Genomic DNA, 115343 nt, shown 5'->3' with positions numbered 1-115343 from the left:
CGAGGGCCGGGAGGGCATCCGCGGCCTGACGCTCTCCAATGCCATGCACCTTTCCAGCTGGCTGAACCGGATGGTGGAAATCCCCTTTGACGAGGACCTCTATTACGAGGAGCTCCAGAAACGGGTTGCAACCTCGCAGGCCAAAAGCGGTGAGGCGGTTTACTTCAGCACGGAAGGAACCTATGGAACAAGGTGAGGAGGCGGCAGATATGGCGGTACAACAGGCGGACGGCATGAATTACGCCCCCAAGGGGGAGCCCAGCCCCGTCGTGAAGCCGGGCGGGTTTGTCATAGCCGCTGCCGCGCTGGACCACGGGCACATCTACGGCATGTGCAACGGCCTGACCGAGGCGGGCGCTACCCTGAAATATGTTTATGACCCGGACCCGGAAAAAGTAGCGGCTTTCCGCCGGAGCTTTCCGCAGGCTCGGGCGGCGGAGAGCTTGGAGCAGATCCTGGCGGACCCGGAGGTGCGGCTGGTAGCCGGCGCTGCGGTAACCTCGGAGCGCTGTCCGCTCGGCTTGCGGGTAATGGACGCGGGCAAGGATTATTTTACCGATAAGGCCCCCTTCACCACGCTGGAGCAGCTGGAGGCGGCCCGGAAGAAGGTCCGTGAGACAGGCTGCAAGTACATGGTTTACTACAGCGAGCGCCTGCATGTAGAGGGGGCGGTCTTTGCCGGCCAGCTCATTGAGCAGGGGGCGGTCGGCCGCGTGCTTCAGGTGCTTGGCATGGGGCCGCATCGGCTCAGCGCAGAGAGCCGTCCGGCGTGGTTTTTCGAGCATGAGCGGTATGGCGGAATCCTGTGCGATATTGGCAGCCACCAGATTGAGCAGTACCTCTATTATTCCGGGGAAAAGGATGCGCGGGTGGTCCGCAGCCAGGTGGCAAACTACAATCATCCACAATACCCGGAGCTGGAGGACTTCGGCGACTGTACCCTGGTGGGCGGCAATGGCTCTACCAATTATTTCCGTGTGGACTGGTTCACGCCCGACGGGCTTTCCACTTGGGGGGACGGCCGCTGCTTCATCCTGGGGACGGATGGCTACATCGAAATCCGTAAATATGTCGATGTAGCGCATCAACCCGGCGGGGACCACGTATACCTCGTCAACCGGGACGGGGAGCAGCGCTTTGACGTTGCCGGTAAGGTGGGCTTTCCGTTTTTCGGGCAGCTGATTTTGGATTGCCTGAACCGCACCGAAAACGCCATGACACAGGAACATGCCTTTAAGGCGGCGGAGCTCTGTTTGCTGGCGCAGGAGAAGGCGGAGCGGATTTCGGGCTGAGAAAAAGCGGAATAAGGCTGTTTGGCTCACGCATTACAATGGGCCAAACAGCTTTTTTTGGCTTTTAAGAATATTTATTTCTCAAATATTCTTAAAAGATTGAGAAAATTATTTTTCTGTTTTTTTATATAGAGAGGATTGTATTTGCAAGGGGAACACGATATAATGGGGATCAAATCATGGAAGCAGAATGGATTGAACAATTAGGGGAGGATTCCTTTATGAATGTAAAGCATTGGAAACGCGTCGGAGACGACGGGGCGCTGCATGTATTGGGCAATGGACAGATGTGCGCCTATGAGGAGGGGCCGGTTATTGAACAGGTCTTTGGGCCGCCGTATTCCGGTATATCCCTGGGCCGTCTGGCGCTGGAGGGAATAGAGACAGCAGAGTCCGTGCGCACGCCTGGCACGGATATCTGGACCCACAGCCTGGCGGACGGCAGCCGTATGACGGACCTGATTGACAGCGAGCAGCCCTGTCTGATCCGCAAAATTGAGGCAGCGGGGACGCTGCGCTTTACCCTGGCGCTTACGGAGTGGTTCACCGCCGTCAAGGATACAGAACAGCGCTGGCTTTTTCACGCGGAAAAGGGCAGCCCCTGCTACACGCATCCATCGGATTATGAGCTGTTCCACTGCATCGAGGGCTCTGCCGCAGTAAGAATTGAGCAGACGGACGCGCGTACCTTTATCCTGTCGGTTCCGGCGGGCGAGCATTTCCTTTGGATTGCCAGCCGGCCGCAGACGGTACAGGCGGTAAAGGATGCCGGCTATGCTGCCTGTGTGGAGCGCACCAGGGCCTACTGGGCCGCTTTTTTGGCACGCGGCCGCAAGGTGCCGGAGCAGGTTCGCGAGATATGCGAGGGGGTAGCGGTGCTGGTCAAGGCCCAGCAGGGGCTTGACGGCGGCGTATTGGCGGGCTTTTTCTACCACATGGCCTATGTGCGCGATCAATACGGGGTCAGCCGCGGCCTGCTCAAGCTTGGCTACCTGGAGGAGGCGAAGGCCATTTTGAGCTATTACCACCGCATCTGGCAGCGGTATGGCCACATTAAAAACGCGCAGAGCATCGGTACCCCGGGTATTTTTCACATCCATGAAAATGACGAGGTGGAGATTACCGGCTACCTGGTGGTGCAGGCCTTTGACATCTATAAAGCGGGCGGCGGCAGGGCGTACCTGGATTCCCTGCTCCCCATGCTCAAATGGGCGCTGGAGGTGCAGATGAAGCATCTGAAAAACGACATGCTGCCCTTTAACGGCGACGAAACCTATATTGCGGGTGGCTTTCTGCCGCGCTATGCCATGTATGACGGCAGCAGCGAGGCGACGATGCTGTTCCTCACCGGGCTCGACCAGTACATCGCCTATACGAACGACAGCGACGGCTGGTCCGTGGTGGCCAAGCGGGTACGCGCGCGCTATGCGGAGAACTTTGTGCGCGGCGGCGGACTGATTACCAATAACCCGGCCCGGCTGCAGCCGGAGGAATATCCTGCTGAGCGCTGGGGCGTCTGCGAGGAATGCTGTCATATGGCGGTGCTGAAAAAGACGGCGGCGGCCCGGTACCTGTGCCCGGACTGCTACGGAAAAAAAGAACTGCCGGTCCGCCCGCGTTCGGTGTTCCAGCTGACCTCCGCGGCCTTTGCCCCATTGTTTATCGGGGCAGATGTTGTACCCATGGATGTGTTGGCTGGGATGGTGAACGAGGCTGCGCGCCGATATGAAGAAAACCATGCCCTGCCGTCGGACCCGGAGGGCCGCGGTGGAACCGTGGGCTATGACTACGGCTTTTTCCTCAACGCGCTGACAAAGGTTGGCCATCCGCTGGCGGCTGAGCTGTACAAAACGACGCTGGCCTTGGTGGACGAGGCAGGCGCCTGGTCGGAGTATTACCGTGACGGCAAGTCCTACGGCTGCCGCTGCAGGCCGTGGGAGAGCGCTATCAACATTTATGCGGTGCTGACCTACCTGGAGTCCCTGCCCGCGTGATGCCGCAAAATAAAAGGAAAAGGCCTGTCTCCGCGGAGACAGGCCTTTTGCAGCAGGGAGAAACGGAACCCGCGCAGGCTGCCAACTATGTAGGCCGCCAACTGTGTAGGCCGCCAACCGTGTAGACATTTTTAATACGCGTGAATGCCGGGGGAAATATGTCGTTTAGGCTGCGCTTTGCCGCCCATAGCAGGCGGGACAATTTCAACCGGCACAGCGGCTGCGGGCCCGCGCGGTTCCCGCTGGACGAAAAACAGCCCGAGGCAACCGGAACGGACGCCTCGGGCTGTTGCTGCCTACTGGCTTTAAGGGCAGATGGGCCTATTCAGAGCGCAGCGCCTCCACGGCATCCTTCCTTGAAGCCATGCGGGCCGGGATATGCCCGCCCAGCATGGTGAGAATGGTGCTGATCGCCACCAGAATTAATGCGTGCAGCGGCTGCAAATGCGCGACATTTTCCAGCGACGCCATGGAGGCGATGATGGAATTGATGGGGAAGGTCAGCAGCCAGGCAATGGCCACGCCCAACAGGCCGGAGCACAGCCCCAGGATGAACGTTTCCGCATCGAATACATGGGTGATGTCCTTTTTACGGGCGCCCAGAGAGCGCAAAATGCCGATTTCCTTGGTCCGCTCCAGCACAGAGGTGTAGATGATAATGCAGATCATAATCATGCTGACCACCAGGGAGATGGCGGCAAACGCGACCAGCACGACCGTAATGCCGTCCATAATATCGCCCGTCATGCTGGAAATAGTTTCTACCATATCGGTGTAGACAACGGCGTCGTCTGTGCTTTTCCCCTCATTCCAGTCGTCCAGGTATTGGATGACCTGGTCCTTTTGCTCGAAGGTGGCGGGGTAGAGCATAATGGCGTAGGGGGTGGTGTCGCCGCCCAGAACAGCGAGCAGAGAGTCCTTGTCCGCCTCGGAGATTTCCTCCATAGTCATGACATTTTTGCTGCTCTCCTGCTGGGCCTTGACAATGTCGCTCTCCTGCTGCATGGCGGCCACCTGCTCCGACAGGGCGTCGCTGTAGGCGATGCCGGTGTTGAGGATGCCAATACCGGCGTTTTCCTTGACGCGTACAATACCGGCAATGCGGACGGTGATGCCGCTGTCGGAGTTATACATGGCTTCATAGTCCTGTGTGGGCAGGTAGTTGCCGTAGGGCGTTTCGCTGTAGAAGTCGTTATTGGAAACAATTTTAAACTCAGCGCCGATAAGGTCGTTAAAATCAAAGGACTCTTTTCCCTCGGTGTCAAAACCGAGGTTTTCCAGAATGTTCTTGTTCAGGGTATTGTCGGAATCCAGCACCAGCACCAGGTCCGTGGCGGCGGCAGGGTATTGGCCCGCGAGCAGGTCGTAGTTCTTTTCCAGGTAGGAGGTCTCCTCCTGGTCGAGCTGTTCCGGGAAGGAGGACAGACCGATGGCAGACATGGTGCCGCTCATGGCGGAGCTTTCTTGGCCGTCCTCGTCCTTGGACTCGCTGCTGAAGGAGACGGGGATGATGCCGCTGTCGGTTTTCCGTACCATATTCATACTGACAATGCGGGTGTAACCGATGCTGCTGCATATTTTGGGGTCAATGTTTTTCAGGTACTGCAAATACTCGCCGGTAAAGCGGTTGGTATGCATTTTAATGGTGGAATCCGGGTCGGTGAGGATGATCTCCTCCGGCGGCGCTTCCTCGTCCTGGTCCTCCAGCATCTGGGTGTGCTGCTCCATCATGGCGGCCATGTCGACCTCGGCGGACTGGCGGGAGATTACGATGGGGAACTGCGCCATGGCGTCGGTCTGAAAGTCGTCAATCGTAGTGCGGAACCCGGAGGAAAGACTGAGGATGACCGCAATGCCGATGATGCCGATGCTGGAGGCAAAGGCGGTCAGAAAGGTGCGCCCTTTCTTGGTGCGGATGTTGTTAAACGAGAGATTCAGCGCGGTGAGAAAGCGCATCTTGGTCTTTTTCAGGTGGAAGCCGTCCGGCTTGGGGCGCTCCTGGTGCGGGTGTGTGTCGGAGATGATATGCCCATCCTGAAAGCGGATGATGCGGTCGGCATAGTCCTCGGCAAGCTGAGGGTTGTGCGTGACCATAATGACCAGACGTTCCGCGGAGAGCTTTTGAATCAGGTCCATAATCTGGACGCTGGTGGAGGTGTCCAGTGCGCCCGTGGGTTCATCGCACAGCAGGATCTCCGGGTCGTTGGCCAGGGCGCGGGCAATGGCGACGCGCTGCATCTGGCCGCCGGAGAGCTGGTTGGGGCGCTTGTGCAGGTGGTCCTTCAGGCCGACCTGTTCCAAAACCTCCAAAGCCCGGCGGTGCTTTTCCTCCTTGGGCACGCCGGAGAGCGTCATGCCCAGCTCGACATTGGCGACGATGCTGAGGTGTCCGATGAGGTTGTAGCTTTGAAACACAAAGCCGATGGAGTTGTTGCGGTAGGCGTCCCAGTCGCTGTCCTTAAAGTCGCTGGTGTGCTTGCCCTTAATCAGCAGGTCGCCGCTGTCATAGCGGTCCAGTCCGCCGATGATGTTGAGGAAGGTGGTTTTACCGGAGCCGCTCGGCCCCAGTACCGCGACAAATTCCTTTTCGCGAAAGGCGACGCTTACATCATCCAGCGCCTTTGTCTCTGTGTCGCCGACATGGTAGGTCTTCTTGATGTGCTGTAATTCAAGCATAGGGTATTTCCTTTCATCATAATCAACCGGCCGTTGTGGGGCCGGGTTTGTCCGTTTGCGGCAGCCGCTGAGCTTGGATATCCGGCGCGGCACGCTCCAGCAGGGCGAGCACCTCAATGGTGGCTTCGGCGCCGGCTAAGATGGCATCCAGCTTCTCAGGGCCGGCCTGCTCCAGAACGCCGTCAATAAAGTGCAGCCGGTTCAAAATGCGTTCCAGCGCCCCGCAACCGGCGGGGGTTACGGAGAGCGTAACCACCCGTTCATCCGCCTTGCTGCGTACCCGGTATAGAAAACCGGCCTGTTCCAGCTTTTTGCAGAGCGTAGAGGCGTTGCTCTGGGTGATCTGGGTTGCGTCGCACAACGCGCGGATATTGCACACCTGCCTGTTCCGAATGGCAAGCAGCACCAGGGCCTGCAGCGGGGTCAGCCCCTCCGGCTGGGTGACAGGGTCCATAATTTTTTCCATACAGTATTTGATGCGGAACAGATTGCGCCACATTTCCATGCGGAAGGCGTCTGCTTTCATGTGCCTCAGACCTTTGTTTTTTATTTGCCGCATATTCTATATGCTTCATATATAATAGAGCCGAATCGTGCGCAATCTATGAAAGGTTTGTAAACAGAGAAAAAACAAAATGCGAAAATTATCCGCTTGAGGCGGAAGGGCCTGTTTGCATATACAGTAAAAAACCGGCAGGAGCTTGCCCCTGCCGGCTGTGTATTTCAGCGCGCCGCTTAATTTATGATAAGGCGGACGAATCAAAGGGTTTCCCGGCAGAGGCTGCCTGCCTGCTCGCGAATGGGGTAAAACTTCGGACGTTCCTTGGACTTGGCGTTGGGTGTGTGCAGTGCCAGCATGAGCTGCCCGTCAAGGGTGCGGAAGATCATGCCGTGTCCGCCGTCGCGCTCAAAGAGCAGGTCGTCCTCTAAAATCCAGTTGCCGGTAATATCGCCGTTGTCGGAGCGCGCTACCGCCACGCAGTAGCCGCCTGTGCTGAAGCTGGACCAAATCATCAGCAGGGTACCGTCCGCGGTGCGGTGCAGGAACGGGCCGTCGGTGACAAAGCAGTCCTGACCGGCCGCGTTTTTCATTGGGGCGATCTTCGGCGCGTCTCCTGCCCGAAAGAGAATGCGCGCCTCACCGGCTGCCGCGCGAAGGTCGGGCGTAAGCGGAATGGCACAGACCTCGCCGTTGCCGACTTGCACCCATTCATGGCAGAAGACCATCCAGGGGTCGCCGGAGGGGGACACGTACAGCGTACCGTCCAGGCATTCCCAATTCCTTGGTGTGACAGGGCCGTCGCTAATGGGCGCAAAGGGGCCTTCCGGGCGTTCTGCCCGGAGAATCTGCGTGCCGCGGCAGACGCCTTCGTTCTTAAAGCTGGCCAGCAAATAGTACGCGCCATTGTAGACATGGCATTCAGGGGCCCAATATTCCCGGTCGGTCCAGAAGGATCCGTCGTTGTGGAAGACCTCAAACGGGCCCTCCCAATTTTCCAGGTCCGTGCCGGTGTAAACGTCAAATCCGCCCCCCTGGCCCCAGCAGCTGCCTCCCTGGGAACCGTACAGATAATATTTGCCGTTCTGTACCAGTACATAAGGGTCTCGAATGTGAATGTCTGAATTTTTCATGGTGGTTTTTCCTCCCGCAGTTTATTCTAAAAATAAGCGTCATGCAATAAAATGAAATTCTTTTACCGAGCAAAGCCGCCCCAAGTCTCCGTGAAAGACCAGGTACAGCGCGTGGCGTCCCTGTACCGGCTGCACCGGGCAGGAGAAATCCCGCCAGTCCGTCCAGCCGCCGGTGGGCGGAATATCGAGCGTACCAATCAGCGTGCCGTCGGGGGAATCGAGGCGGAGCTCGACCCGGGCGCTGTAAACAGAGTCAAAGCGTCCGTTTGCCGCGGCCATGGTAAAGCCGGAGACGGCTGCCTGGCCAAAATCAAAATATTTGTAGGCCGCCCAGTTTCCGTCCTGAATATGAGAGAGATATTCCTGGTAGACGCCCTGCTCCAGACGGCTTTCGATATACGCCGCGCCGGAGAGCAGGCAGGCCCGCCCGGCCTCCAGAACGGGCAGGGGTGAAAGCGGCCCCTGGGTGCCCTGGGTGGTCATCTCCACCTCGGGGATGCGGCCGTCCGCCGTGAAGGTAATCGGCTCCGCACAGGCCCGGCGGCTGAAGCAGCTGTTGTTGGTCGCCCGGTGGTAAAAGACGTACCAGCTGCCGTTAAATTCGGCAATACAGCCGTGGTCGTTCCAGTTTTTGGGGTCACAGCCGGTGTTGTCAATGACCACCCCGCCCTTTGTGAAGGGGCCCAGCGGGCTGCGGGACATGGCGTAGGAGATGCAGGAGGCGCCGCCGCGGCTGATGTCGGTGTACAGCAGGTAGTATATTCCGTTGTGCTTGCGCACCGAGGCACCCTCATGGAAGCCATGCTCCTGCTCTGTGATCAGCGCGCGGTTTACGGTGCTCATGTCCAGCTCGCGCATGTTTTCCTTCAGCCGCGCGCCGCAAAGGGAAAACTGCCCCCAGTAATAATAGGCCTGTCCGTCGTCGTCAATGAAGACGGAGGGGTCTATGCCGTCGCCGTCCGCGCCGATCACAGCGACGGGATCGCTAAAGGGGCCGGCCGGGCTGCCGCTGGTGGCAACGGCCTCACGGCCGTTGGAAAGGCAGAAATACAGGTAATAAACGCCGTCCTTGCAGACGCAGTCCGGCGCGTAAAGGCGGTTGCCCTCAAACTCACCGGCAGCGCCGTCCGATGTGGAAAAGGAGACGCCGTGGTCCGTCCAGTGTGTCAGGCTGTCCGAGGAAAATACCCGGTAGCGGCAGCTGCAATAGCTGTCGTCGCCCGGCACATCGAGTGAGCCGTAGAGGTACAGGCGTCCGTCGGCATGTTGGCGCGCCTCGCCGTCGGGCACAAATTGATCAAGCGGCAGTAAAGGGTTCATATCAAAATTCCTCCGGTATTCGATATTCAATAGATTCAAGTGCATAATACCGTTTTTTACCCGTAAAGTCAACAGGTTTGCGGCGCCTGACGCGTAAAAAGGGCCGCCTTGCCGCCAAAAATTCCGGGTGTCGCCGGGCTGACCGGCCCGGAAAAAAATTTTATTGGATCGGGGGCAATAATCTGATAAAACAGGCGCTCATGGCCTCCGCCTCAGAAGGCTACGATTTATCGGGAAAAACATTTATTTATAAGTAAGTAGAATCTTGACGAATAGCAATATTATGATATTATTACAGAAAAAGCTTGGAAAAATCAGAAAAATCCCTCTTGTATCGTTAGAAAATTATGCTATGATTATGTCAAGGGAACCGGATTTGAACCGGCCCCCGGCAGAAAATCCCGGCGGCGGGAGCAGGGCTGCAGGGGGGGAAAGAAGCAAAGGAGGTCATGAAGGTGCTTTATCAAAACATAGAGGCGCTGCGTGTGCCGCGTGTGGCGCTCGGCTGTATGCGCATTGGCGGGTTGGAGGCCGGGCAGGCGGAGGCGGTTGTTAAGACCGCGCTGGAGCTTGGCATCAATTTCTTTGACCATGCGGATATTTACGGCGGCGGGGAATGCGAAACGGTTTTTGCCCGCGCCATCGGCATGAACAGCGCCGTGCGGGAGAAAATCATTCTACAGTCCAAGTGCGGTATCCGCCCCGGGGTGATGTTCGATTTTTCCAAGGAGCATATTCTGGAGGCGGTAGACGGCAGCCTCCAGCGTCTGAACACAGACTATCTGGATATTCTGTTGCTCCACCGCCCCGATGCGCTGGCTGAGCCCGACGAGGTGGCTGAGGCCTTTGAGCGGCTTTCTGAGAGCGGGAAGGTGCGCTGCTTTGGCGTTTCTAACCACAATCCCATGCAGATTGAGCTCCTGCAGCGCAGTGTACGGCAAAGGCTGGCAGTCAACCAGCTGCAGCTCAGCATTACGAACGCGACGATGATCAGCACGGGCCTCAATGTCAATATGGAAAACACAGCCGCGGTCAACCGGGACGGCTCGGTGCTCGATTACTGCCGCCTGAAGGACATCACCATCCAGCCGTGGTCGCCTTTTCAGTATGGCTTTTTCGAGGGTGTTTTTCTTGGCAGCCCAAAATACCCGGCGCTCAACAGGAAGCTGGAGGAAATTGCCGCAAAATATGGGATTACACCCACCGGCGCTGCGGTTGCGTGGCTGCTGCGCCACCCGGCAAGGCTGCAGCCTGTCTGCGGCACGATGTCCCCTGAGCGCCTGCGGGAGATTGCCGCGGCGACGGAGGTTACGCTTTCCCGCGAGGATTGGTATGCGGTTTACCAGGCGGCGGGCAATATCCTGCCGTAATATTCGGGGTACCGAAGCAAAATATATAAAAAATAAATAAGGGTGATGAAAGTATGAACACAAAAGCTTACAGCAAGCCCCGCGTGGGCCTGTATTCCACTGGACTGGCTGCCTACTGGGCACAGTTCCCGTCCCTGCACGACCGTCTGGTGTCTTACAATGAATTTATCGCGGAAAAAATGGGACAATGGGGCGAGGTGTACAATTTTGGCCTGGTGGACACCGTGGATAAGGGAATTGAGGCCGGCAAGTATTTCAATGAGCATAATGTGGATATTATTTTCCTGCATGCCGCCACCTATGCCACCAGCGCCACCGTGCTGCCCATTCATCAGCGCTGCCAGGCCAAGGTGGTCATGCTGAACCTGCAGCCTAGCGACCGCGTCAACTATGAGAAAACCTCCACCGGCGAGTGGCTGGCGCACTGCAATGCCTGCCCGGTGCCCGAGTTTGCCAATGCTTTCCACCGTGCGGGCATCCCCTATAAGGTCATCAGCGGCCTGCTCGGCCTGGAGAAGACCCCGGCGGTTTCTGTAGCGAACGAGACCACCTGTAACCGCCCGGAGGCCATCCGTGCCTGGAAGGAGATCAGCGAGTGGATCCGCGCGGCCCAGGTGAAAAACACGCTGTCAGAGTCCCGCTTCGGCTTTTTGGGAAACACCTACAGCGGTATGCTGGATATGTACAGCGATTTCACCATGCTCCAGGCGCAGGCAGGCATTCAGCTTGAGGTGCTGGAGATGTGCGACCTGGACGCGCTGCTGAAGACCGTAACGGAGGAGGACGTGGCCCGTAAGGAGGCCGAGGTCCGCGAGATGTTCACCATCAGCGGGGACTCGCCCGCTGAGAAGCTGGCGAAGAAGCCGACAGCGGAGGAGCTGGAGTGGTCCTGCCGGGTGGCCGCCGCACAGGAGAAGCTGGTGGGAAAATTCCATCTCAATGCCCTGACCTATTATTACCATGGGGCGGACGGCAATGCGTACGAGCAGCTGCAGAGCGGCTTTATCGTCGGGCATTCCCTGCTTACGGCGAACAGCGTGCCCTGTGCCGGCGAGGGCGACCTCAAGACGAACCTGGCAATGAAGATTTGCGATATTCTCGGGGTTGGCGGCAGCTTCTCCGAGATTGTCACCACGGATTATATCGACGGCACCATCCTGCTGGGCCACGACGGCCCCTTCCACCTGGAGATCTCCGAGGGCAAGCCCATCCTGCGCGGCATGGGGGTTTACCACGGCAAACGCGGCAGCGGTATTTCCGTGGAGGCCAAGGTGAAGAGCGGGCCTGTTACCATGCTGGGGGTTACCCAGACGGTGGACGGGCGCCTGAAGCTGATTATCAGCGAGGGAGAGTCTACCAAGGGGACCATCATGCAGATTGGCAACACACAGACGCCGGTTAAATTCAGCGTAGACCCTGACACCTATTTTGAACGCTGGTTTGAGGAGGCGCCCACCCACCACTGTGCAATGTCTATCGGCCATAACGCCGCCCTGATGAAGAAGGTAGCGGAGCTGATGAACCTGGAGTATGTGATTCTATAAGCCGTGAGTGCGGTTAAGGCCGCTTTCGCGCAGCCATAAATAAATAAAAACAGGCCCCGCCGCAAAAACAAATTTTACGGCGGGGCCTGTTTGTCTGCTTGAAAGGGTAAAACCCGGCAGCGGGGCAATGCGGGCAGGCCGGGGCGTATGTTCCGCTTGCTGCCGGGCTCTATTTCTTGTCCTGGCGGGGCGCCTGTTCAATATATGAGAAAATAATAAAACCGCTTTCCGTCTGGCTTACAGACAGAAAACGGTTTTTTAGTTTTATTTACCGGTTAAGCTCAAGGCACAAATCAGGCGTTGTCAACCTTGCTCATGTGCTGGATGAGCTCCAGAACCTTGTTGGAATAACCCCACTCGTTATCGTACCAGGAGACAACCTTTACGAAGGTGTCAGTCAGCGCGATACCGGCCTTCTCGTCGAAGATAGAGGTGTGCGGATCGCCCAGGAAGTCGGAGGAAACAACCATTTCATCGGTGTAGCCGAGGATGCCCTTCAGCTCGCCTTCGGAAGCCTTCTTCATCTCTGCGCAGATCTCTGCGTAGGTAGCCGGCTTCTCGAGGTTGACGGTCAGGTCAACAACGGAAACATCCAGGGTCGGTACACGCATGGACATGCCAGTCAGCTTACCGTTGAGCTCGGGGATAACCTTGCCGACAGCCTTTGCGGCGCCGGTGGAGGAGGGGATGATGTTGCCGGAAGCAGCGCGGCCGCCTCTCCAGTCCTTCTTGGAAGGGCCGTCAACCGTCTTCTGGGTGGCGGTGGTGGAGTGAACGGTGGTCATGAGGCCGTCCTTAATGCCGAACGCATCGTGCAGAACCTTGGCGATCGGAGCCAGGCAGTTGGTGGTGCAGGAAGCGTTGGAAACAACGGTCATATCCTTGTTGTAGGAGTCCTGGTTTACGCCCATAACAAACATCGGCGCATCAGAGGACGGAGCGGAAATAACAACCTTCTTGGCACCGGCCTTCAGGTGGGCGGAAGCCTTCTCGGTGGTGGTGAAAGCGCCGGTGGACTCTACAATATACTCTGCCTCGACATCGCCCCACGGAATCTCGGCCGGGTTCATGCAGGCAAAGAACTTAACCTCTTTGCCGTCGACAATGATGGCGTCGTCGGTGTACTCGATCTTGCCCTCATATCTGCCGTGCATGGTGTCATAGCGGAGCATATAAGCCATGTAGTCCGGGGTCATGAAGGGATCGTTGATTCCTACAAATTCAATGTTCGGGTTGTTCAGCCCTGCGCGGAAGACCAAACGACCGATGCGGCCAAATCCATTGATACCAATCTTGATAGCCATAAAACAGTTACCTCCTGAATTTTCATATTCTTGCTATACTGTTATTTTATAGCATTTAGCTTCATAATACAAGTAGTTTGATAGAACTTTAACGCAAGTTTTTTGAATTTTCTTCCGCACCGTACGGGGAAATGTGTTTCTCTGCAAAAAAAGCCTTGCTCTGGTACTGGGTGCGCAAATAAACCTCGCACTGGTAGGCCAGCGACGGGCGCTCCAGCGGCAGGCAGCCGTAATGCGCCTGCATGTGCACATCCTCGCGCCGGGCGGAAAGCGCCCGCCAGTGGGCGATGACGCAGGCCAGAATATAGATGGAGAGCATAAAATTGACCATGCGGATCATGTTGACCTGGCTGAAGACGGATTCTCCCTCATGGCATACCGAGGAGATAATGCTGGGGAGGCTCGCGGACATGGTCACCAGAACCGCCAGCATGCCGTATAGAATGAGGTTCCGCGTGCTGCGCCCCTCCTCATAGCCCGCCAGGAGCTTAGCCTGCGAGAAGAGAAACAGCAGCACAAAGATCATGGAAAATGTGTCGTAGACATTTTCCGTAATTTCCACCACCGAGGTGTAAAGAATAAAGGAGGACACCAGGCAGACGCAGCCCCAAAGCGGCGGCAGCAGCGTCAGAAAGCGCAGGCCCGCCAGGCGGTTCACGCCGGTAAAATAGCCGTAGGCCGCCATAAAGAGAACCACAGAGGCGGCGGCCCCGCAAAGGGGCATAATGACCCGAAAGAGGAAATTCTGAACCTGAACGGCCCCCGGCTGTTCCTGGTTTTTTGCAGCAGGAGCATCACCGACTGCACCAGCAGCCAGGCGCCGGCAAGGCACCCGGCTACCGAGGCGGCCGGGCTGTACACTGGCTTGCCGGTGTAGCAGGAGCGCGGGTCCGCCTTGCAGAAAAGCATCATCAGCACCGCCGCCGCTGCCAATACCGCCGTGACGGCAAAGGAAACGGTTCGCATGCTGTCCGTGTACAGCCCTGTTTCATGGTCGGCCAGAAAAAACAGCTCAGCCAGCCTGGTGGGGAAGACCAATAGAAAAGCCGTGCCAAAAACAATCCAGGCCTTTTTGATACTCATTTTAATTTTACACACCCGCTTCCCTGGACGCCGTACGGCATGAAACGCCGCGGCGTTAATTATTTTCTGAGCTCAATCGGAACATAGGGCTTGTTTTTAGAAAGGGAGCGGTATGCGGGCCGGATAATCCGGCCGCAGGTCTCCATTTCCTCAATCCGATGCGCGCACCAGCCGGCGATGCGGGAGACCGCAAACAGGGGGGTGAAAAGGTCGTTGGGTATACCGAGCATCTGGTAGACAAGGCCGGAGTAAAAGTCCACGTTTGCACTGATGACCTTGGTGTCGCCCTTTACGTCGGCAAACACGCCGGGCGCCAGACGCTCCACCCGCTCGAAGAGCTCGAACTCTTGCAGCATGCCGTATTTTTCAGCCAGCTTGCGGGCACGGTCCTTGAGGATAACGGCGCGCGGGTCGGAGATGGTGTAGACGGCGTGCCCCATACCGTAGATCAGGCCGGAGCGGTCGCCCGCCTCTTTACGCACGATTTTTTCCAAATAAGCGCGGACCTGGTCGTCGCTCTCCCAATTCTCGACATTCTCCATCAGCTCGTTCATCATGGTCATGACGCGGTGGTTGGCCCCGCCGTGGCGCGGGCCTTTCAGGGAACCAATAGCTGCGGCAATGGTGGAGTAGATGTCCGTTCCCGTCGACGAGAGCACCCTCGCCGTAAAGGTGCTGTTGTTGCCGCCGCCGTGCTCCGCGTGCAGAATCATGCACAGGTCGAGCAGCTTTGCCTCTTCGTCGGTGAAGAAACGGTCGGGGCGGATGGCGTTTAAAATGGACTGAGCGGTGGAATGCTCCGGGTTGATGGGGTGGAAATACATGCTTTTTTTATCAAAATGGCGGCGCTTTACCTGGTACGCGTAGGTCATGATGGTGGGCATGCGGGCAATGAGCTGCATGGCCTGGCGCATGTTGTTCTCCAGGGTGGCGTCGTCCGGGTTTTCATCGTAGGAATAAAGCGCCAGCACGGACCGGGCCAGCTTATTCATAATGTTCCTCGACGGCGCCTTAATAATCATATCCTCCGCAAAATACTCCGGCAGCTCCCGGTAGCTGTTGAGCACCTCGCAGAACGAGCTCAGCTGCTCGCCCGTCGGCTGCTTGCCAAACAACAGCAGCCAGGCGACCTCCTCAAAACCGAAGCGGTTTTCCGCTACACACCCGTCAACAATCTCCTGCACGTCGATGCCGCGGTATGTAAGCTTGCCCTCATCCGGTATGCGCTCGCCGTCGTCAATTAGGTAGCCGTGCACGTTGCAGATTAGCGTCAGGCCGGCCATGACGCCTGTGCCGTCCGGATTGCGCAGTCCCTTTTTTACGTTATAAAGATCAAATTTTTCCGGCGGAATCTGGTTATTCCGGCGGAATTCCTCGCAGAGCATTTTCAGTTTGCCGTCTTTTTTTTCGGTTTCCCGGTTCTCTATTATGTTCTCCATAACACCACGCCTTTCTGTGCGGCCTTTCCGTAATTTGCCGCGGTTTTATTTCTGTTAAGCCAAGGCCCCGGATGAAGGCCAAAATAAAACAGCCGTGCTTTTTGACGCTTTTTTCGGTGAAAAATTCATCCTCTTTTTTACTGTTTAGCTCAATGTGTCTATTTTAGCCTATCGGCGCCGTAAAGTCAATTCTTAAACAGTCAACTTGCTGGAACTTTATGCAATAAAAATTGTAGAATATTTCATTTTTTCTTTTTGGAGCAGGATTTTGCGGGCGCATATTTAATTTTATGCATAAATAAGCTTATCATCATGTAAAATGTAGAGACGCCTCTTTTATTTTAGAAAAAGGGACAGGCGCCGCCAACGGCGTGAAAGCAGCCGGCGGAATTGAAACAGCAATAAAGGGGGAAAGGAATATCCGGCCCTTGCCGGAAGCCGATGGTATGAAAAAGAAGATAATAGCCGGCGCCGTACTGGTGCTGCTGATGGTGTTAATGCCCCTGGCGGCGCTGGGCGGCGCCCCCGCTTCCGCGGGCAGCCTGAGCCCGGCGGAATCCGCCGGCGGGGAACCGCCGTCTTCCGGGGGTTCGGAAGGCGGCGCGGCGTCCGGCAGCGCCGGGCCCTCGGAACCCACAGTTCCCACCGGAACGGGAGCGGTTTCAAACGATTCCTTCAAAATTCTGGACAGCCGCAGCGGTGAGGTCGTCACGGTACCGGACGCGGATTTTCTGCCGGGTGCGGTAGCGGCGGAAGTGCCCCCTTCCTATGCACCGGAGGCACTCAAGGCACAGGCGGTGGCGGCCTATACCTACTACAGCCACCTGCGCAGCCAGCAGCGGAGCAACCCAGATGAAAGCCTGAAGGGCGCCGACTTTTCCGCCGACCTCTCCATTGGGGAAAAATTTGTCACGGACGAACTGATGCGCTCGCGCTGGGGGGAGAATTACGAGAGCAACCTCAGCAAGATCAAGGAGGCGGTCGCCCCTGTCCAGGGACAGCGCCTAGTGTCGGAGGGGGAGTACATAGACGCGACCTATTACGCCATTTCTGCCGGTATTACCGAGAGCTCGGCGGAAATTTGGGGCGGGCAGCGCAGCTACCTGACCAATGTGGCCAGCCCCGGCGACGTCTTTGCCTCGGGCTACCAGACCACGGCAATTTTTACACCGGAGGACCTCAAGGAAAGCCTGTCGGCGGTGAACAGCGGCATTTCCTTTGAGGGGGAGCCCGCGGACTGGCTGGGGGAAGCCCAGCGTACGGCGGCGGGCTCGGTAAAGAGCATCACGGTCTGCGGTACGGAGGTTCCGGGAGGCAGCTTCCGCTCCGCGCTGCGGCTGCGCTCACAAAATTTTACCGTCAGCTTTGCTGAAAACCAGTTTACCTTTACGGTCAGGGGCTATGGGCATGGTGTGGGGATGAGCCAGGTCGGGGCCGAGTATATGGCAAACCAAGGGGCCGGTTACCGTGAGATTCTAGCCTGGTATTACCCCGGCGCGGCGCTGGAGCAGGCTTAGGGGAGAACGGCACAAAGCGTGCTTTACGCAGCGCAGGGCAAGCTGCGGCCCCGGTGTGGGCATACGCATACCGCGCCCTAGCGCGCGCCGGCCGCGGGCTTGTTTTGGTCCAGCAGCCGCAGCCGCCGAAATTCCCAATAGATGAACAGCAGGGAGAATAGGGCTGCAACGGTGTCTGCAATGGGCCCGGCGAACATAACGCCCTCGATTCCCCCAAAGAGCGGCAGAATCAAAATTAACGGCAGTAAAAAGAGAAACTGCCGGGTCAGCGCCAGAAATATTCCCTTGGGCGCTTTTCCGATGGAGGAGAAGAATTTAGAAGTGATGGGCTGGATGCCGTTTAAAAAGGTGGCAAACATATAAATGCGGAAGTAGCGCTCGGCAAATTGAAAATAAACATCGCTGCCGCTGCCGAACAGCGCGATGATCTGCCTGGGGAAAAGCTGAAAGCAGAGAAAGCCGCAGACGGAGATAACCGAGGCGGCGGTAATGCCCAGCCGGTAGGCCTGCATGACCCGCCGGTATTTTTTGGCCCCGTAATTAAAGCCGGCAATCGGCTGCATTCCCTGTGAAATCCCAATAATAATGGAAAAGAAAATCATGCCGGCCTTGGAGATGATCCCGGCGCAGGCCAGGGGGATCTCCTTCCCGTACAGGGAGCGCGCGCCATAGTACGTCATGGTGTTGTTTAAGACGATCTGAACCAGCATCATAGCCAGCTGGTTCAGAAAATCCGAGGCGCCGAGCCTGGCGATGCGGCCGCAGCTCCGGGCGGAAAGGGCGAAATCCCCTTTTTGCAGCTTTACGGAGCGGAAGCGCAGCAGGTAGGCCAGCGCCATCACGCCCGACACAGCCTGGCCCAGCACCGTAGCCAGCGCGGCCCCCGCCATGCCCATGTTGAATTGAAAGATCAGCAGCGGATCCAGAATGGTATTAATCACGGCCCCGCTCAGCATACAGGCCATGGAGTAGTGCGGGCTGCCGTCAGAGCGTATCAGGGCGCTCCCGCCTGTCGCCAGTATGACAAACGGGAACCCGAAGGAGGTGATGCCCGTATAGGTCAGGGCATAATCCAGTACATCCGGCGTTGCACCGAACAGGTGCATCAGGGGCTCCAGAAATATGCGCACCCCGATACAGAGGAAGATACCCAGCAATAGCAGCAGGGTGACGGCATTGCCGGCGATTTTTGCCGCCTGCTGCTTTTTCCCCGCCCCCATGGTGAGGTTAAAGTTGGCGGCGGCCCCGTTTCCCAGCAGCAGCGCGACCGCTGTGCAGAGCGTGGTCAGCGGAAACGCCACATTGGTCGCCGCGTTTCCATGGACCCCGATGCCGTTGCCGATAAACACCTGGTCGACAATGTTATAAAGCGCGCTGGCAAGCATGGCGATGACGCCCGGCAGCGCATAGCGAAACAAAAGCGGCCCCAATGCGCCTTCTCCCAAGTTCGCTTTTCGTGTTCCTGTTTCTGCTGCCGTCATAATGAACCCCCTGGTAGAAAAAATTCTGATATGCAAAAAGCCCAAAAACAGCGTCTGCCGCGGCGCGTTCCCTGCCTCCGGATTGCAATATGGGACTATTATAGCATAAAATCCGGCTGGTTTTACAGCATTCGTTCTTATTTGCCCGTTGCTGCCCGCCGTTAGCATGTCCCGCGGCAGGGGCAAAAACACGGGAGGTTAGCCTGCGTTATTGCCCGGCCGCTAGCCGCCATAAAAACAGAAAAACAGACACAGCCGTGCAGCAAAGGCTGAACAGGCCGTGTCTGTTGCTTATTTCAACGAGGCCGCCGGACAAGCAGCCGACCAGCAAGGCGGCAGAGGTCAGCGGATGATGGTCACATCAAAGCCCATAACCTCACCGAAGACGCGCAGCTCCTCCGGCCCGGCACCGTAAACCAGCGCTGAATGGTGCGTCCCGCCTGCAAGGCTGTATTGCTTAAGGTAGTCCGCAACCGGCATCGGGGGTTTCAGCCACCCCTGGACGACATAGCGGTAGCCGCCATGCTCGCGCCCGATTTCCTGCATCTGCACCGGCGCCAGGATGAGCGTATATTTTCCGCCGCCCATCGGCGCGACATTGACCAGCGTAGCGCTGCCGCCGCGCATGCTGCCGTATGACCCGACCGTGTCGCCGGACTCCGCATAGGAAAACGGCTTGTCGGCGACCACCGGCTGGAATGAGGAGAGCGAGAGGTTCATTTCGCTCATATGGCTGAGCAGCAGCAGGTCGTTTTTCCAATCCGGGCAGAACACCTCGGCAAAGGTGGTGTCCGGGTAGACGCTGAGCAGCGCGCCAACCAGCCCCGCGGTGAGCGTGTCTCCTTCACCGGCATATCCGGTGCCGGACATCATGGCCTTGCAGAGCTCTGGGAACGGCATTTTCAGCAGGCCGTTTTCCGCGGTTGCATCCAAAAAGCTGACCGTATAGGCGCTTAGCTTCTTTTCCGCCGCCCACTTGCGCAGGGCAAGCCCGGTCTTGACGGCAGCGCGGTAATTCTCCTCCTGCCGAACCTCCACACAGAACATCCGGCGGTCCTTTTCGAGCTCCGCATCAATCTCCTCCTCGGTTACACGGCTCAAATAGTCCCGCGCTTCGGCAGGGCTGTAGTGGACGATTTGGGCGCCGATGCTGTTTTTCAGGTCCTCGTCGGAAATATAAAAATCCCCCATGCCCTGGAACGGCTTGCCAACAATGCCGATGCGCGCCGATTTATAGGCCCCGGCGGCCTTGATGGCACGGCAGTCCGCAGCGACCCGCGCGACGACATCGGAATGCAGCAGGTGCCCTGCCTCAACAAAATATTGCTTGCCGTTGCGCTTCAGGAGGTTGCACATATCCTGAACGCCGTGGATGCCATGGTTGGAATCGATGTCCGCCTCAAGCATGCGGCCGTACAGGTCATAGGTAATGGTGGAGTCCAGCACCACAATGGGTGCGTCGCATGCCAGCAGTGCGCCGATGGACTCCAGCGACGGCGAATAGGCCAGGTGCAGCGTTACCACGGCATCCACCTGCTCCTGGTTAAATAGCTCCTTTGCCGCCATGAATTCCGCGCTGATGCGGCAGACCGGGGCCTCCACCACCTCCAGGCCTTCATTCTTCAACATGGCAATGGCGGCATCCTTGTGCCCGAGCATCGGGATGCGCAGGGAGGGGTCTTTGTCGTCATACAGCTTGATATAAAGGGGTAAAAATCCGATTTTAACCTTTTTCATGGTCCATTCACACCTTTCCGCGGCCCTTCGCACAGCGGCGGGCCGCGTCCGTTAATCTGTTTGCCGGTTGGCGGCGCGCCTACAGCGGGCCCGCCGGGAAAACCGTGCTTACTCGCCGTAGGTCTCGTGCTTCACCGCATCCAGCAGACGCTTGGCATTACCATAGAACACCTTTTCTACCTCGGCGGGTGTCAGGCCGGCCGCTTCGGCCGCCTTTTTAAAAGCATAGATCTCTTCATACATAAAGAAGGTGATTTTCTCCGCCTCGGCGGGCGATACCTCGCGCATATGGCTGTCGGTTGAAACGTCGCCGTAAAGCCCCGGCGGCACCAGGTTGACGTATTTGCCGTTCTCAACGATACGGCGGGCCCGCAGGCGCAGAATCGGCATGTCGCTGCCAAACAGCACGCGGTCCGGCCCCACTGCACGGAGCAGCTGCTCAAATACCTGCGCGTTCGCGTTGGCGGTAATATCGAACAGCATTTTTTTACAGCCGGAAAGGACCTCGAACGCATCGCCGACATCCTCTTCGGCGTAGGCGCGGCCCACATGGGCGATGATAAGCTTGATATTCGGGTATTTTTCTTCGATCTCCACCATCTGCGCCAGGTTGACCCGGTCGCGCAGGCGCCCGTCGCGCGGGATATGGAGCATCATCAGCCAGCCGTGGCGGTTGATGACCTCCAGCTGATGTGGCGGGAAGAAATCATAGATGCGGATTTCACCCTGCGGGATATAGTCCGGCGCCAGGTTCAGGTAGGACTTGACCCCCAGGAATTTCCCGGCCAGAACCGACTGCTCAAACGGCTCCGCCGGCTCCGACGGGTGGGAGAAGTAAAACGGGTAAAAGCCGTATTTTCCAGCGGACTCCGCCACATAACGGTTGGCTAGGCGCAGGTCGTCATGTGGCTGCGGGTTGCCGAACACCGTTGGGGTCACCTTTTTATCCGGGAACATCAGCCGGTAGGTTTCAATCAGGTCCTCGGCGCTGTTGTCCTTGGCCACTAAGGAGGGCCAAAGCACCACACGGTCTCCCCGTCCGCCGCCCTCAGGGTTATGGAAGGAATCCAGCCAGACGTGCGTGTGGATGTCAATGATTTGGGGCGGTAGAAAATCCCGGAGGTTTTCCGCATAGAACTGCCGGTCGTAAGGCTTCACTTCAAACAATGCCATGTGACATCACCCTTTCATTCGACAAGTTTTCATAAACCGGGCGCTTATTCGCGGTAACAGGCCTGCAGCGCCCGCAGGGTGCTTTTGAAGCGGCGGTAGCCCTCTTCATACACCGGCCTGTTCTGTTCATTGGGGTAAACCGTGCGTGTTTGGGATGCCATTGCGCGGCTGCCCTGGCGGGCATCGCGGAACAGGCCCGCGCCGATCCCTGCCAGGACGGCCGCGCCGACACAGGCGGTGTCGGCGATTCCCGGCACCAGCACCGGCACGCCGGCAGCATCCGCCAGTATCTGAGTCCAGAGGGCGCTTTTGGCCGCGCCGCCGGTCAACATCAGTCCGCCCGCAGGCCGGCCGCCGAACGCCTCCAGCATCCAGAGCACCTGGTAGACAACGCCCTCCATGACGGCGCGCGCCACGGCAAAGCCGTCCTGGGTAATGGTCAGGCCCAGCAGGGTAGAGGGGCAGCCGGCCGCCTCCGGCGGGTAGGTCGCCGGTGTAATGTAGGGGTAAAACAACGCGCCGTTTGCCCCTGCCGGGCATTGGGCCGCGCCCGCGTCGATCTCCTTCAGCGAAAGCGGCGCGCCCGCCCGCAGGGTGTTGAGGCTTTTGCGCAGCCACTCCAGGCATATACCGCCGCTTTCCAGCGAGAGCAGCGCGCCCCATTTACCGGGTACGGTATGCAGGCTCTGGTTTGGGCGAGCGGGATTGTCGAAGCGCGGCTTCTCCGAAATGGCCGTCACCACCCAGGCTGTGCCGCTGGCGACAAGGATGTCCCCGTTTTCAACGGCACCCGCCCCCAGGGCGGCGCAGTACTGGTCATGCCCCCCGGCCGCTACCAGCGCATCCTGCGGCAGGCCCAGCTCTTGGGCGGCGGCAGGGCAAAGCGTGCCGATGACCGCGCCGGAATCTGCGATTTTCGGCAGCTGGCGGCGGGTAATCCCCAGGTAATCAAGGATTTCATCCTCCCAATCCTTCTTTTCCAGGCTCATTAGCTGGTTGATTCCGGCGTTGGAGGGGTCGATTACCGCTTTGCCGGTCAGCTTCATGGCGATGTAATCCGGCACCGAGAGAAACAGCTCCGTGCGTTCAAACAGGGGCCGGTTGTTTTTTCGCAGCCAGTCGATTTGCATGGCGTTGAGGCCCGGCTGCAGGGACCAGCCGCTGACGCGGTAGAGATAGTCCTCCCCAAAGCGCGCGCCGAACGCGTGCATCTCCTCGGTGCAGCGGGTATCGTTCCAGACAATGGCCGGGCAGACCGGTTCGCCGTTCCGGTCAGTGGGGACCAGGGTGCCCCCCTGGGTGGACAGGCTGACCGCCGCGACACGGCATGCCCGCTCCGGCGTGCCGGCCGCCTCCCGCACCGTGGCGACAACGGCATTCCACCAGTCTGCGGGATTTTGCTCGCAGGTGTCGGGTCGGTCATGTGTGCTTTCATAGCCCCGGTAGGCTGAGCCCAGCAGGGCGCCTGCCGTATCCATCAGCAGGGCTTTAGCGCCGGTGGTGCCGACGTCAATTCCCAGCATTAAATTCCGTTCCAGTGCTTCCTCCCCCTTTCCAATACTTCAGCACGCTACGGCAGCTCCTCTATGTCTACCGCGCGCTTTTCCTGCCAGGACTGCAGCGCCGCGGTCTGCAGCGCATGGGACAGGCGTGTCTCCTCGGGCGTAAAACAGCCGAAATCCACCGGGAGCCCGGCGGCCTCGCACAGGAAGGCGGCCCACATCTGCAGGATGGAGTCTGTAAAACCAAACTCAAAAATATCCCCCGTAATGGTGGGGAATAAGGGCCTAAAGCCCAGGTCGACCCGGCACCACGCCTGGTTTTTGCCTTCGGTATAGAGGTAGTGGAAGGCGTTGGGGTCGCTGGTGGTGAAATAGGCCGATGCCTTCATGCCGGAAACCTTCAGGTACCACTCGTTGGTAGAGCCCGGTGAAAGGCGCTTGGTTTCGATGTACATCGGAAATTCCATGCCTTTTTGATCCACACATTGGCACACCATGGTGGCGTTGTCGTACGTGTCGCACGCGACGATGCCGCCCTTTCCGTCCGGACGCTCCCGAACCACGTCGGAGAGCACGGCATAGACGTTTTTCGGCCGCCAGCCCATGCGGAAGGGGACGTGCTGGGTATGGATGCCCAGATCGCCCATACAGCCGTACTCGCCGTTTGTCGCCCGGCGGCGCTTCCAGTTGATGGGCTTGCCGGTATCCAGGTCGCTGGCATGGTTAAAGCCGGCCTTGACCTCGAGGATCCGACCGAATTTTTCCGCCTGAATCCAGTGAATGAGCTCCTGGCAGGCCGGAAAATAGGGGAACTCACTGGCGCAGCGCACCACTGCCTCCGGGTGGCGGGCCACTGCCTCCAGGATATGGGCATTGGCCTGCCGGTCGATGCCGAAGGGCTTTTCGCCGAGCAGGTGCTTGCCGGCCTCGATGATATCCACATAGACCTGCTCATGCAGCACATGGGGTAAAGCGCAGTATACTGCGTCCACATCCGCACGGGCCAGCAGATCGTGGTAGTCGCCCGTCTCAAAGCTTACCGTGGGAAAATTTTGCACAAACCACTGGCGGGCCTCCGGGTTTATGTCGCACACCGCAACAATTTCCGGGCGCGGAACGTCCAGCCTCAAATGGCACCACCGCGCCGACGCGCTGGCGAACTCTTTGCCCATCAGGCCGCAGCCGATAATGCCAAACCGTATATTTTTCATGCGTTGTCACGCCTTTCTTTACCGCCCGCCCGCGCAGGGCGGCGGCGTAAAATGAACATAAGCCCGGGTGGGGCTTTCGTTTTTAGCCGCCGGCTTCCGTTTTCATGCGGGTGAGGACCCCGGCCATCCGCTGAATCATCCAGTCAACCATTGTCCGGCTGGCAATGAGCGGCAGCTTCAAAAGGGCGGCGGGCGGGCAGCAGGCCTTGTATACCTGCGCGCTGACATCGATGCATTCCTCCTGCAGAAGCTGGACAAAACGCACCGTTTCGCCTACATCCCTAAAGGTGACCGCGCTCAGCAGCCCTTGGCCCTCAATGCGTTCCACCACGCTGGGAAACCGGGCCTTCAGCGTCTCCGCCTGTTCTTCATAGTAAGCGCAGATGTCCCGGATTTCCTCCGCATTTTCCTGGGCGTATTCCATGGTAATCAGGTAAGCCAGCGAGGCCAGCTCCTCCTGCCCGTTGGTCACCAGCGCGCCGAATTGGTTCAGGTTATCCATCTCCGCGGAGAGGAGGATCCGCGAGGCCGGGTATTGCCCGCCCGGGAAGCCCTTGCCGATGGCGACAAAGTCCGGGTTCAGGCCATACAAGCGGAAGAGGAACATCCCCTCGTACCACATGCAGGACTGGATCTCGTCGCACAGGATGGGGGTGTCCCCCTCGTGGCAGATTCGGTAAACCTCCTGAAGATAATCCTCATGCAGCTTAATGCCGCCGTAGTTCATGAGAATGATCTCATGAATAAGCCCCGCGGCCTTATAATTGCCCGTATTATAGCGCGCGAACTTTTCCTTAAAATCCTCGATGTTGTTGATGGCGATGGGGCAGACCTCATAAAGGCGGCCCGCTTCCGCGCCGGCATAGAGCTCTGGCCACATATCGCGGAATGTCTGCGCAAGGACCGTGGTGCCGTGGTAATTGGCCATGGCGCCGCCGTCATAGTCCTGCATGACAAAGAACACCGGGATTTTCCCGCTGTATTTCGGCGCCGGGAAGGTCTTATCCAGCCGGTAAAAGCGCGCCAGCATCATTTTGATGCCGGCCTCGCAGGCCAGGCTGCCCGTTTCAAGGTTGATTACCCGGTTCAGCACATGCCGCTCCGTGCTGGCAAGCACCTTCTCCAGGCCCTGGACATCCCCGCGTGCCAGGCCGTTGGCGCAGCGCACCAGCTCCCGTTCACACAGACGGGTAATGTAGCCGCGGGTGTTGTTGTGGGTGGCGTTGGTGACGCCGAGCGCCCGGGCATTGTCGATTAAGCGGTAGCCCGGGAAGTTGTGCCCCATGGGCGTGTGGTAATGCTCGCTTTTAGAGGCGAGGTAAAGCCTGCCGTCCTCCCCCAGACGGTAGTAGCCAAAGCCTGAAACCGGACTTGCCTGGCTGTTTGCCGCTTTTGCGAACGCGTTGGTCGGCGCGCCCTGAACGGTGTCCGCCACTGGCGGACAGATTTGCTCGCCGACCCGGTCCAGCATGGCGTCCATCCTCCGGAGCCACTCCTGCGGCAAAAAGTCCACCTTTTCCTCCGCAAGCTTCCGCGCCTGGCCGCTGTCCATCCCCAAAAGGACGGCGGCGGCGCCTGTGACGGCATCCATATACGGTTTTCCGAGTAGGCCGGTTAGGGATCGCTCCACTTTTTTCACAGAACAGCACCTACTTTCTCTGCGGCCCGGCGTTCCTGGGCCGCTCAGTTCATCATGATAATCCCCAAAAGAAAAGATTCCGCTTCTCTAGCCTTATGGTAATGCAAAGGAAGGGTTTTGTCAATCATTTTTGATTGTTTCTTTCAATATAATGTGTGAATCATTCATTATATTCGGGAAATATCCGACCGAATCCGCCTTTTTGGCGACCGAATGCTTGACAACCGCGCCGTAATAGGATATAACAGAAGAGGCCCGGGCGCGCTGCTTTTGGGGGCCGCCGGCACTTTTGAGCGTTCTGTGCGCCGGGGCTTATAATGCTGTTTTTTAAATAGATGGCTTGAAAAACTATTAGGGAGATGGTCAACGTCGCAAAGCGAAGTGAAAGGGAGGCCCTGCTGCTACAGACGCTTCTCACCGCCAAAACATTGGACACGGCTCAGGCCATGTCTTTGTTAAATGTGTCGGAGTCTACGGCCCGCCGCCTTTTTGCGGAGCTGGAGCAGCAGAATCTGGTTATACGCAAATATGGCGGGATTCAGCTGGCTCAGAATGGGCCCTATGATTACTCCTTTGAACAATCGGAGCAGGCCATGCGGGAGGAGAAGCAGCGCATCGCCCAGCGGGCGCTGGAGCTGATAGAATGCGGGGACATCCTCTTTTTGGATTCCGGCACGACCCTGCAGCAGCTTTGCGCGGCGCTGGCTTGCCGGCTGCGGGACGCGGAACTCGGCAACGTCACAGTTGTGACAAATTCATTGGCGAATTTACAGCTTCTGTCCCCTTATTGCACGGTGATTTTGCTGGGGGGAGAGTACCGTGCCCGGCGCATGGATTTTGCCGGCTTTGCCAGCAATAAATTTATTCAGAACTTTCATTTCAGTAAATGCTTTTTGGGTGCGGACGGCGTGACCCTGGAGGATGGATTTATGGGCACCGATGCCGACACCTCCTCGCTGGTTGAGCTTGCCGTGGCGCGCTCCGGTGACGCTGTGGTGCTGGCGGACTCCAGCAAGCTGGGGAAACGTTCCTTCGTGTGCTATGCCCAGCCGGAGGATATTGGCGCTCTTGTCACCGATTCGGGCGCGGACGCCGCCTTCCTCGACGGGCTTTCAGGTAAGCTTTCCAGGCTTATTGTGGCATAAAGCCGGGCGCCCGGCAAGCGTTTTTTACGGTTCCTTTGGGCCGTATGTCTTGTTTCCCATTGCAGCGGCAGCCAAAATATGATATGCTGTTTTTTAGAGATAAAAAAACATTTTTTACAACTGTAAAATTGTCGTTGAAAATATGAAGTAAGAGAAAGGCTGGAGCAAACATGCTGGTTACCCTGCGCGAAATTTTACCCGACGCAAAAAAGAATCGCTATGCCGTGGGCCTGTTTAACACGGTTGACCTGGAAATGGCCAAGGGCGTGCTGGCCGCGGCGGAAGAGGCGCGATCCCCGGTTATTATCGGTTCCGCCGAGGTGCTGCTGCCCTATACCGGGCTTGAGGAGCTTGCCTCCTTCCTGGTGCCGCTGGCTAAGAAGGCCACGGTGCCGGTCGTGCTGCACCTGGACCATGGGCTCACGGTTGACTGCGTACAAAAGGCCATTGACCTGGGCTTTACCTCCGTGATGTACGACTGCTCTACCAAGAGCTTTCAGGAGAATATCTGGGATGTGAAGACCATGGCCGATTATGCCCACCGCCGCGGCCTTTCCATTGAGGCGGAGCTCGGCCATGTCGGCAGCAACGACGGCGGCGCGGAAAGCGTAGGGGAAAACGATAACAGCATTTATACCGAGCCGGAGGAGGCCCGCGCATTTGCGGAGGCAACCGGTGTGGACGCGCTGGCGGTCGCCATCGGCACGGCGCACGGCGCATACAAGAGCAAGCCCAAGCTGGACTTTAACCGGCTGAAGGAAATAGCTGAAATTGTGGAGACCCCGCTCGTCCTCCACGGCGGCTCCGGCCTTTCCGACCAGGATTTCCGCAGCGCTATCGCAAACGGCATCAGTAAGGTCAATATTTTCACTGACATCAACGCCGCCTACGCCCGTTATTCCCATGACAACTATACCGAAGGCTGCGGGATTACCGACCTGATGCCGGGCATCACAGATGCGGTAAAAGAAGCTACCCTTGAAAAGATGCGGGTGTTCGGTTGCCCGGGCCATGCCGCGGCGTACCGTGAATATGTGGTGCAGGGCGTTGTGCGCAATGTGATGCAGGCGCTGAAAAAGGGCCGCGGATAAACGCGCTTATCCATACATCTTGTCAAGCCTATGCTGTAAGTCAAACAGCTTTCTATTTGCCTAAAAGAATTCGGATATAGCTCTCAGGCTCCGTCAAGGCTTGTAACCTCGTTAGAGGGGCGTTAGCCGCCTTGGCGGAGCCTGGTCTGTCAGATAGGCAGCAGTTAAGCAAAATCGAAAGCGCGTTCTTTTTGCTACACAAAAATACTCCCACATCATTTGGATGTGAGAGTGACCAAAAAATAATTTTTTAATGATCGATTGCTTTTTTTTAATTTGTCCAAATTTTTATGGATTTCTTTACAAAGGCTGTGTGATATATTTTTACTCATACACTGTACTGAAAAGGTTTTATTGCCGGCATGAAAGATTAACCTATCCATACCACGGCGAATCCCCGCATCCTCGCAGGAGAGCAGCTTCCCCAACCCCAGCTTTTCCTTGATATTCGCAATATACAGCGGCGGTACTTTTAATCCGTATTTCTTTAGTACATACTCACGTATTGTTATACGCAGGCTGTTCCTTATCCCTACCGAGTCCCATCTCCTTGGGCGTGATGCCCACGGGGATAAAAGTGCGGGAAGCAGATTCCTAAGATAGCAAAGCAACCGTCTCGACCATTGTTCCATTTTCCAAGGGCAATTCTTTCACTTCTGTCCCATTTACTGGAACAGGGAAGTTGAAGATAATCTTCCTGATCCAGTTGCCATCTGGCTGCTTTTCCGGGAACAACTCGATTCGCTCGATGAAAGCCCGCATAAATTCTTTTCGCTCCACCTCAGAGGCGGCTTCATAGACCTGATCGAATGCCAGCAGCAGGCGATAGATATTATCGCCAGAAATCTTTTCCTGCCGGATGCTCCGTATCTGGCTTTGCACATCATCAATCTGGACTTCAACCTCATCTATTTTACCATATTGCTCGTCATAGCGGCGCTGTAAATCAGAAATTTTTCGGTCATAATAGGGATCACTTACATCTAAGCCATCCATTTGACGTTCCAAACGCGCCTTTGTGCCCAAAGTCTGCCGTAGTTGCATCTGTAACGTCTCCAACTGTTTTTCTAAATCCTTTGTATCGACAGCAGAGCCAATTTTCTCTTTGATTGCATCTGCAAACCGCGGATCATTGACCATTGCGGAGATAATTGCCGCCACCATACGGTTCATTTCAGTCTGCTCAATGTTCAGCCGGAAAGTACACTCATGACCAGTCGGTGTAACTGTGTTTTTGCAGTAATAGTAATAACGGGTCTTTTTGTCCTTGCTGTGGGCTTTCGCAATATTCCCGTACAGGCTTTTGCCGCAGCAGGGGCATTTCAGAATGCCGGACAGGATATGTGCGTGGGTAGGGTCATTTACTTTCTCACGCCGGTAAGCGTTGACTTTGCTTTTCTCCTGTGCAAGATTCCAATCTTCTTCAGAAATAATAGCCTCGTGCTGACCTTCATACACGGGAAACTCCGATTGCTCAACCACATGCATCTCATTCCGTGTGCCGATCTTCTTCTCTGTCCGGCGTCTGCCATAGGCGATTTTTCCCATATATACCGGATTATCAATGATACTTTTCACAAAGCTGGCAGAAAAACCGGGAATTGTGCCGTTCTGCCGCAGCTTCTTCACAAATCCCTGCCGGTTCAAATATTTCGCCACGCCGCTGACACCATCGTTCGTGTGAATATAGCGGTCAAAGATAGTGCGGATGACATCCACTTCATCTTCAGCAATCAGCAGTTTTCCATTTTCAAGCCGGTATCCATAAGGGGCAAAACCGCCGTTCCATTTTCCTTCGCGGGCTTTCTGCTCCCGTCCGGCCATCGTCTGCGTCCGAATATTCTCACGCTCAATCTCTGCCACCGCAGAGAGAACAGAAATCATCAGCTTGCCGGAATCTTTGGAACTGTCAATGCCATCTTCCACACAGATCAGATTGACGCCAAAATCCTGCATCAGCTGTAAAGAGTTCAGCACATCGGCGGCATTCCTGCCGAACCGGGACAACTTGAACACCAACACATATTCCACGCCGTCTTTGCAATCCTGAATATCTTGCAGCATCTGCTGAAATTCATGTCTGCCTTGAATATTCTTACCGGAAAAGCCTTCGTCAGAATATTCACCCGCCACTACCATGTCTTCATATTCAGCGTATTTCCGCAGTTTATCGCGCTGAGCGTCCAGACTGTATCCGTCCACCTGCATGGAAGTAGATACCCGTGTGTAAAGATAGCATTTTGTTTTAGTTTTCTTCATGCAGGCCGCCCCTTTCTTCCATCTCCAAACATTCATCCGTTCCCTTTTTCTTCGCCAGACCTTCGTTCTGAATATAGTACTCCAACAAACGAAGCACATATTCCGGCGCATGGCGATGATCCAGTTCCCACTCTGTTACTGTCCGATAGGGAATCTGAAAATATTTACAAAATTCCTTGCGGTTCATGCCAGTGCTTTCCCGCAGTTCTTTTATTTTGGCTTTGCAGTCCATTTCATTTACCCCATAAAGCAAAAATACACGTTGCGTACTTATTATAGCATGTGCTATATAAATACGCAACGTGTAAATTCAATTTATATCAAGCGGCTTTGTCAAATTCCTGATACACAGGAATGGGTTGCTTCCCTGATACCGCAAAACGTGTGCAGTCATCTTTCACAGTCTCCTGCATCTGCCCCAACAGCTGCGGCCCGTACTTCTGCAACAGCCGCGCCATTACATCAACGCAGCGGTCAAATGCCGCATCATATTTCGGATCATCATAAACTTTGCTCAATAGGCCGCTCCTTTCCTCTATGGCTGCTCTGCGCATAGATGTTCAAAACTTCTGCCGGTATCTGCTCCAAAATCGCCACAGCACTGTCATAGTCGCGCCGTAGCTTGAAATCTTCGATCTGCTTTAAGGTGCTGACCTTCCGTGCCGATGCAAGGGATTCTTCCAGTTCGGCATTTTTCGTTTTCAACCTTTTATTTTCGGATGCTGTTTTCGTGAAGGCTACGCCATATTTCCGCAGCAGCGTGTCCATCTTCTCCACGCTGGGAAGATAGGTGTCCAGAATCTTGCAGATTTCCTCCGCCCGACTTTTGGCGTTGAAGGGATTGATTCCGGTGAGCAGATCCTCCAGTTTATCCTTCTGTTTGGTCAGTCTGGTCATCTCCTTGAACACGCGGGGCGGGATATGGTCGCGCCCGGTCAGGCTGGCGCTCTCGCCGCGCTCCAAATCCGGAAACTTCTTGACCATGTGTTTCCAAAACTCATCCTGCCACCAGGTCAGCTTCTTTTTGTTGCCCATAATATCTTTGGCGCTGAGCCTGCCGTCCTCAGTCAGCGGGACAAAACAAAGGTGCATATGGGGCGTTTTCTCGTCCATATGCACCACGGCGGATATAATTGTCTCTTTGGATTGATGCTGTTCCAGAAAGTGCAGGGCTTCCTCAAAAAATGTCCGAATCTCCGTCCGCTTCTTTCCCTTGAAAAACTCCGGGCTGGCGGTGAACAAAGCCTCCACCATACGGATACTGTCTTTCCGGGTACGGCATCCGGCGGAGGCAATCTGCCGCTCTGATTCCGCCCGGTATTTGCCGGGCGGTTTGACCAGATGGAAGTTGTACTTGCTTCGGCTGGTGTCCACATCAGGATTGCTGGCGTACTTTTCCTTTGTACGCTCGTTATGGGCCTCGATATTGCCGATTTCAGGTCCCTTGTATTTTGCAAATCGCATAATCGCGTACTGTGCTTTCTCCATGCTCAATCCCTCCGTTTCTGCCAGACAATGTCATATCCCAGCACGTCAGCCAGTTCTACAGCCTCCCGATACCGCAGTGATTCCCGCTGCAATTTGCCGGAAAGATTGGATACGCTGTCACTCCAGCCATATTCGTCATGCAGAAGGTCAACGACTTCTTGCATGGTGTAACCGGCGCGGATGATCTGCGCCTTGATTTCGTTTCGGATACTTGATTTCATAATAATCCTCCAAATTTTCTTGCCCATAAAAAGAACCGGCTGCGCTGGACAGCGTACCGGCTTTATGGAATGATAAAATTGTTATAGTTGCTGTTTTGCTATAGAAATAGTTCCCTGTGTATCGTTGTTTAACGGCGGAATATTCGACTTCGCGGAAATGCGAGGCTTTTCATCATTCGGGCTGTATTGTCACGAAACGGTGCAATCTGTATGCCATTTCGTGAGCCGCTATTCTGCGAAGTGTGTGCAGATAATAGAGAAATATTTCGCCGCATTGTGATTGCTTCAAAATATGCCTATAAAATCACCGCGTTTCCTGTTTCGGTTTGGTTGTCCCCAAAGTGGTCACGACCACTTTGTCGAGCCAAAGTGTTTTTGCAATATATGAGATAATAGGGTTAATCGCTGCGTACATACGTACCGGCGACCGGAGTAGGCATCACTCCCGCCAGTCTTCCGGTACGTACGTACACTGTGAAGCGTCCGTAAACTCGTTTATATGGGGCCTCGCCACTGCCTCAATGCCCATGAAGCCCCACACCCGGCGTCCTGCCGAATTGGTGATCGTGTTGCAGTGTTCCAGATTGTACTTGCCGCAGGCTGCCACCAGCGCATCGCTGAAACTGCGGCGTTTAAGTGCAGTCAGACTGTTTTCTTCGCACCACATCCGGTAAATGTCGTAGCAATCCTTTGAACTGATAGACGCATCGGCTTTCAGCCGGATATAGCCCTCGGATTCCAGAAAATCGAACACATTGTTATTGTCACGCTTGATGGCCTCCCGGTTCTCTCTGGTGCGCTGGCTCTCGGTGAACTTGAAGCTGTTGGCGACCAGCCGCTGCAATCCCGCAAAGGCCCAGAGGAAGATGCCCTCAATCTCCGCTTTCATCTTTTCAGCCAAGTCGGGATCGTCCACACGGTCAGCAGGTTTTTCTTTGGTGGTCAGCACCAGCTGCCGCCGGTAAAAGCCGTCACTGCGGTCAAAGAGTGCCTGCAAGTCGCCGTTGCTGAACGCCAGCAGCCGGGCACACATCCAGCCCTGATAACTCTGTTTGCCCTTGCGCTCCAAATCCATCTTACCCTGTGCGGTGACGATGGATTTGACGTAGTTGGTCTGGCGTAGGGCCTCCATCCGCATATCGTCATCCACACACAAGAGAATATGCTCCAGGTCAGCACGAGCAAAACGGTTCTCGGAAATTTTGCCGATGCTGCCGTCCTTCATGCTACTGCCGAACAGGGCGGACAGCACCGCACCGATCTGGCTCTTACCCTCGCCGCCGCTGCCCTTAATCACCATCATCCGCTGACCCTTATTACTGGGAATCAGGCAGTAACCGATATATTCCTGCAAGATGGGGATGTCCTCCGGGTAGAGCAGTCCATCCAGAAATTGCAGCCAGAGGACAGGCTTAGCAGCATTGGGGTTGTAGGTCACGGGAAAGCGGTTGCGGACAATTTTTGGCTTTCCCTCCACAAAGATCCCGTCCAAAAAGAGTGTCCCGTTGGAAAGATGAATCCGATCTGGCTCCGGGGGAAAATCCTCCGCCAGCGCCGCCAGCTTCATCAGCTCCACAATGTTGCTGATTTTGCGGGGGATATTGCTGACCGCACAGCATTTCAGCTCCTCAAAAATTTCTCCACGCAGCGGCAGTTCATCGGTCACACGGCCTTCAGGCGTGAAAAAAGCCCCGTTTGTGTAGATGATTTTGTGTCTGCCGAGAAAATCATCACAAAACAGGGCTTCGTTGATACTTTTTCCATCGAACCAGACAGGCATCCCGTCAGGCTGCTTGTTTTTCTTCATGGGTAACTTCCTCCTTTTTCAATTTCTCCAATCGTTCCTCCAAACCGGCGATCAGGCCATCTTTGTTCAGCATTTCTACGATTTTTACCCGCTGTTCCAGCTCGGCGGCAATGAGCAAATCTGCCAGATACTCCACATAGTCCAGCATCTGGCAGGTTTCCACAAACCGGTCATCCAGAACATCTTCCGGTGTCTTGGGTGTGTACTGCACCTTCCAGCTTTCCAGAAGATGCAGATAATCGCACAATACCCGCAGGCAGCGCACCTCCTCCTGACGGTATGCTCTCAGCAGGGGGCGTTCCCGTTTGGGCAGGGCCATCGCTGCTGGTGGCTTGTCCGGGTCGATGCCGAAGTCATAGGCCAGCTTCTTTACGGCCTCGTAGCTACTCAGACCAAACAGCCGCGCCACAAAGTCGATCACATCGCCGGTGACCCCGCAGCCAAAACAGTAAAAGTACCGCTCGTTCAGCTTCATGCTGGGATGCCGGTCAACGTGGAAGGGGCAACAGATCATATCGCCCCGGTTAACCTTGCATCCGTAGTGTTCAGCGGCCTGCTTCACAGTGACAGCAGATTTTACAGTTTCAAACAAATTCATAGGCTATTCCCTCCATAATTTATTGACGGTATCTGCCCGTCTGCCTGAATATACGGGGAAAAAGCCTGTAGACCGAAAAATCCGCTAAAAGTGCAAGAAATGGAAAAATGCCGCCCTGAAATCTTGCAAAAATGCAAGACCTCAGAGCGGCGAAGCCAGCGGAAAGCATTTGCCCGCGCTGGTTTTATAAGGTATAATGGATAAAAAGGATTTTCAGAAAAGAGGTGCGTCACATGGAGGGAGCCTATCTTCCCGGCAATGTCCGGCAGCGGATGCAGGAGCTTATGAAGGAACATAAGATTACCCAGGCACAGTTGGCGACCCGCATCGGCAGCACCGAGAGCGCCATCAGCCGGTTTGTAAGCGGCAAAACCGATAAAATCAGCACAGAACATTTGCTCCGCATTGCAAAAGTGTTTGAAGTCTCCACAGATTTCCTGTTAGGGGAAGTCAACACGCCCGACCGGACAAATTTTGATATTGAAGAACTGGGTCTGTCTGTGCAGGCGGCGCGGAATCTGTACACTGGAAAAGCCAATGCGGAGATCGTCAACCGCCTTTTGGAAAGCCCTCGCTTTGCAGAAGTCACCTACATGATCGAGCAATATTTTGACGATACGCTGGCCGCCGGTTTTGCTGGTCAGAACCAGATGCTTACTACTCTCAGCGCGATGCTGCACCGGAATGTGAAGACGGATGCCGCTGTGCAGGCGGCCAGAGCTGTCAACCGACAGAAAGTCCCTGTATATCAGGCTGACCTGACGATGATACAGAACTCATTTATGGCAGCGCTGCGGGAAGTGAAAAAAGAGATCGGCAACGATTTTACGGCGGTGCAGTCTTTGACCAAGGGCGTCACGCAGCAGATGTTCACCGAGTTGACAAAAGGCCAAGATATCCAGGCACCAACCATCACGCCGGAAATGATTTCCGCCGCCGTTACCCAGAGCGCGGCGGGGATGGATGGCGTGCAAAAGGAAGCATTGGACAAGTTTGGTCAGGCATTGACGGAATTTCTTCAATCTACCTTAGACCACGCGCAGGAGAAACAAAATGCCGACCCTGAGCAATGAGCGGCTGTGCAAGCTGGCGCAGGCAGGGGATACGGATGCCCGTGACATTTTGCTGGAAAACAATCTGGGCTTTATCCGAAAAATTGCTTTAGAACAATACCGAAGCATGGGACTGGATGAAAATGATATTGGAATTGATGTAGATGATTTGGTGCAGGAGGGAAGTATCGGCCTGCTGAACGCAATCCCTTTATTTGACGCAGGACGCAGCATGAAATTCCTGACCTATGCGGCACCAGCAATCCGCAACGCCATGACGGACTGCATCCGCGCCGCCTTCGCGCAGTTTGAGCAACGGATGGTGGATCAGAAAGACGGCCCCGGCTTCCAGAGAGTATATCTGGATGACGTTCTATCCGATGATGAACGGATGCTGCGGATCGAAGCCATAGCTGACCCTCACGCCCAAACGCCGGAGCAAATCTATATCCAAAAAGAGCAGCTGATAGAATTGTATGCGGCACTGGACAAGCTGACTGCCAGAGAGCAGACCTATCTGCTGTACCGCTATGGCTTTACCGATGGAATCGAGCACCCGCTGATCGGCGCGGCGCTCCATTTCCATCTCAGCGAGAGCCGGACAAAGAAGGTGGAGGGCGAGGCGATGGACAGCTTACGCGGGAAGCTACCGTGGTGGTTCTGATACGATAGTAAGCAGCGGCTGACGGGGGCTTTGTTATACCTTTGTTTCGCAGATGACACGGCTGGCAGACAGTGCATATCCGCCCCGCTTACCAGCCTTTTTCTGTCGCTTATGCTGTCCGCAAGTGGCAACCTTTCCCGCCAGAACGCCGCAACTGTAGCCACACGTTCCGGGGCGTGCTACAATTCCGGCTGCCATCTGCTCCACAAAGGTATAACACACTAGACTTTCCAAGGGAAGTCGTGTGCCAACAGGGATGCTGCTCGCCCCTATTGGAAACCCAGAGCCAAGGGGTTGCACCCCTCTGGACACCCCTGTTTTCGTCACCTGTGTATATACAAATCTGCTCCGGCTTGTATATTTCACAGCTTCCGAAAACACAAAAATCCCACAGACTTCATCCTATGATGGGGATGAAATCTGCGGGATTTTACGTTCTTTGTGCAAGAACAGTTCATCTGAAAAATAACTCAATTATTTTTTGGGAAACTTGTCCTGGCGACATGAATGTTGTATCTATTGTAGGATACTCCAACTCATCATAAAAATTGAAAGTATTTTTCATTCCTCGCTCTATGCGTTCATTATCTCGGTTGTCTTTGATAGAACGCTTTTTGTTTTCTTCATATTCACACTTCAATATAACAATGTGTTCAGCAAAGACTATTCCTTCATCCCTTAGTCTGCGAATTACTTCATCATAAATTGGCTTTCTTTCTCCATGAAAACCATAGGGAAAAATTACTGTTTCGATGTCATCGCATGATAGATAGTTTTTGAATAGGCAAAAGATATTGTCTGTTACAGTTTTCTTAGTAGCTTCAGTAAATTGAAAGGGGTTGATGGCTCTACACCAATCTGCGTCAACGTATGCACTATTAGGCAACATTTGCAATAATGAATTTGACGTTGTAGTCTTACCAACTCCATTTGCTCCAACAATGGTAATCAATCTTTTGGTCATACTTATAGTTCCTTTCCCATGAACCGAGAAGGCATCTTACCATAGTTTACGATTCGGATTGCCTCGACGATTTCGTTCTTGCGGCTTTCGGCATCAGGTAGATCACACACAATATCATTGAGATCATACGGACCGTTTCGGAAATGTCCGACTGATGCTCCATGAAACTCACCGTCAATCAGTAGGTATTGCAGAGGCTCGTGGTCATATTCAAGCCCTTCGGTAAGTTGCTTTGCCATTTCCTTCAGAACGTGCTCGTGAGCTTTATAGATAAAGTCATTGCGGTGAATAGCATAAACGAAGCTCATAACCTTAGGCTCGTAATTTTCGAGCAGCTCGGCATCACTCTTTAGCATATAACCTGAGTCTGATATTATCAATATGCCTTCAGTAACCAGCTCACCGACTGCCAATTTGATTTCTTTTTCAGGAATCTTGTAGAACGACTTTGCCATCGCTGTGTCAAACCACACGATTCTATATGCAAATCGCTGCAGCACGATTTTGAGTGCTTCCAGTCTGGTATATTTATTCGGATCTACTTCCGGGAACATCTCTGCGAACTTATACCAGCCGCGATCCCATTCGCCATCATACTGATCCTCATAAATGAGAAACGCTTCCTGCATGCGATGAAGAATCGGTGTGATCTGCTTTACAAGCATACCGGTTTCTTCCTTGATCTGCTGAATATTAAAAGGACCGGCTTTTTCGATGAGTTCAAGGATCTGTAGCTGCTCCATTTACAGCAGTTTGGGGCGGTAGAGAGCTTATACTACAGGATCCTGAAGGCAATGAGTTGCTGTTTTTATAAGAGTTGTGGAGGCATTTGATATGGCATTTGATTATAAAAAAGAATACAAAACGGATTTTTCAAAGGTGGAGTTCTTGTCATATGCTGAAGGAGAATGCGTACAGTGTATGCATATCGGTTCCTATGATGATGAGCCGGCAACGATTACATCTATGCACGATTACGCAAGGCGGAATGGCTATGAGCTTGATATTACTGATGACAGATATCATCACGAGATATATCTTTCTGATCCGAGAAAATGTGATGTAGCTAAGCTCAAGACGGTTGTTAGACACCCAATAAAGAAATTAGAGGTAATGCATATGGTTGATTCAAGATGCGGATTGTACTGCACCGGATGTGAATATAAGGAGACTTGCGGTTGCGGTGGTTGTATAGAAACAAATGGGCACCCGTTCCACGGTGAATGCCCAGATATCCCTTGTGAGTTTCTGATGCAGTATTCCTGCGATCCTGAACATGGCGATACTCCTCAGGGAGCCAGAATCGAGCAGTGCAAGCGTTGGTATGCCGAGTCGAAAGGAAAGAATTAAAATGGATGCTAAAATAAGGTCAATTACCATATTATCAGCCAGTCTGATTGCAGAGCTTCCGCCAATCTTCTGCGCGAGCTTTTCTGCAGAGGCAGAATTGGAAACACTATCAAGCGATTTTAAGCCCGTAAATATAGCCGCAAGTTCTTGCTCGGTAAACACGGTGGTATCAAGAGAAAAGCCATCCATTATTGATATACCGCCATTGACACCTTGAGTAGTAACAATAGGGATACCGGCCTTACAGATGTCCTCAATATCACGATTGATGGTGCGACGAGATACCTCGAATTTTTCAGCGAGGTAAGGAGCTGTAACGGTTTTTTTCTGTTGTAAGGTTGTGATTATCCCAATCAGACGGTCTATTTTCATATCATCATATCATCCCAAAATATTTTAATGCCTCTGTAATTGCCGCTTCCTTTTCTGGTGGGCATTGCGGTTGTCTGGCATTCTCAGACTTCGGCTTATTGTAGTTCTCACGTTCGATAATACCGTGTTTCTGCTTAACTTGTGCGATATAGAGGGACGATACTTTCAATCCGGTCTTCTCCAACACACGCTCTTTTATCTGACCGTATGTAGCATCGTTCTGAAAGCCGGACATATCCATATCTTCCAGAGAAAACTCCACTCGAACCTTCTTCGAGTCGATTTCTCCCTTGGAAAGCAATACAACCGTCTCCACATGGTTGGTATGTGGGAACATGTCAACGGGCTGAATAGCCTGTACCCGGTAGCCCTTCTGAACCAGAAAGCCGATGTCCCGGGCCTGGGTTTCCGGGTTGCAGGAGATATACACCACCCGCTGCGGCGCCAGCGCCGCCACAGCGCTCAGAAAGGTGCGGCTGCTGCCGGCGCGGGGCGGGTCCATAAACAGTACGTCCAGCTTTTCGCCCGCCTCCTGCATCTGCCGCATAAATTCGCCCGCGTCGCCCTGGTAAAATTCGGCGTTGCCAATGTGGTTGCGCCTGGCATTGGCGGCGGCATCCCGCACGGCGTCCCGGTTTATCTCTACCCCAATGACCCGCCTTGCCCGGCGGCTGGCGATTAAACCGATGGTTCCGATGCCGCAGTAAGCATCCAGTACGCGCTCTTTTCCCGACAGCCCAGCCAGGTCGATGGCCTTTTGATAGAGGACCTCCGTCTGCACGGGATTGATCTGGTAAAAAGAGCTCGCCGAAATTCGGAATACACAGCCGCAGAGGGTGTCCTCAATATATCCCGGGCCGTACAGCACCTTTTCTACCGGCCCCAGCACCATGCTGGTCGAACTGCTGTTGATGTTCATCAGAATAGTGGTGATCTCCGGGTGCCGTTCCCGCAGTGCCGCGACAAAATGATTCTTGGAGGGGAATAGCGGTGTCCCGGTAACAAGCGTTACCATGATCTGCCCGCTTTGAAAACCGCGCTTGACCAGCACATGCCGCAGAAAGCCCCGGCCGCTGTCCTCGTTATAGGGTAGCAGCTTAAAGGAGGGCAGCAGCCCGCGAATGGTGCCGATGATTTCATCGGCCTTCCGGTCCTCTGTCATACAGCTTTCCACCGCCACCACATGGTGCGTACTGGCCTGGTATACGCCGGAGATCACCCGCTTGTCCCGCGTCAGCGCAAAAGCGGCCTGTACCTTATTGCGGTAGTAATAGGGGTTCTCCATGCCCAAAATGGGGGCTACGGTGTGGTATTTGCCGAGCAGCTTCTGCGTTTCCGCCTGTTTCCAGCTCAGCTGGCGCTCATAGCTCATGTTCTGAAGCTGGCAGCCGCCGCATTTCCGGTAGAGCGGGCAGGGCTTGGGGTTTCGCCCGTCCGCCTGCCCGCGGGGCTCCTGTTTTTCCGGCGCAGGTTTTCCGCTCTTTTTTTGTTTATCCCCAGGCTGCTGAGTGCCTTTTGACTGTTTTCTGGTCAATGCAATATCCCTCAATCCATGCTCCCGCCGTGAATAAGGCGGGGTTCTTTCCTGTATTGTACCATTGCCGGCCCGGATTGTACAGCCCCGCCCGTTTCCTTTTCCGGTCCTAGCTGAAAAAGCCTCCCGCCTTTTTGGCCGGGAGGCTGAAATGTATTATTTCCGGCTGCTGCCAGGCAGGCCGTCCGTGCGGTCCTTTGCGAGCTTTACCACCAGCCCGCTGAGAGCCAGCAGGCCCAACAGGTTGGGAATGACCATCAGGCCGTTGAACAGGTCGGATAAATTCCAGACCAGATCCACCTGCTGGGCGGATCCGACGATGACGAAAAGGACGACCAGCAGCGCGTAAACCTTGATGGCCTTCTTGCCGAATAAAGCTTTTACGTTGCTCTGGCCGAAGAAATACCAGCCGATAATGGTTGAAAAGGCGAAAAACAAAATGCAGACGGCGATAAATACGTCCCCGGCATAGCCAAAGGAGGCGTGAAATGCCGCCTGCGCCAGCTCCGTGCCGGTTTTGCCCGAGGAGAGCGCGCCGGACGAGAGAATAACCAGCGCCGTCAGGGTGAGAATGACGAAGGTGTCGATAAAGACGCCCATCATAGCCATGACGCCTTGGTCCCGCGGCCTTTCAACCTTGGCAATGGCATGCGCGTGCGGGGTGGAGCCCATGCCTGCTTCGTTGGAAAACAGGCCGCGCGCCACGCCGAAGCGCATGGCCTTTTGTACCGTAATGCCCGCAACGCCGCCCGCGACCGACTGCGGCGCGAATGCCATGACAAAAATCTGGCGGAACGCCTCGCCCACTGCGGCGTAGTTCATGCATAAAATGACTGCGCAGCCAACGATATAGATCAACGCCATAAAGGGGACGATTTTTTCTGTGACCCAGGCAATGCGCTTGACGCCGCCCAGAAAAATGAACCCGGCTACAACCGCAACGGCGATGCCGGCGGCAACAGCCGGAATGCCGAATGCGCTTTCCATGGCAACGCCGATGGAATTGGATTGCACCATGTTACCCATAAAGCCGAGGGCCAGTATGACCGCGATAGAGAAGAATACCGCCAGAAAGCGGCCGAGCCGGCCCCGGAATGCGGCGCGGATATAATAGATCGGGCCGCCGGTGACCTCGCCGTCGAGAGTGGTCTTATACTTTTGAGCCAGCACCGCCTCGCCGAAGATGGTCGCCATGCCAAAAAAGGCGCTGACCCACATCCAGAAAATCGCCCCCGGCCCGCCGGAGACAATCGCGGTCGCCGCGCCCGCGATGTTCCCCGTGCCTACCTGTGCCGCGACAGCGGTGGTGAGGGCCTGAAAGGAGCTCATCCCCTCAGCCCCGGCTTTTTTCCCGTTGAGCCTGAGGCCGCCGAACAGGCGGCGGAAGCCCTCGCCGAATTTACGGACCTGAATGAATTTCAGGCGGACGGTAAAATAGATTCCGGTTCCGCAAAGCAGGAAGAGCAGGATATAATCCCACAATACCTTATTCACTGCGTTGACGGTATTTAATATACTATCCATGCTTCTACAGTCTCCTTCTGTTGCAACGACAGCTCAGAACAAACCGGCGGGCGGGACGCAAACAAAAAGCCAAACGGCTTCTCACAGACCGTTTGGCTCCAAAAAACACCTCGCAGAAGCGCCTGTGTACAAGCCACAGGCATGCGGCACAAGGCCGGCGTTTTTCACTCTGTCCTTTTGCCTGAGAGATTAGCGCGTCTCCGCGTCTTACACCTTCGGCCCCCGTAAACGGGATTCTCCAGAGCCACATCCGTTTATAGTCCCCGTCCGCTGCCGGACACCTGAGAGTTTTACTCCTTCGGTAAGCATTGCTGCTGTTTTCCTAAAAACTTCATCTGTCGTTATTCTATTATTTTTATCATAATATATTTTGCAAAAAATGACAATAGCTGCGCCCGGAAAAGAAACAGGGACATTATTTTTATTTTCAGCCGGCGTACGGCGAAGCCATTCGCGCGGTGCGCTTTCATGCCTCAAATACGAAAAGCCGGAAGCAGGGACCCTTGCGCTTGCAAGGCCTCTGCTTCCGGCTTGCGCTGGTTTTCTGTATATTCCGGCTGTTAAGGCTTCAAGGGGCGGCAAGGCTTTTAACGTGCCGGGCTGGCGAGAGAAAAGCGCAGCGGGCTTTTTGTACGCCTTATTCCTCGTTTTTCTGATATTTCAGCTTGGTGGCAATTCCGCCGCGGATATGCCGCTGCGCCTTATTCTCGTCCAGGATGGCTTTTACCTTTTGGTACAGCTGGGGGTCCACATATTTTAGGCGCTGGGCCACGTCTTTATGTACAGTGCTTTTGCTGATGCCGAATTTCTTAGCGGTCTTGCGCACGGTCGCTTCATGCTCAACGATATATTCTCCTAGCTCAATGGCGCGCTCTTCCACAATACCTTTCAAAAAGTCTCCCTCCTGTTTGCGCCCGCCGCTTTATCATGGCGTGGGTGTTCATTACGGTTTATTTATATGAGGGAAAATTTTGGAATATGAGGGCTTTCAGCGGTTGAATTTGAGAAAAACACACCGGCGGGGGTGAAAAAAGCCGCCCTTTGTAAAGGGCGGCCCGGCAAGCAGAAGAATTTTTTATTTTAGGGGGATAAATGGGCCTTAAAAAGCTGCTCATAGGCTGAGACCGTGCGGGCCAGGTCGAAGCCGCGGGCGCGCTCCACCGCTCGGGCGGCGAGCAGCGGGCGGCGGTCAGGGTTGCATGCGTCCAGCATGCGGGCGGCCAGACGCCCGGCATCGCCGGTAGGGACGAGAAATCCGTCGAGCCCGTCCCGGATAATATTTTCAGGCCCGCCGGAGCGGGTGGCGACAGCGGGCAGGCCGCACGCCATGGCCTCGGCAACCACCAGGCCGAAGCCCTCATAATCTGAGGGCAGCACAAAAACATCGCAGCCGCGCATGACCTCCTCAATCCGCTCCACCGTTCCCAGAAAGGAAACGGCGGCGCCGAGCCCGAGCTCACGGGCGGCTTGCTCCAATTCCGCCCGCAGCGGGCCGTCACCGGCAACGGCCAGCGTGGCCTGTGGGATTTTGTCCCGCACCAATCGAAAGGCCTGCAGCGCCAGCCGGTGGTTTTTGTGCGGGTAGAGGCTGCCCGCGCAGAGGAACCGCGGCCCGGAAAGCGCCTTGCCTGCAAGGGCCTTGTCCGCGGGGAAAGGGGAGGCGGGGTGGAAACGGCTGAGGTCCACCCCGTTGTCGATCTGCGGGATCTGCGCCTCCGGCAGGCCGTAGCGCCGGGCGATGCTCTCCCGTACCTCGCCGGATATGGCGGCTGGAATCAGCCGGCCCCTGCGGTAATACCGGGCGAGGATTTTTTGGTATGCCGGCGGCATTTCCTTTTCAGCCAGGGTGTGGACCGTGTGCACGCAACAGCGGACCCCGCGGTGATTGGCTACCGGCATGGCATAAACGGCTGTGTATAGGTTGCTGTGGACAACGTCCGGCCGCTCAGCCTTGAACAGCCGGTTGAGTTTAATCAATACTGAGGGGTCGAGGCCGTCTTTTTTATTGAGAAACAGGCAGCGAACCGGCTGCCGCCGGATGAGATCCAGATACATCGGGGCGCTTCTTTCCTCGCCGAAAAAAGAGACTAGCAGCACCTCAAAGCGGGCAGGGTCTAAGCAGCGGCAGAGGTCCAGCACAAAGTGCTCGGCCCCGCCGGCCCCCAGGGAGGGAATCAGCTCAATAACCTTGATTTTAGGCATGTCTCCGTTCCTCCTTGTCCTGTGGTTCGTGTGGGGAGGGCGCCATCAGCTTGAGAAGGCTTTGGATATTCCGGTCGTAGTCAAAATCTGCCTGAACGCGCGCAAGGCCCTTTTCCGCGGTTTTGCGGTAGAGCACGCCATCCTCCGCCATGCGGCGGATGGCGTCCGCCAGCGCGCGGGGGTCCTGCTGGGGAATGAGCAGGCCCGCCCCGTCCCGCAGCAGCTCCGGTATGCCGCCGGTGGCGGTGGCGAGCACGGGGATGCCGCAGGCCATCGCTTCCATCAGGCTGACGGGGATTCCCTCATGCTCACTGTCGGAGAGCTCCAGGCTTGGGAGCAGCACCAGGTCGACCTCCCCGCGGCGGTAGGCGTCCAGGAGCTCCCGGTTCGGCACATGCCCTGCCAGCTGAACCGTTTCGGTCAGGCCGTAGCGGCGGATTTGCGCATCGATTTCCGCGCGCAGTTCACCGTCCCCGGCGAAAATACAGGTAAATGCCGTGAACCCCTGCTCCAGCAGCAGGCGGAAAGCCTCCAGCACAAAGCGATGCCCCTTGACCGCTACCAGGTTGGCGGGCATACACAGCCGCAGCGGCCTGTCCGGCGGACGCACATGAATCCGGGGCGAGGCCTCCGGGTGGATTCCCATGTGAACGACATGGATTTTTTCAGCCAGGGCCTGCGGGGCAAGCCCGCGTAAATGCGCCGCGCCGCGTTGGTCTATTGTGCGGATAAAGGCCGCCGTCCGAAACTTTGGCCCCAGGGCGTTATGCTCATAGATGTCCCAGCGGTGCCCGGTCGCCCCCCAGGGGATCCCGGTCAGCCGCGAGGCGATATAGGCGACGCTGGCGGTAGTGGCCAGCCAATGCGCATGGATAAAGCCGGCGGGCTCCTGCTGCAAATGGGCGGCGGTTGCCAGCGCCTTGGGGAAAAAGTAGAGGTTTTTCAGGGCCTTTTTAAGGCCGCCCGCCCTGAAAAGCATCGGCGCGCATGCGGTTATGGAGCGCAGCGGGTGGCGCAGAAAAAATTTTACCGCCAGGCCTAAACAGGCGCCCCCCAAGGCACGGCAGTGCCAGACCCTGTAACCGGGCGTCTGCAGCGCGTCCTCCGGGCGGATGGGAATGACCTCCACACTGTGGCCCTGACGCTGTACCGCGTCAATTTCATGCAGAATAAACGTCTCCGCCGTCCCGTAAGGAACGACCGTGGTAATATAGCAAATGTGCAAGAGAGCGCCCCCAATCGCAGCTTTTTACAAAATATCAACTACTGTTACGGCAATAGTATACCATGCGCCGCGCAATAAAATCAACTTGCTGAGGCTTGCCGCCCCTGTTTCCGGCGGAGGATGTATGAGGTTTACAAAATTTGGGGATTATGGTATGGTATATATATTTTAAAAAGTAAATTGTTTCATCCTGCTTTTGCACGGCCCCGGCGGCCCGGTGCTCCAGTGGCCAAGCAAGAGGCTGGATATTATGGAATTTGCGCTGAAAGGTGGAAAATATGCGGTCAATTAAAATCAATGCCATTTTAAAAATGCTGCTGAATATATTCAATATTTTTGTTCCCCTGGCGGTAGGGCCGTATATATCGAGCTTTTTTGACAAAGACCTTTACAACGAGTTTTACGCGGCGCAGGCTTTGGTCAGCGTTTTGCTGCCGTTTGCGGGCTTCGGCATTTACAGCTACGGCATGCGTTACGTCAGCCGGGTGCGCGAGGATCCCAAGCAGGCGTCCAAGCTGTTTACGACCCTGTTCAGCATCAGCTGTGTGACCAATATTTCTATTCTGATCATCTTTGTTGTATACTCCTTTTTAATGGAGCAGGGAAGCCTGGACATATATCTTGCCTACAGCATTTACCTGTTTGCCGGCGTTTTTATTACGGAGTGGATGAACGAGGCGTACGAGCGCTACGGCTTCATTATGCTGAAGACCATCATCGTCCGTTTATGCTATATTGTAGCCATTTTTACCCTGGTGAAAAAACCGGACGACGTGTTCTTATACACAATGATTGCTTCCCTTGCGGAACTGCTCAATAATATATCCAGCTTTATCTTCGTTAAAAAACGGGTAAAATTCAATTTTGAGGGAATCAACTGGGCTTACATCAAGCCCATTATAAAAGCCTTATTTTTCCTGGTGCTGATCTCCAATGCGCATATGCTTTTCGTTCAGCTGGATAAAATGTTTCTCCGTACGTTTGGAAGAAATGAAATGACGGATTACACGATGCCCCAGACCTTAGTGGACACCCTGGTAAACGTTGTCAACGGCCTGGTTCTGGTTACTATTCCGCGCCTGTCCTACTATTTCAGCCAAAAGGATGAAAAGAATTATCTCAACCTCTACAAGAAGGCCTCGCAAACCTACTTTATGTTGATTTATCCGGTAGCAGTAGGCATTGCTGTAACTTCAAATTTAATTATGGATTTATATGGGCACGGGCGTTTTCCGGGAACAATACCGGTTCTCGCCTTATTTGGGCTGCGCATGTTTGAAATCAGCGCCAGTACGGTTATGACCAACCAGGTCATTTATATTTATGGCAGGGAAAAAGTGATTACCTATTTCCTAATTGCCGGCGGCGTGATAAACTTAATTTTAAATTCAGCCTTGGTGCTGCTGGATTGGCTGACGCCGTTCGCGCTGGTCCTTACTACAATTCTGGCAGAAATACCGGTAGTCCTTCTGGAATGGCGCTTTGTAAAACGACTAAACCCCCAGATTAAATTGTTTCAAAAATGCACCGTTAAATATTTCGTTTTGTCCGTGTGCTTTTTTCCTATCTCCTATGCCGTCTCCCTGTTGCAGCTGGGGGTCATCAAGGGCGGCTTCCTGACCATTGGCGCCTGCGTGGTGTTCTACGGCGGCGCGCTTTTAATTACAAAGGATGAGATGGCCATGGAGTATGTAAACGGGGTAATGGGAAAGCTCCGGCTGCGCAAAGCAAAATGATGCGAGGAATGAAACCATGGAAAATCAATCGCGCTCGTTTGTACAAGGCTTAAAAAAACTGCTTCTGACGCCCGCTAATGTAGCGCTTGCGTTGGTCACGCTCCAGGTTTTGCAGGCAGCGGAGCCCTTTTACCAGTTTTTTGTCAAGCTTAATTTCCTGGTGCTTGCCTGGGGCGGGCTCTGCTTTTTGTACGATTTAGTTACCCGGAGGACGGCGCTGAGAACGCGCTACACGCTGCTTTTTTTGCTCTACCTAGTACTGTATGCCGCCGGCATGTTTTTGAACCGGGAAAACAACCTGGTGGGCAATTTTAAAATATTTGCTTATGCGGGGCTGTACCTTTTTGTTTTTTACCCGGGCGGGGGGCGGACGGAGCAGGAGCGCACCGGGGAGCTGCTGCGCTACAACGGCGCTGTTTTAATCCTCAGCTTTCTGTTTTCTATCGCCAGCCTGGGGATGTTTTTCCTGCAAATCGGCTATGTTACGCCGGAGGGCATCCTGCAGGGGTTTCAAAGCCCGGTCCTGTGGGGAATTTACCGGAACCCCAACACCGGCGGCATGATTGCGGTGCTGTCGGTTATTATGGTATTTTTGGACGGGACGCTTCGCCGCAGGCGCAGGGGAAGGCTCCCCCGCGTGCTGGTTGTTTTTTATGTGTGCAGCCTGCTTGTCCAGTACATGTATTTGCTGCTGTGTAATTCGCGGGGGTCGCTGGTGTCTGGGCTGGCAGTTCTGTTCTTCGCGGGAGCTTACCGGTTTTATTTTTATTTCAGGAAAAAATTCCGCCGGGCCGCCTGTCCGGCGCTATGCTTGGCCTTGTGCCTGGCGGCCTGCGTGACCGTGGGGGCCTATGCGGGCGGCAGCCTCGTCAAGCATGGCCTTTCCTATATCCCGGTGGCGGTTGAGGAGCTGAAGGCCGGCGGGGAGGAAGCCCCCGCCTCCGAGGCCCCCTCGGAACAGCCGGAGACGGCCCCGCAGCAGGAAGCGGAGGATTCTTCAGCGGAAGCCTCCAGCAAGCCGGAGGAAACCCATGTGACGGTGGACCGTGAGAAAGAGGACGGGGATGTCTCTACGGGCCGTTTCTTGATTTGGGAGGCCGGGCTGAAGGCCCTGGAGGAGAAGCCCCTCCTGGGCTGGGGAGCCGATAATATCGGCATTGCCAAGCAAGCCGCCTATCCGGAACTGGCGGATTCCAAGCATATAACGACCACCAATATGCACAACGGCTTTTTGCAGATTCTGGTTGCAAACGGGATTTTGGGCTTTTTGCCCTTTTTCATCGCCTTTATCCTGCTGTGGAAGGATGTCGCCGCCGGTCTGTTCCTGCGCCGAAAGGGCGATACGGCTTATTTGTTGATGGCTGTGGCAGCCGGGGTGGTGGTCGTGTGCTCCATGGTGGAGAATTTTATTCTGCTGAATCTGTCGGTAATGAGCGTAACGCTGTGGTTTTACCTCGGCCAGCTTGCCGCCGTCCGGGCAGAGGATCAGCCCGGGCCCGGTTTTTTATCCGTGCTTCACCCTTTTTCCAGGCATGGGAAAAAGGTAAAATAAGCAGAACCGCAAAATAGAGGAGGAGCTTTTAATGGGGTTTTTTGAACAGGCGGCACAGCCGGTGTGGCTTTCGGGCTTTGAAGGAGAGGATCTCTACGCAGATTTTCGGCAGGTATTTGAACTGGAAGAATTGCCGGAGCATTCTGCACAGCTGATGATTTCCGCTGAATGTGAGTACGCGCTGTGGGTTAACGGGCGGTTCGCCGCCTGCGGCCAATTCGACGATTTTCCCAGTCATAAAATCTACGACAGGCTGGATCTGCGGCCCTATGTGCACAAGGGCCGCAATATTCTGGCGATTACGGCAAACCACCAGGAGGGGCAGAGCTTCCAGTATAAAAAGGACGTCCCCCATATCCGTTATGCGCTTTTTTGCGACGAAAAGGAGATGCTTGCCAGCGGGGGGGAAACGCTGTGCCGCCGCAGCGCCTGTTATGCCAGCGGCGCAAAGGAACGGATAACGCCTCAGCTGGGCTATTCCTTCCGTTACCAGGCAAACCGTGAAGACGGCTGGCGCGGCAGCGGTTATGCGCCCGGCGAAGAATGGCAGCGGGCCTGCCCCGTGGTGCCGGACGCAAAAAACTACGCGCCCCGGCCCATTCAGAAGCTGTCCATTCAGGAGAAGGCGCCTGTAAAGCTGGCGGCCCAGGGAATTTTGTACCGCGAAGAAAATAGGGACGCGACACCGGCCGGGCAGATGCAGCATGATTTTCTCTCCGCGCGGCGTGCGGCCGAATTGTTTACCGATGACGGGACGTTGAGAGAACCGGACGGGGGCCGCGGCGTATACCTGGTCTATGACCTGGGCAAGGAGGACTGCGGTTTCCTCCACCTGGAGCTGGAAGCTGCCGGCGGAGAGGAGATTGATATTGCCTACGGCGAGCATTTGGACGACCTGCGGGTGCGTGCCGCGGTGGGCGGGCGAAATTTTGCCTTCCGCTACACTGCTGCCGCCGGAAAGCAGTCCTTCAGCCATTGGTTTAAGCGGATTGCCGGGCGTTATATTGCCCTGCATATCCCTGCTCCCGGGAAGGCGCTGAAAATACGGTACGCAGGCTTGCTGCCAGCCTGTTACCCGCTGGTGGAACGCGGGGCGTTCAGGAGTGCGGACCGCCTGCTCAACCGTATTTATGAGGTGTCCGCCCAGACGCTTCGCCTGTGTATGCACGAGCATTATGAGGATTGCCCTTGGCGTGAGCAATCGCTTTACGCGATGGATTCCCGCAATCAGATGCTTTTCGGCTATTACGCTTTCGGCGAGTATGATTTCCCGGAGAGCAGCATCCGCCTGCTGTATGAGGGGATGCATGAGGACGGCAACGTCAGCATCTGTGCGCCGACAGACAGCGGCATGGTCATTCCTTCCTTTACCATGTTCTGGGTATTGGAGCTGGAGGAGCTGGTCCGCTTTAGCGGGCGTCTGAATGCGGGCCGCGAGATGCTGGACGGCGTAAAGCGCGTGGTGCGGGGCTACGCCGCCCTTATTGACGGCCGGGCCAACCTGCTGCATACGCCGGACCCGGAACGCTACTGGAATTTTTATGAATGGGCGCCGGGCCTGGACGGCGATGCCTCGCTGAAATCCGATTATGACGCTCCGCTCCATGTAATGTACATACTGGCGCTTCAGGCAGCGGAACGGCTGGCGCATTGGGTGGGGGACGACGGCTTTGCGGCAGAATGCCGGGGGCTGCATGAACGCCTGGCAAAGGGCTTCCATTCGGCATTTTGGTCGCAGGAACGACAGGCCTACCGGACGGCGCTGGGCGGCGCCGGCGAAGCTTGCTACACGGAGATGGTTCAGGCGCTGGCCCTGTGCGCGCGCCTGGTGCCGCAGCAGCAGGAACAGACGCTGCGGGCACTGCTTGCCAGCAGTGGCAGCGGGCTCGTCCCCATGACGCTCAGCCATTCCATTTTTAAATACGACGCACTGATGCAGGAGCCGGAGCGGTATGCCGGCCAGGTCATTGAGACGGTTGCAGAGGTCTGGGGGTCGATGCTTTTCCGGGGGGCAACCAGCTTTTGGGAAACGATCCTGGGCGCCGATGATTTCGATTATGCCGGCAGCCTCTGTCATGGCTGGTCCGCTGTGCCCATCTATCTTTTTGGGCGCTACCTGTTGGGCGTTTATCCGGAGAATCCGGGCTTTGAGGGCTGGCGGCCCGGCTTTGCCCTTGGCGCGCAGGAACGCGCAGAAGGGGTTGTGCCGACACCGCGGGGAAGCATACGGGTGACGGTACAGGAGCAAGGCCTATGCTACGAGGAATGCGCCGGATAAAATAAGGCGGTATAATCCGTTCAGAGCCGCCCGGCACGGCACATGGGGTCTATTATTATTTGTAAAATGAAAAGCTCAGGCTGAAAATAGCCTGATGGGAGGAGTGGTCGATTATGAAGGCGTTGGCTTTTGAGCAGGTAGTTCCCAAGGGGGACCTGGCTTACCGCATGGTGAAGAATTACGCGCGGCTGGAGGGCAAGGAGTACCGTCCGGAGCAGATTTTTGATATTGATAAAAACGGCTGGCCGGGGGACTGGGAGGGCAGAACCATTCTGGCCCTGACCCTTTTGGCGCGGTCCACGGGCCGCACGCCCGCTTACCTGGACGCGATTTTGGAAAAGCTGGAGAGTGAATTTAACGAGAGGGGCTACCTAAAGGACATTCTGCCCGCGGGTATGGCAAATGAACAGCAGCTTTCGGGGCACAACTGGCTGCTGCGCGGCCTGCTGGAGCTGTACCTCTGGCGCGGGGACGCAAAAATCCGGCGATGGGCACAGGCTATTGTCGAAAACTTGTACCTGCCGGTCAAGGGTTTATATGCCGCTTACCCGCTGGACCCGGACTGCCGCTCCTTCGACGGCGCGCCCGCCGGCTTTATTGCGGGGAAATCTGTCAACGGCTGGTACCTTTCCACGGATATCGGCTGCGCATATATGTGCCTGGACGCGCTGAGCCAATATTATGAGATATTCCGGGATGAACGGGTGGCGGAGCTGCTCGACGAGATGATCCGCAATTTTGAGCAGATTGATTTTCTAGGAGCGTCCATGCAGACCCATGCCTCGCTGTCCGCCACGCGCGGGATTCTGCGCTATTATCAGGTGACCGGGCGCAAGGAGCTGCTCGGCTTTGCCGTACGCTTCTTTAAGCTTTACGTGGAAAAGGGCATGACGGAAAACTATGCCAACGACAATTGGTTCGGCCGTCCCGCCTGGACGGAGCCCTGCGCTATTGTGGACTCATTTTTGCTGGCTTCCGGCCTGTTTCAGGAGACGGGCGTCTATGCTTACGCCCAAGCGGCCAACCGTATTTATGCCAATGGGATGGGCTACGCGCAGCGCAGCAACGGCGGCTTTGGCTGTGACGAATGCATTGGTTCAGAGACCGCCGGCGTGTTTCTTTCCACGCTTGAAAATATTTACGAGGCGTTTTGGTGTTGCAGTATGCGCGGCGCAGAGGGGCTTGCCAATGCGGCCCGGCTTTCCGTGCTTACGGATGCGGACTGTGTGGCCTTTGCCGCCTATTATGATGGTTCCTATTCGTTAGATGGCTTTGCGTTCGATGAGAAAACATCGCTCCCCTACAGCGGCAGTGTGCGCCTGGACATCCGTCGGTGTGACGGGCCGCGTGAACTCCTGTTTTATGTGCCGGAGCACGCGGAAAAAATAGTTTTACAGAAGAATGGAACCGAGGCCAGCGGTATGCTGAAGGATGGCTTTTACCATGTGACGGTTTCAGAGCCCTGCCGCTTGGCGCTCTATTTTGAGCTCGTTTTGGAGAGAAAAGCAGCGCGGCACTGCATTACCCCCGGCGTAACCTATTGGCACGGCGACCTGCTGCTCGGCCTTAAGACGGAGAAAGCGGTCAAGCTGCTGGAGGCTCCCCGCAGATCCGATGCACCGGCGCGCTATACGGTGGGCTTTGCCGCCGGGCAGAGCGCGGCGCAGGCAGTGCTGGAGCCTGTTAACGACAGCATTGAGCGTGACCGGGAGGATATGCTGGCGCGGAAAATCCAGGTACTGTTTTAACAGGACAAACGGAATATGATAAAAGGGGACCTATCAATAAACTATGGATAAAAGAGCTGTTAGAAATAACATTTTTGTTATGGGCTGGTTTTATTATTAGCTTTGATAACTTGTTTGGGCGCGCCGCCCAATTGGGTTGAGCAGGCGCCCTTGTCGGATTCTACCTATTATTTATACTTTGGGCAGGCAATGGAAAAGGGCCTGGTTATGTATGCCGATATATTTGACCATAAAGGGCCGTTGCTATTTGTTATTAATTATATTGGAATATTAATAAGCGAATCCTATGGCGTATGGCTCATGGGGTTTGCATTTATGGCCGTATACTATTGGTTTGCATTTAAAACAGCCAGCTTAGTAATTGATAGCAAATTGGCGGTTGTTGTAAACGCATTCAACCGGTATGAGTAACCGATCTTTCACAGCATAATAAGGCGGACCAATCAATTTTTAGATTGGTCCGCCTTATTTATTTTAAGCGGCTGGGCTAAAAGCCTTTTTAAAACACTTTTAAAAAGGACCTTTACATGTTGTATACCTCTTTATCAGAAAGAATGGAGATGCCGTGCTGTGCCAGGACCTGAGCCGCATGGTCGTCGTCGTCCACACGAAGGATAATAGAAGCTTTTCCATGCTCCTTGCTGACAAAGGCGTACATATATTCCACTGTAATGCGGTTGTCCGCGAGCAGGCGCATGGCCCGGGAAAATTCACCGACGGCATCATCGATGCCAATGGCGATGACGCTGGTAATTGAAACGGTGAAGCCCGCGGCGCGCAGCACCTCGGCGGCCTTTTCAGGCTGGTTGACAATTACGCGGAGAATCCCAAAGTCACTGGTATCCGCAATAGAAATCGCACGGATATCGACCGCGGCGGCCGAGATGGTTTCCGTAATTTCCGCCATTCGTCCGGGCTTATTTTCTACAAAAACAGAAATCTGCTGAATATGCATAGCGTTTCCTCCCTCCCAATTTAAACGGCAGCGGTGAAGCGAAAAACGGCGCCTTATTCGGTGTCCACAGCGCCATAGCCGAGCGCAAAGGCCTTCAGGTTCATGTCGATGAATTTCACCGGGACGGTGCTGCGGACAGTCTCCTCCCAATCCTCGCGGGGGAGGCTGAGACGGCGGGCCATCGCGCCGATGAGCACCATATTGACCGCTTTGATGGAGCCCGCTTGTTCCGCAAGCCGAAGCGCATCAAGCGCCATAACATGAACGCCCTGAGCTTTGATTTTATCGAGGATATGCTCGGGGTAAACAGCCGAGCCGGTGATGACGGGCATGGGGTCGATCTGCTGGGAATTGACAATCACGGTCCCGCCTTCTTTCAGGTAGGGCAGGAAGCGTGCCGCCTCCAGCGCCTCAAAGGCCAGCACAACGTCGGCCTCCCCGGGCTCTATAATCGGGGAATATACCTGGCTGCCAGCGGTTTCGCCGTAGCGGACATAGGTAACGACCGAGCCGCCGCGCTGGCTCATGCCGTGTACCTCAGAGACCTTTACATCCACGCCGCGGCGCAGCATGGCGCTGCCCAGCACCCGGCTGGCAAGCAGCGTGCCCTGGCCGCCGACGCCCACGATGATCACACTTTTTACCTGATTCATTCTTTTACCTCCTGTGCGCAGATGGCGGATTTCGGGCAAAGGTCGGTGCAGACACCGCAGCCGACACACTGCGTCTGGTCAATAGCAGCCCTGCCGCCGCGCATGCTGATGGCCGGGCAGCCGATGCCCATGCACGCCTTGCAGCCGATGCAGCGCTCAGTATCGACACGGAGCGGGGGCTTGGCCTTGACATATTTGAGCAGCGCGCAGGGACGGCGGCTGATGATAACGGACGGGCCGTCCGCAGCCAGCTCCTCCTTGAGCGCTTGGTCGACGGATTTCAGGTCATAGGGGTCGCATACGCGCACCCGCTGAATGCCTACGGCGTGGCACAGGGCCTCCAGGTCTACCGCACTGGTTGGGTCCCCCTTGATGGTGTAGCCGGTGGTCGGGTTCTGCTGATGCCCGGTCATGCCGGTGATGGAGTTATCCAGCACGATGACGACGGAGTTGCTCCGGTTGTAGGCAATGTCGATCAGGCCCGTGATGCCGGAGTGGATGAAGGTGGAATCTCCGATGACCGCCACGCTTTTGTGCTCGGCCTCGGGCCCGCGGGCCTTGTTGTAGCCGTGCAGCGCGGAAACCGAGGCGCCCATGCAGACGCAGGTGTCCATTGCGCTCAGCGGCGCGGAGGCACCCAGCGTGTAGCAGCCGATGTCGCCGCTGACATAGACCTTGTGCTTCTTCAGCTCATAAAACAGGCCGCGGTGCGGGCAGCCGCAGCACATCACCGGCGGGCGGACGGGAATCGCCTCTGCAACCGCCTTGCTCTGCGGCAGGCCACGGCCCAGGCATTTTGCAATAACCGCCTGTGAAAATTCACCGCAGCGGGGGAAAGTGTCCTTTCCGTGTACATCGAGGCCAATCTTTTTACAATGGGTCTCAATAATATCGTCGAGCTCCTCAATGACATAGACGGTTTCCACCCGGCTTGCGAAGTCGCGCAGAAGCGCGTCCGGCAGCGGGTTGACCATGCCGAGCTTTAAGTAGGAGACCGAGTCGCCCAGTACCTCATGGGCATATTGGTAAACGACGCCTGCTGTGATGATGCCGATCTTGGCGTGGTTGTCCTCAAGAGTATTGATGCCCGAGGCCTCCGACCATTCGCGCAGCTTTTCGGTGCGGGCTTCAACAGCATGGTGCTTGGGCTTGGCAAAGGCGGGCAGCATAACGTTTTTAGCCGGGTTTTTCTCATAGGGCTTGAGGTCCAGCGCCGCGCGCTCGCCGAGCTCAACAATGCTGCGGCTGTGAGAGACGCGTGTGGTCAAGCGCAGAATAACGGGGGTGTCGAATTGTTCGGAAAGCTCATAGGCGAGCTTGGCGTACTGCTTGCACTCGGCGGAATCCGCCGGTTCCAGCATAGGGAGCTTTGCCGCAATGGCATAATTGCGGGAGTCCTGTTCGTTCTGGGAGGAATGCAGGCCCGGGTCGTCTGCCACGCCCAAAACCATGCCGCCGTTTACGCCGATATAACTCATGGTAAAGAGCGGGTCGGCTGCCACATTGAGACCGACATGCTTCATGGCGCAGAAGGAACGCGCGCCGCCGAAGGATGCGCCGGCGGCAACCTCTGCCGCCACCTTTTCGTTGGGCGCCCATTCGCAGAAAATTTCATCGTATTGAGAGGCCGCCTCCGTAATCTCCGTGCTTGGTGTTCCGGGGTAGCTGGAAACCACCCGCACACCGGCCTCATACAGCCCTCGCGCAACGGCTTCGTTGCCAAGCAGCAATTCTTTCATTCTAATACCGCCTTTCCGCACCGGTACAGCTTCCCGCCTTGTTTTTGGGGCGTAAAGCCCGCGCCGGCGCCGATTCGTTTTTATAGTCGATTAGAGCCTGTCGCTTATTTTTCCTCGGGTTCGTTGCGCAGGTCAAGCACCCGCTTGGCTTTGCCCTGGAAACGCTCCAGGCTTTTGGGCTCCGCGAGGGTGACCCTGGTGTCCAGGCCAAGCACGCTCTTGAGCCGGTCGTGAATCTTGCGCTGCAGGGTTTCCAGCGCGCCGTAGGATTCCAGCAGGTCCGCGTTGAGCAGCTCCACCTTTACCTCCAGGTTATCCAGGAAATTCCTGCGCCGCACCACGAGCTGGTAGTGCGGGCCGACGCCCTCCATGCCGACCAGCGCGCTTTCAATTTGGCTGGGGAAGACGTTGACGCCCTTGATGATGAGCATGTCGTCGGTGCGGCCCATGACCTTCTGCATGCGCGCATGGGTGCGGCCGCAGGCGCATGGCTCATAGGTGATGCTGGTAATGTCCTTGGTGCGGTAGCGCAGCACCGGCATGCCGTAGCGGGAAAGGGTGGTGACAACGAGCTCGCCCGGCTCGCCGGGCCCCTTCTGCTCCATGGTGTCTTTGTCGATAATTTCCGGCAGAAAATGGTCCTCGGCAAAGTGCAGCCCCTGACGCAGCTCGCACTCCCCGGCCACACCGGGGCCGGTCAGCTCCGTCATGCCGTAGTTGTCGGTGACGAAGATATTGAGGCTGCGTTCAATTTGTGTGCGCATGGAATTGGTGCAGCCCTCGGAGCCGAGCAGGCCCAGGCGCAGCTTGTAGGCGCTCATGGGAAAACCGGATTCCCGCACCATTTCGCCCAGGTAAAGGGCGTAGGAGGGGGTTGCCACCAGGCCGGTTACGCCGAAATCGCGGAACATCATCAGCTGCTTATTGGTGTTGCCTGAAGAGGCGGGAATGACCGTTGCGCCGATTTTTTCCAGGCCATAATGCAGGCCCAGCGCGCCGGTGAACAGGCCGTAGCCAAAGGAAATTTGAAAAATATCATCCTCCGTAGCCCCGCCTGCCACGGCAACGCGGGCGACCAGGTCGCTCCAGACGTCGAGGTCCTCCTGCGTATAAGCGCCGACGGTCGGCTTGCCCGTTGTGCCGGAGGAGGCGTGAATGCGCACGATTTTTTTCATGGGAACAGCCAGCAGGCCGAAGGGATAGTTGTCGCGGATGTCGTCCTTCGTGGTACAGGGTATGTATTGAATGTCGGACAGGGTTTTGATTTTGCCGCCCGACGTAATGCCCGCCTGGCCCAGGCGCTCATGGTAGAAGGGAACGTTGTTGTAGCAGTAATCCACCATCCAGCGCAGCTTGCGCAGCTGCAGGTCCTCAATATCCTTTCGGGACATGGTTTCAATTTCTTTTTGATAGAACAATTTTGCACCCCCAAGATAAAACAGAACGTCCCCGGGCAAATTCCGCGGACGCGCTGCTTAAATAAGCTACGAAACTTCTTTTTATTCTACCGCATTTTACCCCTTATTGCAAGCCGTTTCGGCGGCTTTTTATCGGTTTCGCATAAAGAAAAACAGCGGGAATTTATGGGTAATATGGATATTTCCGGAGCAGAAAGCAGCAGCTCTAAAAACAACGGCTTGTCTGCTCTTCCCATGGGTATGCGCGGCGCGTGGGCTTTATGACAAGCTTACGAAATCATGACAATTGTGTAAGCTTCGTTGCAATGTGCAAAAAAGCATGCTACTATAAAATAGTATTTATTGGAAAGAATAATGGACCAGATAGGTTGAATTTCAGGTAAGGGGGATATGGTTCGGTGGCAAAACGGCTGGCGGTTGTTTTTTTAGCAGTGTTGTTTTTTGTTTTTTCCACAGGCTGCGGCAAGAAGGGCGCCTCTGAAAAAGAGGGAAAAACATTCGTTTATCAGTTGACAAGCAACCCGTCCACCCTGGACCCGCAAATTGCCAGCGGTGAGGCTGCCGCAACGGTTATTACGGCGTTGTTTGAGGGGCTGGCCCGCCAATCCGAGGACGGTAGCGCGGTGCCCGGCGCGGCGGAGAGCTGGACGAACAACGCGGATTATACAGAGTTTACCTTTACCCTGCGCGAGGGGCTGGTGTGGTCCGACGGGGAAACCCCGGTGACTGCCGCGGATTTTGTGTTTGCCTTCCGCCGTGCCCTGGACCCCGCAACGGGATCGCCTACCTATTCTCCCATGCTCTGCATTCAAAACGCAAGGGAGGTCCATGCGGGGGAGCTTGCTCCGGAGGAGCTGGGCGTGACCGCCGTGGATGAGCGGACATTGGCGGTAAGGCTGGCCTATCCGGTGGAAAATTTCCCGGCGCTGACGGCGCTGCCGGTGTTTATGCCCTGTAACGAAAAATTTTTTACTGAAACCGCCGGGCGCTATGGGCTTGAGCGCAGCACGCTGCTGGGAAACGGTCCCTTTGTCATCGACGGCAAATACGGCTGGGACGCGGGAAAATATATCAATGTCAAGGGCTCGTCCTCTTATCGGGGCGAAGCGGGGGCATGGCCCTCCAATATAAAATTTTATATCGGCAGCCAGGATATCGACACCTCCAACCCGCTCCAGGCGCTTCTGGACGGAACAGTCGATGTAATCCGCCTGCCGTCCGAGCAGGTCGAGGCCGCGGAGCAGGCCGGGTGCGGCGTAATTGCCTTTGAAGACACCACCTGGGGGCTTTGCTTTAACGTCAACTCGGAGGTTGGCCGCAGCGCCAGCCTGCGCAGGGCAATGCTGCAATGCCTGGACCGCGCAGCCCTGCTGCAATACCTGCCGCAGGGCGCTTCCGCTGCCGGCGGGGTGGTGCCGCCCTCTTCCACGCTGGATGGAGAACCTTACCGGGAGAGCGCCGGTTCGCTCAGCTTTCCGGAGGCGCAGGATACCGGCGCGCTGCTGGCCCAGGCGCTGCAGGAGCTCGGCCTGGAGGAGGCGCCTTCGGTGAAAATCCTTTATCCGAAGGATGCACAGCTGGATTTGATGGTCAATGAAATTTTAAAGACCTGGAACAGTACCTTCCACACCTATTATAATATGGAGGCGCTGCCGGAGGATGAGCTGCTTTCGAGGGTGGCCTCCGGGCAGTTCACGGTTGCGTTGTGCCGGATACAGCCGGAGACGGACGGCCCTTACGCGGCGCTTTCGCTTTTTGCCTCGGCTGGCAAGAATCCCGCCAATTTCGAGGGTTCAGATTTCCAGGCGCTGCTCGACAGCGCACTTTCGAGCGGCGCACTTTCGAGCGGCGCACAGGAACAGCACGCCGGAACGGAGCTTTACAAGCAGGCGGAACAGCTGCTGGTGGACCAGGGCGTTTTTTATCCGCTCTATTTCCAAAAGCACTACTATGGAACCGGCGAGCGTGTAGAGGGGCTGGTCATTCGTTCCTATGGGAACGGAATTGATTTTATACGGGCGGGAAAATAAACCGTATGCTTGGGGATATAGGGAATATCCGCGGTGTGAAACGTACGGCGTTCAAGAGCGCAATATTTAAGGTTACATTTATTAAGCCAGTTTCGGGCCGGAAGCCCGGGGCTGGCTTTTGCCATAACAGCCGGGCCGCAATGCAGGCCAAGGGCTCAGAAGGGCCTTGGCGAAATATTGGGAAATTTTATTTTCTTCCTTATTGAATTTGCCCTAGGCCTATGGTATGATGAGCCTGAAGAATAGGGGAAAGCGCTTTGCGCCGCCCTGTTCAACGGCTTTTTGCCCCGGCGCGGGACCTTCCCCCAAGGGCCCTGTGTTCAATATGCGGAAGGCCGGTTTTACCCGCTTCTTTTTTAGACCCAACAGAATCATCATGATAGTTCCCCTTTGATTTATGAATGTAAAGGGGCGTTTTTACCATGAGCAAAAAAATTAAAGTAGGCGTGTTCGGCGCTTTTCGCGGCATGACGATGATCAATGTGCTTTCACGTCATCCGGATGCGGAGCTGGTGGCAATCTGTGACAGGTACGAGCCGGCTTTGGAGCGCTGCAAAAAGGTGGAGGCGGAGACCAACGCGCACATCACCTATTACACGGATTTTGATGCGTTCTTTCAGCATGATATGGACGCGGTGGTCCTGGCAAACTATGCCAACGAGCACGCGCCCTACGCAATCCGCCTGCTCAATTCCGGCCGCCATGTTTGCAGCGAGGTTCTGCCCGTCGAAACCATGGCGCAGGCGGTGCAGCTTGTGGAGGCTGTGGAGAACAGCGGCAAAATTTATACTTACGCGGAAAATTATTGCTATTTCTCCGCTACGCAGGAGATGAAGCGCTTATACCACCAGGGGTTGATTGGCGAATTTATGCACGGCGAGGGCGAATATGTTCATGACTGCGAGTCCATCTGGCCGGGCATCACCTACGGGGACCCGGACCACTGGCGCAACCGGCTGTATTCATGCTATTATTGCACGCACAGCCTGGGGCCGATTATTACCATCACGGGCACACGTCCGGTACGTGTTGTCGGCTTTGAGACGCCCAATGTGGAAAATATGGCGGCGAAAGGCTTCCGCGGCGGTACTTCCGGCATGCTGGTGATGCAAATGAGCAACGGCGCCACCGTTAAAAGCCTGAACGGCTACCTGAAACGTGAGCCCGGTTCTATCTGGTACTCTATCTACGGAAAAAAGGGCATGATGGAGTCCGACCGTTGGCATGAGGGCGTGGACCGGATTCATGTGTTCCAGGAGGGCAACAGCCTGACGGACACCGAATACAGCTACCAGCCGAAGTCCCGCGTGGACAGCGAGCTGAGCCGCATGATTCGCACCCATGGCGGCGGCGATTTTTACACCATGCATTATTTCCTGGAGAAAATTCTGGGCCGCCCGGAGGGTGAGGAGTGCATCGACGTGTACCAGGCGCTGGATATGGGCATGCCCGGCATACTGGGTTATAAATCCATCTGCAATGGCAACACGCCCTACGAGGTGCCGGATTTCCGTGACAAGGCCGCGCGCGAGCAGTACCGCAACGATACCCGCTGCACCAACCCCGCAATTGCCGGCAGCCAGCTGGCCCCCTTCTGCTCTTTCGGCTCCCCGGATATTCCGGCCTCCGTCTATGAACAGGTACGCCGGGAGTGGCTCCAGGAGGAAAGTGAAAAATAACCCCGGCAAGGGCTTCTGAAAGAGGCGGCTGAAGGCGCCGCCGGTGCAGAACCCATAGCTTGAACGGGGGGAGCCTGCGCTCCGCCCGATGAGTTGCCGCCCCGGATGAAGCTGCCGGGGCGGTATAAATAATAGGATCACCCTGTTTTTAGGAGGAGATTGAAATGGAACTGAATTTATCGACGTACCGTGACAAGGTTATGGGCTGTTGGGCCGGCAAAAATGTCGGCGGCGTTTTAGGTGCGCCCTTTGAAGGGATCCGCCAGGTTGTGGACATTGATTTTTATGTACAGGACCTATCCAAGGGGGCCCCGGCAAATGACGACCTCGACCTGCAAATCGCCTGGCTGGCAGCGGTGGAGCGTTATGGCCGCCAGGTTAACGCCTCTATCTTGGGCGACTACTGGCTGTCGTACATTATTCCCAACTGGGTGGAGTATGGAACCGGCAAGGCCAACCTGCGCGCGGGATTGGTTCCGCCGATGGCGGGCTATGTGGACAACACTTACAAGGATTCCTGCGGCTGCTTTATCCGCTCGGAAATCTGGGCCTGCCTGGCTCCGGGCCACCCGGAGATCGCCGCAAAATACGCGTATGAGGATGCCATTGTCGACCATGCGGGCGAGGGTATGCTGGGTGAAATTTTCTTCGCCGCAGTAGAGAGCGCCGCCTTTGTGGAGAGCGACCCGAGAAAGCTGATTGATATCGGCCTGTCCTATATCCCGCAGGAGAGCAAGGTCGCGGGCTGTATCCGCCTGGCGGTGGAGTGCTATGACCAGGGGGTGTCCATGCAGGAGGCCAGAAAGCGCATTCACAATTATGCGCCGGGTACCTTCGGCGTGCAGTCGGCAAAGGTCTCCGACGTTGACACCTCAGAGCTGGAGTTGGGTGCGCCCGGCTTTGACGCGCCGGAGAATATTGGTTTTACCATTGCCGGCTGGATGTACGGCGAGGGTGATTTCGGCAAGAGCCTGTGCCTGGCGGTGTCCTGCGGTGAAGACACCGACTGCACCAGCGCTACCCTGGGCGCGGTGATGGGAATTATCTCCGGCGCCTCCGGGCTGCCTGAAAAATGGACGAAGCCGCTCAACGACCAGATCGTAACCATGTGCATCGACAAGACCTCCGCGGGCATCTGGGTGCCCCAGACAGCTACACAGCTTGCCGAGCGGATCCTCAGGGTGACGCCGGGCTTCCTGGGTGCGGATCTCTGCGATGCCGCGAACGAAAACGGCTATGTCATCCACTGCGATGCGGGCGACGCGCTCTACTGCTGCAAGGCGGACGACTATCTGCCGATGATGAACGGAAACGGAAAGGACAACGCACTGTCGGTCAGCCAGCTGAGCGGCCTCTCCCCGTTTGTAATCCGTGCGGATTTCCCGGCCTTTTGGTCCATGCTGGATCTGGGTAATGACTGCTACTTTACCCACGGCAAAACCAGAAAGCTCAAGGTAACGGTTTATAATGACAAGAGCATGCGGGAGCAGCAGTGGGTACGCATAACGCTGTACACGCCGCAGGGCGTCGAGGTGGTCGGAGCCCGCAGCTACCTGCTGCCGCTGAATAACCTGTGGCAATATAAGGCGGAGGCTGTCTTTGAGGTGGATGCCGATTACTTTACCGGATCTAAGCTGGAGCTCCTGGTCGATATTTCCCTGGAGGGACGCCATTCCACCGGCGCCATGAAAGCGGTGCTGATGCGCAGGCCGTGCGCCGCCGGCACAGGCTGCGCGTGCGGGGATTGACCGTTTAAAAATTTAACTTTGCCGGGTTCATATGAATATAGATTGTCAATGGGCACCCCCTTTTGACAACGGTAGAATACTGCTTTCGGGCCGCAGGCTCGGGCTGCCGGCCCGCTGGCCGTACCCGGATATTGCCGCCGCGCGCCCGGCCTGGTTTTTTACCCCGGCATATTCATAATTTCAGGCTTGCCCTTGTGGATTTAGACCCACAGGCAAGCCTGTTTTTTACAGTGTGTTGTTAACGGCATCAACTTTTCCGGCGGCCTCCTTTAGCAAGGATGAATTTTTGTTCCTGCTGACAACGAAATAATAAAAGAATTATCATTTACAATTTGTGATAAGACTGTTAGTATAAAAGCGATAAAGGGGAAAGCGGTGATACCCATGTACTGAGGGTTTTAAGCGCGGCATAATCTACAGGACGGCTTATTAAAAGTCATGAAAAAGGGGGATGCGCATGAAAAAGCTAGGGTTCAGGCTGGCGGCGCTTGTGCTGCTGCTCTCCATTGTAATGGTGCAGACGGGCTGTTCCAGAAACCTGCTGGAGACCGTCCGCTCCTGGGTGAGGGTGGGCGATGTGGAGTGTATGGTGAGCTCGCCGCGGTATTACGCATCCGGTGAGCTTTCGCCCGAAGCGCCGCTGAATATTCAGGTTGAAATCCGCTATGTGGGGCTGGGGGAACCTTCAGAGGTTGAGGTTATTCGCGGCGGCAGCTATTATTTGCCGACCCTGTATGCCGGGGAGGAGGATACCCCGGTTATCTCCAGTTCCCTGTCCTCCATCGCGGTGCAGGACACCCTGCGCCGGGACCAGCCATATACAGACGTCTGGACGGCCGGCAAGGAATATGAAAAGCTGGGCGGGTTTGCCCCCGGTGATTACAGGACGCGGATTTTCTGGGATTTTACCTACACGGATGCGTCCAGCATCAATCGCAATGTCAGCTTTTCCTCTGAAATTTGTTTTACTGTTTTGTAGGGCTTTCGGGTTCTTTGAGCGGCCGGGTGTTTGCCAAAATAACGGAAGAGGCGGCGGTGGCACAGAATCCGGCGCCTCAATAAAAATCAGCAGGGCCCCGCCATTTTTGGCGGGGCCCTGCTGATTGTAGTTTGTACGGGGCAGGGCGCTAACGCTGGCCCTGTTTGATAAAGGCCGAGGGCGGGACGCCCGCATAGCTGCGAAAGGCTCTGCTAAACGCGGAGGCGCTGGCATATTGCAGCAGCTCGGCGGTTTTTGCAATCGAAAGATGATCCCTGAGCAGTAGCTCCTTGGCACGCTCCATTTTTTGCTGGGTAAGGTACTCCTCCAGGGTTCTGTTCATCCTGCTTTTAAACAGATGGGAAAGATAGGTGCGGTTATACCCCAGCGTCCGGGAGAGCTGCTGAACATTTTGAATCTCCAGCAGGTGACGGTCAATGTAGCGGATGGCGGCGTAAACCGCCTTGCCCACGGCAACGCCCTCCGCCAGTCCGGCGGGCGGGCTATCGCCGCACGGCGGTGCGGCGCTCGAAGGTGCGGCGCTCGAAAGTGCGCCGCTCAACGCACGGTAGGAGAGCAGTAGAATTTGCAGCAAATAAGCCTGCGCCATCAGCAGATGCGCCGGCTCCATCAGGTAGAACTCCTCCAGCCCCTTGCGGAAGGGCTGAAAAATCTCCTGGCAGCCGGCGGCGTGAAGGCAGCCGGAACGCTGATAAAAAAGCCGCAGTGGGAGAAGGTCTTCCTCCAAGGGCGTTTCCAACGGTGCAAGCTCAAAGCCGAGGTAGGCAAAGCGGATGGCCTCGCCGCAGTCCGCGCTGATTGCGTGGGTATGCCCGGCGGGGTTAAAGATTAGCTCCCCCTCCTTTACAGGGATGGCCTGCGCATTGTCTATAAAGTGCCCGCCGCCTGAAACGACATAGCTGATTTCCTGGCACCACTGCCGGTGGGCGGCGATCTCATAGCCCGCTTCGCAGGAGAGCTCGCCGAATTGATACAGGCTGATCGGTCCGAGTTGTCTGGGCGCGGCGGTGTAGTGGCGTTCAAATTGAAAGTTCTTTCCGGGGTCCGTGGGCAAACCGCTTGTTTCAGCGGCCTTCAACGCCTCCTTCATCCGTCAGCGGGGAACGCCGGCCCATAGGCCCGGCGCGGCGGCGGCTTGAAGGCCAGCCTCGCGGATGGCGATAACCGCCAGGGTCTGCTCATGGGGGACGGGAATTTCACCGGTGCGGAAAAACTCGACCATATGCCCGATAAAGGCCTGGAAATAGTCCGACTTAACTTCTGCCAAATAGGTCCGGCCCGCACCGTGCATCTGCATGACAAAGGGCGAACCGCACGGAAAACAGGTGATGGAGGCGCGCCGCCCGCCGGTAAATTCAATCAACAGGCTGGGCACCTCCTCGGTGCCGGTATAGAGTACGCGCTGGGCCTGTGTACCCATCAGGGCGACGATGGGCTCAATCTGGTGGATGGAGTAGGTCTCAAGGCTGTTTGGGCCCCAGCTGCCAATATAGGAAAGCTCGCCGCCGGGAATTTGGCGGTACTCCTCCGCATAGCGCAGCGCGGAGGTAGAGTAGCAGGGCGTACTCGATTGTTCGGCCATTTGGAAAATCCGTTTTGCGGCGGCCAGGGTTTCGGCAAAGGTTTTGTCGATATAGACCGGCTTGCCCGAGGCGAGCGGCAGGCGGGACAGGCACTCATGCTGCTCGGCGTTATCCGGGGAGAGTACGACCAGCGCATCGCTTTTTTCAACAACCTCTTCTATGCTGCCGCACAGGGAAATGCCCATGTCCTCCGCCCAGCGGCGGTTACTCTTTCCGCCGGGGTGGGGACTGTCCACAGCGCCCCAGGCATATTTTACACAGTACTCGCCGCCGCTGCTCTGGTTAATCCAGGCGGGGTAATGGTCCGCATGCCATTCATGCAGAAAATAATCAATAAATCCAACCGTTTTCATGGTTAGGCTCCTCCGCCGTCAGGCCAATGAAATTTCCCGGTGCTGCCCGGCGGAATCATAGAGCGCCTGCATCATGCGCGCGGTAATAACCGCGGTATCTATATGGGAGGCAAGCTTCTCGCCGGTTTGGACACTGCGGACAAAGGCATCGATCTCCGTCTGAAAGTGGTTGGCGGCCTTCTGCTTCAGGTGGGTTTCCGTCAATGCGCCGTCCTTGGTGCCGTACAGGGTGAAGTCGCTGCCGTATTGCAGGCGGATGCCCGCCTTGTCGCCGATGAAATCGATAAACATCTCGTTTTCCCCGATGTTCTGGGCCCAGGCGCCGTTGAGCGTAATGACGGGACCGCTGGTGCGGATGAAGCCCGCGACGGAATCCTCCACGTCATAGGTGCCGCTGTAGTCCGGCGGGCCTGCCCACATGTCGGTGTAGACGTAGCCGCGCATGTCACGGCCCAGCCTGCAGAAGGTTTCCCCGCTGACCGTCAGGGGCGCGGGGTCGCCGCAGCAGTACATGACAATGTCCAGAAAATGGACGCCCCAGTCGATGAGCGCACCGCCGCCGGCGATGGCCTTGGTGGTGAAGGGGCCGCCAAGGCCGGGAATGGAGCGGTGGGAGCGAAAGCTGACGTACACATGGTAGATTTCACCCAGCTCGCCGCTGTCAATGAGCTTTTTCATTAGGTTGACATGGTCGTTAAAGCGGTTGACAACACCGATGTTCAGAATTTTTCCGGTTTCATGCTGGGCTTTCTGCATCTCCAGGGCCTCGCTGTAGGTGCGGGCCGCCGGCTTCTCGCAGAGGACGTTTTTGCCCGCGCGCAGGCAGTCAATAGAGATGGAAGCATGCACATTGTTGGGGGTGCAGACGGAGACTGCCTCGACCTCCCGGTCGGCAAGGATCTCGCGGTAATCCGTAACCGCCTTGCCGCAATGATATTTTTCTACTGCGGCAAGGGCTCGCTCGGGGATAATGTCGCAGAAGTAGGCGATTTCTGCATCCGGGTTGCTGACATAAGCGGGGATGTGGGCGGCGTTTGCAAGGCTGCCGCAGCCGATAACTGCTACCTTCATTTCATCAAGTCCTTTCAAAATTTACGGGTTCTCGGTTTGTATTGTGAGTCGCGGGTGATTCCGGGTCAAAATGGCCTGCATGCGCCAGCGGCCCGTAAGTACGGCCCGTGAGCCGTCAGCCGCCATTGCCAAGGAGCGGAGCCCTTGGCAATATGTATAGCTCCATTATAAGAGGAAACAGGCGGCTGTCAATGCGTTTTTGTGTGGAGTTATAATCCTTTTTGTTTGGGGTGGAAGGAAAGCACGGCTGGAACCACCGCGTGTAGCTCCGCTAAAAAGCGCTCCGGCGGCTTGTTTTTAGAAACAGGCCGCCGGAGCGCTTATACAATTTTATTCGATTCTTAACAAGGCGGCGTGGGAAGCGCTCAATAATAGCGCAGTACCGCGGCAACCCGGCCGAGTACGGAGACCTCCGTGGCATAAATCGGTTGGTAGTCAGGATTTTCCGGTTGCAGACGGATACAGCCCTTGTCGCGGAAGAAGGTCTTTACGGTGGCCTCGTCGTCGATCATAGCAACTATGATCTCACCGTCACGGGCCAGCGTTGTCTTTTGGGCAATGACGATATCGCCGTTTAAAATTCCGGCCAGCTTCATACTGTCTCCGCGTACATTCAGGGCAAAGTATTCATAGCCATCGTTGCGCGGCGGGCAGTAGGGCACATAGCTTTCCACGTTTTCAACCGCCAGAATCGGCTGCCCGGCGGCAACCCGCCCGACTACGGGCACCTGAATGGTAGTTTGCTCGCCGGCGATATGAATGGCGCGGTTCAGGCCCGCATCCCGCACAATGTAGCCCTCGCGCTCCAGCGTCTTTAAATGGGCGTGCACGCTGGAGGTGGATTTTAAGCCGGTGGCGCGGCAGATTTCACGCACCGTGGGAGGAAGGCCGCTTTGAGCGCGGTTTCTTAAATAATCATAGACTTTTTGCTGACTGGCTGTCAACATGGTACACTTCATCCTTTCCCTTGCCTGAATCATCTATTCGGTGAGCATACCGTTTTGCGGCATGCAAAAAATCAGCGCTTTACAGGAGATCGTCCATCCGCCTGTTTACAAGACGGGGCGGCTGGGCGATTATACGCAGTGTATTGTTGGCGCATGTTTATAATTATTTATTATAGCATAATATTGCAAAAAGTCAAACGTTCGTTCTTTATAATCTGCGAAAATTTAGAAAAACCGTACAGATACGGCGGAAAGATTTAAAAGAATATTCATAGCATCTTAACAACTGGCTATGAGAAAAATATATAATAAAATTGTAATCAAGATATTGGAGCCGCACCAATTCTTGACTACATGTTCTACCCTCCTCAATATTACCCTCAAGCTAAATGAAGAGAGGCCGGATGTTATTTCCGGCCTCTCTTCTGTGTTTTCAGCAGGCTTGACGGAGCGGGGCCCGCAATTGCCCGCCGGCATGGCGGGACCTGCCCGGATAATTCTTTTTCACGTCTTGACTTTTGTTTCTTGTCATGGTACTTTAACGGATGTTGAGCGGTAAGCCCGCCCTTCGATTCAGCATGAGGTTGGGAGAGAACAGCAGTGGAGAATCAAGCCGGAAAATACACCTATAAGCATACGGTGCATGCCTGCTATACGGGCTACATCACCCAGGCGATCATCAATAACTTGACGCCGCTTTTATTCACAATTTTTCAGACAGAGTTCGGAATTACATTTGAAGAGGTTGGGCGGCTGATCCTGATTAACTTTGGCGTACAGATCTGTGCGGACGTCTTCTCTGTGCGCTATGTGGACAAAATCGGATACCGGCGCTCGGCAATGGCTGCGCATATTCTCTGTGTGGCAGGGCTGGCCTGTCTGGCGGTACTGCCGCATATATTGCCGCCCTATGCCGGGCTTGTCACCGCGGTTGTAATTTATGCCCTGGGCGGCGGGCTGCTGGAGGTTCTGGTCAGCCCAATCGTGGACTCCCTGCCCGGCGACTCCAAAGCAGGCGCCATGAGCTTGCTGCATTCCTTTTACTGCTGGGGCCAGGTTGCCGTGGTGCTGCTCACCACCCTGTTCGTCAAGCTTGCAGGCAGCCAGCTTTGGCCGGCGCTGCCCCTGCTGTGGGCACTGGTGCCCTTTTATAATATCTTCCGCTTTGCCAAGGTGCCGCTGGTTCCGCCGCTTGAGGAAGAGAAGCTGATGACGGTCAGGGAGCTAGTCAAAAATAAAATTTTTATCGCGGCGTTGCTCCTCATGCTCAGCGCCGGGGCATCGGAGCTGATTATGTCTCAGTGGTCCTCTCTTTTTGCAGAAAAAGGGCTAGGGGTTTCGAAGATGCTCGGCGACCTGCTCGGCCCCTGCCTATTCGCGGTGTTTATGGGAATTGGGCGCACAGTGTATGGCTTTTGGGGCGAAAAATTAAATTTAAAGCGTGTGCTGGCGGTTTGCGGCGCCCTGTGCGTGGCATGTTACCTGGTGACGGTGTTTTCGCCGTGGCCGATTTTCTCGCTGCTCGGCTGCGCGCTGACGGGGCTTTCCGTAAGCTTGATGTGGCCCGGCGTGTTCAGCCTGTCCTCGCGCACGTTTCCGCGCGGCGGTACCGCGATGTTCGGCATGCTGGCAATCTTCGGCGACCTGGGCGGCTCGCTGGGGCCGTGGCTGTCCGGCGTGGTGTCCGATGTTTCCCAAAAGCTGCCGGTTGTCTCACAGTGGGCGGCTTCCACAGGGGAGGCGCTTTCCCAAGCGGGGCTGAAAAGCGGTATTTTAGCGGGCACGCTGTTCCCGCTGTTGCTGCTGGTAGGCTTGGCCATGTTCCGCGTGCGCAGGGAAAAACAATCGCTGTAGCCGTTTGTTAAAGCGAAAGGAGGCCCGCATGTGAGCCGTGAAAAGGTGGAGGTCCGGCTGCGTGAGCTGGGGATTGTCTATCAAATCAGTGAGCACGCCGCCGTTTTTACCATGGAAGAGATGGATTTGCTTTCTTTTGATGGACAGGGCGAAGTATGTAAAAATCTGTTTTTACGGGATGCAAAGGGTACCCGCCATTTTTTGGTGGTGCTGCAAAAGGATAAACGCGCCGATCTGAAGCGCCTGCGGGGGATTTTGGGAACGACGGCGCTCAGTTTTGCCTCGGAAGAGCGGCTGGCCCGGTACCTGGCACTCACTAAGGGCGCGGTGACGCCGTTGGCAGTGGTAAATGACCCCGAAAGGGCCGTGGAGGTGCTGATTGACGAGGATTTAGCCGGTTGCCCTTGCCTGGGTGTCCACCCCGGCGTCAATACCGCGACCGCGTGGCTTTCCTGCGGCGATCTGGTGCGCTATATCGAGGCGGACGGGCACCCGGTGCGGTTTATAAAAATATGAGGATTACCGGCATATTGGTGGATTCCGCTTGTTGAAAGCGGGGGAGTGTGCTATAATGGCTACAAACCTTCGGTTTGTAGCTGCATAACATCCTTTCGGTGCGCAGCCCCTCCCGCGCGCAGCGCGGCGGACGTTATGCGAATGAGCGTGTGTTTTTGAGCTTATATCATGGCAGGCTGCCGGTTCGAGGCTGGAAAGCATCCTTTCGGTGCGTGGCCCCTCCCGCGCGCAGCGCGGCGGATGTTATGCGAATGAGCGTGTGTTTTTGAGCTTATATCATGGCAGGCTGCCGGTTCGTGGTCGGAAAGCATCCTTTCGGGGCGCGGCGGATGTTTTGTGTATCGGGCGCGGAAAAGCTTTCCGGCGGGGACCCATTTTACCGGAAAACGCCGGACCAACCGCTCAAGCAAAAAATTGAAACGGGTCTTGGCTGTTGCTCGCGCGGTGGGCTGCGTTATAGTAGAAAAACGTGTGCCGTACAGCGTTTGAAGCTGGCCGCAGGCGTTGCGTTGCCTCCTTTAAGGCCTGCTTTGTCTGTCCCGTGCGGCCCGGCTTACTGATTAAAAGGGCTGCGCGTTGGAAAAGCTATAGAGGCTGATTCAAAACTTCTGCTTGGACAGGCAAGAGAAAGGGCGGTTTGCTAATGGGGAATGAAACGCTTTACTACAACGGTACGGTTCTTACAATGGAGGAGCCTCTGTATGCCGGGGCTCTTTTAGTGCGTGATGGAAGGATTGCCGCGGTAGGCTCGGAACGGGAGCTGTCGGCTCTGTGCCCGGAGGCCGGGCGCGTGGATTTAAAGGGAAGAACTCTTTTGCCCGCGTTTATCGACGCTCACAGCCACCTTACGGCCTATGCGAGCACCCTGCGTTTGCTGCCGCTGCAGCATGTCTCCGGTTTTACGGATCTGGAAAAGCAGCTGAAAGACTATTGTGTGCGCGAGAAGCTTCGGCCCGGCGAATGGGTGATTGGTTTTGGCTATGATCACAATTCATTTGATGAAAAGCGCCATCCGGATAAGCGGATCCTGGACCGGGCCTGCCCCCGGAATCCAGTTTTAATTTCTCATGCCTCCGGGCATATGGGCGTAATGAATACCCTGGCGCTGAAGGAGCTGGGCGTAACGGCGGCTACCCCGGACCCCGACGGGGGTGTCATCGGCCGCATGGAGGGCTCCCGCGAGCCCAGCGGCTATGCAGAGGAGACGGCATTTATCCGGCTTTCTGCGCAGATGCCCCAGCCATCGCTGGATGAGCTGTGCAAGGGCCTGGAAAAAGCACAGCAGGCATATCTGAGCTACGGCATCACCACGGTCCAAGACGGGCTTACAAAGCCCGGCGAGTGGGCGCTTCTCAGCGAGCTGGCGCGGCGGGACCGGTTTCAGGTGGACACCGTCAGCTACGTGGACGAGCGTGGGCATCCGGCTTTGCTGGAGGAAAACCGCATGTATGTGGGGCAATACCGGAACCATTTGAAAATCGGCGGGTATAAAATTTTTCTGGACGGTTCCCCACAGGGGCGGACGGCGTGGATGAGCGCTCCCTATGAGCAGGCGGCAGACGGCTACCGCGGCTATCCGGTCTGCCAGGACGGCGAGGTGGAGCAGCTGGTACGGCAGGCCTGCCGCGAGGGGGTACAGCTTTTGGCCCATTGTAATGGCGATGCGGCGGCGGAGCAATATCTCAGGGCCTGCGAACGGGTTCGCGGGGAATATCCTGCTTTACCGGATATTCGCCCGGTCATGATTCACGCTCAGCTTTTGCGGCGGGATCAGCTGCCGAGGCTGCGCCGTCTTTCGATGCTGCCTTCGTTTTTTGTGGCGCATGTCTATTACTGGGGCGACGTACATCTTGAAAATTTTGGCAGAGAACGGGCGGGCTATATCAGCCCGGCTGCGAGCGCGCTGCGGGCGGGTGTGCGTTTTACGTTTCACCAGGATACGCCGGTGCTGCCGCCGGATATGCTGACCACCCTATGGTGCGCCGTACAGCGCAAAACGAAGGGCGGCCGGCAGCTGGCGGAAAGCGAATGCCTCACCCCGCTGCAGGCGCTGCGCGCGGTGACAATCAACGGTGCATACCAGTATTTTGAAGAGAAGGAAAAGGGTTCCCTGAGGCCGGGGAAAAAGGCGGACCTGGTTATTTTGGACCGGAACCCGCTGACAGTGCCCAAAGATGAGCTGCGCGCCATTCAGGTGACGGAGACCATCAAGGAGGGTGTAAGCGTTTACCGCGCGGGTTGACCGGTAAGGGGCCGGCCTGCGGCGCGCCGCTTTTCATGCGGAGAGACGGCGAAAGGTAATTATGATGAAAAGGATTTTTGTATGACTTTTAAAGAACTTCATATCATTGAGCCAATTTTAAGAGCGCTCAAGGCGGAGGGCTATGCGGAGCCCACGCCAATTCAGGAGCAGGCTGTTCCGTCCGTTTTGACAGGGCGTGACCTGCTGGCCTGCGCCCAAACGGGCACCGGCAAAACGGCGGCGTTTGCCGTGCCGGTTTTACAGCGTTTAAATGCGGAAAATCAGCAGAGGCCAGCGCAGCCCGACGGCGGCAAGGCGCGGAAGATTCGGGCCCTGGTTTTGACGCCGACGCGCGAGCTGGCGCTACAGATTTTCGACAGCTTTCGAGCCTACGGGCGTTTTTTGCGGCTGCGCTGCTGTGTGGTCTTCGGCGGCGTCAACCAGAATAACCAGGTACAGGCGCTCAAGCGGGGTGTGGACATCCTGGTGGCGACGCCCGGGCGGCTGAACGACCTGATCGGGCAGGGGTTTATCCAGCTGGATCAGGTGGAGATTTTTGTCTTGGATGAGGCGGACCGCATGCTTGACATGGGCTTTATCAACGATGTCAAAAAAGTAATTGCCCAGATACCGCAGGAAAAGCAGACGCTGCTCTTTTCCGCGACGATTCCGCCGGAGATTCAGGAAATTGCCGACCGCGTGCTGCGTACAGACAAGGCCGTGATTGAGGTTACGCCCTCAGCGACAACGGTTGAGGCCATCAGCCAGCAGGTGTGCTACGTCGACCGCCCCAATAAGCCGAAGCTGCTGGTTCATCTGCTGAAGAATATGGATATTCCTTCGGCACTGGTGTTTACCCGCACAAAGCACGGCGCCGACCGTGTGGCCCGCCAACTGCAAAAGGCGGACATCCCGGCGCATTCCATCCATGGCGATAAGTCGCAGGGGGCGCGTCAGGCGGCGCTGGAGGCGTTTAAGAAGGGAAATGTCCGTGTGCTGGTGGCGACGGATATTGCGGCGCGCGGCATCGATATTGAGGACCTCACGCATGTATTCAATTTTGATATTCCCGAGGTGCCCGAGACCTATGTGCACCGCATCGGGCGCACAGGGCGCGCCGGCCAGGCGGGAACGGCAATTTCCTTCTGTGAAATCAACGAGGCCGCCGACCTGAAGGCGATTGAAAAGACCATTGGAAAGACGATTCCGGTTTTGACGGATCACCCTTATCCCATGCAGGAGACGGAGGCGGTGCCGAAGGCGGAGCTTCAGCGCCAGCGCCGTGAGCGTGCCGCCGCATATGCGGAGCAGGCCCGTGAGGCGAAGCAGAAAAGGGCGGGAAAATCTAAGCAGAAAGCGGAAAGCGCGGCGACGAAGGCCGCTGCCGGGGCAGAGAAGCCGGCGGCCGCACAGCAGCCGAAGCGCCAGGCTTCTCCGGCGGCTCCCGGGGCCCAAACGCCGAAAGCGCAGCAGGAGAAAAACAGGCAGCTTCAGGCCGGAAAAAAAGATGGGGATCCGTCCGCAAACCCGCGCCGGCAGGGAAAACAGCAGGCCCCGGCACAGGACCGGCCCGGCGCGCAGGCTCAGAAGAGCCGCAAGGGCCAGCCAGCAGCCGCCCGAAAAGAGAGCAGGCCGGGCCAGCCCGGTTCCGGCGAGCGGGCCGCTCAGTCCCGGCGCCGCGCGCCCAGGCCGAAGCCCTATGAGTACAGGGACAACTCCCGCATGAAGGATGATATTGTGACCTATGCGCAGGACTGGGGTTCCGCGTCGCTGGGCAGCCTGCGCCAGGACGGGCGGAAAAAACCGGAAGACCAGCCCCTGAGTGGGAATTTTATCGGAAAAATTAATAAATAGGGGCTCGCAATGGTTGCATAACGATCGTTGGTGAAGGGCCTGCTTTCAGCCCGGCCTTTCCGGGCTGATTTTTATAGGAGGATGGCGTTTATGCGTTTGTACCAGGAGATTGAAGCCTACCGGCCTCAGAACGAGCAGGAGGCGGGCGACCGGGAGGCTATTCTCGCGGCGCTGCGGACATACGGCCCGTTTTTGCTGGAGAGGAACTGTACGCTCTGCCACCTGACGGCCTCCGGCTTTATTGTCAGCGCGCGGGGGGAGCAGCGGCGTACGCTGATGGTCTATCATAAAATCTACCGCGCGTGGAGCTGGACGGGCGGCCATGCCGACGGAGAGGCGGATCTGCTGTCTGTCGCACTGCGGGAGGCGGAAGAGGAAACAGGGCTTGCCGGCATCCGTCCACTATCCCCCAGAATCGCGTCGTTGGATATCCTTCCGGTCGGCGCGCACCGGAAGAACGGCAGCTATGTGGGCCCTCACCTGCACCTGAATGCGGCCTATCTGCTCACGGGGCCGGAGGCCGCGCCGCTGGCCGGCAACGCAGATGAAAACGACGGCGCGCGCTGGCTGCCGGCCGGCGAGCTGGAAAAATGGTGTTCAGAAGCGCATATGCTGCCGGTTTACCGCAAATGCCTTGCACGCCTGAAGCAGCCGGGATTTGAGGGCTGAGGCCTTATATTATTACATATTTGATACTGTTCTTTTTTCGTGGGAAATGTTATAATAACAGCAATGAAGCTGTCTGGCTTTAGCGCGTTGTTGCAAAAAACAGCGGAAAGGCTGCCTGCTGCCGCGGGCAAATGGGGCCCGCTTCCTGCCGTGCTTCTTGCGTTAACGCCCTGTCGCCGGGCGGCGTTTATGCATGGCGGCGTGCCGTGACAGCAGCGAGGGAGGTGGCGAGTTGCGAAAAAATAAAAGCGTTCAGAAAGGGTTTGCCGCTGTGAAAAGGCGGCTTTTTCCGCTTGCTGCCACGGTGCTTCTGGCGGCATGCCTTTCGGGTTGCTCCTGGTTTGGAATGGATGCCGAGAATTTGATGCAGCCGCCGAAGCCTACCGGTGAACGCGAGGCGATTTACCAGCTGCTGGAGGCGGAGGCAGCTTCTGGCTTTACGCTGAAATACCCGGTCAATGGGGACTACCGCTCCGCGATCATCATGAACCAGAACGGCGAAGAGGCCGGCGAGGCCATCGCGTTTTTTCAGCCGAGCGGCGAAAATGTTTCCGGCATCAGCGTCATCTTTATGAAGAAAACCGACGGGGTCTGGAGCAATGTGGGGACCTTTAACAACCCTGCCACCCAAATTGACAAGGTTGAATTTGGCGATGTGAACGCGGACGGCAAATCAGAGATCATCATCGGCTGGGGCAATACGGATGCCGGGTCCAGCAGGCTTTATGTCTATAGCTTTGAGGGCAGAAAGGTCACCGAGCTGAATATGGACCAGAGCTATGCGCAGATGGCGGTTATGGATTTTGACGGCGACGGCTACGATGAGATTTTTACCGCCGGGCTCAAGGTCGGCGAGCAGCCGGCGGTGGCGCGCCTGTTCCGGCTGCGCAGCGGCGCGATAGAGATTATGGGAGAATGCGCGCTGGATCAAGAGGTCACGCGCTATGTCAATGCCGCCGGCGGCTTGGTGGACGAGTCGCAGGTTGGTATTGTTCTTGACGGCCGTAAAAGCGTAAACAGCATGGTTACGGAGATCCTGTATTGGGATCAGCGGACCCAGGCCCTGGCCTCCCCGTTCCTCACACGGAAGGAGGACGGCTCCGGAACGGTGACCTATACAGCCCGGGACCTGGAGGTGCTCAGCAAGGATGTCAACGGCGACAAAATGATCGAATTTCCCATTGTAAGCCGTCTGCCGGGCTATACGTCGCAGAATGCGGCGGAGGTAGGGAACATCATTGAGTGGCAGCGCTACGACACCGCCACCCTGATGCCGGAGCGTGTGATGAGCACCGTCAACAACAGCAATGACGGCTATTGGTTTTTAATTCCCGATATGTGGCGGGGCAATATTACCACCGTGCTTGACGCCGAGCAGCGGGCGCTGACCTTTTACCAGTGGCTGCCGCAGGAGACGGCGGAGGACGAGAACGGGGTGGTAACGCTTGGCAAGCGCGGGGATCCGCTGCTGGAAATCCGGGTCTTTACGGCGAAGCAATGGGACGCGCAGAAGGGCGGCGGCTATTTTGAATTGCTGGATAACGATAACCAGGTTTATGCGGCAAGGCTGCTGGAGTCCGGATCCATGGTAACAGACGGCGGGGTTGAGCTGCCGCTTTCCATGACCGAGGAGGATGTAAAAAACAGCTTCGGGCTGCTCTCGCAGGACTGAGCGCGCCTGCCGCGGCCGGGGCCGGCGGTTTGTTTTGAGGATGATTCTAGTTTAGGAAGCGGGGATCTTGGTGAAAAAAATATTGGTTGCAGAGGACGAGCAGGCCATACGCGAGTTTGTGGTCATCAATTTAAAAAGGGCCGGATATGACGCCTATGAGGCGGCGAACGGAGAAGAGGCGCTTGCGGTTTATGACCGGGAGAACGGCTCCTTCGACGTAGTGGTGCTGGATATTATGATGCCGGGGAAGTACGACGGCCTGGCGGTCTGTAAAGCGCTGCGCCAGAAAAGCGGCGCGGTGGGCATTATCCTGCTGACGGCCAAGACCCAGGAGATGGATAAGGTCAGCGGCCTGATGATGGGCGCCGATGATTACGTGACAAAGCCCTTCAGCCCCAGCGAGCTGGTGGCGCGTGTGGATGCGGTCTACCGCCGGGTGGCGCTGGCACAGGTACGGGACAGCAATAATTTTAAAGAAGAGATCGTCTCCGGTGATTTTTCACTGAACCTGCGAAGCCATACTCTGACACGGCGCGGCGTGCCAATTGAATTGACGCAGGTGGAGTTCCAGATTATGGAATACTTTTTTTCCAACCCCGGCGCGGCGCTTGACCGCACGGATATTTTGAAGCACGTGTGGGGCGAGGCCTATTTCGGTGAGGAAAAAATTGTGGACGTCAACATCCGGCGCCTGCGCATGAAAATTGAGGAGGAACCCAGCACACCGCGGCACATTGTCACGGTCTGGGGACTGGGCTATAAATGGGAGGCCTAGCCGTTTGCACGGCGAAGCTCCCTTTGGCGCAGGACACGCCATTTTGCTGAGGAGGGGGAACGGCGGATGCCCGGAAAAAAGAATACCAATATCAACGGCATTGCGCGCCGGTGGCTCTTGACCAGTTTAGGCGTGATCCTGGTTATTCTGGTGGTGTTGATTCTGGTTTTGTCCATGACGGTCCGCGGATCTATTTACGGTAATATTGAGTCTATTCTGCGCGGCCGGTCGGTGGAACTAACCAATGTGTTTGCGGATTATGGAAAGCGCTCCTCCAGCGAGTTCAACAGCACCGCCAGGAATTATGTGGAAAACTTTCCCGGCAAGGAAAATATGGAGCTGATGGTGCTGAACAGCAACGGTGAGATTCTGATTACCTCCATTGGCTTTGTACCTGACGATACGCAGCCGATGCCGGACTATTACATGGCGCTGGAGGACAGCGAGGGGTACGGCGTATGGACGGGCCGGCTGACCAGCGGCGAAAAGGTCATGGCGGTCACGCGCGTCATTCGCAACACCACCGGCAGCTTTGTCGGTGCCATTCGCTATGTGGTGTCGTTGGAGCAGGCGGACCACCAGGTCGTTCTGGTCATTGGGTTCCTGCTGTGCGCGGGCGCGCTGGTGATTGTGCTGGTAGTGGCATCGGGCCTATATTTCATCAACTCCATCATTACGCCGATTAAGCAGATCAGCGCCATCTCCAAGCGGATTGCGCAGGGGGATTTCGGCGTGCGGATATTAAAGACCAAGGAGGACGAAATCGGGCAGCTGTGTGATAATATCAACGAAATGGCCGTCGAGCTGGGAAAATCGGAGAAGATGAAAAATGATTTTATCTCCTCGATTTCCCATGAGCTGCGCACGCCGCTTACGGCGATCAAGGGCTGGGCGGAAACCATGCAGGAGCCCGGCATCGATCCCGATACCTGCTCCCGCGGCATGGGCATCATCATCCGCGAAAGCGAACGGCTGTCCGGCATTGTCGAGGAGCTGCTGGAGTTTTCCAGCATGCAGAGCGGCCGCATGACGCTGGTAATGAATAAGATCGACCTGCTGGCGGAGCTGGAGGAAGCAGTCTACATGTTCAGTGAGCGCGCCAAGACGGAGCATAAGTTCCTGGTCTACGAGGAAACGCCCATGCTGCCTCCAGTGCTGGGCGACGTCAACCGGCTGCGGCAGGTTTTTGTCAACATCATTGATAACGCTTTAAAATATGTAAACGAGGGCGGCACGGTCAATGTGGCGGCAACGGAGGATGGAAACGTTATCCACGTCGTCATCAGCGACAACGGCTGCGGCATTCCGGCAGAGCATCTGCCCAATATTAAGCGTAAATTTTACAAGGCGAACCAGACGGTTCGGGGCTCGGGCATTGGGCTGGCCTTGGCGGATGAGATTATGAAGCTGCATAACGGCAGCCTGGATATTGAAAGCCATGAACACGTGGGGACCGCGGTAACCATCACCATCCCCATTTTGAAACAAGATGAAAAAGAAGAGGGGAATAACAAGGGAGATGCCTAGAGAAAAGACCAAGCAGATCACGACCATTGGCGGCCAGGCGTTGATTGAGGGAATTTTAATGCGCGGGCCGAAAAAAAGCGCTGTAGCCGTGCGGCTGGAGGATGGCACAATCGACACAGAGGAGATGGGCTGCCAAAGCCTGCGGGAGAAATACCCGGTTTTGCGGTGGCCTTTGCTGCGCGGCGTGGCGGGCTTTATAGACTCGCTTCGCTTTTCCTACCAGGCTCTGGAGCTTTCCGCGGAGAAATCCGGCTTGGAGGAGGAAGAGCCTTCTAAGTTTGACCGTTGGCTGGAACGCCATTTTGGCGGCAAGATTGTCAATTTGATTATGATCGTGGGCATGGCGTTGGGCGTGGCGCTGGCAATTGCGCTGTTTTTCCTGCTCCCCACCTGGCTCTTCAACCTTTTCCTCCTGGCTGTACCCGAAGCAGCGCCCTGGCGCTCCGTTGCGGAGGGGGTTATGCGGATGCTGCTCCTCCTGCTGTATGTGCTGTTTTGCTCCTTTGTGCCGTCCATCCACCGCATGTTTCAATATCATGGGGCGGAGCATAAGACCATTTTCTGCTATGAAAACCAGGAGGAGCTGACGGTCGAAAATGTCCGCCGCCACACCCGTTTTCACCCGCGCTGCGGCACCAGCTTTATGGTAATTATGATCCTGCTGGGGATTGTCATCGGCTTTTTCATCCCTTTCAGCAATGTGTTTTTACGGACGCTTGTAAAAATCCTGTGCATCCCGGTCGTTGTCGGCATCGGCTTTGAGCTGATTCGCCTGTGCGGAAAATATGACAATTGGCTCACCCGAGTCATCGCCGCGCCTGGGCTGTGGATGCAGCGGATTACGACGAAGGAACCCGATGACAGCATGATAGAAGTAGCCATTGCCTCCTTGAAGGAGGTTATCCCGGAGAATGGGGAGGATCTTGTCCCGCAGAAGGGGGAGCGGGCGAAGAAATCCGCCTGAAAGGCCCTGTGAGGAGTATGTGCCGATGACGCTGAAGGAAGTTTATCAAGAAGGGAAAAAAACGTTGACGGAGGCAGAGCTGGAAAGCCCTGCCTTTGATGCAATCAGCCTGTTTCACAAGGTTTTTGGAATGGACCGGCAGGCCTTGGCGATCCATGGAGCTGCTGACGCCGGCGAGGTGCGGCAGGAGCGGTATCGGGCGTTGATCCGTGAGCGGGCGGCCGGCCGGCCGCTGCAATACATATTGGGCTCCTGGCCCTTTATGGACCTGGAGCTGGAGGTTGGAGAAGGGGTTCTGATTCCCCGGGAGGAAACGGAGCTGCTCGTTTACACCGGGGCGCGCAGGCTTGCCCAGGCATTCCCCGGCATGGCGGGGGGAAAGGGCCTGAGGGCAGCCGACCTGTGCGCCGGAACAGGTGCGGTCGCGCTGGGGCTGGCGGGGCTGCTTCCTCAAGCGTCGGTTGCGGCACTGGAGCTGGAAGAGGAGGCGTTCGTCTACCTGCAGCGCAACTGCCGCCGCATGGGCCGCAGGGTGCAGCCTCTACGCTGCGACATTTGCCGCCCGTCCACCGCGGAGCAATTCGGCGGGCTCCATGGTATCCTCTCCAACCCGCCGTATATCCGCTCGGCGGAGCTGCCCGTTTTACAGCGGGAAGTCCGCCGCGAACCGCAGAGCGCATTGGATGGCGGGACGGATGGCCTCCATTTCTACCGCTGCATTGCAGCGCTGTGGGTTCCCCGTCTGGTAAGGGGCGGCGTGTGCGCGGTAGAAACCGGAGAGGATCAGGGTCGTGCGGTTGCGGCGCTGTTTGAGCAGTCCGGGCTGAGGGAGGTCCGCGTGGAAAAAGACTTTAACGGCCTGGATCGGGTCGTGTCCGGCATTCGGTAGCAAATACAAATATTTGTTCGATTTTTTGTGCTGCTTCCCTTGCTTTTGAGGAGGAAATCGGTTATAATTTGAATAGATCATATTGACGGGCCGGCTGCCGTAAGGCCGGGGCCAGATGGGTAAAGGAGAAGAGAGCATATGGCTGCGAATCAGGATAAAACAGTTGATAAGGCAACGGCGCTGCAGACGGCGCTGAGCCAGATTGAAAAACAGTTCGGCAAGGGGGCGGTTATGCGCCTGGGGCAAAACCAGGCCATGAATGTGGAGGCCATCCCGACAGGCTCCCTTTCCCTGGACCTCGCGCTTGGAATTGGCGGCCTTCCGCGCGGCCGCATTGTTGAAATTTATGGGCCTGAAAGCTCCGGCAAGACTACGCTGGCGCTGCATTGCATTGCCGAGGGGCAAAAAGGCGGCGGCACCGCAGCCTTTATCGACGTGGAGCATGCCCTGGACCCGGTTTATGCCAGCAACCTGGGGGTGGATGTGGAGGCTCTGCTGGTTTCGCAGCCGGACACCGGCGAGCAGGCCCTGGAGATTACCGAGGCCCTGGTACGCTCCGGCGCAATCGATGTCATTGTCGTGGACTCAGTCGCGGCGCTGGTGCCGCGTGCGGAAATTGAGGGCGAAATGGGCGACAGCCATGTCGGCCTACAGGCCCGTCTGATGAGCCAGGCGTTGCGCAAGCTTGCCGGCGCAATTTCAAAATCCAATTGCGTGGCAATTTTTATTAATCAGCTGCGCGAAAAGGTCGGCGTTATGTACGGGAACCCCGAGGTGACCCCGGGCGGCCGCGCGCTGAAGTTCTACTCCTCCGTGCGCCTGGATATCCGAAAAATTGAGACGCTGAAAAACGGCTCAGAGCAAATCGGCTCCCGTACGCGCGCGCGCGTTGTCAAGAATAAGATTGCCCCGCCGTTCCGCGAGGCGGAGTTTGACGTCATGTATGGGCGCGGCATCTCCCGGGTAGGCGAGCTGCTGGACCTGGCGGTGCGGCTGGAGGTTATTCAAAAGAGCGGCGCTTGGTTTTCTTATAAGGAGAACAGGCTGGGCCAGGGGCGCGACAACGCAAAGGAATATTTGGCGTCGAACCCCGAGATTGCCGGCGAGGTTGAGCAGCAGGTGCGGGATAATGTCGACAAGCTGTACGCCAAAAATACGCCGTCCTCAAAGGCATCGGCGGCAAAGCCGGTTGAGCCTTCCGCTGGGGAGCCCGCGGCTGCGCCCGCCCGCGCCCGCGGTAAGGCGAATATAGACATTGAGGCGGATTGATGCTGATTACTGCAATGGAGCCGCGCCGCGGGCGGCGCACAGCGCTGTTTTTAGATGGTGAGCTCGCCGTGACCCTGGATGCGGAGACATTGCTGGCCCATGGCTGGAAAATTGGCCGCGAGATCACGGACGAGGAGCTCCATGAGATGATTGAGCGCAGCGAAAGCCGCCGGGCGGGCGAAAAGGCTTTGTATTTGCTGGAGCACCGCAACCATTCCAAAAAGGAGCTGGCGGATAAGATTGCGCGCACAACCTCCAGAAGCGCCGCACAGGAGGCTGCTGAACATATGGAGGAGCTGGGGCTGGTGAATGACGAGGCTTTTGCCCGCAGCTACGCTTCGGAGCTGTTCTGCCGCAAGGGCTTTGCCGCAATGCGGGTCCGGCAGGAGCTCCTGCGCAAGGGAATCGCCAGGGAGGTGGCGGAGGCCGTCATTGACGAGCTGGCGCCCGAGCCTGAGCATGCGCTGCGGGACCTGGTGGAGCGCCGTTATGCACGGCAGCTGAGCGATGAAAAGGACATACGGCGCACGGTAGCGGCGCTTGGGCGCCTGGGCTACCGCTATGATGAAATCCGCAGCGTACTGCGGGATTATTTGAGTGATGAGCCGGAGGGCTTTAACGCCCTTTAACAGAACGGCGGGCCCGCCCGCTTATAACGATATAGAAAAGATCGGAGCGTATTGGCAGAATGGCTTATTCGGTTGGAATGGTGAGCCTGGGGTGCTCTAAAAACCAGATAGATGCGGAGATTATGATGGCGGCCTTGCAAAAGGCCGGTTATGAGCTGCGGGATGATGCCGCTTTGGCGGATGTGGCAATTGTCAATACCTGCGGCTTTATCGAGGCGGCCAAAAAGGAATCCATTGAGGAGATTCTTGAGCTGGCGCGCCTGAAGAAAGAGGGGAAAATTAAGGCCCTGGTGGTGACAGGCTGCATGGCGCAGCGCTACCGGGAGGAGGTTATGAAGGAGCTGCCGGAGGCTGACGCCGTCTGCGGCATTGGGGCAAACAACGACATTGCCGCCGTGGTGGAGCAAGCGCTGGCAGGCAAACGCCCGCAGGCCTTTCCGGAGAAAACCCTGCTCCCTCTGGAGGGGGAGCGCGTCCGCAGTACCCCGAGCTATTTTGCCTATTTGAAAATAGCCGAGGGCTGCAGCAATGGCTGTGCCTATTGTGCGATTCCGATGATCCGCGGCCGGTACCGCAGCAGGACGATGGAGAGCGTTGTGGCAGAGGCGGAAAAGCTGGCGGCGGATGGGGCCAGGGAGTTGATCCTGATTGCCCAGGACACAACCCGCTACGGACAGGACCTTTATGGAGAATGGAAGCTCCCCGAGCTGCTGCGCCGCCTCTGCAAAATCGAGGACCTGCGCTGGATCCGCCTGCTTTACTGCTACCCCGACGCCATTACGGATGAATTGCTGACGGTAATGGCCGAGGAGGAAAAAATCGTCAAATATATGGACCTGCCGCTGCAGCACTGTAACGGCAATGTTCTGAAAAATATGCGCCGCCCGGGCAACCGTGACGAGTTGATCGCGCTGACCGCCAAAATCCGGGCCATGGTGCCGGGCATCGTCCTGCGAACGACGCTTATTACCGGGTTTCCCGGCGAGACAGAGGCGGAGTTTGAGGAACTGTGCGGTTTTGCCAGGGAGGTTCGCTTTGAGCGCCTGGGCTGCTTTACATACTCGCAGGAAGAGGGGACCCTGGCGGGTGAGATGGAGAACCAGGTGGAGGAAGAAACCAAAGAACACCGCATGGATGTCATTATGGAGCAGCAGATGGGGATTATGCAGGAGTGGGGCGAGGCTCAGGTTGGCCGCGAGCTCACCGTGCTGACCGAGGGCTTTGACCGTTATGCCGAGTGCTGGTTCGGCCGTTCGGCTGCCGATGCACCGGATATTGACGGGAAAATTTTCTTTACGGCAGGCGCAAAAAAGCCCGCCTACGGTCAATTTGTAACGGTTCGCATTACCGGCTGCATGGATTGCGACCTGATGGGAGAACTGGTTTGACGGCGGAAAAACGGCGGATGGTACGGAGGCATGTGAGGGAGGTGGACGGCTTTGAATACACCAAATAAATTAACGGTTCTGCGGGTCGTACTGGTTCCTTTTTTTGTTCTGTTTCTTATGCTGCCGCAGGTTCCCCATCACTTTTTGCTGGCGGGGCTTATTTTTGGCGCCGCCTCCTATACGGACCATCTGGATGGAATGCTGGCACGAAAAAACGGCCAGGTTACAAGCTTTGGTAAGTTTATGGATCCGCTCGCAGATAAAATTCTGGTCATATCCGCCCTGGTTTGCTTTGTCAGCCTGGGCCTGGCGCCCGTCTGGATGGTGCTGCTCATTATTGCACGGGAGTTTATGGTGACCTCCATCCGGCTGGTTGCCGCCTCTTCGGGCATTGTGCTGGCGGCTAATGGGTGGGGAAAGGCCAAAACCGTCACACAGATGGTTGCTATCATTTTTATCCTGGTGGTTCAATACCTTGCGGAGCTCGGAGGGTTGGGCATAGTGCCGCTGCTGGCGGAAAGCGCCATGCTGGATGCGTACCTGCTGGCCGGTAATATCCTATTGCTTGCGGCTACGGCTGCGTCTGTGATCTCCGGGGCTGTTTACCTCAAACAGAACTGGTCCGTAATCAGTGAAATGAAGTAAAAAAACACCTGCCGGTTAATCATTACGGCAGGTGTTTTTTGTAATGCGGGCCCGGAGCCCGGGGAGCTCGGCTGAAGCCCAAGCCTAGGAGGACGGATGCCAGGCTTGCACGGGCTGAAATAATAATGCCCGGTGGAAATGATACCGGGGCATTTTCGGGCATATAGACAGCGGGCCTGCGCTTTGCGGTTCGTGTAAGCAGGCATTAATTGCTTTTTGGGTGGAGAATTACTTTCACAACATCTTGAATACTGCACTCCAGAATTTCACACAGATCTTCAAGTGTTTGGATGTTTACATTTTGGTTGTGTTTCAGCCTGTAGATGGTTCCCTTGCTGAATTTGTACGTGCTGATGAGTGTATATGTCGTTATACCTTTGCGTTGCATGGTCTCCCATAGGGGAGCGTAATCGCGCATATACACCTCTCCTTTTAATGTGATTATATAGTTCATTATATTTAGCGCTATTCGTATTGACTATGACCCATAACTCGGGTATAATATTGCGCAGGGGAAAAGGAGGAATGCTTCATGAAATGCCATGAACAAAAAAACAGCAGCGAAAGGAAAGAGCCGTCTACCTACGAAAGACTGCTGGCGCTGCCAGAAGGTGAATTAGAGTTACTTAAGGAAAAAATCTTTTTTATCTGTATTGCCGACCAAGAAGAGGCTGATGCCGTTGAAAATAAAGCGGTGATGACAAAGGAACTGTTCGAGCAAATCACGGAGCATACGGTGGCCCTAGGGCTGAACGCACTGACATTGGCCCTGACGGAGGAGCACACGGAGCTTTGCCGGGAGTTGTTTCAGGAGCAGGAGAGCTTGCCGCAGCCGCCGGAGGATTATGAGCCGAAAAGCTTTGAAGAGATATTGGCGCGTTTTAACCAGGAACAGGATCTGCGGGATGCGGAGGAGCAGCACTATCTCGACTTTTTAAAGAATAAATTAAAGCAGATTGACTGATAAAAAGATCCCCGATGCGGCTGCATTTATATTGTGTTTAGTTTATAAAACGTCCGGCCTCAAGTTTATTGAGGCCGGACGTTTTTATGCCATGGGCGTTATTTATTGCCGGGGCAGTAAAAGGTGCGGCCTGATTACTTTGGCTTGAAACGGCGAAAAGCAGGCAGGAAAAACAGGGGCCATGCATGCAGGAGGCGGCGAAGCTGCGCAGAGGGCCGAAAGTTTTGGCAGCTTGCCGGCATAAAGCGGGACCTTTAGCTCCATACTAAGTTCAGATTCACGACAGCAGCCGGCGGGCGTGCCCGCGATGTGTGTCAAGGAAAGGAAGGAAACGGGTGAAAGGTGAAAAAAGAAAAGAAAAACGCGTAAAAAAGGGCTGGAGCCGCGACGATATGGAGCTGTCGCTGCTGGCTGCGCCCTGCACAATTTGGTACCTGCTCTTCGCGTTTTTACCCATGTTCGGCATTATTATTGCCTTCAAGGATTTTAAAATTAATGGGAATTTTATCAACAGCATCCTTACAAGCAAATGGGTGGGCTTTGAAAATTTTACCTTCCTGTTTACCAGCAACGATGCCTGGATTGTGCTGCGCAATACGCTGGGCTATAATGTCGTTTTTATTATCCTGGGCATCGTAGTGCCTGTAGCGCTGGCCTTGATGGTCAGCCAGCTTCACGGCAAAAGGCTGGGAAAAATGTATCAAACCGCGATGTTCATGCCCTATTTTCTCTCCTGGGTGGTCGTGTCCGCGGTGGTGTGGGGCTTTCTGTCCTATGACAAGGGGCTTGCCAACCAGCTGGTAGAGGGTATGGGCGGAGACCGGGTTAATTGGTACATGCAAAAGCAATATTGGCCCTATTTTTTGATCTTTATGAACCTGTGGAAGGGCTTGGGCTACGGCATGGTGGTCTACCTGGCGGCGATTACCGGCATCGACACTTCTTTTTATGAGGCTGCCGTCATTGACGGCGCAACCAAGTGGCAGCAGATGCGTTACATTACCCTACCGGTTATGAAAACTGTGATTGTTATGATGTTTATCATGAGTGTAGGGCGAATTTTTTACTCAGATTTCGGCTTGTTTTATCAGGTTCCGAGGGATTCAAATTCCTTGTTCAGTGTGACCTACACCATTGATGTTATGGTTTATAAATCACTGAAAAGCGCCACCGTTGGCATGGCTTCTGCCGCAGCGTTTTTTCAGTCGGTTATGGGCTGCATCACAATTCTGGCCGCAAACGCCGTGGTTCGCAAAATCGACCCGGAAAGCGCGATGATCTGAGGAGGCGAAACGGTGAAAGCAAAAGTCAACCAAACGCAGTCGGGCTTGGATAAATTTAACCGCATCGGCTTTGGCGCCAATGCGCTGTTCCATGTTATCTTTATCGTTATTTCCCTGCTGTGCGTCATTCCTGTGCTGTTTGTACTGTCTATCTCTTTCTCCTCTGAGGCCGCTATCAATGAATATGGCTACAGGCTGATTCCAAAGGTTTTTTCGGCGGAATCCTATCTGTTCCTGCTCAAGCAGGGCAGCGTAATTCTGCGGGCGCTGGGGGTGTCGCTTTTTGTCACCATAACCGGCACGGCGCTGGGCACATTGTTAACCACAACCATGGGCTATGTGCTGTCGCGTTCACAATACCGGCTGCGGGGCTTTTTAACCTGGGTGGTTTTTATTCCAATGGTGTTCAACGGGGGCATGGTTTCGAGCTATTATGTCAACGCCAACCTGCTGGGCCTGAAAAATAATATTTGGGCGCTGATTCTGCCATTGGCTGTTTCATCCTTCAACGTCATCATCTGCAAGACCTTTTTTAAGTCTACTATACCGGATTCCATTGTAGAGTCCGCTAAAATCGACGGCGCTTCCCAGCTTAAAATTTTTTTTAAGATTGTGCTGCCGGTTTCACTGCCCGTGTTGGCGACCATAGGCTTATTTTTGTGCTTTACCTATTGGAACGACTGGTTCCAGTCCATGCTTTACATCGACGACTCGCGGCTGAACTCGCTGCAGGCGCTGTTGACGCAGATCATGGGCAATGTGGATTATCTCTCGCAAAATGCCGCCGGCCTGGGGGTCAGCGCGGCAGAGCTGGCGAAAAACATGCCCAAAGAGGGTGCGCGAATGGCAATTGCAATCCTTATCGTTCTGCCCATCGCCTGTGCTTACCCTTTTTTTCAGCGTTATTTCATCTCCGGCCTTACAGTGGGCGCGGTAAAAGGATAAAGGCCATTTAAAAAAGAGAGGAGCTTACACAATGAGAATGAGTAAATGGAAGGCGCTGCTTTGCCTGGCAGCCATGCTGGCCGTTATAACAGGACTGTTCAGCGGCTGCCAAAATGCGGAGGAGGGCGAAAGCGGCGATTCAGGGAAGACGCCGGTTCTGACCTGGTGGCTGATTGGCAGCCAGCCGGAAAATCTGGCGGACGGCGTGGAAAAGATCAACGCCTACATCGAGGAAAAAATCGGGGTTAGGGTCAATATCAAAATGGCCAGCTACAGCGATTGGCCGGACAAAATTAACCAGCTGGTCAACACCGGGGAAAAGTTTGACATCATGTTTACCAATGAAACGAAGTACAGCCGCCAGGTCAACCAAAATGCCTTTGCAGATCTAACCGACCTGTTGGCCAGCGAGGCTCCGGCGCTTTATAAGTCCATCCCCCAGGAGGTTTGGGAGGGGGCAAAAATTAATGGCAGGATCTATGCGGTACCGACCTATAAAGATTCCTCATTGACGCAGTACTGGGTATTTGACGATGCCTATGTGCAGAAATATCAGATCAATGTGGCGGCTACAAAGGATTTTGAAGCGTTGGACAAGGTCTTTACCGCGATGAAGCAGGGGGAGGGCAAGTCCTTTTACCCGCTGAACCTGACCCAGGGAGACGGCTTCAGCGGACTGTTGAGCGACTATGACGGCCTCACACTGGGGCTGCAGCCCATTGGTGTGCGTTATGACGACGCAAACCGCAGGGTGGTGTCCGTGCTGGAGCAGGAGGAGGTCATGGACCGCCTGAAGATGCTGCACAAATGGTATGGAGCGGGCATCATCAACCCGGATGCGCCGACCCAGAAGGATGCCGTTAAAGGCCGCGCCTTCTTTTCCGCCCAGGGGTACCCGGGCGCGGAGGTTGGCTGGCAGGTAAACGAGGGCGTTGAAAAATATGACACGGTTCAGGTTTTCGGGCCCCTTTACACCAATGGTACAATTCAGGGCTCCCTGAATGCGGTTTCATCAAATTCCTCCTATAAAAAAGAGGCCCTTAAGCTTTTGCAGCTGGTCAATACAGACCGGAAGCTGCGCGATATGCTGGCGTTTGGTGTCGAAGGAACCGACTTCGAGTACGCCAACAGCGAGCGCACGGTCGTAAAGCGCCTGACGGACACCTGGCAAATTGGCAATTATGCGATTGGATCCTACTTCAACCTGTCTACCTTGTCGGACGCACCGGCGGACCAGTGGGATCAGGTCAAGGCCCTGAATGCACGGGCAGAATCCTCTGCCTGCCTGGGCTTTACCCCGGACATCGGCGATTTGTCCACCGAGCTGGCAAATTGCCAGCAAACCTGGGATAAATACCGCTATGAACTGCTGACAGGCGCCTCCGACCCGGTCAAAATGGTGCCGCAGATTGTCAAGGAGCTAAATCAATCCGGCATGGATAAAATTATAACGGCGGTGCAGGCCCAGATTGATGCATACTATCAATAAAGCGTTGCGCTGGACGGCTGCAGAAAAGGAGCAAGGCGCGTTATGAGCAAACTAATAGGAGCGGCGCTGCCCAATATCCCTTGGCAGGATTGTCCGCCGGGCTGCAGGGAGCCCGTTTGGCGCTACAGTGGAAACCCGATTATCCAGCGGGATGCAATCCCCACGTCCAACAGCATTTTCAACAGCGCCGTAGCGCCCTTTCGAGGCGGCTTTGCGGGCATTTTCCGCTGTGACAGCCGGGCGGTGGAAATGAACATCCACGCAGGCTTTAGCGAAGACGGCCTGCGTTGGAGGATCTCTCCGCAGGCCATCCGTTTTCAAGGCGGCGGGGAGGCAGCCCGGTACGAATACCGCTATGACCCGCGGGTCTGCCGGCTGGAAGGCCGCTACTATATTACCTGGTGCAACGGCTATCACGGCCCAACCATTGGCCTTGGATATACGGAGGACTTTCAAGCCTTTCACCAGCTTGAAAATACCTTCCTGCCCTACAACCGCAACGGCGTGCTGTTTCCCCGGAAAATCGGCGGGCGTTACGCCATGCTCAGCCGCCCCAGCGATGGAGGCCACACGCCCTTTGGCGATATTTTTTACAGCGAAAGCCCGGACTTGACCTATTGGGGCAGGCACCGCTTTGTTATGGGGACCGTTCCGGGCAACGCTTCCGCCTGGCAGAGCCTGAAGGTAGGGCCGGGGCCGGTCCCAATTGAAACAGACCTGGGCTGGCTGCTCCTCTACCATGGGGTCATCAACACCTGCAACGGGTTTGTCTACCGTGTAGGCGGCGCGCTGCTGGATCGGGATGAGCCCTGGAAGGTGCTGGCGCGATCCAGGTTTTACCTTTTGGGGCCGCAGGAGCCCTATGAATGCGTGGGCGACGTGCCGAACGTCACATTTCCCTGCGCAGCGCTTACAGATGCAGGCACAGGGCGAATTGCCATTTATTATGGCTGTGCCGACACGGTAACGGGTCTGGCGTTTACAACGGTGGACCGTCTGGTGAATTATATTCAGGAAAATAATTTGCTGTTTTAAGAAAACCGGGGATGGTTTGAAGGCCGTCTCCGGTTTTTGTAAATAGAATCGCCTTTTTTTCGGCACGCGTTTATTGTTTTAGAATAAATTGCAGCTATATCGTTAAAAAAGAAGAATTTTTGTTATATATTTATATGGTTATTCACGTTTTTAAATTAAAACTTATGAGAATTGGAAAAAGAAGTGTTGAGAAATTTTTAATAGTGTGCTAGTATAGGGAACTGTAAAATGAACGAGAGTTAATTATAGATAGTCTTTTCCAAAAATTAAAAACGAAAATGTCTTCTGTTGAGGCAGGGGTTCAGGGCGGACATCCACTCCTGGGTGGGGACGTTCTGTAAAAATAAATTCCTGAAATAATTTATGGGAGGGATTCTTGTGAAGAAAAGAATTCTAAGCATGGCGCTGTGCCTCGCAATGATCGCGGGCGTATGCACCGCCTGCGGTCCGAGCGAGTCTGCAAGTTCAGGTTCTACTGCGTCGGGAACCGGGCAGACCTCTTCAGGTGAAGAAAAGGACTTTGAGGGCACGATCACAATCAATACTCAGGCTGGTCCCGGCGCCGACGCCGCGTGGCAGGCTGTTGCTGATGCTTACATGGAAAAGCATCCGGATGTCGAAGTCGTCATCGACCTGAAGCCGACGGACAGCTACGCCGAGTGGATTCAAAACATGTTCGGTACAGAAAACCCCACGGCTGACATTGTCAACATCAACCTGGCCGGTTCCTCTGCGAACGACAAGTCCATCAACTACATGGAATATGCGGATCAAATCAGCCCTTATTCCGGTAAGAAGTGGACGGAGCAGTTCAACTATGAGATGCAGACCCGCGACCTGGCAAAGGGCGAGTGGAACAACCTTTCCCTGGACTCCGTTCAGGTCATGTGGTTCTACAACAAGGATCTGTTTGAGAAGGCAGGCGCTGAGGTCCCCACAACCTGGGACGAGCTTGTAACCACTTGCGAAAAGCTCTATGAGGCCGGCATTCAGCCGCTGTCCGTTCCGGGCGACTTCAACAGCTTCTGGGCCATGCAGATGGGCTGGCTGGCCCAGGTTTATGCCGACCAGACCACCAGAAGCATGCTGGAGGTTTACCGTGCGCATGAGGGCGACTACAACTATGATCCCGATGTGGACGGCACCTTTAAGCTGGACATCAGCGACCCGTTCAACGACGACCCGTGGAAGGTCAACCAGAACCCGGTCCGTGCCTATAAGGCGATTGTCGACGGCGATTATGACCCGGCTTCTGAGGGTATGAAGACGGTTTGGACGAACTTTGCCAAGATCTTCCCGAAATATGCGGGCGGCGACGCCTTCTTCGGCACCACGGACGGTGTGCCGCTGTTCTACCAGAGCAAGGCCGCTATGTACATCGACACCGGCTCCCGCCTGGTGAGCTTCAAGCTGGATATGGACAAGCTGGCTGCCGGCGAGCAGATTATGGCCGGCAATGGCGAGGATGAAATTACCGGCGTTAAAAAGTTTGAAATGGGCACCTTTAACATGCCTTCCATGGAGGGCGAGGGTATCGAGGCTCCGGCACGTACGGTTGAGGTTGCAACCGGCTTCTTCGGCGCTGTGAAGAAGGACAAAGAGCATGACGCGATGGTCGTTGACTTCCTCATGTACTTCTCGTCTGCCGAGGGCCAGGGCATCTATCTGAACGGCGGCCTGGAAGGCGGCATGGCTCTGAACGGCCCGTCCCTTGTTTATGATGTTGAGATCCCCGGCGAATATGCGGACCTGTTCGATGGCCTGACCTTCATCGGCAACTGCCAGAAGGGCTATGGCCAGATGATGGCCCGCGGCGCACCGGGCGATGTGCAGAACTCCCTGCGTGAATGGTATGACTATTCTCAGAAGTTCCTGACTGGACAGATTTCCATTGATGAGTGGGCAAGCATGCACAAAGACAACATCATGAAATATCTTGATGACTCTCTGGCAGGCTCTAAAATTTCCAGATCAGACCTGGATAACCCGCAGAATGAGCCGACAGGCAAGTAAATTTTATTAATATGGAGGGACCGTCCAGCAGGGCGGCCCTCTTTATTTTTTATGTCCCTGGAGTCTGTCCATATATTACCGGCAGTCTCCCTTTTTGGGGTGTGTTAAGTTTTTGTAAAAATTAAATAAAGGACTATAACGAAAAAACGTTTTTTTATCTTTTCAGGTCTTAAATAGAAATAAAAAAGGAAAAATTATCTGTGCTTTGGAGACGGCGAAAGGTAAAAAAGCAAAAAAAACTTCATAGAGTTTTCATTTATTTTTGGGGGCCGTTCCAAAGCATCCGCTTTTTTTTATGGGTCAAAAAATCCAATAAAAATGCGCTTTTCAGCAGATTTTGTCGCTGGAAAGCGCTTTGCTTTTCAGAAAAACATGAATGAAAAATGACGGTAAAATAAAAAAATATATAAAAAATCCTCTTGATTATTTGGCACTGTTGTGATATTATTGAGAAGCATTCAAAATGCAGCCTATTTGAAGGGTCAATTTAGTGATTCTGGCATTTATTTCTAAATTTACTTTTGTGAGAATTGCCTTAACTTCTATGTAGGCTGCCGCCTATTGGGTAAAGAAGCTATGGCAATTTTATTATGCAGGGGTTCAGGAGATTATCTGCATTAGGGTAGATTTGTTCTCCTGTAAAAATAATCCTGAAATTTTATTTATGGAGGGAAATCTAGTGAAGAAAAGAGTCTTGAGCATGGCGCTGTGCCTCGCGATGATCGCGGGTGTATTCACCGCCTGCGGACCGACTGAATCCGCAAGTTCCGCTTCCAATGCGTCGGGAAGCGAGCAGAGCGGCCAGTCATCCGGCACCGAAGCCAAGCAGTACGAAGGTACCATTACCATCAACACCCAGGCAGGCCCTGGCGCTGAAGCAGCATGGCAGGCTGTTGCCGATGCCTACATGGAGAAGCAGCCCAACGTGGACGTGGTTGTCGACCTGAAGCCGTCCGACAGCTACGGCGAGTGGATTCAGAACATGTTTGGCACGGAGAACCCGACCTCTGATATTGTCAATATCAACATGGCTGGTTCCTCCGCAAACGACAAGTCCATCAACTACATGGAGTATGCGGACCAAATCAGCCCCTACTCCGGCAAAAAGTGGACCGACCAGTTTAACTATGAGATGCAGACCCGCGACCTGGCAAAGGGTACCTGGACGAACATCTCCCTGGACTCCGTACAGGTCCTGTGGTTCTATAACAAGGACATCTTTGAGGAGGCAGGCGCTGAAGTCCCCACAACCTGGGATGAGTTTGTGGAGACCTGCGAAAAGCTCCAGGAGCATGGCGTGCAGCCGATCACCATGGCCGGCGACTTCAACAGCTTCTGGTCCGGCGCGATGGGCTGGCTGGCTCAGATTTATACCGACCAGACCACTAGAAGCATGATCAATGTCTACCGTGCCCAGGAAGGCGATTATGACTATGACCCCGATGTGGACGGCGTTTGGGAGTATAATGTTGACGACCCGTTCAACGACGATGCCTGGAAGGTCAACCAGAACCCGGTCCGTGCATTCAAGGCCATCGCTGACGGCGATTATAAGCCGGATTCCGAAGGCATGAAGACGGTTTGGACGAACTTTGCGAAAATCTTCCCGAAATATGCCGGCGGCGATGCCTTCTTCGGCACCACCGACGCAGCTCCGCTGTTCTATCAGAGCAAGGCCGCTATTATGGTTGATACCGGCGCCCGTCTGGTAAACTTCAAGCTGGACATGGATAAGCTGGCTTCCGGTGACAACATTGTCGACGCGAACGGCGAGGCTGTTTCCGGTGTTAAGCAGTTCGAACTCGGCCACTTCAACATGCCGTCCATGGAAGGCGAAGGCATTGAAGCGCCCGCCCGTACCCTAGAGGTTGCGACCGGCTTCTTCGGCGCTGTGAAGAAGGATAAAGAGCATGACGCGATGGTCGTTGACTTCCTCATGTACTTCTCCTCCGCCGAGGGCCAGGGCATCTACCTGAATGCCGGCATTGAAAACGACATGGCTCTGAACGGCCCGTCCCTTGTTTATGATGTAGAAATTCCCGGCGAATGGTCCAGCCTGTTCGACGGCCTGACCTTCATCGGCAACTGCCAGAAGGGCTATGGCCAGATGATGGCCCGCGGCGCACCGGGCGATGTGCAGAATTCCCTGCGTGATTGGTATGATTATTCCCAGCAGTTCCTGACTGGTAAGATCTCCATTGATGAGTGGGCTTCCAAGCACAAGGAAAATATTATGAAATATCTTGACGATTCTTTAGCTGCTGCTACGATTTCTAGGGCAGACCTGGAGAACCCGCAGAATGAGCCGACGGGTAAATAATCTTAGTAATAGATTCAATGTGAAAGTGCTTTAAGGCATTTCTGTGAGATGTTGAGTAGGTTGTAGGGACTGCCGGGGCCGGTGGTCCCTATGATTTATAAAGGGGATGATACGAAGCGGTTTGCGCATGGAATAGGGTTCTGCAAAACATCACTAAACGAAAGGAACTGGCCTATGAAAAAAAGAAAGCTTTGGATCGTACTGACAAGCCTGTTTCTGATTCTTTCAATTGTTTCAGTTGTGATTATGTCTCTTTCCCAAAAGGGCAACGATCTGGTTACCGATGCTGGAATGAGCACAGGACTTCAAAACTACTCATTGGCATATGATGAAACTACGGGAACCACCTATGTAGGCGCCTATCAGAACGCGTTGGTGGCATATGATAAGGATAACAATGAGCTGTGGAGATTTGAAACAAACGGCCCGGTTCACGAAATGAAGGTGGACGCGGCTCAGGGCCTGCTGGTTGTAGGCTGTGAAGATCAGAATGTTTATTTGCTTGGGCTGCAGGATGGTAGCTTAAAGAATACAATTAATGTACAGCGCCGCATCTATGGTGTGGACATTTCCTCCGACGGCTCCAAAATTGCGGTAGCCTCTGCAACAAACGTCAATAAAAGTAATATCCTGGTTTATACAATGGATGGCGAGCAGGTTTCTAATATCCAGTTTACCAGCCAGGTGAAAAGTGTGGCGTTTACCTCTGATGATAACCTGATCTATATCAACAAGGCCGGTGAGATCGGCAAGGTCGATCAGCAGGGGGCAGAGCTTGCTCTTGTCAACAGTAAATATGAGCTGGCACAGATGGTTAAGATTCCCGGCACCAGCAATTTAGCGATTGCAGACGTAAACGCCGAGTATAAGGTCATTGATGAAAATCTCCAGACTTTGCAGGAAGGCAAGGCAACCGGAGAAACCGTCATTGGCAATGCAATTGGCGCCAGCCAGAACGGCGATTATATTTTCCTTGGGACCGAGGAAGGTATGGTTTATGTCTTTGACAAAAACGGAAATCAAATTTTCAGCGACCGTGTTACAGACTCTACTGTAACCAACATAATTCCGCTGACCGATAGCGTCTACATTACGGGCCAGGCCGACTATGTTAAGAGCATTCCGACCGGTAGCCTGGCATCTACGGTGCTGCTGGCTTCTTTGGGCTCGGTATTCTCCATTTTACTGGTAGTCGGAATCATTGGGTTCCTGTTCTGCCTGATTATGTCGGTTGCCCCGCTGCGCAGGCTGGGAAAACGCTTTGTGCGTGCGGTCTGGCTGCATAAAACGGCCTATATACTGCTGGTTCCTACCTTCGTTTTGATCTTGATCTTTAACTATTACCCAATGTTTACCGCATTGACGAGGGCGTTTACAAACTGGTCCCGTACCAATTATGATTGGTCCGAAATTCAGTTTGTCGGCCTTGACAATTTCGTGCAGGCATTTACAGAGGGTTACTTCCTGGTGGGCCTGGGCAACCTGGCAATTATGCTGATTGCCGCCTTCCTGAAGGTGCTGACCGTGCCGGTGCTGATCGCCTGGCTGGTTTTCTCCATGTCGAAGTCCCGCCAGAAGACAATCTTCCGGTTCCTGTTTGTTCTGCCTATGGTGGTTCCGGGCATCGTTTCCACTTTGATGTGGCAGCAGATTTACGACCCGAGCATCGGCTTGCTCAATCAGATCTTGAAAGTGTTCGGCCTGCCGGGCAATACTTCCTGGCTCGGTAATGAGAACACGGCGTTGGGTGCAATTATCTTTATGGGCTTCCCATGGGTGAATGCCTTCGCCTTCCTGGTGTATTACGGAGGGCTCATAGATATTGACGCTTCGCTCTTTGAAGCGGCTAAGGTGGATGGTTCCACGCGCTGGAAGGACTTCCGCTATATTGAAATGCCGCTGATCTGGCAGCAAATTAAGCTGATGTTGATTCTGACCTTTATTGGTACCCTGCAAGATTACAACAGCATTTTCATTTTGACAAAGGGCGGCCCGGGCTCGGCTACATATGTGCCAGGCCTTGAGCTGTACTACAATGCGACCAGGTTCGGCCGTTACGGTTATGCTTGTGCCTTGGGCGTAATGCTGTTTATTGCAATTATGATCGGTACGATTCTCCAGATGAGAGTCAAATCCGCCGACGAACAATAAGGGAGGAGGAACGAGCATGAGTAAAAAAGTAAAAACAATTATCGGGCCGGACGGCGCGGTCTTGGAGCTGACCAAGAAAAAGTTTAACGGAAAGGAATTTTCCTTCCAGGCAATCATTTTTATTGTTTCCGTTATTCTGTTGATTCTGGCCTTTATCCCGATCTTCCTGATGGTTATCCTCTCCCTGAAATCCAATGTGCAGATTTACGGCAACTTCTGGTCTCTGCCCAATCCGATAGAGTGGGGGAACTATAACACCGCGGTCGGCATGCTGCTGCCGAATATGATCAACTCCATCATTGTCGTTGCCGTGGCAACGGTGCTGACAGTGCTTTTGGCGGCAAACGCGGGCTATGTTTTTGCAAAGCTGAATTTTCCCGGGAAGAACGTTCTTTACCTGGTTGTTCTTGCGCTGATGATGGTGCCGGGCGTTCTGACCCTGACACCGCAGTACACACTGATGCAGGATCTGGGGTTGATCAACTCCTGGTTTGCTCTGTGGTTCCCCTGGATTTCAGGCGGACAGGTATTCGGCATCATGCTTTGCCGGACCTTTATGGGCAATATCCCGTCAGAAATTTTTGAGTCTGTCCGTATTGACGGCTGCGGCGAGTTCCGCGCACTGCTGACCATCGCTATGCCGCTTTCCAAGCCGATTCTGGCGACGATTGCAATCAACCAGATGATTGGCTATTACAACGACTTCATTTGGCCGCTGATGGTTATTGAAACCAACAGCAAGCAGGTTATGACCGTGGCAATCCGCGTGTTCCAGGCCGCTACGGGCACCATTGATATTGGTTCCATGGTTGCCGGCTTCGTAATTGCAACGCTGCCGCTGCTGCTGATGTTTGTCTGTGGCTCCAGGCTGTACATCGAGGGCTTGACCTCCGGTGCGGTTAAGGGCTAAAAAGTTCCTTTCAGGGCGGACGCCCTCCATAGTAAGGCCGCTTTTAGAATAAACAGAGTTGAGGGCCTTGTTGAAAAAAACGGCATCCCGGAACAGTCCTCCGGGATGCTTTTTTTGTGAAAGCAGGGCCCGGGCTATCCTCCCGGCGGGGAATAAAATATTTTTAATAGCGCTTGCAAACGCCGGCCTTATGATGTAGAATGACTTCGAAGCAATTGTCCGGGGCCGAAAGACCTTTTACATACAGCGCGGCTTTGCGGATAGGCTTCACGCACGAGGCGGCAGAGGCGCTCTTCCTGGCCAGCATGACGGCAAGCCCGCCGCCGCATATTAGCTTAAATAGAAGGAGTTGTAACCATTATGAGCGTTAAATCGATTACAGTTACAGGGGAACAGTTGATTCTGCAACTTTCAGAGCCCTTCGACGGGGAGCTTTTTGTCCGGGAGCAGGTGGCGGTTGTCGGTCCCCTGGCGGGCCGGGAGCTGTCCATGGTAAAGGTTGCCTGCAATGACGGCAAGCTGGCGCTGCCCCGTTTTGTGGGGGCGCACGATCGCATTTACAGCCAATTCACCGTTTGGCTGCCGAGCCATGAAAAAATGGACGGCGTAAAGTATGTGACGGATTTTGCGGAGGATGTAGCAGACTGGAGCTATGCCTATCCGCAGCCGTCCACTAAAAAGACACTGGGTGCAACGCCTGAGGATATCAGGCTGCTGGGCATAAAGCAGACCCACACCAATATCAACCTGCCGCAGATTATGACGCCCTTTGAAGCGGAGGGAACCATCCCCTATGTGTGCGACGGTAAAACCTATTACTTCATTGGCGAAGAAATTGAGGCATTGGATCGATGGATGCAGGAACGCTGGGAGGCAGGCGCGCTGGTAACCGGCATATTGCTGAACGCGCCTGCCCGCTTCGGCAGCAAGCAGGATCCTCTCTTGATGGCGGATGCCATCCATCCGAATTTTGCCTGGGAGGCCCAGAATAGCGAGGATGGCCCCACGGCCTTTATCAGCGCCTTTAACATGGAAACGGAAGAAGGGCAGGGCTACTACAAGGCGTTTGTTGAGTTCCTGGCAGAACGCTATACGCGTGAGGATGCCAAATATGGGCGTATGTGCGGCTTTGTTATTTCCAACGAGGTGAACAGCCAGTATGTATGGGGCAATGCTGGCGATATGCCCGTGGCGGATTATACCGAGGAATATACCCAGGCCATGCGCCTTGCTTGGATTTGCGCGAAAAAGCACTATGCCAACCACCGCATTTATATGTCGCTGGACCACTTCTGGCATAAGGTGAATTTTGACCCGACGCGCTCCAATAACTTCTATGCCGGCCGCGCGGTGGTGGATTATGCCCTGAAGTATTCGCTGCGGGACGGTAATTTTGATTGGAACATCGCCTACCACCCCTATCCGGAGGATTTGCGGAGCCCCGACTTTTACAATGACAGGGCGCCCGAATTTACCTTTGCCACCCCCAAAATCACCTTCAAAAATATTGAGGTGCTGCCGGCCTACCTAGCACAGGAAAAATTCCTCTATCATGGCAAGCCCAGAAGAATTATTCTTTCCGAGCAGGGCTTTAACTCCAAGGGGGATGCCTTTAGCGAGCAGCAGGGGGCCATGGCCTATTGCCTGGCTTACCAGAAAGTTAAAAAGCTGGATACCATCGACATGATGACGCATCATGCCTATGTGGACAACCGGGATGAATTTGGCCTGAATCTCGGCGTCCGGCATATTAATGACGATGATACGCCGGGTGAGCCCAAGCCGATTTATTATGTGATAAAGGATATGGACACCCCGGCGGAGGCCAAGAGAATTGAAGAAGCCAGGGCCTTTATTGGCCCGGAGCTCTTCGACGCACTGCTGAACCCGGAAATTCAGCACGGCGAGGGCGAGGCCAATAAAGAGGGCGATTATATCTATTAGTTTCCAATTTGCTTTTAAGCTTTTTAGGGCTTGAAAAGTAAAAAGGGGGCCGGCAGCGTTAAACTGACAGCCGGCCCCTCCTTTATGCATGAAAAGCCGTGTAAGACGGATTCGCAGCATCCCATCTGCTTTTTTCTGCATACGTATTTCCAAAGAAATTGGTCCTTGGGAAAAGGCAGAATAGCGAAAATATATAAGAAAGGCGGAGCGGAATGCCGGCCGTCCAACAGAAAAGGCCTCGCAGAGGTACTACGCATGAGGCTCCGGATATCCCGGAATTTCACTCGATCTTTGCCATTCAATAGAAGCCGGACGGCTTAAAAGGGGAGCGGATAAAATGGAACTCATTTTTTTGGGAACAGGAGCAGCAGACTGGAAAGAACCTAAGAAGGACGGAGAATATAGGGGCTTTACAAGTACGCTGATCGACGGGGAAATTTTGCTGGACTGTACGGCGCATACACTGAAGAGGCTGCGGGAAATGCAGGTGGATTGGGCTCAGATTTCCGCAGTGTTTTTCACGCACAGCCACTCCGACCATTGCAACCCGGAGGCTGCCGGCAGGCTAGCGGAGGCACGGCGTGCGGCTGGCCTGAACCCTTTGAAAATTTATGGGGAAAGCTCGTGGATAGCCCATGTATTTACAGAGGGAGAAGGCTATTGGCAGCTATCGGCGCTTGAACCGTTTCAGGAGGTGTGCCTGGGCGCTTACCGGCTGCTGCCATTGCCCTCCAACCACAGCTCGGACTACCGTTTGCTTGCCGGTAGCACAGGCAGCGGCCCGGCATTTAAACGGGAAACCACCCTGCACTATTTGCTTCAGGCGGGTGGAAAAGCGGTGCTGTACGCGCTTGACGGTGCTTGGATGCTGACCGGTACATGGGAGGCGCTGCATGGCCGGCAGCTGGATGCATGGGTGGTTGACTGCACAATCGGCCCGGGCCATGCGGGGGATTATCGGATTTTTGAGCATAATGACCTCTCTATGGTGCAGGCCATGGCACAAACATTGATGGCAGTCACGCCGTATGGGCCGCCGGTCTTGAGGACGGGGGCGCCTATCGTGCTCAATCACCTGGCGAAGACGCTACATCCGTCTCAAAAGGAACTGGATGAAATGCTGCGGCCCCCTTTTATTGCCGCCTATGACGGTATGAGCCTCAGATTGTAGGTTTATACAGCATAAGAAAGCCCATCTACCGGCGTTCAGGTAGATGGGCTTTCTTTTTTATACGCGGAAAACCGCTCATCTATCGAGTAGTTTTCCGAATATAAAAAATACCGCTTGTGCACACAAGCGGTCCCGGTATGTTTTACGGTTGTACGGGCAGCCGGTTCATTTCCTCCATCACATGGGTAATGGCCTCCTGAAAGTGATGAACACGCTTGTAATCGCCCTCTTTTTTAGCCTTGGTAATACCGGCCTTTAATAAAATCAACCGGCTTTGCAGGTAATGCTTTTTCTGTGTGTCGCTCAAAAAAACGCCTCCTCCCAACATTTGGGAAAATCCTGTTAATATTAAATTTCTATTAATATTATAGCTCTTTCAAATTTTTTATAAGTCATTAAAAGAATAAAAACGATTTTTTGATTTACTTTATTAAAATATAGGGCGTGTCAAGGCCGCGCTATGGAATCCGGCTGCTGGTCAGTACTAAAGCGTGGTGCTTTTCCATAAAATATAAGAGTATACCGGAGAGAGGAACACGGAAAGAAGGGTACATAGATGTTTATGATGGTTCCGAAAAGAAAAAGTCGGGCGGTTATTTTGCTGGTGTGCTTTTTCGTTTTAATTGCCACGGCTTTCCAGGCCACGGGAACAGGGGAACCCGTGGCGGCAGACGGTAAAAATTATATTAAGTGGGTAGAGTTCAATGTACCCTATGAGGTGCTGGAGCATGCCCTAGACCTGGATATTAAGGCGCATGAAGAGGGGGTTGACATTGGCTGGGTGGAGCTGCTCGCCTACTGCGCGGGGAAAAACGGCGGAAATTTCAGCGGCTTCCGGACCAAAACACTCGATGAGCTGTACCGAAAAATAGCCGGAGGGGAACAGCTAGCGGATCTAACCAGAGATATGCGCTACTATTCCTATTATTATGAAGCTTATTCTGCGGTGCTGTCGGGTCTGGTGGGGGAGTATGAGATTCAGGTGGCCGATGAAAGTGCGCCGGACGGAAAAAAATGGGTGAAAAAATACGGGCTGATGGGTTTTTCGCCTATTGCAAAAAATTTTCCCTATGATGATTATGACGATTTCGGCGCCAGCCGTACCTATGGCTTTGCCCGTAAGCATTTGGGACACGACATGATGGGGGCTGTCGGCACGCCGGTTATTGCAGTGGAAGGGGGTACTGTAGAGGCAATGGGCTGGAACCAATATGGCGGCTGGCGGATTGGTATTCGCAGTAAAGATCAAAAACGTTATTATTATTACGCGCATTTGCGTAAAAATTATCCTTATGTAAAAGATTTAAAGGTTGGATCGACGGTGAAACCCGGGGATGTCATCGGCTATTTGGGGCGTACGGGTTACAGCTCAACGGAGAATGTGAATAATATTGATGAGGCCCATCTCCACTTCGGCCTGCAGCTGATTTTTGACGAGTCGCAAAAGGAGGGGAATAACGAAATTTGGGTAGACGTTTACCCGCTGGTGCGCCTGCTCTACCGCAACCGGTCGGAGACCGTCAAAAATCAGGAAACCAAGGAATACAGCCGGGTTTATGACATCCGTTTCCCGGGGGAATAAAAAAGCAAAAAACTTATTTTTTTCGCAGGGAAAGTAGATTGACAGCGTGTCAATGAAATGCTTTAATGGGTAAAGAAGCAATCCATGAAAATAGTCATTGGAAAGGAAAGCGTTTTATGGGGAGAGTATTCATTGGCATTCAAAATTCTGTCATCGGCTTTAACGACCCGTTCCACCCGCAGAGCTGCGACCGGTACCTGCGCACGGGGGAACAGCAGTTTTTCGCGGCACAAGACCCCACGCCGTCCGTGGAAAGCTACCTGGACATGATCAGGGAGCTGGGAGTCGACTTTTATATGCACCATGCCATTCCCTGTGAACAGGAGACGGAAAGGATGATTGACATCCTGACGGAGGCAAAGCTCCCTTTTATTTTGGGAAATGAGTTTTATTCCATTAACCGTGTTTATGCGCCGGGCACGGGCCGGGGGGAGCTTTCGCCCGGTCTGGTGCAAAAGGCGCGTACAAGCCCGTATTTTATGGGCCTGTTGTATGACGAGACCGAGCATGTCCAGCTGCACAGCAGCCAATATGGGGAAGGCGGCGGCTACCAGTGGGCGGACCCGCACGGGAAGAGCGCCGGCCGGATTGAAGCGGATATTTGCGAGGCGATTCGGGCGGCCTCACAAAAATTTGGCGTTCCGCTTTATTCGGAGCATGTGTTCCCGGTGATGTACCACACCTTCAGCCGGGCGGGCATGCGCGTATGCCCTAAGGTGCTGAAAGAGGAGTTTCAGCCGCTGCAGCTGGCGGCTGCCATGGGTGCCGCCAAGCAGTACGGGCAGCCGCTCGGCATTTGCGTGGACCTTTGGGGGATGGATGTCGGCCACTGGTTTACCCGCCTGTGGGGCCTGCCCGCGCATTCGCCGGAGGAATTTAAAAGCGGTTTGCAGCTGGCCTACTATATGGCCCCGTCTATGATGTTTGTGGAGAATATGGACGCGTTGCTGCGAAACACGGAAAAAGGTTTTTGCTACACCGAATTTGGCGAGATTTTTCTGGATTTTGTCCACAATTTTGTGCCGGAGCATCCACTGCCCTATACGCACCTGGATGTGGCGTGCGACATTGCCGTTATCCGCGCGGACGACGCCTGCATTGCCAAGAGCGGTAATTTCGACGGCAGCGGCCTGTTTGGCTCCAAGGACCTGCTGCCCGACGCGCGTACAAACTCGTTCATTGACGTAATGTATACGCTGCTGCACAAAACCTGCTCGCATGAGGCGCTTACCTATCATAAATCCGAGTTTGACATGATTCCGCTGGGCAAGTACCCCCGGACGGAGGAAACGCTGCGTACCCTGCCGCTTGCGCATGGTGTCCCCAAGGAGGAGGAGACGCTGTGCCACCCCATTTTTCACCCGTTGAACCAGGCATTGGTGTTCGACCAATATGTCCGGCCGGAGGATATTGGCGATGCCCGGCTGTTGGTTGTCTGCGGCAGCCGGCTTGGGCCCTCGACGGTGGAAACCGTGGCGGAAAGAGTGCGCGCGGGCGCCCTGGCGGTGATTCCCGCCTATTTTGAGGCGGAATTTGCCGGGGTGCTGGAAGAGAGCGGCCGGGGCGGCTGGGCCGTTGTGCCCGACTTTACCGGGCCGGTGTTTCAGGCGGCTGTAGAGCCCTACCTGGGGAAGAAGGACGAGTGGAAAATCCGCTTTAAGAGCGGTATTTTAACGGTTAAAAATCCGGCGGGAGACGGGAAAACCCTGACATTTCACTGGGAAGAGGAGTTGAGCTTATGATTCGTTTTACAGATAAGCAATGGGATGAGGTGCGGGAGAACCACCGGAAATGGTGGAAAAATGAGCTCGGCCGTCCGATTTTGCCGCTGGTTATCGGCGGTGCGGACCCTATGCGGGACAAGCCTAAAAATCCGGTCCTCTCGTTTGCCAACTGCAATGACCTGAGCATTACCCCAGAGCAGATCATCGACCGCTATGATTATGAGCTTTCGACCTGTGAGTTCCATGGCGACAGCTTTCCGCATATGCACATGGACCAGTTCGGCCCGGGCGTTGGGGCGGCGTTTTTGGGCTGCAACCTGGAAAACGACAATAACACCGTGTGGTTTACCCCAAAAAAGAAGGTGCCGATCCGCGAGCTGCACCTCGCCTATGACCCGGATAACCCCTGGCTGGTGCGGATTAAAGACATCTACCGCGCCGGCATGAAGAAATGGGGCGGAAATGTTTGTATGGGTATGACGGATCTCGGCGGCGTGCTCGACATTCTGGCATCTTTCCTGACGACGGACCAGCTGCTCTACGACTTGTACGACGAGCCGGAGGAGGTTCAGCGGCTTGTTTGGGAGATTTCAGACCTTTGGAGCCAATTTTATAGCGAGATTTTGGAAATCATCGCCGGGCAGCAGGGCTTTTCGGACTGGGCGGCAATTTACAGTGAAAAGCCCTCCTACATGCTGCAATGCGATTTTTGTTATATGATCAGCAACGGCATGTTCCGGCAGTTCGTACTGGAGGAGCTGAAGCATACCGCGAAAAAGCTGTACCGTCCTTTTTACCACCTGGACGGTGTGGGCGAGCTCCGCCACCTGGACGACCTGCTTGCGCAGGAGGATATCTACGGTATTCAGTGGGTGCCGGGTGAAGGGCCCGAACGGGAAATGGACTGGAGCGAGGTCTACAGCAAAATTTCCAAGGCCGGCAAAAAAATTCAGGCTTATTACGATTTCGACCACTATCTGGATGATATTCTCGCGGTCATCCAGCACCCGGACGACCTGGTGAAAACCCCCATTTGGTACCCGATGGACAAGAAGGATGAGGCGCTGAAAAAGCTGAATAAATACCGGTAAGCTTTTGGCGGCAGGGCGCTGCTGGAGCCGTTGCTTTGATGTGCGCCTCTCAAGCGGGGCGGGGAAGGCTTTCCACGCGGGGAAAATCGATTGTTAAAATGGGTGCAGAACAGATTATAGAAAGGCTGTGGAAGAATGACGGATTTTAAGGCGCTGCTGCGGAACCCGCCGGAGGCGGCCCGCGGCATGACCCGTTGGTGGTGGTATGGCTGCGCGGTGGAGGAAAAGGAAATCGACCGGGAGCTGAACCTGATGAAGGAAGCCGGCATCGGCGGAGTGGAGCTGCAAATTCTGTACCCGCTTCACCGGGACGACAGGGAGAAGGGCGTACAAAACGTCCCCTATTTCTCGCCGCGTTTTTTTGAGCTGACCGGTTATGCGGCACATCGCTGCAGGGAGCTGGGGCTGCGCTTCGATTTTACCCCAGGCTCAAGCTGGCCCTACGGCGGCCCGCCCATTACGCAGGAGTATGCCATGCAGAGCGCCCTGCCCTATCAAATCGATATACAGGGGCCGTGTACGTACGCGCACGATTTTACCACGCAGTTTACCGGCGAGGTTTGTGCCGCGTCTCTCGGTAAGATGGAAAACAGCCGGATGCTGCCCGAAACGGTGCGGGATGTGACTGGCGCCTTTACGGATAAATACCTGTTTAATTGGCCGTGGGGCACTCAGATGAAGGCAGTGGAGGTGCCGGAGGGGCCGCATAAGCTGACCATCTTTGTTATCAACCGCTACCGGATGATGGCGCTCAAGCCTTGCCCCAATGCCGACGGTTTGGTAATGGACCACTGCAGCGCCGCTGCCTTTGACCGCTTTTTCGGCCATATGGTGGAGCCGCTGGTCCAGCGGCTGGGGGATGATCTGGGCAGCCTATTCTGTGACTCCATCGAGTGCGACGGCCACAATTGGAGCGGCGTCCTGCTGGAGGAGTTTGAAAAAAGGCGCGGCTATTCCCTTAAGCCCTATATCTATGCGTTGTGGGGCGATATGGGGGAGGCCACGGGCGACATTCGTTACGACTATTTCCGCACCATGTCGGAGCTGACGATCGAGAATTTTTTTCAGCGGTTTACGGCTTGGAGCAAGGAGCGGGGCCACACCACCCGCATCCAGGCGCACGGTACATGGGGGGATATTCTCAAGGTCTATGCGTGCGCGGATATACCGGAGGGCGAGACATTCGGCGAGCACGACAAACTGGAGTGCAACACCATTCACCGCCGGCTTGCCTCGTCCAGCGGGCATATTTATGGGAAGCAGATTATATCCAACGAGTCCTTCACTTGGCTGAAGGTTCCCCGTTTCACCGAGACGCTGCAGGACCTGAAGGCCGCGGTGGACGCGATTTTCTTGGACGGCATGAATATGATTGTCAACCACGGCTACGCCTACAGCCCGGAACTGGCTGGGCCGCGTGGCTGGCCGTTTTATGCCAGCTGCAACATCAACCACACCGCGGGCTGGTGGCCGCTTTACCATCATGTGGCACGCTACATCCAGTCATGCAGCGCCCTGCTGCGCGAGGGCGTCCCGGTGTCGGATATCGCGGTTTATCTGCCGCAGGCGGATGTCTGGGCGGAGAATCTGCTCTCGGATATTCACCTGGCCATGAAGCTGGAGGAGCGCATCGGCCGTGAGACGGCGGACCGAATCAACAAGGCGGGCTATTGGTTCGATTATCTCAACGACGAGGCGGTTTGCAGCCTGGGCTCCATCACCCCGGCGGGGCTTTGCATCGAGACAAATTGCTACCGTACCATTCTGCTGCTGCAATGTACGCGCCTGCCGCTTGAAACAGCGGAGCGCCTAGTGGAATTTGTGCGTGCCGGCGGTACCCTGATTGCCGACGGAGTCCCCTGCCGCAGCTGCGGCCTGGTGGAGGGAAAGACAGACCACGAGCGGGTGCGCGCGCTGATGGACGAGCTGTTTGGCGGCGGCTGCGGAAGAGGACGGGCCATCCGTGTTGAGAATAAGGAGCAGGCGCTGCTTCAATGCCTGCATGCGCAGGTAAAACCCGACGTACGGGTGGAAAAAAACGATACCGTCGGGTTCGTCCACCGCCGCTGCGGGGAACAGGAGCTTTATTTCTTCTCGAATATCTCCAGAGAGGCAGTCCGCACGGCGCTTACGTTTTACCAGGTATCCGGCGGCTTCCGGGTGCTCTGTGCCGAGAGCGGGCGGGAGCTGCCGGTGCAGGGCGCGGAGGAACGCGGCGGCCGGCTGTCCGTCACTCTTCAGTTTAAGCCGATGCAATCGCTCTACTTTGTTTTTTCACCGGAACTGAAGCCGGGCGAGGTTTGGGTTCAGGAGGCGGACGCCCCCTGTGCCTGCCGGGAGGTTTCTGGGTGGCTGCTGACGGTGGACGGCAAAGGCTACGGAGAAACCCCTGCGCCGCAGCTTTGGAATACCGTGCCGGGGCTGGAGTGGTATTCCGGCTTGGGAACCTACAGCGCCGCCTTTCACTGGACGGCGGACGAGGGTGTCCGCCGGGTAGAGCTTGCACTTGAGAACCTGCACTGTACAGCCTCCGTCTATGTCAATGAGGTTTTCTGCGGGGATATTTGGAAGCTGCCCTATACGGCGGATATTACTCCGGCCCTGAGAGAAGGGGAAAATACGGTGCGGCTGGAGGTGCGCAGTACGGTAATCAATGCCATGCTGTCGCCGGAGACCAAGGCCATGGAGCAGGAGGAGCCCGCCCTGCTGGAGGAATGGCCCTATTTTGGAGAGACCATCAACGACCATCTGCGCCAGCGCTACTTTAATTGGCGGGAGCGGGAGTATTTCCAGACACCGCAGCCTTCGGGGTTAGGCGGCAGCGTTCGCTTGCTGCTGTATCAATAGGCGCGGCATTATATGGAAAAAGCTTGTAAAGGGAGAGGAAAAATCAAATGTCATTGGAAAAACAGATGAAATCAGGCCTGGTGTATTGTGAGTATGGACACAGCAGCGCCCAGGACCGTGCCTATGAGCAGGTAATAGAATTTCAGCGCAACCACTGTAAGGAGCTGATGTTCGACTTTAACCATACCCGTCCCGGCGACACGAGAACCAAGCGGCGTATTCTGGAGGAGCTCCTGGGCAGTGTGGGGGAGGAGGTTTGGATGGAGTCTCCGGTCAATTTCGCCTATGGCTGCAACACCTATATCGGGCACCATTTTTATGCCAACTTTAATATGAGCATTGTCGACGACGGCGAGGTACACATTGGCAACTATGTAATGTTTGGCCCGAACGTCACCGTTACGGTGACCGGGCATCCGGTGTGGGGCGAGTACCGGCGCAAGTGCGCCCAGTTTTCACTGCCGGTTGTCATTGAAGATGATGTGTGGATTGGCGCGAACACAGTGGTGCTGCCGGGCGTCACCATCGGCAAAGGTACGGTCATCGGCGCCGGCAGCGTGGTGACGCATGATATTCCCGCCGGGGTGGTTGCCTTCGGCGCGCCGTGTAGGGTGATCCGCGAAATCAGCGGCCGGGACCGGCTGTATTACCGCAAGGATCTGGAGCTGAACCCGGATTGGGATCGGTAGCGGCGTATAAATAATGCCATAACGGCAGAGGTTTTCCCTCAGGAAAACCTCTGCCGTTATTTTTACTTACAGCATAAAAAAATCCCCGGAGATTCCGGGGAAACAGAAGGGCCTAACGGCTGGGGCCCTGTTCCGGGACCACCTGCGGGCGTTTGTCCGCGCTGCGGTGGTCTGACATCACAATAACCGCGACGGCGCCGAGAATGAGCAGGCAGCCGGAGAGGTTGGACCAGGAAAATGCCTCCCCCAGAAAAATCCAGCCGGAAAGCATGCTGGCTACCGGCTCAAACATGCAGAAGATGGCGGCGGTACTGGCGCCAAGCTCTTTGATTCCCATCTGCAACAGCGCAACGGCGAGAAAGGAGGTGCACACGGCTATAATAAAGGTGTAACCCATTGCCAGCGGGGGAAGTGCAAATACAATGTTTCCGCTGGGAATGTCGAGCGCCAGCATGGCCAGCGCGTTGCTGAGCCCCATGTAACAGGCTACCTTGTTGGGGTTAATGTCCCGCAGGGCGGTCTTGTCCATGCCGGTCATATAGCAGGAGTAGGTAACGGCGGAGGCGATTGCCAATACCAGGCCAGGCCACTGCAGGGAGCCGGACGGGTCGAAGAAAAACAGGATTCCGGCACTGGCAATGACGAGCGCTATTATTTTGAACTTGCCCATGTGCTCCTTGAAAAACACCCGGCAGATCAGCGCGGTAAACACCGGGTAGAGAAAATGCAGCGTAGTGGAGGTGCCGATGCCGATGTATTGGTAGGAGTCATAGAGCATATAGGTGGTGCTGGCACGAAAGACGATGCCGACCAGCAGAATCAGGCCGAGCTCCTTTTTGTGAAGCCGAAAGGGGATTTTTTTCACCAGCATCACAATAATCAGCACGGGGACAACCATAAGGTTGCGGTAAAAGGTCAGCGTAGAGGCATTGCTGCCCATGTCGTAGGTAAGGCTTGCCAGCACAGGCGTAACCCCAAATAAAAGCGCGGATGCAATCGTGAGTAAAATCCCTTTTGTCTTTGTGTTCAATATTCATTCCTCCAAGGATAAGATCGCACAAGGGGCCTATTTCGCCTTTGCCGGTTTTGAGCCCGGGGCCGTGCCCCGCTTGCTGAAGAAAAACCAGGCGACAGCCGCCAGCAGCCCTACTGCCGCGGCGAGCAGCCAAAAAAGGTAGACGGTCCCCCAGCTATAGCCGTCGGACAATGCGCCGGAGATTGCGCCGGAAAGCGCGGCCCCGCAGTAGATGGAAAAGTCGAACAGGCCGGCGGTCAGCGAAACACGCCCGTAAGCTGAAAGCTGAAAGGGAATCAGGCTGGTGAAAATGGGGCCGGTCCCATAGGTGACAGACAATAAAAGAACCATCAGGATTAGCGGTAGTATTACATTGCTGCCGCCAAGGAAGAAGAGCAGCGCCGCGGCGGCGGTAATGAGTATGTAGAGAAAAAACAGGATTTTTCCGCTGTTTTGTCCCGCGCGCCGCAGAAGCTTTTGTACAAACAGCACGCCGGCCAGGTTCATCAGCGGAATGACCAGCAGCACAAACCAAAGCGAGTCTGCGGGAAAATAGCCGGATTCCGTCAGGACGGTCGGCAGCCACACGCCGACGCCCTCCCGAACCAGGCCCTGGGCCGCCGCCATGAGAAACAGCACGGGAAAGCAAATCCTGCCAAGGTAGGCAAACAGCGACAGGCGCGGAACCACAGGAGACGGATCGCCCAGGGAGCGCGGCGCCTCCGCCGCCAGGCCGGGTTCGTGCTCCTGCGCGGGCAGCGGGCGCTGCGGCGTGCTGCGGAATAATAATAGCAGCAGTGCGGCAAACAACAGAACAAGCACGGCTGGCAGCCAAAAAGCCGCCCGCCAGCCCAGCCTTTCAGAGAGAAAGGAGGCCAGCCCCCATGAGCAGGCATAGCCGGTGATGGTACTCAGCGCCATATAAAAGGAAACACGTTCCAGTTGCCTGGCATTGAACCAAAGGGAAAGAGTGCGGATAAGCGGCCCCCACAGCATGGACTGTGCAAAGCCGTTGAGTATCCAGCAGGCAAACAGCATGGGCAGCCCGCTGGAAAACGCACAGCCGAGGTTGCAGCAGGCAGACAGCAGCAGGCCGGTAACCAGCAGGGGCTTGCTGCGCAGATGGTCGCCCAGCAGGCCGCTGAGCAGCTGCCCAATGGTATAGGTCAGAAAAAATAAACTGGTCAGCAGGCCGATTTGCGTGTTGCTGTACCCCTCGCTCTGCTTAATGACGGGAATCGCTACCGACAGGTTCATACGCAGTAAATAGGCAAAAATGTATGCGAACCAGCATAGAGCCAGCATTCGCATTTGCAGAAAAGAGCAGCCTGAAAACAGCTGCCGTCTCTGCGTGTTCGCTTGCTTCAAGACCCGGCCCTCCTCCTTGCTTTATTACATGACGCTCAGTGTGGCTTGCCGCTGGAAAGCTGCTATTTCCGGCCCCCTGAGCCGCCCTTTGCGGAGGATGAGGGCGCGGCCTTTACGCGGAAATCCTCCAGGTATTTTGAGCCCAGCGCCATGTGGCGCGAGGTGCGCTTCGGCTCCCGCAGGGAGAGGGCCACGCACAGGGCATCGAGCAGGGCTACATGGGCAATCCGGGAGGAAACCGCTTCGACCGGGTAGCGGATTTCATCGGAAAAGGCAGTGAGCGCCAGGTCCGCATAGCGGCAGATGGGGCTGTCCTGGTAGCTGGTAATGACAAGGGTATTTGCGCCCTGCTCGCGTGCAATGCGAACGGCCTTGACGGTGTCATAGGTTTCACCGCTGTGGGAAATGCCTACGGCGACGCTGCCGGGCGACAGTGCCGCTGCCAGCGTACGCATAATCTGCGGGTCTACCGCATAGAAGGCCGGGTACCCTATCCGCATTATCCGGTAGAATGCGTCTGCGGCAATTGTGGACGAGGTGCCGATGCCGAAGAACACAATGCGCTTTGCCTGCTGCAGCAGGTTGACCGCCTGTGTAAAAGCGGCGCGATCCAGCAGCATCAGGGTGTCGTGCAGTGCGTCGATGCTGCTGGCGAATACCTTGTTTAAAACATCAGCATCGCTGTCGTTTCCGTCCACTGCGGGCAGCAGCCGGTTTTCACTAGGGACAACGCTGCGGGCCAGGCTGATTTTGAGGTCTGAATAGCCGGCATAGCCGACCTTTTTGCAGAAGCGGATGATCCCGGAGGGCGCGACCCCGGTCGCTTCCGCCAGTTCAGAAACCGTCATGTAAACGACCTTTTCCCCATTTGCCAGCAGGTAAGCGGCTACTTTCTTTTCCACATCCGTCAAGCGTGGGAACGAGTTCTGAATCAATGTCAGGCATGCGTGATCCTCCATATAGAACGCCTCCTGTTAAAATTATATTCTCAGTTTAATAAAACGATTAGAATAATAATCCAAAAGCCGGCGTTTGTCAATGGTTTTGCGTGATTTGCCGGCGTTTTTTATGATGCGGCTGATAAATTTGCGCTCAACCGGAATGCTATATAAATAGAGAAAGCAGGCAGGCATGGCCCGGCCGGCGGCTTATTTGACAAATTTTTAGGGACTTGCTATAATGAACTGGCAAATAGCTTGGAATTAATCTGTTGTTTACCTGCGCTTTAAGCACGGTAAATGGTTGTGATAAAATATTTTTGCGCTGTTTTACAGGGCGCGCCCATGCCGAGGATCATGCGCGGAAAACCCGGTGGGAGGAGGGGCATATGGCAGACGTCAAAAGATTGGAGCCGGTTTCCACGGTTTCGCTATGTATCATCGCCTATAACGAGCAGGCGTGCATGGACTCCCTGCTTCACGAGGTCCGTGCCCAGGACTATCCGCATGAATTGATGGAGATTATTCTGGTGGATGGATTGTCTACAGACGGCACCAAGGAAAAAATGCTGGAGTTCCAACAGAAAAACGAGGGCGCTTTCCGGCGTGTTGTGGTAGCCGATAATGAGAAGCGCGTATTGCCGTGCGGGTGGAATGTAGTGCTGAAAAACGCCATGGCCGACGTTATTCTGCGTGTGGATGCCCATTCCTCGATCCCGGTGGATTTTGTCAGTAAAAATATGGCCTGCCTGAACCGCGGGGAAGCAGTGTGCGGGGGCCGACGGCCCAACATTATAGATGAGGACACCCCGTTTAAACGAACCCTGCTAATGGCGGAAACCTCCATGTTCGGCAGCAGTGTTGCCCCTTACAGAAGAAAACAGGAGGAGCTTTATGTAAAAAGCCTCTTCCACGGGGCTTACCGCCGGACTGTTTTTGAAGAGGTCGGCGGCTACAATGAAAACCTTTGGCGCACAGAGGATAATGAAATGAATTACCGGATTCGCGCCGCCGGATACCGGCTGTGCTACGAGCCGGAGATTATTTCTTACCAGCATACACGCAACGGCCTGGGAAAAATGCTGAAGCAAAAGTATAAAAACGGTTACTGGATTGGCCTGACGGTGGGGGTCTGCCCCCAGTGCTTTTCTCTTTACCATTTCGTGCCCCTTGCCTTTGTGTGCGCCATTCTGGTTACGGCGCTGCTGGCTGTGCTCGGCCACCCGCTGCTAATGGCCCTGATGTGGTCGCTCTATGGTATTCTGGCAGTGGCAATGGCTTGTAAGGCCATTATTGAGACCAGGCGGTTCCACATCAGCAACCTGCTGCTGCCCCTCCTCTTCCTGCTGCTGCACCTTTCCTATGGCGCGGGGACATTGGTAGGCCTTGTTAAGCTGCCGTTTTGGCTGAGAAAGCACAGTGGCGGCCGTTCGCCCGAGGTGGAGGAAATCAAAACGGCAATGAAAAAAAATCACGGCGGTTTTCAGTGATATGCGGAGGCACGAGATATGGCGGATTTAACGGAAGAACAGTTGAAGGCCCTGCAAAAGAAGGGGCTCGAAATGGCGGTCTATTTCCGGGACTTTTGCGCGGAAAATAAGCTGCTGGCCTATTTTTGCGGGGGCTGCTGCATAGGCGCCGTCCGTCACCAGGGGTTTATCCCCTGGGATGACGACGTTGATTTTTTTATGCCCCGCCCGGACTACGAGCGCTTCCTCGCCCTTTGGAATGAAAAAGCAGACAGCGAGCGCTATGTGCTGGTAAACGCAGATGCACATCTGGTTGACCGCAACTTGTTCGCTACGATTCGTGACAGCCGGACGGCGGTTGTCAAAACCTATCAGCAGGACCTGGACCTCTGCCATGGGCTGGCGATGGATATTCTCCCGCTGGACGGGTATCCGGATGCCCCCCTGAAGCGGAAATTCCAGGTCTTTTGGGCGTTGATTTATTCCTTATTTCGGGCACAGACCGTGCCGGAAAACCATGGCGGGCTGATGCGCCTCGGCAGCCGGGTTTTGCTGGGAATGGTTCCATCCCGCAGGCTGCGTTATAAAATCTGGCGTTTTGCCGAACGGCACATGACAAAATATAAGATAGACGACTGCGCGAATATCACCGAGCTCTGCTCGGGGCCGGGCTATATGAAAAATAAATATCCAAAGCAGATTTTTGCCGCCGCTGTTGAAAAGGAGTTTGAGGGTGAACTCATGCCGCTGCCGATCGGCTATGACGAATACCTCCGCATAGTTTTCGGCGATTATATGCAGCTGCCGCCGGAGGAAAAACGGGTTGCGCATCACGATGCCGTTTTGTACGATCTTGAGCACAGCTACCGTGATTATAAAGGAAAATATGGCAATAAGGAGAATGAAAAATGATTTTTGGCGCTATTTTAGCCGGCGGCGTTGGCAGCCGGATGAATATTTCAGACATGCCGAAGCAGTTCCTTCCCCTGGGGGACAAGCCGATCCTGGTTCATACCCTGGAAAAATTTTTGCTGTGCGAGCGCCTGGATATGATTTATATCGGGGTGCACCCGAACTGGGTGCTGCATATGGAGGATCTGCTCGACAAATATGTGCCCGCGCGCAAGGCCGGCATCAGGATCGTACCGGGCGGCGGAGACCGAAATTCGACTATCATCAATATCATTGAAAAAATAGAGGCAGATCACGGGGCCAGCGATGAGCATATTATCGTGACCCATGATTCTGTCCGCCCGTTTGTCACCATGCGCATTATCGAAGAGAACATCGACGCCGCGCTGAAGTATGGCGCCTGCGACACCGTTGTGCCCGCAACAGACACCATTGTCGTGTCGGACGAGGGCGGAACCATTACAGAAATCCCGGACCGCAGCAAGATGTACCAGGGCCAGACGCCGCAGTCCTTTAATATGAAGCGCCTGAAGGAGCTCTATTTCGATCTCTCCGACGAAGAGAAAAATGTTTTGACGGACGCTTGCAAAATTTGTGTAGTGCGGGGGCTTCCGGTATTTATGGTGCGCGGGGAGGTCTCCAATCTCAAAATTACCAATGTAAGCGATTATAAAATCGCGCAGGCGATGG

At 55.3% G+C, this 115343-nt stretch carries 93 protein-coding genes, 1 pseudogene and 2 riboswitches (2 of these 96 running past the window's edge); of the genes and pseudogenes, 52 read left to right on the top strand and 42 right to left on the bottom strand.

The features are described from left to right. The 3 genes from DPQ25_RS04310 to DPQ25_RS04300 form a co-directional block, all read left to right on the top strand. Positions 1 to 196, top strand: partial view of a Gfo/Idh/MocA family protein gene (locus tag DPQ25_RS04310; RefSeq protein WP_112331907.1) — the end only. 968 nt of this gene lie to the left of the window's left edge; the window shows 196 of its 1164 coding nt (coding positions 969-1164); its start codon lies beyond the left edge, outside the window; the stop codon is at positions 194 to 196. A gap of 13 nt (positions 197 to 209) precedes the next feature. Beyond that, positions 210 to 1292, top strand: coding sequence for a Gfo/Idh/MocA family protein (locus DPQ25_RS04305; RefSeq protein WP_112331906.1), 1083 nt, complete (start codon positions 210 to 212; stop codon positions 1290 to 1292). Positions 1293 to 1513: 221 nt separating this feature from the next. Then, positions 1514 to 3286: a hypothetical protein gene (locus tag DPQ25_RS04300; protein ID WP_146740523.1), complete on the top strand. Its 1773-nt coding sequence runs from the start codon at positions 1514 to 1516 to the stop codon at positions 3284 to 3286. A 321-nt stretch (positions 3287 to 3607) separates the two neighbouring features. On the opposite strand, the gene DPQ25_RS04295 is transcribed toward DPQ25_RS04300, so the two are convergent. From DPQ25_RS04295 to DPQ25_RS04275, 4 genes are all read right to left on the bottom strand, one after another. Next, on the bottom strand, positions 3608 to 5962 hold the full coding sequence (locus tag DPQ25_RS04295) for an ABC transporter ATP-binding protein/permease (protein WP_112331904.1): 2355 nt from the start codon (positions 5960 to 5962) through the stop codon (positions 3608 to 3610). Between the two features lie 22 nt (positions 5963 to 5984). Next, positions 5985 to 6488, bottom strand: a complete 504-nt coding sequence (locus DPQ25_RS04290; protein ID WP_177576829.1) for a MarR family winged helix-turn-helix transcriptional regulator — start codon at positions 6486 to 6488, stop codon at positions 5985 to 5987. Between the two features lie 233 nt (positions 6489 to 6721). Beyond that, the gene (locus DPQ25_RS04280) at positions 6722 to 7594 is read right to left on the bottom strand and encodes a glycoside hydrolase family 43 protein (RefSeq protein WP_112331901.1); all 873 of its coding nucleotides are present in this window, start codon (positions 7592 to 7594) and stop codon (positions 6722 to 6724) included. Between the two features lie 39 nt (positions 7595 to 7633). Next, entirely contained in the window at positions 7634 to 8914 is a 1281-nt protein-coding gene (locus tag DPQ25_RS04275; protein WP_177576828.1) for a family 43 glycosylhydrolase, read from the bottom strand. 449 nt (positions 8915 to 9363) lie between these two features. Between DPQ25_RS04275 and DPQ25_RS04265 the strand changes: the two genes are divergently transcribed. After that, positions 9364 to 10284 (top strand): aldo/keto reductase, encoded by a 921-nt coding sequence (locus tag DPQ25_RS04265; RefSeq protein WP_112331898.1) that lies wholly within the window; start codon positions 9364 to 9366, stop codon positions 10282 to 10284. A 53-nt stretch (positions 10285 to 10337) separates the two neighbouring features. Then, complete coding sequence (locus tag DPQ25_RS04260; RefSeq protein ID WP_112331897.1) at positions 10338 to 11828, top strand: L-fucose/L-arabinose isomerase family protein; 1491 nt, start codon at positions 10338 to 10340, stop codon at positions 11826 to 11828. 293 nt (positions 11829 to 12121) lie between these two features. Here DPQ25_RS04260 and gap read toward each other — a convergent pair whose 3' ends face one another. The 4 genes from gap to DPQ25_RS04235 all read right to left on the bottom strand — a co-directional run bounded on the left by gap (position 12122) and on the right by DPQ25_RS04235 (position 15654). Next, positions 12122 to 13132: a type I glyceraldehyde-3-phosphate dehydrogenase gene (gene gap, locus DPQ25_RS04250; RefSeq protein WP_112331895.1), complete on the bottom strand. Its 1011-nt coding sequence runs from the start codon at positions 13130 to 13132 to the stop codon at positions 12122 to 12124. A gap of 88 nt (positions 13133 to 13220) precedes the next feature. Beyond that, positions 13221 to 13829: a hypothetical protein gene (locus tag DPQ25_RS04245; RefSeq protein ID WP_146740522.1), complete on the bottom strand. Its 609-nt coding sequence runs from the start codon at positions 13827 to 13829 to the stop codon at positions 13221 to 13223. Beyond that, positions 13787 to 14215: a hypothetical protein gene (locus DPQ25_RS04240; RefSeq protein WP_112331893.1), complete on the bottom strand. Its 429-nt coding sequence runs from the start codon at positions 14213 to 14215 to the stop codon at positions 13787 to 13789. Before DPQ25_RS04240 ends, DPQ25_RS04245 begins: the two co-directional genes overlap by 43 nt. Positions 14216 to 14274: 59 nt before the next feature. Continuing rightward, on the bottom strand, positions 14275 to 15654 hold the full coding sequence (locus DPQ25_RS04235) for a citrate/2-methylcitrate synthase (protein ID WP_112331892.1): 1380 nt from the start codon (positions 15652 to 15654) through the stop codon (positions 14275 to 14277). Positions 15655 to 16100: 446 nt separating this feature from the next. On the opposite strand from DPQ25_RS04235, the gene DPQ25_RS04230 reads away from it, so the two are divergent. After that, positions 16101 to 17171 (top strand): SpoIID/LytB domain-containing protein, encoded by a 1071-nt coding sequence (locus tag DPQ25_RS04230; RefSeq protein WP_112332044.1) that lies wholly within the window; start codon positions 16101 to 16103, stop codon positions 17169 to 17171. Between the two features lie 77 nt (positions 17172 to 17248). Here the strand turns inward: DPQ25_RS04230 and DPQ25_RS04225 are convergent, their stop codons facing one another. From DPQ25_RS04225 to DPQ25_RS04200, 6 genes are all read right to left on the bottom strand, one after another. Beyond that, positions 17249 to 18652, bottom strand: a complete 1404-nt coding sequence (locus DPQ25_RS04225) for an MATE family efflux transporter (RefSeq protein ID WP_112332043.1) — start codon at positions 18650 to 18652, stop codon at positions 17249 to 17251. Between the two features lie 342 nt (positions 18653 to 18994). Beyond that, complete coding sequence (locus DPQ25_RS04220) at positions 18995 to 20389, bottom strand: L-arabinose isomerase family protein (RefSeq protein ID WP_112331891.1); 1395 nt, start codon at positions 20387 to 20389, stop codon at positions 18995 to 18997. A 108-nt stretch (positions 20390 to 20497) separates the two neighbouring features. Next, complete coding sequence (locus DPQ25_RS04215) at positions 20498 to 21562, bottom strand: amidohydrolase family protein (protein ID WP_112331890.1); 1065 nt, start codon at positions 21560 to 21562, stop codon at positions 20498 to 20500. A gap of 44 nt (positions 21563 to 21606) precedes the next feature. Continuing rightward, positions 21607 to 23085: a xylulokinase gene (locus DPQ25_RS04210; RefSeq protein ID WP_112331889.1), complete on the bottom strand. Its 1479-nt coding sequence runs from the start codon at positions 23083 to 23085 to the stop codon at positions 21607 to 21609. Positions 23086 to 23132: 47 nt separating this feature from the next. After that, the gene (locus DPQ25_RS04205; protein ID WP_112331888.1) at positions 23133 to 24275 is read right to left on the bottom strand and encodes a Gfo/Idh/MocA family protein; all 1143 of its coding nucleotides are present in this window, start codon (positions 24273 to 24275) and stop codon (positions 23133 to 23135) included. 82 nt (positions 24276 to 24357) lie between these two features. After that, positions 24358 to 25914 carry an aminotransferase class III-fold pyridoxal phosphate-dependent enzyme gene (locus DPQ25_RS04200; protein WP_112331887.1) on the bottom strand — a complete coding sequence of 519 codons (1557 nt, stop codon included), beginning with the start codon at positions 25912 to 25914 and terminating at the stop codon, positions 24358 to 24360. A gap of 359 nt (positions 25915 to 26273) precedes the next feature. Here DPQ25_RS04200 and DPQ25_RS04195 point away from each other — a divergent pair, with 359 nt between their 5' ends. Continuing rightward, a complete protein-coding gene (locus DPQ25_RS04195; protein WP_112331886.1) occupies positions 26274 to 27059 on the top strand; it encodes a DeoR/GlpR family DNA-binding transcription regulator in 786 nt (261 codons plus the stop codon). A 170-nt stretch (positions 27060 to 27229) separates the two neighbouring features. After that, entirely contained in the window at positions 27230 to 28150 is a 921-nt protein-coding gene (locus DPQ25_RS04185) for a class II fructose-bisphosphate aldolase (protein WP_112331884.1), read from the top strand. Between the two features lie 594 nt (positions 28151 to 28744). On the opposite strand, the gene DPQ25_RS04175 is transcribed toward DPQ25_RS04185, so the two are convergent. The 7 genes from DPQ25_RS04175 to DPQ25_RS04145 all read right to left on the bottom strand — a co-directional run bounded on the left by DPQ25_RS04175 (position 28745) and on the right by DPQ25_RS04145 (position 34523). After that, positions 28745 to 30409: a recombinase family protein gene (locus DPQ25_RS04175; protein ID WP_112331882.1), complete on the bottom strand. Its 1665-nt coding sequence runs from the start codon at positions 30407 to 30409 to the stop codon at positions 28745 to 28747. Continuing rightward, positions 30396 to 30641 (bottom strand): helix-turn-helix domain-containing protein, encoded by a 246-nt coding sequence (locus DPQ25_RS04170; RefSeq protein WP_112331881.1) that lies wholly within the window; start codon positions 30639 to 30641, stop codon positions 30396 to 30398. Before DPQ25_RS04170 ends, DPQ25_RS04175 begins: the two co-directional genes overlap by 14 nt. Before the next feature lie 88 nt (positions 30642 to 30729). Continuing rightward, positions 30730 to 30927 (bottom strand): hypothetical protein, encoded by a 198-nt coding sequence (locus tag DPQ25_RS04165; protein WP_112331880.1) that lies wholly within the window; start codon positions 30925 to 30927, stop codon positions 30730 to 30732. Next, the gene (gene mobV / locus DPQ25_RS04160; RefSeq protein WP_112331879.1) at positions 30911 to 31897 is read right to left on the bottom strand and encodes a MobV family relaxase; all 987 of its coding nucleotides are present in this window, start codon (positions 31895 to 31897) and stop codon (positions 30911 to 30913) included. The genes DPQ25_RS04165 and mobV overlap by 17 nt, the downstream gene beginning before the upstream one ends. Before the next feature lie 2 nt (positions 31898 to 31899). Further along, complete coding sequence (locus DPQ25_RS04155) at positions 31900 to 32118, bottom strand: LLM class flavin-dependent oxidoreductase (RefSeq protein ID WP_112331878.1); 219 nt, start codon at positions 32116 to 32118, stop codon at positions 31900 to 31902. Positions 32119 to 32557: 439 nt separating this feature from the next. Beyond that, on the bottom strand, positions 32558 to 33925 hold the full coding sequence (locus DPQ25_RS04150; protein WP_112331877.1) for a DNA primase family protein: 1368 nt from the start codon (positions 33923 to 33925) through the stop codon (positions 32558 to 32560). Beyond that, positions 33903 to 34523 carry a CHC2 zinc finger domain-containing protein gene (locus tag DPQ25_RS04145; protein ID WP_112331876.1) on the bottom strand — a complete coding sequence of 207 codons (621 nt, stop codon included), beginning with the start codon at positions 34521 to 34523 and terminating at the stop codon, positions 33903 to 33905. The genes DPQ25_RS04150 and DPQ25_RS04145 overlap by 23 nt, the downstream gene beginning before the upstream one ends. Before the next feature lie 233 nt (positions 34524 to 34756). Here DPQ25_RS04145 and DPQ25_RS04140 point away from each other — a divergent pair, with 233 nt between their 5' ends. Together DPQ25_RS04140 and DPQ25_RS04135 are read left to right on the top strand one after the other, a co-directional pair. Then, positions 34757 to 35596, top strand: coding sequence for a helix-turn-helix domain-containing protein (locus DPQ25_RS04140; RefSeq protein WP_112331875.1), 840 nt, complete (start codon positions 34757 to 34759; stop codon positions 35594 to 35596). Continuing rightward, complete coding sequence (locus tag DPQ25_RS04135; protein WP_112331874.1) at positions 35577 to 36239, top strand: sigma-70 family RNA polymerase sigma factor; 663 nt, start codon at positions 35577 to 35579, stop codon at positions 36237 to 36239. Before DPQ25_RS04140 ends, DPQ25_RS04135 begins: the two co-directional genes overlap by 20 nt. 454 nt (positions 36240 to 36693) lie before the next feature. On the opposite strand, the gene DPQ25_RS04125 is transcribed toward DPQ25_RS04135, so the two are convergent. Together DPQ25_RS04125 and DPQ25_RS04120 are read right to left on the bottom strand one after the other, a co-directional pair. After that, positions 36694 to 37203: a nucleoside/nucleotide kinase family protein gene (locus DPQ25_RS04125; protein ID WP_112331872.1), complete on the bottom strand. Its 510-nt coding sequence runs from the start codon at positions 37201 to 37203 to the stop codon at positions 36694 to 36696. Between the two features lie 2 nt (positions 37204 to 37205). Beyond that, a complete protein-coding gene (locus tag DPQ25_RS04120; protein ID WP_146740521.1) occupies positions 37206 to 37946 on the bottom strand; it encodes a hypothetical protein in 741 nt (246 codons plus the stop codon). Between the two features lie 91 nt (positions 37947 to 38037). Between DPQ25_RS04120 and DPQ25_RS15005 the strand changes: the two are divergent. After that, a pseudogene (locus tag DPQ25_RS15005) lies at positions 38038 to 38289 on the top strand (GyrI-like domain-containing protein); the annotation flags it as partial. 42 nt (positions 38290 to 38331) lie between these two features. On the opposite strand, the gene DPQ25_RS15290 reads toward DPQ25_RS15005, so the two are convergent. The 6 genes from DPQ25_RS15290 to DPQ25_RS04080 form a co-directional block, all read right to left on the bottom strand. Next, entirely contained in the window at positions 38332 to 38925 is a 594-nt protein-coding gene (locus DPQ25_RS15290) for a helix-turn-helix transcriptional regulator (RefSeq protein WP_407928141.1), read from the bottom strand. A 4-nt stretch (positions 38926 to 38929) separates the two neighbouring features. Continuing rightward, on the bottom strand, positions 38930 to 40474 hold the full coding sequence (gene rlmD, locus DPQ25_RS04100) for a 23S rRNA (uracil(1939)-C(5))-methyltransferase RlmD (protein ID WP_242978214.1): 1545 nt from the start codon (positions 40472 to 40474) through the stop codon (positions 38930 to 38932). A 141-nt stretch (positions 40475 to 40615) separates the two neighbouring features. Beyond that, positions 40616 to 41983, bottom strand: coding sequence for an alanine/glycine:cation symporter family protein (locus DPQ25_RS04095; RefSeq protein ID WP_112331869.1), 1368 nt, complete (start codon positions 41981 to 41983; stop codon positions 40616 to 40618). Between the two features lie 159 nt (positions 41984 to 42142). After that, positions 42143 to 42235, bottom strand: a riboswitch (glycine riboswitch). 1 nt (position 42236) lies between these two features. Next, positions 42237 to 42318: riboswitch (glycine riboswitch) on the bottom strand. Positions 42319 to 42620: 302 nt separating this feature from the next. Beyond that, on the bottom strand, positions 42621 to 42875 hold the full coding sequence (gene spoIIID, locus DPQ25_RS04090; RefSeq protein WP_112331868.1) for a sporulation transcriptional regulator SpoIIID: 255 nt from the start codon (positions 42873 to 42875) through the stop codon (positions 42621 to 42623). A 188-nt stretch (positions 42876 to 43063) separates the two neighbouring features. After that, on the bottom strand, positions 43064 to 44185 hold the full coding sequence (locus DPQ25_RS04085) for a glycosyltransferase (protein WP_112331867.1): 1122 nt from the start codon (positions 44183 to 44185) through the stop codon (positions 43064 to 43066). Next, entirely contained in the window at positions 44178 to 45410 is a 1233-nt protein-coding gene (locus DPQ25_RS04080) for a glycosyltransferase family 4 protein (RefSeq protein WP_112331866.1), read from the bottom strand. Before DPQ25_RS04080 ends, DPQ25_RS04085 begins: the two co-directional genes overlap by 8 nt. A gap of 278 nt (positions 45411 to 45688) precedes the next feature. Between DPQ25_RS04080 and DPQ25_RS04070 the strand changes: the two genes are divergently transcribed. The 4 genes from DPQ25_RS04070 (at position 45689) to DPQ25_RS04055 (ending at position 52724) form a co-directional block, all read left to right on the top strand. Further along, positions 45689 to 47146 (top strand): oligosaccharide flippase family protein, encoded by a 1458-nt coding sequence (locus DPQ25_RS04070; RefSeq protein WP_112331864.1) that lies wholly within the window; start codon positions 45689 to 45691, stop codon positions 47144 to 47146. Positions 47147 to 47162: 16 nt separating this feature from the next. After that, positions 47163 to 48698: an O-antigen ligase family protein gene (locus DPQ25_RS04065; protein WP_112331863.1), complete on the top strand. Its 1536-nt coding sequence runs from the start codon at positions 47163 to 47165 to the stop codon at positions 48696 to 48698. A 31-nt stretch (positions 48699 to 48729) separates the two neighbouring features. After that, positions 48730 to 50976 carry a family 78 glycoside hydrolase catalytic domain gene (locus DPQ25_RS04060; RefSeq protein WP_112331862.1) on the top strand — a complete coding sequence of 749 codons (2247 nt, stop codon included), beginning with the start codon at positions 48730 to 48732 and terminating at the stop codon, positions 50974 to 50976. 113 nt (positions 50977 to 51089) lie between these two features. Further along, on the top strand, positions 51090 to 52724 hold the full coding sequence (locus DPQ25_RS04055) for a glycoside hydrolase family protein (protein WP_112331861.1): 1635 nt from the start codon (positions 51090 to 51092) through the stop codon (positions 52722 to 52724). A 523-nt stretch (positions 52725 to 53247) separates the two neighbouring features. Here the strand turns inward: DPQ25_RS04055 and DPQ25_RS04045 are convergent. The 4 genes from DPQ25_RS04045 to DPQ25_RS04030 all read right to left on the bottom strand — a co-directional run bounded on the left by DPQ25_RS04045 (position 53248) and on the right by DPQ25_RS04030 (position 57489). Beyond that, positions 53248 to 53679 carry an ACT domain-containing protein gene (locus tag DPQ25_RS04045; protein ID WP_112331859.1) on the bottom strand — a complete coding sequence of 144 codons (432 nt, stop codon included), beginning with the start codon at positions 53677 to 53679 and terminating at the stop codon, positions 53248 to 53250. A gap of 53 nt (positions 53680 to 53732) precedes the next feature. Continuing rightward, entirely contained in the window at positions 53733 to 54332 is a 600-nt protein-coding gene (locus DPQ25_RS04040; protein ID WP_112331858.1) for an indolepyruvate oxidoreductase subunit beta, read from the bottom strand. After that, positions 54329 to 56071 (bottom strand): indolepyruvate ferredoxin oxidoreductase subunit alpha, encoded by a 1743-nt coding sequence (gene iorA, locus DPQ25_RS04035; protein WP_112331857.1) that lies wholly within the window; start codon positions 56069 to 56071, stop codon positions 54329 to 54331. Before iorA ends, DPQ25_RS04040 begins: the two co-directional genes overlap by 4 nt. Before the next feature lie 104 nt (positions 56072 to 56175). Next, on the bottom strand, positions 56176 to 57489 hold the full coding sequence (locus tag DPQ25_RS04030; RefSeq protein WP_242978213.1) for a phenylacetate--CoA ligase family protein: 1314 nt from the start codon (positions 57487 to 57489) through the stop codon (positions 56176 to 56178). Positions 57490 to 57887: 398 nt separating this feature from the next. On the opposite strand from DPQ25_RS04030, the gene DPQ25_RS04020 reads away from it, so the two are divergent. The 4 genes from DPQ25_RS04020 (at position 57888) to DPQ25_RS04000 (ending at position 63925) form a co-directional block, all read left to right on the top strand. Further along, positions 57888 to 59519, top strand: coding sequence for a peptide ABC transporter substrate-binding protein (locus DPQ25_RS04020; protein ID WP_112331855.1), 1632 nt, complete (start codon positions 57888 to 57890; stop codon positions 59517 to 59519). A 422-nt stretch (positions 59520 to 59941) separates the two neighbouring features. Further along, positions 59942 to 61198 (top strand): Gfo/Idh/MocA family protein, encoded by a 1257-nt coding sequence (locus DPQ25_RS04010; protein ID WP_112331853.1) that lies wholly within the window; start codon positions 59942 to 59944, stop codon positions 61196 to 61198. A 164-nt stretch (positions 61199 to 61362) separates the two neighbouring features. Next, the gene (locus DPQ25_RS04005; protein WP_112331852.1) at positions 61363 to 62946 is read left to right on the top strand and encodes an ADP-ribosylglycohydrolase family protein; all 1584 of its coding nucleotides are present in this window, start codon (positions 61363 to 61365) and stop codon (positions 62944 to 62946) included. Between the two features lie 457 nt (positions 62947 to 63403). Beyond that, positions 63404 to 63925, top strand: coding sequence for a hypothetical protein (locus DPQ25_RS04000; RefSeq protein WP_112331851.1), 522 nt, complete (start codon positions 63404 to 63406; stop codon positions 63923 to 63925). A gap of 148 nt (positions 63926 to 64073) precedes the next feature. Here the strand turns inward: DPQ25_RS04000 and DPQ25_RS03995 are convergent, their stop codons facing one another. The 4 genes from DPQ25_RS03995 to lexA all read right to left on the bottom strand — a co-directional run bounded on the left by DPQ25_RS03995 (position 64074) and on the right by lexA (position 67900). Further along, positions 64074 to 65024: a helix-turn-helix transcriptional regulator gene (locus tag DPQ25_RS03995; RefSeq protein WP_177576827.1), complete on the bottom strand. Its 951-nt coding sequence runs from the start codon at positions 65022 to 65024 to the stop codon at positions 64074 to 64076. A 15-nt stretch (positions 65025 to 65039) separates the two neighbouring features. Continuing rightward, positions 65040 to 65882: a Gfo/Idh/MocA family oxidoreductase gene (locus DPQ25_RS03990; RefSeq protein WP_112331849.1), complete on the bottom strand. Its 843-nt coding sequence runs from the start codon at positions 65880 to 65882 to the stop codon at positions 65040 to 65042. An 18-nt stretch (positions 65883 to 65900) separates the two neighbouring features. Further along, positions 65901 to 66953 (bottom strand): Gfo/Idh/MocA family protein, encoded by a 1053-nt coding sequence (locus DPQ25_RS03985; RefSeq protein ID WP_112331848.1) that lies wholly within the window; start codon positions 66951 to 66953, stop codon positions 65901 to 65903. A gap of 365 nt (positions 66954 to 67318) precedes the next feature. Continuing rightward, positions 67319 to 67900 (bottom strand): transcriptional repressor LexA, encoded by a 582-nt coding sequence (gene lexA, locus DPQ25_RS03980; protein WP_242978212.1) that lies wholly within the window; start codon positions 67898 to 67900, stop codon positions 67319 to 67321. A 600-nt stretch (positions 67901 to 68500) separates the two neighbouring features. Between lexA and DPQ25_RS03975 the strand changes: the two genes are divergently transcribed. The 14 genes from DPQ25_RS03975 (at position 68501) to pgsA (ending at position 84793) form a co-directional block, all read left to right on the top strand. Continuing rightward, a complete protein-coding gene (locus DPQ25_RS03975) occupies positions 68501 to 69754 on the top strand; it encodes an MFS transporter (protein WP_112331846.1) in 1254 nt (417 codons plus the stop codon). 30 nt (positions 69755 to 69784) lie between these two features. Continuing rightward, the gene (locus DPQ25_RS03970; protein ID WP_242978211.1) at positions 69785 to 70270 is read left to right on the top strand and encodes a prolyl-tRNA synthetase associated domain-containing protein; all 486 of its coding nucleotides are present in this window, start codon (positions 69785 to 69787) and stop codon (positions 70268 to 70270) included. Positions 70271 to 70913: 643 nt separating this feature from the next. Next, positions 70914 to 72512, top strand: coding sequence for an amidohydrolase (locus DPQ25_RS03965; protein ID WP_112331845.1), 1599 nt, complete (start codon positions 70914 to 70916; stop codon positions 72510 to 72512). An 81-nt stretch (positions 72513 to 72593) separates the two neighbouring features. After that, complete coding sequence (locus DPQ25_RS03960) at positions 72594 to 74366, top strand: DEAD/DEAH box helicase (RefSeq protein WP_112331844.1); 1773 nt, start codon at positions 72594 to 72596, stop codon at positions 74364 to 74366. 90 nt (positions 74367 to 74456) lie between these two features. Further along, a complete protein-coding gene (locus tag DPQ25_RS03955; RefSeq protein WP_242978210.1) occupies positions 74457 to 75035 on the top strand; it encodes an NUDIX hydrolase in 579 nt (192 codons plus the stop codon). A gap of 232 nt (positions 75036 to 75267) precedes the next feature. Then, positions 75268 to 76707 carry an FG-GAP repeat domain-containing protein gene (locus DPQ25_RS03950; RefSeq protein WP_177576826.1) on the top strand — a complete coding sequence of 480 codons (1440 nt, stop codon included), beginning with the start codon at positions 75268 to 75270 and terminating at the stop codon, positions 76705 to 76707. A 70-nt stretch (positions 76708 to 76777) separates the two neighbouring features. Next, positions 76778 to 77482 (top strand): response regulator transcription factor, encoded by a 705-nt coding sequence (locus DPQ25_RS03945; protein WP_112332038.1) that lies wholly within the window; start codon positions 76778 to 76780, stop codon positions 77480 to 77482. Between the two features lie 66 nt (positions 77483 to 77548). Beyond that, entirely contained in the window at positions 77549 to 79009 is a 1461-nt protein-coding gene (locus DPQ25_RS03940; protein ID WP_112331842.1) for a HAMP domain-containing sensor histidine kinase, read from the top strand. Then, positions 79002 to 79973: a DUF1385 domain-containing protein gene (locus DPQ25_RS03935; protein ID WP_112331841.1), complete on the top strand. Its 972-nt coding sequence runs from the start codon at positions 79002 to 79004 to the stop codon at positions 79971 to 79973. Before DPQ25_RS03940 ends, DPQ25_RS03935 begins: the two co-directional genes overlap by 8 nt. A gap of 25 nt (positions 79974 to 79998) precedes the next feature. Beyond that, positions 79999 to 80862 carry a peptide chain release factor N(5)-glutamine methyltransferase gene (gene prmC, locus DPQ25_RS03930; protein ID WP_112331840.1) on the top strand — a complete coding sequence of 288 codons (864 nt, stop codon included), beginning with the start codon at positions 79999 to 80001 and terminating at the stop codon, positions 80860 to 80862. A gap of 138 nt (positions 80863 to 81000) precedes the next feature. Next, complete coding sequence (gene recA, locus DPQ25_RS03925; RefSeq protein ID WP_112331839.1) at positions 81001 to 82131, top strand: recombinase RecA; 1131 nt, start codon at positions 81001 to 81003, stop codon at positions 82129 to 82131. Beyond that, positions 82131 to 82760: a regulatory protein RecX gene (locus tag DPQ25_RS03920; protein WP_112331838.1), complete on the top strand. Its 630-nt coding sequence runs from the start codon at positions 82131 to 82133 to the stop codon at positions 82758 to 82760. The genes recA and DPQ25_RS03920 overlap by 1 nt, the downstream gene beginning before the upstream one ends. Positions 82761 to 82819: 59 nt before the next feature. Beyond that, complete coding sequence (gene rimO / locus DPQ25_RS03915) at positions 82820 to 84148, top strand: 30S ribosomal protein S12 methylthiotransferase RimO (protein ID WP_112331837.1); 1329 nt, start codon at positions 82820 to 82822, stop codon at positions 84146 to 84148. A 51-nt stretch (positions 84149 to 84199) separates the two neighbouring features. Further along, the gene (gene pgsA / locus DPQ25_RS03910) at positions 84200 to 84793 is read left to right on the top strand and encodes a CDP-diacylglycerol--glycerol-3-phosphate 3-phosphatidyltransferase (protein WP_112331836.1); all 594 of its coding nucleotides are present in this window, start codon (positions 84200 to 84202) and stop codon (positions 84791 to 84793) included. A 205-nt stretch (positions 84794 to 84998) separates the two neighbouring features. On the opposite strand, the gene DPQ25_RS03905 is transcribed toward pgsA, so the two are convergent. Continuing rightward, entirely contained in the window at positions 84999 to 85181 is a 183-nt protein-coding gene (locus DPQ25_RS03905) for a helix-turn-helix domain-containing protein (protein WP_330409837.1), read from the bottom strand. A gap of 144 nt (positions 85182 to 85325) precedes the next feature. Here DPQ25_RS03905 and DPQ25_RS03900 point away from each other — a divergent pair, with 144 nt between their 5' ends. The 11 genes from DPQ25_RS03900 (at position 85326) to DPQ25_RS03840 (ending at position 101018) form a co-directional block, all read left to right on the top strand. Then, positions 85326 to 85757: a hypothetical protein gene (locus DPQ25_RS03900; RefSeq protein WP_112331834.1), complete on the top strand. Its 432-nt coding sequence runs from the start codon at positions 85326 to 85328 to the stop codon at positions 85755 to 85757. Between the two features lie 311 nt (positions 85758 to 86068). Beyond that, positions 86069 to 87040, top strand: coding sequence for an ABC transporter permease (locus DPQ25_RS03895; protein ID WP_407928138.1), 972 nt, complete (start codon positions 86069 to 86071; stop codon positions 87038 to 87040). A gap of 12 nt (positions 87041 to 87052) precedes the next feature. Continuing rightward, positions 87053 to 87985 carry a carbohydrate ABC transporter permease gene (locus tag DPQ25_RS03890; protein WP_112331833.1) on the top strand — a complete coding sequence of 311 codons (933 nt, stop codon included), beginning with the start codon at positions 87053 to 87055 and terminating at the stop codon, positions 87983 to 87985. A gap of 31 nt (positions 87986 to 88016) precedes the next feature. Further along, positions 88017 to 89474, top strand: a complete 1458-nt coding sequence (locus tag DPQ25_RS03885; RefSeq protein WP_112331832.1) for an ABC transporter substrate-binding protein — start codon at positions 88017 to 88019, stop codon at positions 89472 to 89474. 42 nt (positions 89475 to 89516) lie between these two features. After that, positions 89517 to 90509: a glycoside hydrolase family 130 protein gene (locus tag DPQ25_RS03880; protein WP_112331831.1), complete on the top strand. Its 993-nt coding sequence runs from the start codon at positions 89517 to 89519 to the stop codon at positions 90507 to 90509. Between the two features lie 378 nt (positions 90510 to 90887). Next, positions 90888 to 92522, top strand: a complete 1635-nt coding sequence (locus tag DPQ25_RS03875) for an ABC transporter substrate-binding protein (protein ID WP_177576825.1) — start codon at positions 90888 to 90890, stop codon at positions 92520 to 92522. A 679-nt stretch (positions 92523 to 93201) separates the two neighbouring features. Continuing rightward, entirely contained in the window at positions 93202 to 94842 is a 1641-nt protein-coding gene (locus DPQ25_RS03865) for an ABC transporter substrate-binding protein (RefSeq protein ID WP_177576824.1), read from the top strand. Positions 94843 to 95016: 174 nt separating this feature from the next. Continuing rightward, entirely contained in the window at positions 95017 to 96993 is a 1977-nt protein-coding gene (locus DPQ25_RS03860) for an ABC transporter permease subunit (protein ID WP_177576823.1), read from the top strand. A gap of 16 nt (positions 96994 to 97009) precedes the next feature. Beyond that, positions 97010 to 97903, top strand: a complete 894-nt coding sequence (locus DPQ25_RS03855; RefSeq protein ID WP_112331826.1) for a carbohydrate ABC transporter permease — start codon at positions 97010 to 97012, stop codon at positions 97901 to 97903. 360 nt (positions 97904 to 98263) lie between these two features. Then, positions 98264 to 99847: a DUF5722 domain-containing protein gene (locus tag DPQ25_RS03850; protein ID WP_112331825.1), complete on the top strand. Its 1584-nt coding sequence runs from the start codon at positions 98264 to 98266 to the stop codon at positions 99845 to 99847. A gap of 337 nt (positions 99848 to 100184) precedes the next feature. After that, complete coding sequence (locus DPQ25_RS03840) at positions 100185 to 101018, top strand: MBL fold metallo-hydrolase (protein ID WP_112331823.1); 834 nt, start codon at positions 100185 to 100187, stop codon at positions 101016 to 101018. A gap of 142 nt (positions 101019 to 101160) precedes the next feature. On the opposite strand, the gene DPQ25_RS14590 is transcribed toward DPQ25_RS03840, so the two are convergent. Continuing rightward, positions 101161 to 101325, bottom strand: coding sequence for a hypothetical protein (locus DPQ25_RS14590; RefSeq protein ID WP_177576822.1), 165 nt, complete (start codon positions 101323 to 101325; stop codon positions 101161 to 101163). Between the two features lie 249 nt (positions 101326 to 101574). Here DPQ25_RS14590 and DPQ25_RS03835 point away from each other — a divergent pair, with 249 nt between their 5' ends. The 5 genes from DPQ25_RS03835 (at position 101575) to DPQ25_RS03815 (ending at position 108951) form a co-directional block, all read left to right on the top strand. Continuing rightward, the gene (locus DPQ25_RS03835) at positions 101575 to 102600 is read left to right on the top strand and encodes a M23 family metallopeptidase (RefSeq protein WP_112331822.1); all 1026 of its coding nucleotides are present in this window, start codon (positions 101575 to 101577) and stop codon (positions 102598 to 102600) included. A 116-nt stretch (positions 102601 to 102716) separates the two neighbouring features. Next, positions 102717 to 104342 carry a hypothetical protein gene (locus tag DPQ25_RS03830; protein WP_112331821.1) on the top strand — a complete coding sequence of 542 codons (1626 nt, stop codon included), beginning with the start codon at positions 102717 to 102719 and terminating at the stop codon, positions 104340 to 104342. Further along, positions 104339 to 105415 carry a hypothetical protein gene (locus DPQ25_RS03825; RefSeq protein ID WP_112331820.1) on the top strand — a complete coding sequence of 359 codons (1077 nt, stop codon included), beginning with the start codon at positions 104339 to 104341 and terminating at the stop codon, positions 105413 to 105415. Before DPQ25_RS03830 ends, DPQ25_RS03825 begins: the two co-directional genes overlap by 4 nt. Positions 105416 to 105550: 135 nt before the next feature. Continuing rightward, entirely contained in the window at positions 105551 to 108262 is a 2712-nt protein-coding gene (locus DPQ25_RS03820) for a glycosyl hydrolase (protein ID WP_112331819.1), read from the top strand. A gap of 47 nt (positions 108263 to 108309) precedes the next feature. Next, complete coding sequence (locus tag DPQ25_RS03815; protein ID WP_112331818.1) at positions 108310 to 108951, top strand: sugar O-acetyltransferase; 642 nt, start codon at positions 108310 to 108312, stop codon at positions 108949 to 108951. Positions 108952 to 109063: 112 nt separating this feature from the next. Here DPQ25_RS03815 and DPQ25_RS03810 read toward each other — a convergent pair whose 3' ends face one another. The 3 genes from DPQ25_RS03810 to DPQ25_RS03800 all read right to left on the bottom strand — a co-directional run bounded on the left by DPQ25_RS03810 (position 109064) and on the right by DPQ25_RS03800 (position 112293). Continuing rightward, complete coding sequence (locus DPQ25_RS03810) at positions 109064 to 109981, bottom strand: DMT family transporter (protein WP_112331817.1); 918 nt, start codon at positions 109979 to 109981, stop codon at positions 109064 to 109066. Positions 109982 to 110017: 36 nt separating this feature from the next. After that, positions 110018 to 111334: an MFS transporter gene (locus DPQ25_RS03805; RefSeq protein ID WP_112331816.1), complete on the bottom strand. Its 1317-nt coding sequence runs from the start codon at positions 111332 to 111334 to the stop codon at positions 110018 to 110020. Between the two features lie 62 nt (positions 111335 to 111396). Then, entirely contained in the window at positions 111397 to 112293 is an 897-nt protein-coding gene (locus DPQ25_RS03800) for a MurR/RpiR family transcriptional regulator (protein WP_112331815.1), read from the bottom strand. Positions 112294 to 112661: 368 nt separating this feature from the next. On the opposite strand from DPQ25_RS03800, the gene DPQ25_RS03795 reads away from it, so the two are divergent. The 3 genes in view from DPQ25_RS03795 to DPQ25_RS03785 are tightly spaced (at most 18 nt apart) and all read left to right on the top strand, a layout consistent with a single transcriptional unit that may run on beyond the window. Continuing rightward, entirely contained in the window at positions 112662 to 113762 is a 1101-nt protein-coding gene (locus tag DPQ25_RS03795; protein ID WP_112332036.1) for a glycosyltransferase family 2 protein, read from the top strand. A gap of 18 nt (positions 113763 to 113780) precedes the next feature. Continuing rightward, positions 113781 to 114653 carry a LicD family protein gene (locus DPQ25_RS03790; RefSeq protein WP_112331814.1) on the top strand — a complete coding sequence of 291 codons (873 nt, stop codon included), beginning with the start codon at positions 113781 to 113783 and terminating at the stop codon, positions 114651 to 114653. Continuing rightward, on the top strand, positions 114650 to 115343 hold the 5' portion of the coding sequence (locus DPQ25_RS03785) for an IspD/TarI family cytidylyltransferase (RefSeq protein WP_112331813.1). 23 nt of this gene lie beyond the right edge of the window; 694 of the gene's 717 nt are visible here — the first part of the coding sequence; the start codon lies at positions 114650 to 114652; its stop codon lies off the right edge, out of view. Before DPQ25_RS03790 ends, DPQ25_RS03785 begins: the two co-directional genes overlap by 4 nt.

The sequence above is a fragment of the Hydrogeniiclostridium mannosilyticum genome (genome assembly GCF_003268275.1).
Lineage (GTDB): Bacteria > Bacillota > Clostridia > Oscillospirales > Acutalibacteraceae > Hydrogeniiclostridium > Hydrogeniiclostridium mannosilyticum.
Note: the sequence above shows the minus strand (reverse complement) of the source record. Positions and strands in the feature narration are given on the sequence as shown.

Coding starts and splice junctions, on each gene's coding strand:
- DPQ25_RS04125 (WP_112331872.1), bottom strand. CDS start 37,203: ATGACCAAAAGATTGATTACCATTGTTGGAGCAAATGGAGTTGGTAAG.
- DPQ25_RS03790 (WP_112331814.1), top strand. CDS start 113,781: ATGGCGGATTTAACGGAAGAACAGTTGAAGGCCCTGCAAAAGAAGGGG.
- DPQ25_RS03830 (WP_112331821.1), top strand. CDS start 102,717: ATGGGGAGAGTATTCATTGGCATTCAAAATTCTGTCATCGGCTTTAAC.
- DPQ25_RS04000 (WP_112331851.1), top strand. CDS start 63,404: ATGAAAAAGCTAGGGTTCAGGCTGGCGGCGCTTGTGCTGCTGCTCTCC.
- DPQ25_RS04305 (WP_112331906.1), top strand. CDS start 210: ATGGCGGTACAACAGGCGGACGGCATGAATTACGCCCCCAAGGGGGAG.
- DPQ25_RS03820 (WP_112331819.1), top strand. CDS start 105,551: ATGACGGATTTTAAGGCGCTGCTGCGGAACCCGCCGGAGGCGGCCCGC.
- DPQ25_RS04140 (WP_112331875.1), top strand. CDS start 34,757: ATGGAGGGAGCCTATCTTCCCGGCAATGTCCGGCAGCGGATGCAGGAG.
- DPQ25_RS04065 (WP_112331863.1), top strand. CDS start 47,163: ATGGAAAATCAATCGCGCTCGTTTGTACAAGGCTTAAAAAAACTGCTT.
- DPQ25_RS04135 (WP_112331874.1), top strand. CDS start 35,577: ATGCCGACCCTGAGCAATGAGCGGCTGTGCAAGCTGGCGCAGGCAGGG.
- DPQ25_RS04055 (WP_112331861.1), top strand. CDS start 51,090: ATGAAGGCGTTGGCTTTTGAGCAGGTAGTTCCCAAGGGGGACCTGGCT.
- DPQ25_RS03955 (WP_242978210.1), top strand. CDS start 74,457: ATGCGTTTGTACCAGGAGATTGAAGCCTACCGGCCTCAGAACGAGCAG.
- DPQ25_RS04150 (WP_112331877.1), bottom strand. CDS start 33,925: ATGAAGAAAAACAAGCAGCCTGACGGGATGCCTGTCTGGTTCGATGGA.
- DPQ25_RS04085 (WP_112331867.1), bottom strand. CDS start 44,185: ATGCCTAAAATCAAGGTTATTGAGCTGATTCCCTCCCTGGGGGCCGGC.
- DPQ25_RS04225 (WP_112332043.1), bottom strand. CDS start 18,652: ATGACGGCAGCAGAAACAGGAACACGAAAAGCGAACTTGGGAGAAGGC.
- DPQ25_RS03940 (WP_112331842.1), top strand. CDS start 77,549: ATGCCCGGAAAAAAGAATACCAATATCAACGGCATTGCGCGCCGGTGG.
- DPQ25_RS04205 (WP_112331888.1), bottom strand. CDS start 24,275: ATGAAAAATATACGGTTTGGCATTATCGGCTGCGGCCTGATGGGCAAA.
- iorA (WP_112331857.1), bottom strand. CDS start 56,071: ATGAAAGAATTGCTGCTTGGCAACGAAGCCGTTGCGCGAGGGCTGTAT.
- DPQ25_RS04070 (WP_112331864.1), top strand. CDS start 45,689: ATGCGGTCAATTAAAATCAATGCCATTTTAAAAATGCTGCTGAATATA.
- DPQ25_RS04060 (WP_112331862.1), top strand. CDS start 48,730: ATGGGGTTTTTTGAACAGGCGGCACAGCCGGTGTGGCTTTCGGGCTTT.
- DPQ25_RS04240 (WP_112331893.1), bottom strand. CDS start 14,215: ATGAGTATCAAAAAGGCCTGGATTGTTTTTGGCACGGCTTTTCTATTG.
- DPQ25_RS03855 (WP_112331826.1), top strand. CDS start 97,010: ATGAGTAAAAAAGTAAAAACAATTATCGGGCCGGACGGCGCGGTCTTG.
- DPQ25_RS04275 (WP_177576828.1), bottom strand. CDS start 8,914: ATGAACCCTTTACTGCCGCTTGATCAATTTGTGCCCGACGGCGAGGCG.
- DPQ25_RS04300 (WP_146740523.1), top strand. CDS start 1,514: ATGAATGTAAAGCATTGGAAACGCGTCGGAGACGACGGGGCGCTGCAT.
- DPQ25_RS03800 (WP_112331815.1), bottom strand. CDS start 112,293: ATGGAGGATCACGCATGCCTGACATTGATTCAGAACTCGTTCCCACGC.
- lexA (WP_242978212.1), bottom strand. CDS start 67,900: ATGTTGACAGCCAGTCAGCAAAAAGTCTATGATTATTTAAGAAACCGC.
- DPQ25_RS04095 (WP_112331869.1), bottom strand. CDS start 41,983: ATGGATAGTATATTAAATACCGTCAACGCAGTGAATAAGGTATTGTGG.
- DPQ25_RS03815 (WP_112331818.1), top strand. CDS start 108,310: ATGTCATTGGAAAAACAGATGAAATCAGGCCTGGTGTATTGTGAGTAT.
- gap (WP_112331895.1), bottom strand. CDS start 13,132: ATGGCTATCAAGATTGGTATCAATGGATTTGGCCGCATCGGTCGTTTG.
- DPQ25_RS03965 (WP_112331845.1), top strand. CDS start 70,914: ATGGGGAATGAAACGCTTTACTACAACGGTACGGTTCTTACAATGGAG.
- DPQ25_RS03835 (WP_112331822.1), top strand. CDS start 101,575: ATGTTTATGATGGTTCCGAAAAGAAAAAGTCGGGCGGTTATTTTGCTG.
- DPQ25_RS04265 (WP_112331898.1), top strand. CDS start 9,364: ATGAAGGTGCTTTATCAAAACATAGAGGCGCTGCGTGTGCCGCGTGTG.
- DPQ25_RS03885 (WP_112331832.1), top strand. CDS start 88,017: ATGAGAATGAGTAAATGGAAGGCGCTGCTTTGCCTGGCAGCCATGCTG.
- DPQ25_RS03920 (WP_112331838.1), top strand. CDS start 82,131: ATGCTGATTACTGCAATGGAGCCGCGCCGCGGGCGGCGCACAGCGCTG.
- DPQ25_RS04295 (WP_112331904.1), bottom strand. CDS start 5,962: ATGCTTGAATTACAGCACATCAAGAAGACCTACCATGTCGGCGACACA.
- DPQ25_RS04220 (WP_112331891.1), bottom strand. CDS start 20,389: ATGAAAAAGGTTAAAATCGGATTTTTACCCCTTTATATCAAGCTGTAT.
- DPQ25_RS15290 (WP_407928141.1), bottom strand. CDS start 38,925: ATGAAAATAGACCGTCTGATTGGGATAATCACAACCTTACAACAGAAA.
- DPQ25_RS04040 (WP_112331858.1), bottom strand. CDS start 54,332: ATGAATCAGGTAAAAAGTGTGATCATCGTGGGCGTCGGCGGCCAGGGC.
- DPQ25_RS04280 (WP_112331901.1), bottom strand. CDS start 7,594: ATGAAAAATTCAGACATTCACATTCGAGACCCTTATGTACTGGTACAG.
- DPQ25_RS04145 (WP_112331876.1), bottom strand. CDS start 34,523: ATGAATTTGTTTGAAACTGTAAAATCTGCTGTCACTGTGAAGCAGGCC.
- DPQ25_RS03850 (WP_112331825.1), top strand. CDS start 98,264: ATGAGCGTTAAATCGATTACAGTTACAGGGGAACAGTTGATTCTGCAA.
- DPQ25_RS03935 (WP_112331841.1), top strand. CDS start 79,002: ATGCCTAGAGAAAAGACCAAGCAGATCACGACCATTGGCGGCCAGGCG.
- DPQ25_RS04195 (WP_112331886.1), top strand. CDS start 26,274: ATGGTCAACGTCGCAAAGCGAAGTGAAAGGGAGGCCCTGCTGCTACAG.
- DPQ25_RS03825 (WP_112331820.1), top strand. CDS start 104,339: ATGATTCGTTTTACAGATAAGCAATGGGATGAGGTGCGGGAGAACCAC.
- DPQ25_RS03960 (WP_112331844.1), top strand. CDS start 72,594: ATGACTTTTAAAGAACTTCATATCATTGAGCCAATTTTAAGAGCGCTC.
- DPQ25_RS04230 (WP_112332044.1), top strand. CDS start 16,101: ATGAAAAAGAAGATAATAGCCGGCGCCGTACTGGTGCTGCTGATGGTG.
- DPQ25_RS04235 (WP_112331892.1), bottom strand. CDS start 15,654: ATGGAGAACATAATAGAGAACCGGGAAACCGAAAAAAAAGACGGCAAA.
- recA (WP_112331839.1), top strand. CDS start 81,001: ATGGCTGCGAATCAGGATAAAACAGTTGATAAGGCAACGGCGCTGCAG.
- DPQ25_RS04155 (WP_112331878.1), bottom strand. CDS start 32,118: ATGAAATCAAGTATCCGAAACGAAATCAAGGCGCAGATCATCCGCGCC.
- DPQ25_RS04260 (WP_112331897.1), top strand. CDS start 10,338: ATGAACACAAAAGCTTACAGCAAGCCCCGCGTGGGCCTGTATTCCACT.
- DPQ25_RS03795 (WP_112332036.1), top strand. CDS start 112,662: ATGGCAGACGTCAAAAGATTGGAGCCGGTTTCCACGGTTTCGCTATGT.
- DPQ25_RS03900 (WP_112331834.1), top strand. CDS start 85,326: ATGAAATGCCATGAACAAAAAAACAGCAGCGAAAGGAAAGAGCCGTCT.
- DPQ25_RS03985 (WP_112331848.1), bottom strand. CDS start 66,953: ATGAAGGTAGCAGTTATCGGCTGCGGCAGCCTTGCAAACGCCGCCCAC.
- DPQ25_RS04120 (WP_146740521.1), bottom strand. CDS start 37,946: ATGGAGCAGCTACAGATCCTTGAACTCATCGAAAAAGCCGGTCCTTTT.
- DPQ25_RS04045 (WP_112331859.1), bottom strand. CDS start 53,679: ATGCATATTCAGCAGATTTCTGTTTTTGTAGAAAATAAGCCCGGACGA.
- DPQ25_RS03905 (WP_330409837.1), bottom strand. CDS start 85,181: ATGCAACGCAAAGGTATAACGACATATACACTCATCAGCACGTACAAA.
- DPQ25_RS04185 (WP_112331884.1), top strand. CDS start 27,230: ATGCTGGTTACCCTGCGCGAAATTTTACCCGACGCAAAAAAGAATCGC.
- DPQ25_RS03840 (WP_112331823.1), top strand. CDS start 100,185: ATGGAACTCATTTTTTTGGGAACAGGAGCAGCAGACTGGAAAGAACCT.
- mobV (WP_112331879.1), bottom strand. CDS start 31,897: ATGGAGAAAGCACAGTACGCGATTATGCGATTTGCAAAATACAAGGGA.
- DPQ25_RS04175 (WP_112331882.1), bottom strand. CDS start 30,409: ATGAAGAAAACTAAAACAAAATGCTATCTTTACACACGGGTATCTACT.
- DPQ25_RS03990 (WP_112331849.1), bottom strand. CDS start 65,882: ATGAAAACGGTTGGATTTATTGATTATTTTCTGCATGAATGGCATGCG.
- DPQ25_RS04010 (WP_112331853.1), top strand. CDS start 59,942: ATGAGCAAAAAAATTAAAGTAGGCGTGTTCGGCGCTTTTCGCGGCATG.
- DPQ25_RS03880 (WP_112331831.1), top strand. CDS start 89,517: ATGAGCAAACTAATAGGAGCGGCGCTGCCCAATATCCCTTGGCAGGAT.
- DPQ25_RS04005 (WP_112331852.1), top strand. CDS start 61,363: ATGGAACTGAATTTATCGACGTACCGTGACAAGGTTATGGGCTGTTGG.
- DPQ25_RS03860 (WP_177576823.1), top strand. CDS start 95,017: ATGAAAAAAAGAAAGCTTTGGATCGTACTGACAAGCCTGTTTCTGATT.
- prmC (WP_112331840.1), top strand. CDS start 79,999: ATGACGCTGAAGGAAGTTTATCAAGAAGGGAAAAAAACGTTGACGGAG.
- DPQ25_RS04290 (WP_177576829.1), bottom strand. CDS start 6,488: ATGAAAGCAGACGCCTTCCGCATGGAAATGTGGCGCAATCTGTTCCGC.
- DPQ25_RS04215 (WP_112331890.1), bottom strand. CDS start 21,562: ATGGCATTGTTTGAAGTGAAGCCTTACGACCGGCAGTTCTATGCGGAA.
- DPQ25_RS04170 (WP_112331881.1), bottom strand. CDS start 30,641: ATGGACTGCAAAGCCAAAATAAAAGAACTGCGGGAAAGCACTGGCATG.
- DPQ25_RS04210 (WP_112331889.1), bottom strand. CDS start 23,085: ATGCTGGGAATTGACGTCGGCACCACCGGCGCTAAAGCCCTGCTGATG.
- rimO (WP_112331837.1), top strand. CDS start 82,820: ATGGCTTATTCGGTTGGAATGGTGAGCCTGGGGTGCTCTAAAAACCAG.